Source organism: Gillisia mitskevichiae (assembly GCF_003634585.1).
In the GTDB taxonomy this organism is placed as follows: Bacteria; Bacteroidota; Bacteroidia; order Flavobacteriales; family Flavobacteriaceae; genus Gillisia; species Gillisia mitskevichiae.
In genome coordinates this window covers 288,358-403,700 of sequence record NZ_RBLG01000002.1, presented here as the reverse complement: position 1 = coordinate 403,700, position 115,343 = coordinate 288,358, and the positions used below count along the sequence as shown (strand labels likewise).

The 115,343-nt window shown below is 32.9% G+C and carries 111 protein-coding genes and 1 tRNA gene (2 of these 112 only partly in view); 48 read left to right on the top strand and 64 right to left on the bottom strand.

The annotated features are described in order from the left end of the window. Positions 1-290: the 3' portion of an START-like domain-containing protein gene (locus BC962_RS07540; RefSeq protein WP_121345388.1), read on the top strand. Its footprint begins 97 nt before the window's first position; the window shows 290 of its 387 coding nt (coding positions 98-387); the start codon falls outside the window, past its left edge; it ends in the stop codon at positions 288-290. Between the two features lie 57 nt (positions 291-347). Then, positions 348-1,193, top strand: a complete 846-nt coding sequence (locus BC962_RS07535) for an aminotransferase class IV (protein ID WP_121345387.1) — start codon at positions 348-350, stop codon at positions 1,191-1,193. Here BC962_RS07535 and BC962_RS07530 read toward each other — a convergent pair. The 5 genes from BC962_RS07530 to BC962_RS07510 form a co-directional block, all read right to left on the bottom strand. After that, entirely contained in the window at positions 1,190-1,750 is a 561-nt protein-coding gene (locus tag BC962_RS07530) for a YqgE/AlgH family protein (protein ID WP_121345386.1), read from the bottom strand. The two genes, BC962_RS07535 and BC962_RS07530, sit on opposite strands and share 4 nt — an antisense overlap. A 118-nt stretch (positions 1,751-1,868) precedes the next feature. Then, on the bottom strand, positions 1,869-2,141 hold the full coding sequence (locus BC962_RS07525) for an HU family DNA-binding protein (RefSeq protein ID WP_026838369.1): 273 nt from the start codon (positions 2,139-2,141) through the stop codon (positions 1,869-1,871). A gap of 185 nt (positions 2,142-2,326) precedes the next feature. Further along, positions 2,327-3,274, bottom strand: a complete 948-nt coding sequence (fmt, locus tag BC962_RS07520) for a methionyl-tRNA formyltransferase (protein ID WP_121345385.1) — start codon at positions 3,272-3,274, stop codon at positions 2,327-2,329. Further along, positions 3,274-5,175, bottom strand: coding sequence for a RecQ family ATP-dependent DNA helicase (locus BC962_RS07515; protein WP_121345384.1), 1,902 nt, complete (start codon positions 5,173-5,175; stop codon positions 3,274-3,276). The genes fmt and BC962_RS07515 overlap by 1 nt, the downstream gene beginning before the upstream one ends. A 2-nt stretch (positions 5,176-5,177) precedes the next feature. Then, positions 5,178-5,717: an AAA family ATPase gene (locus BC962_RS07510; protein WP_121345383.1), complete on the bottom strand. Its 540-nt coding sequence runs from the start codon at positions 5,715-5,717 to the stop codon at positions 5,178-5,180. A gap of 81 nt (positions 5,718-5,798) precedes the next feature. Between BC962_RS07510 and BC962_RS07505 the strand changes: the two genes are divergently transcribed. The 3 genes from BC962_RS07505 to murA all read left to right on the top strand — a co-directional run bounded on the left by BC962_RS07505 (position 5,799) and on the right by murA (position 8,186). Then, positions 5,799-6,092: a DUF493 family protein gene (locus BC962_RS07505; RefSeq protein ID WP_121345382.1), complete on the top strand. Its 294-nt coding sequence runs from the start codon at positions 5,799-5,801 to the stop codon at positions 6,090-6,092. A gap of 124 nt (positions 6,093-6,216) precedes the next feature. Continuing rightward, a complete protein-coding gene (locus BC962_RS07500; protein WP_034922113.1) occupies positions 6,217-6,858 on the top strand; it encodes a DUF4290 domain-containing protein in 642 nt (213 codons plus the stop codon). A gap of 14 nt (positions 6,859-6,872) precedes the next feature. Continuing rightward, positions 6,873-8,186, top strand: a complete 1,314-nt coding sequence (murA, locus tag BC962_RS07495) for a UDP-N-acetylglucosamine 1-carboxyvinyltransferase (RefSeq protein WP_121345381.1) — start codon at positions 6,873-6,875, stop codon at positions 8,184-8,186. Between the two features lie 73 nt (positions 8,187-8,259). Here the strand turns inward: murA and BC962_RS07490 are convergent, their stop codons facing one another. After that, positions 8,260-9,714 (bottom strand): TonB-dependent receptor, encoded by a 1,455-nt coding sequence (locus BC962_RS07490; RefSeq protein WP_121345380.1) that lies wholly within the window; start codon positions 9,712-9,714, stop codon positions 8,260-8,262. 100 nt (positions 9,715-9,814) lie between these two features. Here BC962_RS07490 and BC962_RS07485 point away from each other — a divergent pair, with 100 nt between their 5' ends. Both BC962_RS07485 and BC962_RS07480 read left to right on the top strand, forming a co-directional pair. Further along, positions 9,815-10,576: an MBL fold metallo-hydrolase gene (locus tag BC962_RS07485; RefSeq protein WP_121345379.1), complete on the top strand. Its 762-nt coding sequence runs from the start codon at positions 9,815-9,817 to the stop codon at positions 10,574-10,576. After that, entirely contained in the window at positions 10,576-11,073 is a 498-nt protein-coding gene (locus BC962_RS07480; protein ID WP_121345378.1) for a hypothetical protein, read from the top strand. The genes BC962_RS07485 and BC962_RS07480 overlap by 1 nt, the downstream gene beginning before the upstream one ends. Here BC962_RS07480 and BC962_RS07475 read toward each other — a convergent pair. The 6 genes from BC962_RS07475 to BC962_RS07450 all read right to left on the bottom strand — a co-directional run bounded on the left by BC962_RS07475 (position 11,070) and on the right by BC962_RS07450 (position 17,839). Beyond that, the gene (locus BC962_RS07475; RefSeq protein ID WP_121345377.1) at positions 11,070-11,729 is read right to left on the bottom strand and encodes an alpha/beta hydrolase; all 660 of its coding nucleotides are present in this window, start codon (positions 11,727-11,729) and stop codon (positions 11,070-11,072) included. The genes BC962_RS07480 and BC962_RS07475 overlap by 4 nt on opposite strands. 3 nt (positions 11,730-11,732) lie before the next feature. Beyond that, complete coding sequence (locus BC962_RS07470; protein ID WP_121345376.1) at positions 11,733-12,059, bottom strand: hypothetical protein; 327 nt, start codon at positions 12,057-12,059, stop codon at positions 11,733-11,735. Between the two features lie 44 nt (positions 12,060-12,103). Further along, positions 12,104-13,366, bottom strand: coding sequence for a dihydroorotase (locus BC962_RS07465; protein ID WP_121345375.1), 1,263 nt, complete (start codon positions 13,364-13,366; stop codon positions 12,104-12,106). Then, complete coding sequence (locus BC962_RS07460; RefSeq protein WP_121345374.1) at positions 13,363-15,279, bottom strand: BatA domain-containing protein; 1,917 nt, start codon at positions 15,277-15,279, stop codon at positions 13,363-13,365. The genes BC962_RS07465 and BC962_RS07460 overlap by 4 nt, the downstream gene beginning before the upstream one ends. Positions 15,280-15,339: 60 nt before the next feature. Then, positions 15,340-16,569: a GAF domain-containing sensor histidine kinase gene (locus tag BC962_RS07455; protein WP_245984103.1), complete on the bottom strand. Its 1,230-nt coding sequence runs from the start codon at positions 16,567-16,569 to the stop codon at positions 15,340-15,342. Between the two features lie 61 nt (positions 16,570-16,630). After that, on the bottom strand, positions 16,631-17,839 hold the full coding sequence (locus tag BC962_RS07450; protein WP_121345373.1) for a sensor histidine kinase: 1,209 nt from the start codon (positions 17,837-17,839) through the stop codon (positions 16,631-16,633). A gap of 255 nt (positions 17,840-18,094) precedes the next feature. Between BC962_RS07450 and BC962_RS07445 the strand changes: the two genes are divergently transcribed. Beyond that, positions 18,095-18,859 (top strand): TIGR02757 family protein, encoded by a 765-nt coding sequence (locus tag BC962_RS07445; RefSeq protein WP_121345372.1) that lies wholly within the window; start codon positions 18,095-18,097, stop codon positions 18,857-18,859. An 8-nt stretch (positions 18,860-18,867) separates the two neighbouring features. On the opposite strand, the gene BC962_RS07440 is transcribed toward BC962_RS07445, so the two are convergent. Further along, positions 18,868-19,536 (bottom strand): ABC transporter ATP-binding protein, encoded by a 669-nt coding sequence (locus BC962_RS07440; RefSeq protein ID WP_121345371.1) that lies wholly within the window; start codon positions 19,534-19,536, stop codon positions 18,868-18,870. A 48-nt stretch (positions 19,537-19,584) separates the two neighbouring features. Beyond that, entirely contained in the window at positions 19,585-22,032 is a 2,448-nt protein-coding gene (locus BC962_RS07435) for a DUF5916 domain-containing protein (protein ID WP_121345370.1), read from the bottom strand. Between the two features lie 142 nt (positions 22,033-22,174). On the opposite strand from BC962_RS07435, the gene msrA reads away from it, so the two are divergent. The 3 genes from msrA to BC962_RS07420 are packed head-to-tail and all read left to right on the top strand — an operon-like array spanning position 22,175 to position 23,675. Then, positions 22,175-22,729: a peptide-methionine (S)-S-oxide reductase MsrA gene (gene msrA, locus BC962_RS07430; RefSeq protein ID WP_121345369.1), complete on the top strand. Its 555-nt coding sequence runs from the start codon at positions 22,175-22,177 to the stop codon at positions 22,727-22,729. 1 nt (position 22,730) lies between these two features. Next, positions 22,731-23,324 (top strand): GTP cyclohydrolase I FolE, encoded by a 594-nt coding sequence (gene folE / locus BC962_RS07425; protein WP_121345368.1) that lies wholly within the window; start codon positions 22,731-22,733, stop codon positions 23,322-23,324. A 45-nt stretch (positions 23,325-23,369) separates the two neighbouring features. Further along, complete coding sequence (locus BC962_RS07420; RefSeq protein WP_121345367.1) at positions 23,370-23,675, top strand: hypothetical protein; 306 nt, start codon at positions 23,370-23,372, stop codon at positions 23,673-23,675. 81 nt (positions 23,676-23,756) lie between these two features. Here BC962_RS07420 and BC962_RS07415 read toward each other — a convergent pair whose 3' ends face one another. The 8 genes from BC962_RS07415 to BC962_RS07380 form a co-directional block, all read right to left on the bottom strand. Further along, positions 23,757-25,967, bottom strand: a complete 2,211-nt coding sequence (locus tag BC962_RS07415) for a TonB-dependent receptor (RefSeq protein WP_121345366.1) — start codon at positions 25,965-25,967, stop codon at positions 23,757-23,759. Positions 25,968-26,027: 60 nt separating this feature from the next. Beyond that, on the bottom strand, positions 26,028-26,351 hold the full coding sequence (locus tag BC962_RS07410; protein ID WP_121345365.1) for a hypothetical protein: 324 nt from the start codon (positions 26,349-26,351) through the stop codon (positions 26,028-26,030). Between the two features lies 1 nt (position 26,352). Next, the gene (locus BC962_RS07405; RefSeq protein ID WP_121345364.1) at positions 26,353-26,661 is read right to left on the bottom strand and encodes a DUF6787 family protein; all 309 of its coding nucleotides are present in this window, start codon (positions 26,659-26,661) and stop codon (positions 26,353-26,355) included. Positions 26,662-26,706: 45 nt separating this feature from the next. Further along, positions 26,707-27,135: a DUF6146 family protein gene (locus tag BC962_RS07400; protein WP_121345363.1), complete on the bottom strand. Its 429-nt coding sequence runs from the start codon at positions 27,133-27,135 to the stop codon at positions 26,707-26,709. A 35-nt stretch (positions 27,136-27,170) separates the two neighbouring features. Next, positions 27,171-27,788 (bottom strand): DUF937 domain-containing protein, encoded by a 618-nt coding sequence (locus BC962_RS07395; protein ID WP_121345362.1) that lies wholly within the window; start codon positions 27,786-27,788, stop codon positions 27,171-27,173. 127 nt (positions 27,789-27,915) lie between these two features. Further along, positions 27,916-28,878, bottom strand: coding sequence for a D-2-hydroxyacid dehydrogenase (locus BC962_RS07390; protein ID WP_121345361.1), 963 nt, complete (start codon positions 28,876-28,878; stop codon positions 27,916-27,918). A gap of 50 nt (positions 28,879-28,928) precedes the next feature. Then, positions 28,929-29,993: a 3-phosphoserine/phosphohydroxythreonine transaminase gene (serC, locus tag BC962_RS07385; RefSeq protein ID WP_121345360.1), complete on the bottom strand. Its 1,065-nt coding sequence runs from the start codon at positions 29,991-29,993 to the stop codon at positions 28,929-28,931. Positions 29,994-30,126: 133 nt separating this feature from the next. After that, positions 30,127-31,185 carry an acyl-CoA reductase gene (locus BC962_RS07380; RefSeq protein ID WP_121345359.1) on the bottom strand — a complete coding sequence of 353 codons (1,059 nt, stop codon included), beginning with the start codon at positions 31,183-31,185 and terminating at the stop codon, positions 30,127-30,129. Positions 31,186-31,338: 153 nt separating this feature from the next. Here BC962_RS07380 and BC962_RS07375 point away from each other — a divergent pair, with 153 nt between their 5' ends. Next, complete coding sequence (locus BC962_RS07375; protein WP_121345358.1) at positions 31,339-31,692, top strand: 4Fe-4S dicluster domain-containing protein; 354 nt, start codon at positions 31,339-31,341, stop codon at positions 31,690-31,692. A 41-nt stretch (positions 31,693-31,733) separates the two neighbouring features. Here the strand turns inward: BC962_RS07375 and nhaA are convergent, their stop codons facing one another. The 3 genes from nhaA to BC962_RS07360 form a co-directional block, all read right to left on the bottom strand. Then, positions 31,734-33,143: a Na+/H+ antiporter NhaA gene (gene nhaA / locus BC962_RS07370; protein ID WP_121345357.1), complete on the bottom strand. Its 1,410-nt coding sequence runs from the start codon at positions 33,141-33,143 to the stop codon at positions 31,734-31,736. A 280-nt stretch (positions 33,144-33,423) separates the two neighbouring features. Beyond that, entirely contained in the window at positions 33,424-34,725 is a 1,302-nt protein-coding gene (locus BC962_RS07365; RefSeq protein ID WP_121345356.1) for a carboxypeptidase-like regulatory domain-containing protein, read from the bottom strand. 430 nt (positions 34,726-35,155) lie between these two features. Next, positions 35,156-35,608: a T9SS type A sorting domain-containing protein gene (locus BC962_RS07360; protein ID WP_121345355.1), complete on the bottom strand. Its 453-nt coding sequence runs from the start codon at positions 35,606-35,608 to the stop codon at positions 35,156-35,158. A 261-nt stretch (positions 35,609-35,869) separates the two neighbouring features. Here BC962_RS07360 and BC962_RS07355 point away from each other — a divergent pair, with 261 nt between their 5' ends. Next, a complete protein-coding gene (locus BC962_RS07355; RefSeq protein WP_121345354.1) occupies positions 35,870-37,063 on the top strand; it encodes a hypothetical protein in 1,194 nt (397 codons plus the stop codon). A gap of 83 nt (positions 37,064-37,146) precedes the next feature. Here the strand turns inward: BC962_RS07355 and BC962_RS07350 are convergent, their stop codons facing one another. Beyond that, complete coding sequence (locus BC962_RS07350) at positions 37,147-39,864, bottom strand: TonB-dependent receptor (RefSeq protein WP_121345353.1); 2,718 nt, start codon at positions 39,862-39,864, stop codon at positions 37,147-37,149. 310 nt (positions 39,865-40,174) lie between these two features. Between BC962_RS07350 and ychF the strand changes: the two genes are divergently transcribed. The 5 genes from ychF (at position 40,175) to mscL (ending at position 46,951) form a co-directional block, all read left to right on the top strand. Continuing rightward, positions 40,175-41,269: a redox-regulated ATPase YchF gene (gene ychF / locus BC962_RS07345; protein WP_121345352.1), complete on the top strand. Its 1,095-nt coding sequence runs from the start codon at positions 40,175-40,177 to the stop codon at positions 41,267-41,269. Positions 41,270-41,484: 215 nt separating this feature from the next. Next, a complete protein-coding gene (locus BC962_RS07340) occupies positions 41,485-43,338 on the top strand; it encodes a DNA topoisomerase IV subunit B (RefSeq protein WP_121345351.1) in 1,854 nt (617 codons plus the stop codon). A gap of 3 nt (positions 43,339-43,341) precedes the next feature. Continuing rightward, complete coding sequence (locus BC962_RS07335; protein WP_121345350.1) at positions 43,342-43,830, top strand: hypothetical protein; 489 nt, start codon at positions 43,342-43,344, stop codon at positions 43,828-43,830. Continuing rightward, entirely contained in the window at positions 43,830-46,496 is a 2,667-nt protein-coding gene (locus BC962_RS07330; RefSeq protein ID WP_121345349.1) for a DNA gyrase/topoisomerase IV subunit A, read from the top strand. Before BC962_RS07335 ends, BC962_RS07330 begins: the two co-directional genes overlap by 1 nt. Beyond that, positions 46,496-46,951 carry a large-conductance mechanosensitive channel protein MscL gene (mscL, locus tag BC962_RS07325; RefSeq protein ID WP_121345348.1) on the top strand — a complete coding sequence of 152 codons (456 nt, stop codon included), beginning with the start codon at positions 46,496-46,498 and terminating at the stop codon, positions 46,949-46,951. Before BC962_RS07330 ends, mscL begins: the two co-directional genes overlap by 1 nt. Here mscL and BC962_RS07320 read toward each other — a convergent pair. Beyond that, the gene (locus tag BC962_RS07320; protein ID WP_121345347.1) at positions 46,948-47,325 is read right to left on the bottom strand and encodes a DNA topoisomerase IV; all 378 of its coding nucleotides are present in this window, start codon (positions 47,323-47,325) and stop codon (positions 46,948-46,950) included. The two genes, mscL and BC962_RS07320, sit on opposite strands and share 4 nt — an antisense overlap. A gap of 119 nt (positions 47,326-47,444) precedes the next feature. Then, positions 47,445-47,870: a helix-turn-helix transcriptional regulator gene (locus BC962_RS07315; RefSeq protein WP_121345346.1), complete on the bottom strand. Its 426-nt coding sequence runs from the start codon at positions 47,868-47,870 to the stop codon at positions 47,445-47,447. Between the two features lie 280 nt (positions 47,871-48,150). Here BC962_RS07315 and BC962_RS07310 point away from each other — a divergent pair, with 280 nt between their 5' ends. The 5 genes from BC962_RS07310 to BC962_RS07290 all read left to right on the top strand — a co-directional run bounded on the left by BC962_RS07310 (position 48,151) and on the right by BC962_RS07290 (position 52,115). Continuing rightward, positions 48,151-49,302, top strand: a complete 1,152-nt coding sequence (locus tag BC962_RS07310) for a M14 family zinc carboxypeptidase (RefSeq protein ID WP_121345344.1) — start codon at positions 48,151-48,153, stop codon at positions 49,300-49,302. Positions 49,303-49,380: 78 nt separating this feature from the next. Beyond that, entirely contained in the window at positions 49,381-49,860 is a 480-nt protein-coding gene (locus BC962_RS07305; RefSeq protein ID WP_121345342.1) for an Lrp/AsnC family transcriptional regulator, read from the top strand. An 87-nt stretch (positions 49,861-49,947) separates the two neighbouring features. Beyond that, on the top strand, positions 49,948-50,466 hold the full coding sequence (locus BC962_RS07300) for a DinB family protein (RefSeq protein ID WP_121345340.1): 519 nt from the start codon (positions 49,948-49,950) through the stop codon (positions 50,464-50,466). Further along, positions 50,463-51,437 (top strand): YihY/virulence factor BrkB family protein, encoded by a 975-nt coding sequence (locus tag BC962_RS07295; protein ID WP_121345338.1) that lies wholly within the window; start codon positions 50,463-50,465, stop codon positions 51,435-51,437. Before BC962_RS07300 ends, BC962_RS07295 begins: the two co-directional genes overlap by 4 nt. Positions 51,438-51,566: 129 nt before the next feature. Beyond that, a complete protein-coding gene (locus BC962_RS07290) occupies positions 51,567-52,115 on the top strand; it encodes a type 1 glutamine amidotransferase domain-containing protein (RefSeq protein WP_121345337.1) in 549 nt (182 codons plus the stop codon). 60 nt (positions 52,116-52,175) lie between these two features. Here the strand turns inward: BC962_RS07290 and BC962_RS07285 are convergent, their stop codons facing one another. Together BC962_RS07285 and aroB are read right to left on the bottom strand one after the other, a co-directional pair. After that, positions 52,176-52,481, bottom strand: a complete 306-nt coding sequence (locus BC962_RS07285) for a hypothetical protein (RefSeq protein ID WP_121345335.1) — start codon at positions 52,479-52,481, stop codon at positions 52,176-52,178. Positions 52,482-52,550: 69 nt separating this feature from the next. Next, complete coding sequence (aroB, locus tag BC962_RS07280) at positions 52,551-53,618, bottom strand: 3-dehydroquinate synthase (RefSeq protein WP_121345333.1); 1,068 nt, start codon at positions 53,616-53,618, stop codon at positions 52,551-52,553. Between the two features lie 102 nt (positions 53,619-53,720). Between aroB and BC962_RS07275 the strand changes: the two genes are divergently transcribed. Continuing rightward, positions 53,721-54,917, top strand: coding sequence for a proline dehydrogenase family protein (locus BC962_RS07275; protein ID WP_121345331.1), 1,197 nt, complete (start codon positions 53,721-53,723; stop codon positions 54,915-54,917). Between the two features lie 10 nt (positions 54,918-54,927). Further along, complete coding sequence (locus BC962_RS07270) at positions 54,928-55,467, top strand: 1-acyl-sn-glycerol-3-phosphate acyltransferase (protein WP_121345329.1); 540 nt, start codon at positions 54,928-54,930, stop codon at positions 55,465-55,467. 12 nt (positions 55,468-55,479) lie between these two features. On the opposite strand, the gene BC962_RS07265 is transcribed toward BC962_RS07270, so the two are convergent. The 5 genes from BC962_RS07265 to gcvT form a co-directional block, all read right to left on the bottom strand. Next, positions 55,480-56,199 carry a YebC/PmpR family DNA-binding transcriptional regulator gene (locus BC962_RS07265; RefSeq protein WP_121345328.1) on the bottom strand — a complete coding sequence of 240 codons (720 nt, stop codon included), beginning with the start codon at positions 56,197-56,199 and terminating at the stop codon, positions 55,480-55,482. Positions 56,200-56,282: 83 nt separating this feature from the next. Further along, positions 56,283-56,570 carry a 4a-hydroxytetrahydrobiopterin dehydratase gene (locus BC962_RS07260; RefSeq protein ID WP_121345326.1) on the bottom strand — a complete coding sequence of 96 codons (288 nt, stop codon included), beginning with the start codon at positions 56,568-56,570 and terminating at the stop codon, positions 56,283-56,285. Positions 56,571-56,586: 16 nt separating this feature from the next. Beyond that, positions 56,587-57,297, bottom strand: a complete 711-nt coding sequence (locus BC962_RS07255) for a flavodoxin family protein (protein ID WP_121345324.1) — start codon at positions 57,295-57,297, stop codon at positions 56,587-56,589. A gap of 79 nt (positions 57,298-57,376) precedes the next feature. Beyond that, positions 57,377-58,192 carry a sugar nucleotide-binding protein gene (locus BC962_RS07250; RefSeq protein ID WP_121345322.1) on the bottom strand — a complete coding sequence of 272 codons (816 nt, stop codon included), beginning with the start codon at positions 58,190-58,192 and terminating at the stop codon, positions 57,377-57,379. A gap of 5 nt (positions 58,193-58,197) precedes the next feature. Continuing rightward, positions 58,198-59,280: a glycine cleavage system aminomethyltransferase GcvT gene (gene gcvT, locus BC962_RS07245; RefSeq protein WP_121346035.1), complete on the bottom strand. Its 1,083-nt coding sequence runs from the start codon at positions 59,278-59,280 to the stop codon at positions 58,198-58,200. A gap of 141 nt (positions 59,281-59,421) precedes the next feature. On the opposite strand from gcvT, the gene BC962_RS07240 reads away from it, so the two are divergent. Both BC962_RS07240 and hutH read left to right on the top strand, forming a co-directional pair. Beyond that, positions 59,422-60,954 (top strand): NAD(P)H-hydrate dehydratase, encoded by a 1,533-nt coding sequence (locus BC962_RS07240; protein ID WP_121345320.1) that lies wholly within the window; start codon positions 59,422-59,424, stop codon positions 60,952-60,954. A 139-nt stretch (positions 60,955-61,093) separates the two neighbouring features. Continuing rightward, complete coding sequence (hutH, locus tag BC962_RS07235) at positions 61,094-62,605, top strand: histidine ammonia-lyase (protein ID WP_121345319.1); 1,512 nt, start codon at positions 61,094-61,096, stop codon at positions 62,603-62,605. On the opposite strand, the gene BC962_RS07230 is transcribed toward hutH, so the two are convergent. Both BC962_RS07230 and BC962_RS07220 read right to left on the bottom strand, forming a co-directional pair. Further along, on the bottom strand, positions 62,602-62,976 hold the full coding sequence (locus BC962_RS07230) for a hypothetical protein (protein ID WP_121345317.1): 375 nt from the start codon (positions 62,974-62,976) through the stop codon (positions 62,602-62,604). The genes hutH and BC962_RS07230 overlap by 4 nt on opposite strands. A gap of 223 nt (positions 62,977-63,199) precedes the next feature. Beyond that, complete coding sequence (locus tag BC962_RS07220; protein WP_121345313.1) at positions 63,200-65,746, bottom strand: ATP-dependent Clp protease ATP-binding subunit; 2,547 nt, start codon at positions 65,744-65,746, stop codon at positions 63,200-63,202. A gap of 257 nt (positions 65,747-66,003) precedes the next feature. Between BC962_RS07220 and gyrA the strand changes: the two genes are divergently transcribed. Both gyrA and BC962_RS07210 read left to right on the top strand, forming a co-directional pair. Beyond that, entirely contained in the window at positions 66,004-68,541 is a 2,538-nt protein-coding gene (gyrA, locus tag BC962_RS07215) for a DNA gyrase subunit A (RefSeq protein WP_121345311.1), read from the top strand. Between the two features lie 21 nt (positions 68,542-68,562). Continuing rightward, complete coding sequence (locus tag BC962_RS07210; RefSeq protein ID WP_121345310.1) at positions 68,563-69,816, top strand: tetratricopeptide repeat protein; 1,254 nt, start codon at positions 68,563-68,565, stop codon at positions 69,814-69,816. 112 nt (positions 69,817-69,928) lie between these two features. On the opposite strand, the gene BC962_RS07205 is transcribed toward BC962_RS07210, so the two are convergent. After that, the gene (locus BC962_RS07205) at positions 69,929-70,678 is read right to left on the bottom strand and encodes a C40 family peptidase (RefSeq protein WP_121345308.1); all 750 of its coding nucleotides are present in this window, start codon (positions 70,676-70,678) and stop codon (positions 69,929-69,931) included. A gap of 23 nt (positions 70,679-70,701) precedes the next feature. Next, positions 70,702-71,880 (bottom strand): acetyl-CoA C-acyltransferase, encoded by a 1,179-nt coding sequence (locus BC962_RS07200; protein WP_121345306.1) that lies wholly within the window; start codon positions 71,878-71,880, stop codon positions 70,702-70,704. Between the two features lie 115 nt (positions 71,881-71,995). Between BC962_RS07200 and BC962_RS07195 the strand changes: the two genes are divergently transcribed. Continuing rightward, positions 71,996-74,041 carry an HD family phosphohydrolase gene (locus BC962_RS07195; RefSeq protein WP_121345304.1) on the top strand — a complete coding sequence of 682 codons (2,046 nt, stop codon included), beginning with the start codon at positions 71,996-71,998 and terminating at the stop codon, positions 74,039-74,041. 2 nt (positions 74,042-74,043) lie between these two features. Here the strand turns inward: BC962_RS07195 and BC962_RS07190 are convergent, their stop codons facing one another. Next, positions 74,044-74,496 (bottom strand): transcription elongation factor, encoded by a 453-nt coding sequence (locus tag BC962_RS07190; RefSeq protein WP_183075464.1) that lies wholly within the window; start codon positions 74,494-74,496, stop codon positions 74,044-74,046. Positions 74,497-74,690: 194 nt separating this feature from the next. Here BC962_RS07190 and BC962_RS07185 point away from each other — a divergent pair, with 194 nt between their 5' ends. Both BC962_RS07185 and BC962_RS07180 read left to right on the top strand, forming a co-directional pair. Next, positions 74,691-75,365 (top strand): SatD family protein, encoded by a 675-nt coding sequence (locus BC962_RS07185; protein WP_121346034.1) that lies wholly within the window; start codon positions 74,691-74,693, stop codon positions 75,363-75,365. Position 75,366: 1 nt separating this feature from the next. Continuing rightward, positions 75,367-76,086 (top strand): DUF3307 domain-containing protein, encoded by a 720-nt coding sequence (locus BC962_RS07180; protein ID WP_121345300.1) that lies wholly within the window; start codon positions 75,367-75,369, stop codon positions 76,084-76,086. Here the strand turns inward: BC962_RS07180 and BC962_RS07175 are convergent. Then, the gene (locus tag BC962_RS07175) at positions 76,063-76,470 is read right to left on the bottom strand and encodes a glyoxalase (protein WP_121345298.1); all 408 of its coding nucleotides are present in this window, start codon (positions 76,468-76,470) and stop codon (positions 76,063-76,065) included. The genes BC962_RS07180 and BC962_RS07175 overlap by 24 nt on opposite strands. Before the next feature lie 161 nt (positions 76,471-76,631). On the opposite strand from BC962_RS07175, the gene BC962_RS07170 reads away from it, so the two are divergent. The 4 genes from BC962_RS07170 to BC962_RS07155 are packed head-to-tail and all read left to right on the top strand — an operon-like array spanning position 76,632 to position 79,600. Then, positions 76,632-77,984 carry an NAD-dependent succinate-semialdehyde dehydrogenase gene (locus tag BC962_RS07170; RefSeq protein WP_121345296.1) on the top strand — a complete coding sequence of 451 codons (1,353 nt, stop codon included), beginning with the start codon at positions 76,632-76,634 and terminating at the stop codon, positions 77,982-77,984. Between the two features lie 40 nt (positions 77,985-78,024). Next, positions 78,025-78,753 carry an SOS response-associated peptidase gene (locus BC962_RS07165; protein ID WP_121345295.1) on the top strand — a complete coding sequence of 243 codons (729 nt, stop codon included), beginning with the start codon at positions 78,025-78,027 and terminating at the stop codon, positions 78,751-78,753. 21 nt (positions 78,754-78,774) lie between these two features. Beyond that, entirely contained in the window at positions 78,775-79,200 is a 426-nt protein-coding gene (locus tag BC962_RS07160) for an NUDIX domain-containing protein (protein WP_121345293.1), read from the top strand. A gap of 10 nt (positions 79,201-79,210) precedes the next feature. Beyond that, the gene (locus tag BC962_RS07155) at positions 79,211-79,600 is read left to right on the top strand and encodes an acyl-CoA thioesterase (RefSeq protein WP_121345291.1); all 390 of its coding nucleotides are present in this window, start codon (positions 79,211-79,213) and stop codon (positions 79,598-79,600) included. On the opposite strand, the gene BC962_RS07150 is transcribed toward BC962_RS07155, so the two are convergent. The 4 genes from BC962_RS07150 to BC962_RS07135 form a co-directional block, all read right to left on the bottom strand. After that, positions 79,590-80,525, bottom strand: a complete 936-nt coding sequence (locus BC962_RS07150) for a mechanosensitive ion channel family protein (protein WP_121345290.1) — start codon at positions 80,523-80,525, stop codon at positions 79,590-79,592. The genes BC962_RS07155 and BC962_RS07150 overlap by 11 nt on opposite strands. Positions 80,526-80,634: 109 nt before the next feature. Further along, complete coding sequence (locus tag BC962_RS07145; protein ID WP_121345289.1) at positions 80,635-81,726, bottom strand: endonuclease/exonuclease/phosphatase family protein; 1,092 nt, start codon at positions 81,724-81,726, stop codon at positions 80,635-80,637. A gap of 21 nt (positions 81,727-81,747) precedes the next feature. After that, positions 81,748-83,055 (bottom strand): mechanosensitive ion channel family protein, encoded by a 1,308-nt coding sequence (locus tag BC962_RS07140; RefSeq protein ID WP_121345287.1) that lies wholly within the window; start codon positions 83,053-83,055, stop codon positions 81,748-81,750. 1 nt (position 83,056) lies between these two features. Next, positions 83,057-83,341 carry a DUF3817 domain-containing protein gene (locus BC962_RS07135; protein WP_121345285.1) on the bottom strand — a complete coding sequence of 95 codons (285 nt, stop codon included), beginning with the start codon at positions 83,339-83,341 and terminating at the stop codon, positions 83,057-83,059. A 180-nt stretch (positions 83,342-83,521) separates the two neighbouring features. Here BC962_RS07135 and galE point away from each other — a divergent pair, with 180 nt between their 5' ends. Next, positions 83,522-84,553: a UDP-glucose 4-epimerase GalE gene (gene galE, locus BC962_RS07130; RefSeq protein WP_121345283.1), complete on the top strand. Its 1,032-nt coding sequence runs from the start codon at positions 83,522-83,524 to the stop codon at positions 84,551-84,553. A 67-nt stretch (positions 84,554-84,620) separates the two neighbouring features. Here the strand turns inward: galE and BC962_RS07125 are convergent, their stop codons facing one another. Then, a complete protein-coding gene (locus BC962_RS07125) occupies positions 84,621-84,776 on the bottom strand; it encodes a YqaE/Pmp3 family membrane protein (RefSeq protein WP_121346033.1) in 156 nt (51 codons plus the stop codon). A 157-nt stretch (positions 84,777-84,933) separates the two neighbouring features. Here BC962_RS07125 and BC962_RS07120 point away from each other — a divergent pair, with 157 nt between their 5' ends. Continuing rightward, on the top strand, positions 84,934-86,043 hold the full coding sequence (locus BC962_RS07120) for a DEAD/DEAH box helicase (RefSeq protein WP_121345281.1): 1,110 nt from the start codon (positions 84,934-84,936) through the stop codon (positions 86,041-86,043). A 5-nt stretch (positions 86,044-86,048) separates the two neighbouring features. Here the strand turns inward: BC962_RS07120 and BC962_RS07115 are convergent, their stop codons facing one another. The 4 genes from BC962_RS07115 to BC962_RS07100 form a co-directional block, all read right to left on the bottom strand. After that, positions 86,049-86,828 (bottom strand): DUF1206 domain-containing protein, encoded by a 780-nt coding sequence (locus BC962_RS07115; protein ID WP_121345279.1) that lies wholly within the window; start codon positions 86,826-86,828, stop codon positions 86,049-86,051. Positions 86,829-86,989: 161 nt separating this feature from the next. Then, positions 86,990-87,757, bottom strand: a complete 768-nt coding sequence (locus BC962_RS07110; RefSeq protein WP_121345277.1) for a DUF1206 domain-containing protein — start codon at positions 87,755-87,757, stop codon at positions 86,990-86,992. 65 nt (positions 87,758-87,822) lie between these two features. Then, the gene (locus BC962_RS07105; protein WP_121345276.1) at positions 87,823-88,440 is read right to left on the bottom strand and encodes a YqaA family protein; all 618 of its coding nucleotides are present in this window, start codon (positions 88,438-88,440) and stop codon (positions 87,823-87,825) included. Positions 88,441-88,520: 80 nt separating this feature from the next. Beyond that, a complete protein-coding gene (locus BC962_RS07100) occupies positions 88,521-88,898 on the bottom strand; it encodes a hypothetical protein (protein WP_121345274.1) in 378 nt (125 codons plus the stop codon). A gap of 271 nt (positions 88,899-89,169) precedes the next feature. Here BC962_RS07100 and BC962_RS07095 point away from each other — a divergent pair, with 271 nt between their 5' ends. The 5 genes from BC962_RS07095 to cysM all read left to right on the top strand — a co-directional run bounded on the left by BC962_RS07095 (position 89,170) and on the right by cysM (position 95,159). Continuing rightward, on the top strand, positions 89,170-89,889 hold the full coding sequence (locus BC962_RS07095) for an SDR family oxidoreductase (RefSeq protein ID WP_121345273.1): 720 nt from the start codon (positions 89,170-89,172) through the stop codon (positions 89,887-89,889). 213 nt (positions 89,890-90,102) lie between these two features. After that, entirely contained in the window at positions 90,103-90,507 is a 405-nt protein-coding gene (locus tag BC962_RS07090) for a hypothetical protein (RefSeq protein ID WP_121345271.1), read from the top strand. Between the two features lie 325 nt (positions 90,508-90,832). Further along, positions 90,833-93,082, top strand: coding sequence for an FUSC family protein (locus BC962_RS07080; protein ID WP_121346032.1), 2,250 nt, complete (start codon positions 90,833-90,835; stop codon positions 93,080-93,082). A 405-nt stretch (positions 93,083-93,487) separates the two neighbouring features. Further along, positions 93,488-94,282 (top strand): serine O-acetyltransferase, encoded by a 795-nt coding sequence (locus tag BC962_RS07075; RefSeq protein ID WP_121346031.1) that lies wholly within the window; start codon positions 93,488-93,490, stop codon positions 94,280-94,282. Then, positions 94,275-95,159: a cysteine synthase CysM gene (gene cysM / locus BC962_RS07070; protein ID WP_121345268.1), complete on the top strand. Its 885-nt coding sequence runs from the start codon at positions 94,275-94,277 to the stop codon at positions 95,157-95,159. The genes BC962_RS07075 and cysM overlap by 8 nt, the downstream gene beginning before the upstream one ends. 88 nt (positions 95,160-95,247) lie before the next feature. Here the strand turns inward: cysM and BC962_RS07065 are convergent, their stop codons facing one another. Both BC962_RS07065 and BC962_RS07060 read right to left on the bottom strand, forming a co-directional pair. Continuing rightward, positions 95,248-95,802 carry a hypothetical protein gene (locus tag BC962_RS07065; RefSeq protein ID WP_121345266.1) on the bottom strand — a complete coding sequence of 185 codons (555 nt, stop codon included), beginning with the start codon at positions 95,800-95,802 and terminating at the stop codon, positions 95,248-95,250. Positions 95,803-95,883: 81 nt separating this feature from the next. Next, a complete protein-coding gene (locus tag BC962_RS07060) occupies positions 95,884-96,597 on the bottom strand; it encodes a Crp/Fnr family transcriptional regulator (RefSeq protein WP_121345264.1) in 714 nt (237 codons plus the stop codon). A gap of 251 nt (positions 96,598-96,848) precedes the next feature. Here BC962_RS07060 and BC962_RS07055 point away from each other — a divergent pair, with 251 nt between their 5' ends. After that, positions 96,849-98,363: a DEAD/DEAH box helicase gene (locus tag BC962_RS07055; protein ID WP_121345262.1), complete on the top strand. Its 1,515-nt coding sequence runs from the start codon at positions 96,849-96,851 to the stop codon at positions 98,361-98,363. A gap of 81 nt (positions 98,364-98,444) precedes the next feature. Here BC962_RS07055 and BC962_RS07050 read toward each other — a convergent pair whose 3' ends face one another. The 3 genes from BC962_RS07050 to BC962_RS07040 are packed head-to-tail and all read right to left on the bottom strand — an operon-like array spanning position 98,445 to position 101,935. After that, the gene (locus tag BC962_RS07050; RefSeq protein ID WP_121345260.1) at positions 98,445-98,849 is read right to left on the bottom strand and encodes a response regulator; all 405 of its coding nucleotides are present in this window, start codon (positions 98,847-98,849) and stop codon (positions 98,445-98,447) included. A 3-nt stretch (positions 98,850-98,852) separates the two neighbouring features. Beyond that, positions 98,853-100,775, bottom strand: coding sequence for an ATP-binding protein (locus BC962_RS07045; RefSeq protein ID WP_121345258.1), 1,923 nt, complete (start codon positions 100,773-100,775; stop codon positions 98,853-98,855). A gap of 20 nt (positions 100,776-100,795) precedes the next feature. Beyond that, a complete protein-coding gene (locus BC962_RS07040; protein WP_121345257.1) occupies positions 100,796-101,935 on the bottom strand; it encodes an ABC transporter substrate-binding protein in 1,140 nt (379 codons plus the stop codon). A 657-nt stretch (positions 101,936-102,592) separates the two neighbouring features. On the opposite strand from BC962_RS07040, the gene BC962_RS07030 reads away from it, so the two are divergent. Further along, a complete protein-coding gene (locus BC962_RS07030) occupies positions 102,593-103,378 on the top strand; it encodes a tRNA pseudouridine synthase A (RefSeq protein ID WP_121345253.1) in 786 nt (261 codons plus the stop codon). On the opposite strand, the gene recQ is transcribed toward BC962_RS07030, so the two are convergent. Next, on the bottom strand, positions 103,373-105,490 hold the full coding sequence (recQ, locus tag BC962_RS07025; RefSeq protein ID WP_121345251.1) for a DNA helicase RecQ: 2,118 nt from the start codon (positions 105,488-105,490) through the stop codon (positions 103,373-103,375). The two genes, BC962_RS07030 and recQ, sit on opposite strands and share 6 nt — an antisense overlap. Positions 105,491-105,609: 119 nt before the next feature. Here recQ and corA point away from each other — a divergent pair, with 119 nt between their 5' ends. Continuing rightward, positions 105,610-106,692 carry a magnesium/cobalt transporter CorA gene (corA, locus tag BC962_RS07020; RefSeq protein WP_121345249.1) on the top strand — a complete coding sequence of 361 codons (1,083 nt, stop codon included), beginning with the start codon at positions 105,610-105,612 and terminating at the stop codon, positions 106,690-106,692. A 42-nt stretch (positions 106,693-106,734) separates the two neighbouring features. Then, the gene (locus BC962_RS07015) at positions 106,735-107,898 is read left to right on the top strand and encodes a lactonase family protein (protein WP_121345247.1); all 1,164 of its coding nucleotides are present in this window, start codon (positions 106,735-106,737) and stop codon (positions 107,896-107,898) included. 186 nt (positions 107,899-108,084) lie between these two features. On the opposite strand, the gene BC962_RS07010 is transcribed toward BC962_RS07015, so the two are convergent. The 6 genes from BC962_RS07010 to BC962_RS06985 form a co-directional block, all read right to left on the bottom strand. Continuing rightward, positions 108,085-108,984 carry a M14 family metallopeptidase gene (locus tag BC962_RS07010; RefSeq protein WP_121345245.1) on the bottom strand — a complete coding sequence of 300 codons (900 nt, stop codon included), beginning with the start codon at positions 108,982-108,984 and terminating at the stop codon, positions 108,085-108,087. 13 nt (positions 108,985-108,997) lie between these two features. Continuing rightward, a complete protein-coding gene (locus BC962_RS07005; protein WP_121345243.1) occupies positions 108,998-110,047 on the bottom strand; it encodes a glutathione synthetase in 1,050 nt (349 codons plus the stop codon). Further along, complete coding sequence (locus tag BC962_RS07000; protein ID WP_121345241.1) at positions 110,044-111,906, bottom strand: flavohemoglobin expression-modulating QEGLA motif protein; 1,863 nt, start codon at positions 111,904-111,906, stop codon at positions 110,044-110,046. The genes BC962_RS07005 and BC962_RS07000 overlap by 4 nt, the downstream gene beginning before the upstream one ends. 471 nt (positions 111,907-112,377) lie before the next feature. Further along, positions 112,378-112,451, bottom strand: a tRNA-Arg gene (locus tag BC962_RS06995). Positions 112,452-112,577: 126 nt separating this feature from the next. Further along, positions 112,578-112,829, bottom strand: coding sequence for a hypothetical protein (locus BC962_RS06990; protein WP_121345239.1), 252 nt, complete (start codon positions 112,827-112,829; stop codon positions 112,578-112,580). Between the two features lie 175 nt (positions 112,830-113,004). Beyond that, a complete protein-coding gene (locus BC962_RS06985) occupies positions 113,005-113,418 on the bottom strand; it encodes an Lrp/AsnC family transcriptional regulator (protein ID WP_121345237.1) in 414 nt (137 codons plus the stop codon). Between the two features lie 122 nt (positions 113,419-113,540). Between BC962_RS06985 and BC962_RS06980 the strand changes: the two genes are divergently transcribed. Continuing rightward, complete coding sequence (locus tag BC962_RS06980; RefSeq protein ID WP_121346030.1) at positions 113,541-114,260, top strand: sulfite exporter TauE/SafE family protein; 720 nt, start codon at positions 113,541-113,543, stop codon at positions 114,258-114,260. Positions 114,261-114,273: 13 nt separating this feature from the next. On the opposite strand, the gene BC962_RS06975 is transcribed toward BC962_RS06980, so the two are convergent. Both BC962_RS06975 and BC962_RS06970 read right to left on the bottom strand, forming a co-directional pair. Then, complete coding sequence (locus BC962_RS06975) at positions 114,274-114,750, bottom strand: hypothetical protein (RefSeq protein ID WP_147405632.1); 477 nt, start codon at positions 114,748-114,750, stop codon at positions 114,274-114,276. Between the two features lie 134 nt (positions 114,751-114,884). After that, a protein-coding gene (locus tag BC962_RS06970) for an OmpA family protein (protein WP_121345233.1) crosses the window boundary here: on the bottom strand, positions 114,885-115,343 show its 3' end. The gene runs 825 nt beyond the window's last position; the window shows 459 of its 1,284 coding nt (coding positions 826-1,284); its start codon lies beyond the right edge, outside the window; it ends in the stop codon at positions 114,885-114,887.

Genomic DNA, 115,343 nt, shown 5'->3' with positions numbered 1-115,343 from the left:
GGTATGCGGACAATGTGAATTCTCGCGGTGAATTTTTTACTTTCATATGGAATGAATCTGAAGAAAAAGCAAAACTTTTAAGTAAGAAAAACGGAGAACGCATTAAATTTAGATGGTTGGAGGATGAAGAAACTCCATATTTTTTCGAAATAAGAATCCAAGTAGATGAGATCACGAAAGATGTTTCTATTATGATCACAGATTTTGCCGAAGATGATGAGGTGGAAGAAGGGAAGATGCTTTGGGAGAACATGATATCAGACTTAAAACAGATCTTAGGTTCATCCTAATTTCTATATTTTAAATAGTACCTTTGCCCCGTTTTATAAATATTACGGGGTTTTTTTATGATAAATATCAATGGAAATTTAGTAGAAGATAAAGATGCAACTATTTCAGTGTTCAATAGAGGGCTGTCTTATGGGGATTCTGTATTTGAAACTTTGAGAGTTATTAATGGTAAGATCATCTTTTGGGAAGATCATTATTTTAGACTAATGTCTTCTATGCGAATTATGCGCATGGAAATACCTGCTAATTTTTCACCTGAATTTTTAGAGGAAGAGATCCTATTGCTGCTTAAAACGAACGAACTCCTAAGCTCCCCAGCGAGGATCCGTTTTACAGTTTTTAGAACAGCTGGTGGATTTTACAGACCAAATACTTTAGATATTGAATATATAGTCACTTCAGAAAAACTTGAAGATCCGTTTTATCTGCTAAATACCGACCCTTACGAAGTAGAATTATTCAAAGATCATTATGTAACCAGCGGACTTCTTTCAACTATTAAATCTAATAATAGGGCGATAAATGTTCTTGGGAGTATTTTCGCGAAAGAGAATGATTACGAGAACTGTTTATTGATCAATGAGAATAAGCAAGTTGTAGAAGCATTAAATGGAAATATCTTTCTGGTGAATGGCAATAAAATTAAAACTCCTCCATTAAAAGATGGAGCTCTTAACGGGATTTCTAGAAAACAAATTCTTTCTGTTGTAAAGAAAATGATGGATCTAGAGATTGAAGAGTCTAGTATCTCGCCATTCGAGCTTCAAAAAGCAGACGAATTATTTATTTCTAATGTAATTGTGGGGATTCAACCAATTTCAAAATATCGCAAAAAGGAGTTTGATAATTCTGTTGCCAAGGAAGTACTTACAAAATTAAATGTAAAAGCTAGGTTAGGTTAATTATAGCTTGGGTTTTCAGGAGAATTGGACCATAAAACGTAATCTCCACCAAGTTCCATCATTTTGTCCTTCCAGAAGGATCTATACGACCTTTCTATAATGTCTTTAGAATCCTGGTGCTCTGTAATTATCCAAGAATTGGAATTTAGTTCCTCTGTAAGTTGTTCTGCATCCCAGCCAGAATAGCCAAGAAAAAAACGAATTTCTTTATCTGTGATCCGATCACTAAGGATAAGCTGTTTTACTGCCTCGAAATTCCCGCCCCAATAAATACCATTGGCAATTTCTATACTTTCAGGGATAAGATCTGGGATCTTATGAATGAAATAGAGATTGTCCTGTTCTACCGGCCCTCCATTGTAAATTTTAAAACTCTTTTTAAGATCTGGAATTAGATCTTTTAGGGTAAAGTCTAAGATCTTATTTAAAATAAATCCAATAGAACCAGATTCAGAGTGTTCTGCTAAAAGAACCACCGATCGATTAAATGAGGTGTCTCCAATAATAGTAGGCTCGGCAACCAATAAGAGACCTTTTTCTGGTTTTAAAGCAATCATAATTCTATACTTTTGATTAAAGCTAAAGATTAATTTAACAATTTCAAATATTTTGTTATATAAATTCAAAAAAAAACTCTCCCGAAGGAGAGTTTTATCTTTTTATAGAAAACTATAACTAGTTAACAGCTTTTTGTAAATCTGCACCCGCTTTAAATTTTACTACATTTTTAGCAGCAATCTTTATAGTGTTACCAGTTTGTGGGTTTCTACCTTCACGAGCAGCTCTTTTAGAAACTGACCAAGAACCGAATCCTACTAAAGAAACACGATCTCCTTTTTTAAGAGAACCTTCAACATTTCCTAAGAATGACTCTAATGCTTTTTTAGCTGCTGCTTTAGAAATACCAGCATGTTCAGCCATTGAATCGATTAAATCTGTTTTGTTCATAATTTCAATTTTAAATTAATTGTTGGTTAAACGTTTGTGTTAATTTGCTCTACAAATTTATGTGGATTTCTCAGCCACGCAAGTAATATCAAGGGAAATGCGAGATTTTGTTAATAACTTGGGTTTATTGTTAATAAATATACTAATTATTTTTAATAATCGGTCATTTCAGTGTGGATAAGGCTTCACAGAACTTTAGCATCAGTTTCAAATTGATACCCATTTAAAAGTTCTTTTGCTTTCATTTTTCGTTTCCCTGGTAACTGAATTTCGTTTATTATTATATATCCATCTTTTACCGCAACTTTTATCTTATTATCCTCTTGAATGATTTTCCCTAGATCTATTTTATGAGATTCTTGTAAGACTTCAATATCAAAAAGCTTAGCATTTAATTCTGCTTCTCCATTTTTAATTACAGTCCAGGCCGCAGGATATGGGTTTAGACCTCTTATAAAATCATAGATTTTAGAAGCGCTTAAAGACCAGTTGATCCGAGTGTTTTCCTTAGTTAATTTAGGAGCATCTTTTAGGTCTTCACTTTCTTTTTGGGAAATAGTTTTAACCTTATCTTGTTTTATAAGATCTAAAGTTTCTACTACCAGTTCTGCTCCCAAGGTCATTAATCTATCATGAAGGCTCCCAACATTATCTTTTTGATCAATTGCTGTTTCCTTTTGCAGGATCATGGCTCCTGTGTCTATTTTTTCATCGATAAAGAAAGTAGAAGCTCCTGTGGTGGTTTCTCCGTTTATTAAAGCCCAGTTAATAGGAGCTGCACCTCTATATTGTGGTAATAAAGAAGCGTGCAAATTAAAGGTTCCAAATTCTGGTAACTTCCAAACAACTGTTGGGAGCATTCTAAAAGCCACAACTACTTGTAAGTTAGCTTGCAGATTTTTTAACTCTTCTAAAAATTCTGGAGATTTTAAATTGGTTGGTTGTAATACAGGTAAGTTGTTAGCAATAGCAAACTCTTTTACAGCACTTTGTTGTAATTTTCTCCCTCTACCAGCTGGTCTATCTGGTGCTGTAATAACGCCTACAACATTAAAATCGGCTTCTATTATATATTTTAAAGTAGTTACGGCAAATTCTGGAGTTCCCATAAATACTATTCTTAGATCTCTCATTAATTTTTTAATTTATATGTATTGGTTGGAGTTATAGAAATTAATTCTTTATCCAACATTAAATCTATCACTTTTAAAATGGCCTTTTCTTGATAAGGAAGTGTGTTTATTATTGTTCTTGAATTTTCATCATTTATCTTTAATAAAGCGATCACATCTTTATATATGCTTCTAATCAACTCCTTTTTAAGATATTTATCTTTCGGCATACATACCGAACAAATTCCACATTTTACAGCATTCTTATCTCCGAAATAGTTTAGTAGTTGCTGACTTCTACATTTTTTATCATTTTCAACATACATTAATAAAGCATCAATTTTTTTAAGCTTACTTATAGATTGATTTTTAATATAATCTGAAAATGGATAAATACTATTTTCATCCTCTCTAGGAACTAAAAATATTATAGATGCATCATTCTGTTGATGCTCAAATTCAATTATTTTATCTTTATTTAAAATATTTAGTATGGATAAAGTTTCCTTCTCTGAAGTTCCGGCTTTTTTACAAATAGAAACTATATTAATTTGAACTTTATTATCAAAAAGACCACCATAAGTTCTTAAAATGGATTTTACTACAGGATCAAATTTCGGATTCTCTTCTAAATAATAGAGCAACTGCTTATTCGAAATAATAAACTGAAGGCTGGTAGCTTTTTGGAATTGTTGAGATAATTTTAATACACTTATTCTATCCAGTAATTGAAGTGTATTATAGGTTTTTATACTATTTAACTGATATTGATGGCAGAAATCTGCGAAATTAAAATCATGAACAGTATTTAATCCTTCTCCATATGCCACTTGAAAATAGGAGGTGAGTTTTTTATAAATTAAAATAGCGAAATTTAAGTCTGGAAGTGAATTTACAAATTGACTTTTTAGAACAGGGATGTCGCTTTTATTTGTAATGATTGTAGCAACAGAAGGATTCCCATCCCTACCTGCTCTCCCAGCTTCCTGGAAATAACTTTCTATGCTTTCTGGTAAATTTAAATGGATAACATGTCTAACATTTGGTTTGTCTATGCCCATTCCAAAAGCGTTAGTGGCCACCATGATCTTAGTTTTTTCTTTTAGCCAGGAATTTAATTGTTTGGTTTTCTCTTTTGAAGATAGTCCGCCATGAAATGCTGCAGCTGAGTATCCATTTTTTATTAAAGATCTGCTTATTTCTAAGGTAGCATTTCTGCTTCTTACATATACAATGGCACTTTCATTACGATCCTGCAGTAATTGATGCATTCTATATTCTTTATCTTCTGTTGTTATAACATTGAAGCGTATATTTTTTCGCTCTAAGGAGTTCTTAAATATAGCAGGATCCTTCAAGTGTAATTGTTCGGCGATATCCTCCACCACTTTATTGGTAGCTGTGGCGGTTACCGCCATAATGGGGGTTTCGGGATGCAATTCCCTTAGAATAGAAACATTTAAATATGCTGGTCTAAAATCATGACCCCATTGGGAAATACAATGAGCTTCATCTATTGCAATTAAATTAACGGGCATTAATTTTATACGTTCTCGTACAAGATCTTGCTGTAAGCGCTCTGGAGAAAGATATAAGAACTTATAATTTCCATAGATGCAATTATCTAAAAGAGTATCTAACTCATTATAAGAGATCCCTCCAGTTATAGCCATTGCTTTAATACCTTTCTCTTGCAAAGCCATTACCTGATCCTCAATTAATGCAACCAAAGGAGATATAATAATGCAAATCCCTTCTTTTTGAAGTGCTGGGATCTGATAACATAATGATTTCCCACCACCAGTAGGAAGAAGCGCAATGATATCTTGATTTTTTTCCGCAGCAATAATAACATCTTCTTGTAAGGATTTAAAAGAAGAATATCCCCAGTACTTAGCTAATATGTCTTTGGCTTGCTGCAAAATTATCCATCTAAGGAATTCATTATAAAGCTACTTCTACTAGAAATACTACCAGTGGGCACTTCTATAGGTTCATAGCCATAAGTAAGGTAAGATTTTTTTAAATGTTCATGAATTTCCAAAGCTTGATCGAAAGATTCATAGCGTTCATTATCACTAGTGTAAATTTCTTTCCAAGGTGGTAACAAGAATATTTTATCGTATTTATGATAATTACAAGCTAATGTAAACTCATCTGGATAATTGGTTCCAAAATAGTCCATATATGCTACTACATCTGGAATTCCACGATCTAAAAAGATGCGTTCTTTAGAAAGTTGGACCGCTTCATGATGCTGATTTATTCTAGCTTCTAGCAATTTCTCACTGAACAAAAGAGGCTGCTCTAAAAAGAGCTGCTCAATTCCTTGTTTCTGAGCTTCTATTGTTATTTGTCTGGATACTTCATGTAGACAATAATGCCCTTGAGATTCCAAGTAATTTATAATAGAAGATTTTCCTGTACCGGGACCGCCGGTAATAACTATTTTTTTATTTTGCACGATACAAATTTCGGGATTTGTAATCGATAAAAAAAATGAATCATTACTCGTATATTTGCAGAGTAGGAATGAAAATAAATTATGGAGTCAGATAAAAACTCAGAAGAATTTTACGATAAATTAAGAATCCAATTAGAAGATACAAGTGCTTGGCCATCAGTGTATTTGTATAAATTCATTGTGCTTACAAATAAATCCAAGATCATTCAGATTCATGCGATTTTTGACAATATGGGAGCAGTAATTAATACTAAAGAGTCTAAAAATGGCAAGTATACCAGCGTTTCTGTAAATGTGAAAATGGCAGATCCTAACGCAGTTATAGCAAAATACAAGCGAGTAGGTAAGGAAGTAGATGGAGTAATTTCCCTATAATCCTTAAATCATCCTAAATTGTGCTATTTAATTGTTTTCCAGCATAGGGAGGTTGAATAATATTTAGTATTTTGCAATCGGTATAATTTTCTACCAAATTAGTTATCACCAATAAATTTCAATTTTGACGTACGAATTAGAATATAACTCTGAAAGGAGCAAGTTGATCATTCCAGAATATGGTCGGCATTTACAAAAAATGGTTGAACATGCAGTTGCCATTGAAGATGAAGAGGAGCGCAATAAAGTAGCAAAATCTATTATTGCCGTAATGGGAAATATGAACCCTCACTTAAGGGATGTTCCAGATTTTCAGCATAAATTATGGGATCAATTATTTATAATAAGTGATTTTAAATTAGATGTAGATTCTCCATTTCCAAAGCCTTCCAGAGAAGTTTTAGAAGAGCATCCAGAACCAATGCCTTATCCTCAAAATTTTCCAAAATATCGTTTTTACGGAAACAATATTAAAAGAATGATAGATGAGGCTGTAAAGTGGGAAAGTGGCGAATTACGCGATGCTTTAGAATATGCTATTGCCAATCATATGAAAAAATCATATTTAAATTGGAATAGAGAGACGGTAGACGACGATGTGATCTTTAATCACTTAAAGGAATTAAGTGATGGAAAGATTAATTTAAAGAATAGTGAAGAAGACCTTAGTGAAGCTGCAAGCTTGCTTAGAGGAAATAAAAAATACAGCAATACGCCTAAGAAACCTGTTAGTAACAGAAATCCACGCGGACGTAAACGCTACTAAAAAATCATAATTTTATGGGTACTTTTCAAATTGAGGGTGGTCATTCCTTAAGTGGAAACATACAACCTCAAGGCGCCAAAAATGAGGCGCTTCAAATTCTTTGTGCAGTTCTATTAACTCCGGAAAAAGTTATAATAAACAACATTCCAGATATAATAGATGTTAATAAGCTAATTAAGCTTCTAGGGAATTTAGGAGTTAAAATTGAAAAACTTGGAAAAGGTAAATACAGTTTTCAAAGTGATGCTATAGATCTGGAATATCTAGAGAGTGATGCTTTTAAGAATGAGGGAAGTGGTCTTCGTGGTTCCATAATGATCGTTGGACCCTTATTAGGGAGATTTGGAAAAGGATATATTCCTAGACCAGGTGGTGATAAAATAGGAAGAAGAAGATTAGATACTCATTTTGACGGTTTCGTGAAACTAGGAGCTAAGTTTAGATATAATAAGGAAGAGCGTTTTTATGGAGTGGAAGCTCCAAATGGTCTTACTGGGAATTATATGTTATTGGAGGAAGCTTCTGTAACAGGGACTGCAAATATTCTTATGGCTGCAGTTTGGGCTAAGGGAAAAACCACTATTTATAATGCGGCATGCGAACCATACCTTCAGCAATTATGTAAAATGCTGAATTCTATGGGAGCTAAAATTGAAGGAGTAGGCTCTAATCTTTTAACTATTGAAGGGGTAGAGAGCTTTACTGGATGTGAGCATACTATTTTACCAGATATGATTGAGATTGGGTCATGGATTGGCCTAGCAGCAATGACTAAAAGTGAGATCACTATTAAAAATGTTAGTTGGGAAAACCTAGGATTAATACCTACTACATTTGAAAAACTGGGAATTACTATTGAAAAAAGAGGGGATGATATTTTCGTTCCTGCACATAAGGACGGCTATGAAGTTCAAAATTTTATAGATGGTTCTATTATGAATATTAGTGATGCGCCTTGGCCTGGATTTACCCCAGATCTTTTAAGTATTCTCTTGGTAGTAGCAACACAAGCCAGGGGAAGTATTCTTATTCATCAAAAGATGTTTGAAAGCAGATTGTTCTTTGTAGATAAACTAATAGATATGGGAGCAAAGATTATCCTTTGTGATCCTCATAGAGCTGTTGTAATAGGACACGATTTTAAATCTAGTTTAAGAGCTACTACGATGACTTCTCCAGATATTAGAGCTGGTGTATCTTTATTGATCGCTGCAATGTCTGCAAACGGCACATCTACTATTCATAATATTGAACAGATAGACAGAGGTTACGAAAATATAGATGAAAGACTTCGTGCGATTGGTGCTAAGATCACCAGAGTAGATTAAATAGGTTACTTATTGAAACATAAAAAAGCCAGATAAATATTTATCTGGCTTTTATAGTTATAAGGTTAAATTATTAAGATTTATCCTGAAGGGAATGCTCTTTATATCCAAACAGTTTTTGATCTTTTATCATGCTTGCAGTACGCTCTGGCAACATATTTTCCCAGCCCGTTTTACCTTCATTAATCATTTGTAGGATCTCTCTAGAGAACACATCTAATATATCTGGATTATAGCCTTCAATATCTACCACTTTCCCGTTATATTTAAAGAATTTAAATAATTCCTTCATACGAGGGTGTACTTTTAGATTCTCACTTGTAATGATCTCACCTGTTTCAGGATCCTTAAGAGGGTAGAGGTAAACTTTAAGGTCTTTAAAGAATAATTTACCAAAAGCCTCCAAAATTCCTCCACTTAAGTGGCGATAGTATTTTTCATCAAAAATATCGATCAGGTTATTCACTCCCATTGCAAGCCCCATTCTTTCTTTGGTATACCTAGAGAAATATTCAACAACTCTATAGTATTCCTGGAAATTAGAGATCATTACGGTTTGCCCTAAGGAGCAAAGTAATTCTGCACGATCCATAAAGTCTCTCTCATCGATCTCACCTTCCGCTCGTAAATTAGAAAGGGTGATTTCGAAAATAACCTCTGTGTTTTCTTCTTCAACTTTATTTTCTTGTATAAAAAGTTCTAATGACCTTTTATACATATCCATATTTACATTAGTAACAGGTCTAAAACTTCCTCTTAAAGCTAGAATATTCTTTTTGTAAAGTATTCTGGCCGGGAGAATATTGTTACCGTCTGGTGCAAACATCACCGCATCGGTCATGCCATTTTTCACCAATTGAAGACTCATTAATCTATTATCTACTTTTTCAAATCTTGGCCCTGAAAAGTTGATGGTATCTATTTCAATTTGATCTTTATCTATATGATCATAAAGATATCGAAGTAATTTTTTAGGATTATCGTACTTGTAATATGCCCCATAAATAAGGTTAACTCCTAAAATTCCTAAAGTATTTTGCTGAAGTCTAGCATCATTTTCATGAAAACGTATATGTAGACTTATTTCATTATATTCTTCATTTGGATCTACTTGGTAACGAATACCTATCCATCCATGCCCTTTATACTTCTTAGCAAAATCTATAGTTGCCACAGTGTTGGCATAACTAAAGAATAATTTATTTGGATGTTTTTCCCTAGAGATCCTATCTTCAATTAAATTGATCTCATAAGAAAGCATTTTCTTTAACCTGGCTTCAGTAACATATCTTTTATCGTCTTCTACACCATAAATAGCATCACTAAAATCTTTATCGTATGCACTCATCGCCTTTGCAATAGTACCTGAAGCTCCACCAGCCCTAAAGAAATTCCTTACAGTCTCTTGTCCTGCACCTATTTCAGCAAATGTGCCGTAAATATTTTCATTTAGGTTTATTCGTAAAGCTTTACTTTTAATTGAAGGAACGTTTTCAAACTCACGGTCCCCCATAATGGTAATGGGCATAGTTTTATCTTTTTAAGAAAAGGGTTGCTGGGAGCAAAGGTAGTAAAACAGAAGCCTGTAGAAAAAAAATTATACTTACTTTTGTCTTAAAATAACAGGCTTGCAAATTACATTTTTAGGTACAGGAACTTCACAAGGAATCCCAGTTATTGGAAGCGAACATCCAGTTTGTTTAAGTACCGATCTAAAAGATAAACGATTAAGAGTTTCTGTTCTTATAGAATGGGAGGGTTCTACCATTTTAATTGACTGTGGGCCAGATTTTAGAACCCAAATGTTAACTAATAAGGTGGTAAAACTGGATGCTATTCTATTTACTCACGAACATAACGATCATACTGCTGGCTTAGATGATATTCGTCCATTTTTCTTTAAACAAGGTGATATTCCAATTTTCGCACATTCCAGAGTTTTAAATAATCTGCATAAGAGATTTGAGTATATTTTAAACGAAAACGATAAATATCCAGGGGCACCGAGTGTCCAGATAAATGAAATTGAGAATAAAGTTTTTTATTTTAAAAAACTGCCTATTATACCTATTAACGCTATGCATAATAGGCTACAAGTATTTGGATATAGGTTGAATGATTTTGCATATTTAACCGATGTTAAAACAATAGAGCCAGAGGAAATAGAGAAACTTGAAGGAGTAAAGGTGTTGGTGATAAATGCACTTAGAAAAGAACCACATCATTCTCATTTTAATTTAGACGAAGCTTTGGCATTTATTGCTGAAGTAAACCCAGAGCAAGCTTACCTAACCCATATAAGCCATTTGTTCGGATTTCATGAAGAGATCCAAGCAACGTTGCCTAAAAATGTATTTTTGGCATACGACAACTTAAAAATCACTATTTAATGCGAAGTAAAATAATTTCTTATCTATTAATATTCATGTTTTTATTCACGATATTCATTTATGTGAATGATAAGAAGATCCTTGATGCAAAAGAGGAAAAAATAGAAAAATTTCAGGAGAGAGTTACGGAACTAGAGAAAGAGAAAGAGCAATTAGAACGCGAGAACTTGAATTTAAATTACTTTTCTCTTGCTGAAAATGAAGAAGCTATTTCTTATTTTGAGCGCTCTGGTATAGATTCCAAAGAACTTTCTCAAGCTATTGAAGATGAAATTATAGGAAGGAACAGAGCAGCTAAAGATAACGACCTAGTTCCTTTTGCAGGAATGGAAGGCAATATGCGTATTAATAAAGTAAAGATCTTAAATCACAAATGGATCATTGCAGATTTTACTGATGGTACTTATTGGGGAGAGATCCTTATTTCTTATGAGTTGGATGAAAACAAGAATTTAATTATGAATACCGATAAATCCTTTCTTTATCCGCAAGATTAAAGACGATCTTCTAACCATTTTTTAAGTTCAGAAAAATTTTGAGGATGCACTCCGTGTCCTACTGGGAATTCAGAATAGGTATGTTTAATTCCTAATTCCTTTAATAATTCTGGTGCTTTTCTTGCCCAAGAAACCGGGATTACCTGATCTTGACTACCGTGTGAAGCATAAATAGAAAGCCTGGAAAAATCATTTCCCTTAAACCTTGGAGTAATTATTTCAGTATTTATATATCCGCTTAATGCGATTACATTTTTCACTTTAGAAGGCTCACTCAATGCAACCGCATAACTCAATATTGTTCCCTGACTAAATCCCAATAGCGTTAGATTCTCTTTATCCACCGGATAGTTTTCTATCACTTCATCAATAAAATTAGAAATAGCAATTCGGGATTCTTTTGCTTGTTCATTGTCGCTAAATTTCCCTTGAACTGCATCAAAATTTATAGCATACCATGCATTTCCTTGAGGTTGTAGTTGATAAGGCGCTCTTGCAGAAATTATTAATAATTCTTTTGGTAATTCGCTGGCAAACGAAAATAGATCATTTTCGTCGCTACCATATCCGTGCAACATTATTAATACTGGAGCATTACCAGAAGTTATAGAGGAAGGTCTTACCAGATGTGTGAGAGAAAGGGGTATTGTAGTCATTTTTTAATTTACTGTGCTAAACCATTTTTGAAATTGCGCTCCTAATAACGGAACTTCTTTTTGTTCTCCTTGAATTGCAGTAACTAAACCATATCCCCAAAGAATTATAATAAAGATCCAGAAAGAATAAGAAACCATCCAACTATCAAAAATACTTACAAAAGCTCCTAAAACAAAATAGGTTATATGGATTCCCAGGGCTTGTCTAATATGAAAACTAGCGAAACTATTTTTAGTATCGTTGTTCATAAAGTATGCTATGATAGTTCCAATAATTGTTAGATATGCTACAATTGCTGCAGATTTTCCGTTTTCGATGGTGTTATTCATGATTATATATTTTTTTTTGATCGATGAATTACAAAAATATGCAATTAACCTATACTTGGCATGATAGATCTGGCTCCATTTATAATTCCATAAACCTTTCCTTTCATCTTAAAATCTAGGAACATACTGTTTTTGGAACTAGAATGTATGTCTTCTTTATGGAAAGAACTTTGAACTTCAGGATCAAAGAGGGTAAAATTGGCTTGAACCCCTTCTTTAATTTCTAATTCTGGAAGTTTAAAACGAGCTCTTCCTTTGGTTAATATACTTATAGTCTCATCTAAACTGAAGATTGAAGAAAGTGCGCCAAAAGCTGTTTCTAAACCAATAGTACCGTATAAAGCATGTTCAAATTCCACTTTTTTATGTTCAACATCAATAGGAGTATGATCTGAAGTGACCATATCTATAGTTCCATCCAACACTCCTTTTCGTAAAGCTTTTATATCTGCCTTGGTTCTCAAAGGAGGTAATACTTTGAAGCGAGTATCAAATTCTACCAATTCATCATCAGTAAAGATCAAATTATGTATTGCTACACTACAACTTACATCTAAACCTCTTTTCTTAGCATCCTTGATTAATTTTACCGATTTTTCTGTAGAAATGGTTGGAATATGTAATTTTCCGCCAGTATATTCTAAAATATAAAGATCTCTAATTATTTGTAATTCCTCTGCTAAAGCAGGGATTCCATTTAAACCAAGAGAGGTGCTATTAATATTTTCATTCACTAATCCATAACCGGCAATTTGATCATCCTGCGGAAAAGATTGTACAAGTCCATCAAAATTTTGAGCATAAAGTAAGGAAAGCTTTAAAAGATTTGGATGAGCGATGGACTTTTTATAATCTCCAAATGCAATTGCTCCAGCTTGATGCATGTCATATAATTCCGCCAGATCTTTTCCTTCAGATCTATTGGTTAGGGCACCAATTGTGAATATTTGTACAGCATTATTTTCAGCTTTAGATTTTACTGAAGTTATACTACTATTATTATCTAATACCGGGTAGGTTCCGGGGTTAAGAGCAATTTGAGTGAATCCGCTTTTTCCCGCAACACAAAGTCCGTTTATAATGGTTTCTCGTTCTTCGTATCCCGGTTCGCCAAAACTCACACTGCTATCAAACCAACCTTTAGAAACATGAAGATTTTTTAGATCGATCTCCTTATCTACTTCCATAATTTTTAGAGAAGCACCAATCTTTTTAATTATTCCTCCTTCAATTAAAATATCTACCTTTTTTTGATGGTATTTAGAGCCTGGGTCTATTATCTTGGCAGCTTTTAGGAGTAGCTTCATTTAAAATATTTTAGAAGTAATGTTTCAATTATTAAAAATAACAGAGCAAAAGTAACAAACCATTTCCAAAAAGCATTCTTTTCAGTTGCATAGCCTTCAGAAATAAAAAATTCCTTTAGATCCTGTAACTGTTGGACATTTTTATTGCTACCCAATTCATCATATACCATCTTACTTTCCTCTCTGGAAACATTATAACTAATGGCCATTTGTGGAGTATCTCTTAATTCTACAGAATAATTATCTGGGTTTTGAGGCAATTCGTTAGTGGTAATCTCTATTTTTCCATCAAAACTTCTTTGTTGGGGAATAAAAGATATTTTGCCTGAATTTAATTTTACGATCTCGTCATTAGAAACCGGTATTGGTAAGCTTATCTTATTTTCCATTCCTAAATAGTTGTAGAGAGCTGGAGGATTAATTGTTGAAATAGCCATCTTGTAAAAAGTGGGAACTACCAGAGGCGACTGAATGAAATTTGAATTTTTTGAATTTAATGGTGCAGAAAATATAAATGAATTTCCTTTTTGCATTAAAAATGATTGGTTATCCTGAAGCGTTAAAATAGTATTAGAACCAGAGCCTAAATTATAATTGAACTGCACTTTTGGGAATTCAAAATTTTTAACCTGCTTATCAAATACACCTTTATATAATGGATGTTGAAATTTTATACTTGTTATAAATTTCTCTTGTTCCTGAAATTGGTTAAAACCTGAAATTCCAAGTTTCTTTAAAAAATTGATAAAATTTGATCCCAATCTTTCTGCGGATGGGATGATAATAAAAACTTTGTTTTTCGAATTTAATTTGAAAAGGGTGGAAGCTAAAACCTCATTTAGTTCTGGAATTTCATTTATAATGATAACATCTGCATCATTTAGAGAATTGTAATTAATGGAAGTATCTAAAAAACTGGAATAATTAAATTCTGGAGCTGTATAAATGCGTTTTAAGAAATCACTCTGCACCCCATTAATACTACACACCTTGATAGCTTGAGTCTTGTTTAAGGAGAAATAGAGGGTGTTGTCAAATAAGAGTCCGTTATCATCAATTTGGATCTTGCCCTGTAGGATTTCCAATTCATTTATTGGAAAACTAAGATTTACTTTAGAGTTTGGCTCCAAGTTAGCGCTCGTTTTACCTAATAATTTATCATTATTGTAAAGTGAAACAGATGAAGTTTGAGAGTTGTTGTCAGAACTACTAAGGGTAACATTTAGGATCATGGAATCCATTGTCTCAGAAGAGAGAAATGCAGTATCTATTTGTATATTCTGTTTTCTCTCCGGAAATTGCTGATAGGTAAAAATATCAATCTTTGGATCTGAATTCTCTCTTATGAACCCGAAATTTTGTTGAAAATCAGAAATCAACAGGAATTTCTTTATTGTATTAGTGTCTTTAGAAAAACTACTTGTTGCTTTTAATAATGCAGTTTTAAAATCTAATCGATCTCCAGTATATTTTATATTTTGTAGATCTTCTTTAGTTAGATTTTTATACTCTTCAGAATTAGTGAATAAGTTAATGTTCTTATTGGAAAATTCATTCTCTAATAATTCCTGTACACTACGCTCTAATAGTTTCCCTTTTTTTCCTTTTGCTTCCATGCTGTACGAATTATCTAGAAAAATAACAGTTTCTACATTTTTAGAATTTGGGATATTTGAAGGAAAATAGGGTTGAGAAAACGCAAAAATGATAGAGGCAAGCGCAAATAACCTAGTAGTAAGTACCAACCATTTTTTTATCCTTGAGCTTTTACGGGTTTGAAGGCTTAGTTGCTTCAAAAATTTTACGTTGGTAAAATATTCGGTTTGAAATTTTCTAAGTTGAAATAAATGAACAAGTATAGGAATAATCAGCAGTACAAGCGCGTATAAAACCTCTGGGTGATAAAACTGCATGAATATTTAATTGTTTATCAAATATATAAAACAGCTTTTTATAACTGTAATTAAGCTGTACTAAACTCGTTTAATAGTGAACTGGAAGTTACTTCCTTCTCCTAGAGTAGAACTAACCTTAATATTTCCTCCCATACTATTTATAAGTTTTTTTACAGTAGCTAATCCAATACCACTACCTGGGTTACCATCACGATCATTAGTGTCTAGCGTTGTAAAAAGCTCGAAGATCTTATTAGAGTTTTCTTCAGAAAAACCATCTCCATTATCTATCACCGCAAAATGATAGAAAGTTTCAGTCTTTTTAAAGGTGATCTGGATCTTCCTGTGATCTTTACTATTATATTTTAAGGCATTGGTTACTAAATTCAGAAAAACCTGTGTAAGAGCTGCTTTGTTTACATGATGTAAGGTTACTGTCTCAGGGAAATCTATTTCCACATCGTTTGCAACATCATATAAATGAGCTATTCCGCTAAGAAGATTATGAAGATCTACATTTTCGTAATCCTTCTCTAAAATATGTTCACTTCGATAAAAGCTCAAAATTCCATCTACATAATTCCGCAGAGAATAAGAAGATTCATTTAGATAATTTAAATATTGAGTGGTTTCATCATCAAATTTACCCTGATTTTCAACCTTAAGTAACTCTGTAAGGGAAATAATATTTGCCAGAGGAGACTTTATATCATGGGAAACTACACTTGCAAATTTCTCTAATTCCTGATATTTCTGTTTAAGCTTTCGCTGAACAATACTAAACTTTTTATTTTGCTTAGCAAACTCGAACAACTTCACACATTGGTTTGCTAGAGCTTTTAAACCTTCAATTTGATGTTTCTTTAATTGACGTTCTTTAGTGTCTAAAACACTTAAAACCCCAATAATATATCCCTGAGCATTCTTTAAGGGAATGCCTATATAGAATTTATAAAGTTCTTGATAATGGATTTTAGCTTCCTCAAAGACCTGAGGGTTTTCAGAATAATTTAAACAATATTGTTGTTCTTTAGATTCTAAAGTGAGTTGAGCAAAAGAGTTTTTTCGCTCGATCTCATCTATGTTTATTCCTGTTTTAGACTTAAGCCAAACATGATTCTTATCTATTATACTTAAAAATGCTGTAGGGGCATGGCAGATAGTTGATGCCAAAAAGGTAAGTTGATTAAAATCTTCTTCAGTAGTCGTTTTGGAAATATTGTAATCTATTAAAATAGATTGACGTATTTTTTCATTAAACGCTGTTTTTTGCTCCATATTACTCCCTGCTTCTACTACAGTTATCAATTATAGTCAATAATAGGAAATTTTTCTCAGCTATTTTACTGAAAATCAAGGATATTTTTAACTATAGCGCACGTTTAATGGTAAAGTTGAAGGTTGTTCCTTTATTTACTACAGATTTCACTGAGATTTCTCCTCCCAAATTGTGTACTAATTTTTGAACGGTAGATAGCCCAATTCCGTTTCCACGGTTACCACTTCTATCGGATTCTTCTACAATGGTAAATAGTTCAAAAATAGCTTCTTGCTTATTTTCAGGAATACCAATCCCATTATCTGTTATGGAAAAATAATAATAACCGTTCTTTTCTATCCCCGTTACATCTATAACGATCTTCTCTTGATTGTTATATTTTAAACTATTTCCAATAAGGTTAAAAAATATCTGTTGAAATGCGGCTCTATTACAGTGAACAATTAAATTATCTTCAGGCAAATTGATCTCACAATCAAATTTTATATTTAATAGATCTATGATCTGTTCTAAAACATCCTGTAGATCAAAATCTTCAGTATGAGAATCTAATAAAGTATCACTTTCGTAATGATTAAGAATATCTGTAATATAATTGCTTAATCTAAAAGAGGATTGTTTTAAATAAGTAAGATAGTTAAGCCCAGTAGCATCTAATAAATTTCCGTATTTAGCTTTTAGAAGATCCGAGGTTATTATCATATTTGCAAGAGGCATTTTCATATCGTGAGATACAGTTCCAGCAAATTCTTTAAGTAAATTATTTTTTGTTCCTAATTCCTTTTTAACTTTCTCTAAAGCAAGATTTTGGCGACGTAGATCGAATAAGTTCTCAACTTGTTTAGCTAAGGCTTTTAGAGCTTCCTTCTGTTTGTCATTTAAAGAATGAGGTTTCTTGTCCAGAACACACAAAGTTCCAAGAGCATCTCCTTCCGCAGATCTAATTGGCATACCCGCATAGAATCTAATATTAGGATCTGAGGTTACAAGTGGATTATCTACAAATCTATGATCTAGGTGAGTATCTTTAACTTCCATGATCTCATCTGGATGTAAAATAGCATGAGAACAAAAGGAGACATTTCTATCTGTATCACATAATTCTGTTCCTACTTTAGCTTTAAACCATTGCTTGTTTTCTGCAACTAGTGTTATTAACGAAATTGGAACTTCACAGATATAAGATGCGAGGTATGCAATATTATCATAATTTATTTCTGTTCCAGAGTTTAGAATTTGAAGGTCATTTAGGGATGTAATCCTTGCTAATTCATTCTCAGGTAGTAAAGCTTCAATCATATAAATTTGATCTTGGTTGGAATCTTATTAGTATACATGTTTTAACAGCGAAAGTTAATGAAATATTAAATTTCGCCTTAAGTGCTAATCTTCCAATAATGATGCCATTAATATTTTAATGAGGAATTGCTGCCTATTTGAAGCATATCTAATCATTTCTCCGACACAAATGCATAAGCACTAAAAATTTTATAAATGATAGTTTTTGATATCGAAACTTTATATTTGGATTATTAAAATCTTAATCATTCAAATTTGTCACCTACAGAATTAAAGGAATTTCTAGATTCTAAAGTCATTCAATATAATAATTTTAATTTTATTGAAAGCGATCCTATAAGTATTCCCCATAAGTTCACACAGAAGGAAGATATAGAAATTGCGGGTTTTTTAGCAGCCACTATTGCATGGGGAAATAGAAAGAGCATTTTAAAAAACGCAAATAAGATGATGGATCACTTGGGGAATTCCCCTTATGATTTTATTATAAATCATTCAGTTTCCCACTTAGAGCCTTTGGATAATTTTGTACATAGAACCTTTAATGCTTTAGACTTTAAAAGTTTTATTAAAGGCCTTAAAAACATTTATCTTAATCATGGTGGGCTAGAAGCAGTATTTTCAGCTCCATCTACCAATGGATCTTTACAGAAAAACATTTCGGAATTTAAAGCTGTTTTTTTTGAAATTGATCATTTACCCAGAACAGAAAAACATGTAAGTGATCCCTTAAAAGGTTCTGCAGCAAAAAGGATAAATATGTTCTTAAGATGGATGATACGTAAAGACAATGCAGGAGTAGATTTTGGAATATGGAAAAATATCTCCCCATCGTTATTATCTTGCCCCTTAGATGTGCACTCTGGAAATGTAGCAAGAAAGCTGGGCTTGCTAAGTAGAAAACAAAATGATGCAAAAGCGGTTTACGAGTTAGATCTCTCCCTTAGAAAAATGGATAAGGAAGATCCTGTGAAATACGATTTCGCTTTATTTGGCTTAGGAGTTTTTGAGAAATTTTAGTTCATAGATTACATACCCGAAACTATTTCTCCATCCACCATCGTCAATTTTCTATCGGCCATATTCGCTAACTCTTCATTATGTGTTACTATCACGAAGGTTTGATGAAATTCTTCTCTAAGCTGAAAAAACAACTTGTGTAAATTTTCAGCAGATTCACTGTCTAAGTTACCAGAAGGTTCATCGGCATAGATTACGGCTGGGTTATTAATTAAAGATCTTGCAACCGCAATTCTTTGCTGTTCTCCACCACTTAATTCAGCTGGTTTATGATGTGCTCTAGGAGATAAATTTAAGAATTCCAACAGTTCATAAGCTCGTTTCTCTGCTGTAGCCTTAGAAGTACCTTTAATAAATGCAGGAATACAAATATTCTCTAAAGCTGTGAATTCTGGTAATAATTGATGAAACTGAAAAATAAAGCCTACTTGTTCATTTCTAAATTTGGAAAGCAGTTTAGAATTCTGAGAGTAAATATCTATTCCATTTACTTTTAAGGAGCTGTCAGATTTTTTATTTGGCTGGTCTAAAGTGCCTAAAATATGTAAAAGTGTAGTTTTACCCGCACCAGATGCACCCACAATAGATACTATTTCGCTTTTTTTAATATGTAAATTAACCCCTTTTAGAACGTGGAGGTCTCCGTAATATTTATGAATATTGTTTGCGTAGATCATGATTTTAATAAACTAAATGTTTCAGTTTTAAGGTTAAAAATAATGGTATTAGCCTTTAAAAATGTTTTTTGCGATGTTATAATCTATATAATAAACGAGTCTCAAAGATAGATTTTGTCTAAGATCTTGATCGAATAAATTTTGTAAACTTTTAGTAAATTGAATATCACTTTGTTTGTCAAAATTAAATATAGAGTTTCTATATAATAAAATTGCCTCACTACCAGGAGCAAATTGCCAGCTATAGCTAAGATCAAAATTCCAAATATTAAAATTAGCATTCGGATCATTCTCCTTAGTTACTTGATAATTATAAGGATCTAGATCTCCATTCTCTTTAAGAATACTGAAATTGTTCTCTTTAAAATCTGCAACAGACCAAAAATTTCTGAAACTTAAATTTAGAGCCTGCTTGGTGTTAAAATTATAACTAGCCTGAATAGAATTCTCTATACTTTGTACATCTCTTAAGCCAAATATCTCTTTTTTAGTTTCTAGTGCAACAAAACTATTTCTGTTATTTGAAACTGAATATTGAACAGAATAGATCATTGAAAATTTGTTGCTGAATCTGAACCTAGGATTTAGAATAATTGTGAAATTATCTTGTTCAGAATTAAAGAAACCTTGATAATTAGCATTGATGTCTAGCGCAAACTTCTTCCTATAATCCGATGAGATAAAGCCATCTAAGATGATATTATCATTATACTTAACGAATTTACCAGCCCTTCTAGCTTCAAAAAAATCTTTCCTTTTTGTGGTATATTTTATAAAATTTCCAAAAGCAAATCTTTCTAAATTAATCGCAAAATAATTGATGCCTATATTAGAAGAAGTTTCAATATTTGGGATATACCTTCGTTGGTGATCTGCAAATAATCTAATATTAAAGGTGTTTAAGGTTTTTGTTGGTTCAAATATTCTATAAGATGTCTCTATGTGGAAATCATTATAATTATTGGTGAAATTTAAGCCAAGATCATTAATGTCATAAGTTTCATTCGCGAACTCATGTGCAATTGCATATCTAAAATTGCCTTTTGTTCTATCTATAGAAAATGAAGAAGCAAAGCCCGTAATATTTTGTTCCAGTTTATTCACATTGCTCATTTTAGCCTCACCAGAATAATTAAAGGAATTTGATTTGTTATTGATATCAAATAAGAAGCCTGTTACATTCCCATCCCGAGCATGTCCATTTCTGGTTACGTTGGTATTTATAAGTGAAATAGAGGAATTTTGATTGTATTGCTGATCTAGTACCACGATATTATAATTGGCAAAAGGTTCAGTAACAACTGTCCTATTTAAACCATTTATGGTATCGCGAAGTATTGCTTCAGTTTCATTGGTTATTGCATTAAAAAAGCCAACTCCTAATCCGTTATTTGTTCTTCCCGAGATCTTTACCGCATTCAAAAGATCTGCTTTATCGGGATTTTCTATCAAAACCTCATTATCTAATAATTTGGCTTGTGCAGTATTAAAACCAATTGGAGTATCTCCAATACGTCTGGAATAAAATAAATTTCCTTTTGTAAATAGTTCGGTTCCTTCTGTGAAAAACGCCCTGTTTTCTCCAAATGCCTGCTCGAAAGGTCCAAGATTCAATTCTACTTTATCAAATGCAGTTTGGCCAAAATCTGGAATTAAAGTTGCGTCCAGAGTAAAGGCATCAGAAATTCCATATTTAAAATCGAGTCCGGCACTAAAGCTACTTTCCGTATTTCCTTGAAAATTGTCTACTTCAGCAGAAGCATAAGGATAAAAACTCAATCTAACTGGAGGATCAATATTCTTAATTCCTGTTAGTAAGCCATTATATTGAGTATCCTTACCAATAGACTTATCTATATAGTTCCAAGTGTACACTTCATTTAAATGCAATATATTTCTCCCAAATTGGATACTCCATAATTGTTCTTCTTTTTTCGGAAATCTTAAAGCGGCATAGGGAATTTTAATTTCGGCATACCAGCCTTTATCATCAAAAGAAATTTCTCCTTCCCAAACCACATTATAACTATAATCTTCATCATTACCAGACATCTTAGCATCTGCAATAGCTCCTGCAGATGTGATTACAAATCTCGTTTGATTTTCTCCATCATTATAGGTGTTGATATCTATCAAAAAGAAATCTGATTGTTCTATATTATCCCGCTGAGTGAACTGACGTAAGATTCTTTCTGGTTCATTATCTATCATAGAAGCTGCTATATAAATAGCTTCATCGTCATAAGCCAATTTTACTATGGTAGGATGAGTTGTTCTACTTGGAGTACCATCTCCTGGTTCTACCATTACAAAATCTGTAGCATCTGGAATTTCGCTCCAAATATGATCATCTAGAATTCCATCTACAGTAGGGGCAGTACCAATTCTTTGTGCCTCGTAAGATTTTTGAGATTTTTTTGAAGTGATGGGTTTTTGAGCTTGTAATGTAAAGAGAGGGAAGCAGACAAATAAGATGAAAATTTTTCTAAGCAACATATTTGAATTATAAAATAATAGGAGATATTGAGAATTACAACATTACAAAAGAATTGTCATTTATTTTTAACATAACCCAATTAATCGTTAAATAATGCTGTTTTTTTATTAATTCGTAAATTTTAAATAACATTTGTAGAATATGGAAAATATAGAATATAAAATTGCAACCCTTGCGGGTGGATGTTTTTGGTGTACCGAAGCTGTTTTTGAAAGAGTAGAGGGAGTTGCCAAAGTAATTCCAGGTTTTACTGGAGGGCAAATTAAAAATCCTGCATATAGAGAAATAATATCTGGGAGAACCGGACACGCAGAAGCTATTGAAGTGCATTTTGATCCAAATGTTATATCTTATAAAGAATTACTATTAATTTTCTTTAGTACACATGATCCTACAACTTTAAATAGACAACAATATGATAAAGGTACCCAATATAGAAGTGCTATTTTTTATCATTCTGAAGATCAAGAGATTGATGCATTAGAAATCGTGAGTAGGCTAGGGGAAGAGAAGGTTTTTATAGATCCAATTGTTACTGAAATCACAGAGGCCTCAGCATTTTATGAAGCTGAAGTAGAGCATAAGGAATATTACACCAATCATAGACAACAACAATATTGTCAGGTGATTATAGATCCGAAGATCAAGAAATTACAGCAATTATTTGCTGATAAATTAAAAAAGGCCAAAATATAATATGTATCAATTTTTTGAAGAATATAACGAAGAAGTTACTGAAGATCTTACCAATAACTTCAAACAAATCATCCACGGATTAGGGGAGGATACTTCACGTGAAGGGATTCTTAAAACTCCAGAGAGGGCTGCAAAAGCAATGCAGTTTCTAACTCAGGGATACGATGCAGATCCAGTGAAAATTTTGAATGATGCCATGTTTAGCGAAAGCTATGACGAAATGGTAGTGGTAAAGGATATAGAAGTATATTCCTTATGTGAGCACCATATGTTGCCATTTTTTGGTAAGGCGCATATTGCTTACATCCCTAATGGAAAGATAGTAGGTTTAAGCAAATTGCCAAGAGTGGTAGATGTATTCGCGAGAAGACTGCAAGTACAGGAACGCCTTACACATGATATTTTGGAATGCATAAATAACACCTTGCAGCCACAAGGAGTTGCGGTTGTAATTGAAGCGCAACATATGTGCATGATGATGCGTGGAGTTCAAAAACAAAACAGTGTTACTACCACCTCTGGGTTTAGAGGACAATTCAAACAAATTGAAACACGAAATGAGTTCCTTAAACTCATAAGTTCGGATTTAAAATAATTGGCATTTTTTTTGCTTTATTCCAAGTATAAAATTTAAAAACCGATGAAGACCTTAAAAAATAAATTACTAATAAAGGGATTAATGTATGATGTGGTGGGTATGGCAACCATGGCAATTCCATTAGTTGGTCCTTTTTTAGATATCGCTTGGGCTCCATATGCCGCAAAACAGATGTCTGAGATGTATCCTGGAAAAAAAGGAAAAATAGCTTCTGTCCTTGTATTTATAGAGGAAATATTGCCATTTACAGATTTCGTACCCTCTTTTACCCTTATGTGGTTATATACTTTCGTATGGAAAAAAGAAACTATGGAAAATGAAATTATTATTGAAGCTGAAATTGTTTAAATACACTTTAAATTTATTTTAAATAAAAAGCCTCTTGATTATTAATCAGGAGGCTTTTCTTATATAAAAGGATTATTTTATTTAAAATGTGGTCTGAATATCAAAAGAGATATTTCTCCCCATATTTGCGATTCCATCTGCTTTTAAACGAGAAAGGTGAGCAATGTAATTTTTATTAAAGAGATTATTTCCGCTAATTCTTATTTCTAAAGGTAATTTATCTATAAATATAGTTCCGCCAATTCCAGCATTTACTAATGAATAGCCATTGGTGTTTGTTTCAAAATCACTTATCTTATTTTGCGCCCCTGTAGTTTTTACAGTTACAAACGAATAATTATTAGAAAAACCTTTTAATTTATCTAACTCAACTCTTAATGTATTAGTGAAAGAAGTTGCAGGAATAAGAGGGAGACTTTCTCCATTATCTTTTTCCCCAATTACCAATTCTAAACTACTTTCTATATGTAACCAGTCTATAGGGTGCGGATGTAAATGAAATCCAGCCTCTCCACCATATAATTTGGCATCATCTTGAGTATATATAAACACTCTATTTCCCTCAATTAAATCGTCTGTTGGAGCAATAAATATATATTGATTGATCTTGTTATAAAAAGCATTTCCAAAAAGTTCAAAATGCTCATTGCGGTATTCTAAAGATAGATCTAACTGAATATTCTGTTCATTCTCCAGGTCTACATTTCCAACTTCATATCTATTAGTTCCTTCATGTATTCCATTAGAACTAAGTTCTGCCAGGTTAGGAGCTCTAAATCCGGAAGCCGCATTAATTCTTGTAACTACATTATTAAATAAATTAAATTTGATACCTAAGGAACCATTGTAGCTAGAAAAATCCCGATTTATAGGCTGGAAGTATCCAACATCTCCTGCAATACCATTTTCCTTAGTATTAATATTTCTAGTGTCGAATCTAAATCCACCTTGAATATCTAATTTCTCTAAATGATAATGTGTAGTTCCCAATACTCCAAAATCACGGATCGAGGCATCTGGAATCAATAATTCCTCCCCAAAGTTCTTATTGGTTTGGAATAAACCTTGAACTCCAAAAATAGTTTCAAAATTACCCCAAACTGGTGCATTGTATTTAAGATCGTAGTTCAAGGTCTCTAAATGCATTTCTAAAGCAGGATCTGTAGATTCTTCTTCGAACTCTTTCCTATTATTAAAAAGATACCCCACTTTTAAATCTAAGCTTGAATTTTGCAGGAATAATTTATTACTTAAACTCGCTATATGATTATCTAATTTCTGGTATGGTGAAATGGTACTTTTAGAAGTTGACTGTTCTCCAATTTCCTCGGGAATCCCGGCATGCGTATTATTATAGTTATATCTAAAATCTCCCTTATATTTTGTGTCTTGAAAACTTATTCCAGCTTTTAGATCTTTCTCTTCAAAACGAGAGTTTGTAACCCGGATCCCATCCCCAGTTTCATAATCACTGTGTGCGGCATAGTTTCCTCGCACTAAATATTTCCAATTTTCACCAGATGTTTTAATTCCCAAATTTGCTTCAGTTCCAATAGAGTTAGTAAAATAATTTAAACTTGCATCTACCGTTGTACTGTCTTTTGGAGCATATTTCTCAGGATTCAAATATAAAACTCCACCAAGGGCATCACTTCCGTATAACAAAGATGCAGGACCTTTGATAACCTCTACACTTTCCACTCCACTAGAACTAACTCCTAAGCCATGTTCATCTCCAAATTGCTGATTTTCTAATCTAACTCCTTGTGCATATACCAATACTCGGTTTGCACTTAAACCTCTTATTACAGGTTTGCCAATTCCGGCTCCCGTTGTAATACTTTCTACCCCGGCAATCTGTGTAATTCCTTCAGCTAAAGTAACAGCCCCAGTTTTTTTGAGGTCTTCTAAAGATTCTCTTTCAACCTTAACTACATTTTCACTTTGCAACTTATGAAAAGGTGTAGATACAATTACTGCCTCCATTTCTATAGCAGTAGGTTGTAATTCAATTATTAATGGATCATTAGAAGGAGCATTAAAACTGATGGTTTTGGTTGTATAGCCTATAAAGGAGATCACTATTTTTAATTCTCCATCTGGAATATTATGAAGTTGAAAATCTCCATCTAGATTGGTGATGGTTCCTTTTTCTAATTTTGAAATATAAATATTGCCCCCAATTATAGGTTGCTTTGTTTCGGTGTCTATAAGTTTACCTTGAATGGTAGTTTGTGAATATGCAGATGTGCACACTATTAAAAATAGTATACTTAAGAATGATCTTATCATTTTTTAAGAATTAAGAGATTATAAAAACACAACATTTAAAGATGTTGCTAAAACTATGTTCTATGTAAGTTTGGGAGTAGGCGGGCCTCTAAGCTCAAATGATAGTTTCTGGTAATCACTTAAAAATTCGTAATAATTAAAGAACTTTTTATTTATCGATGAAATTTCATTTAGATCGTAATTAAAAAAATGAAATGAAATTATCGGGTTTGGATGGAAATCACATAATTCACAATCTAGGGTAGATTGATGAAGATGAGTAGTACTATGATCACTACAAGCAAAATTGAAATCGTGGGCAAAGACATGACTAAAATTCAGAAAGGAGGGAAGTAACAGTAGAAGTGTTAATCCTAATAATCCATATTTCTGAATAGCACTCAAATTATTCTTGATTTAAATATCGCCCGAAGCCTAATCTAGTAAGCATTTTCTTTTCAAAGGTCCAGAAAAATTGAAACTGGCCAAAGATCCATCCAAAAAGCACTAGTAATATTTGATAGATGGGAAAAATTAAAAGAATGCGTAAACTCCAGAAAATATACCATGGCGAAGTTTCGCGATATATTCCGAAGAACTCACATACTGGCGCTGCTAATTTTGTAGCAGAAGACCCAGTTATAGCAAAAACCAATAAAATAATAATTAGTTGAAAATTAGAATCTATTCCCCAACGTTCTTTTAACTTATTCATTTTGCAAATATATCACATCACTGTGCAATTAAAAAAAACTTGAGCTTATATTCGTGTAGACACAGAAAAACGTTGGTTATATTCTCTAGAGAAAAACACAAAATAATTATAAAGCATATAATTAACTTCGTAGCCGTAATCTACAGAACTATCATAATTTATTTCTTGAATATATAAATTAGGATTATAGGAGAATGGCTGGGCAACTCTGCTGTTATATTCCTGAACTAAGAATTTATTCTTATTCTCAAGATAAGATTGTGTGTAATAACCTCTTGGTCTTGCAATACTATTAATGAATAAATTGAATCCAGGTTCAATAACGATTATTTCATACTCCAAACTGTCATTTGCAATACGAACAGTATCATTGGCATTTGCAGTGACTTCTTGTTGATTGAAATCCCTGTTCTTAGTGGCGCTACAACTATAGATGAAAAGCCCTAAAACAAATATGTATATTAAATTTTTCATTTTTTCATTTAAAAACTACAAAAATTATTCCTATTTTATTTTCCACCTAACATTCCGCCAAGCAATCCACCGCCACCTTTTTTATTACCGCCGAAGATCATTCCTGCAACATCATCGATCACACTTCCATCCCCATCTTTATCCAGTAATGTTTCTATTAAAGAAGCATCATGAGCTCCTGAAGATCCCATAACAGATTCCAATAAACCACCTAAACCAGAGGAAGAAACATTTTCTTTGCTTTTTTGACTAGCCAAAATACTCATGAGTAAAGGCGCTGCCATTTTTATAATACTAGACACAGAGGATTCTTTCATGTTTAAAGTGCTTCCAATAGTCTTAGTTACCATATCTTGTTTCCCTCCTAATAAGTGACCTAGAATTTTTTCACCTTCTGAAGACATATCTGTAGCATTAACAGATTTTAGGTTGCTCAATAAAGCATCACCATGTTTATTACTACTTAATGCGTTGTTTAAACTTTCTGCACCAGAATCTGTTTTTATGTTTTTCTGCATTGCTCCTAATAAAATAGGTAATGCCATTCCTAGAGCTGCAGAAATATTGTCTTTATTTTCTGAAGTACTATCACTAGCCTTTGCGATAAAATCTTCGCCCATAGAAGTGTTCAGTAAATCTAAAATAGATGCCATGATTTTCGTTTTTTTAAATTAGACACTCAATTTACAACATTTATCTTGGTGCTTGAGCTTATCAAAAAAAAATAAATCCTTCTAAAATATATAATTTTTGAAGGATTATTCTAGTATGATCTAGTTATTAGACTTTTTCGCTCTTTAAAAGTGCGATTATTTGTTCTGCCAACTCCATTCCTATTCTATCTTGTGCTTCTAATGTTGCAGCACCAATATGCGGAGTTAAGGAGATTCTTTCATTCATTAAGATCTTTATAGAGGGAGATGGCTCATTTTCATATACATCCAATCCAGCGAATGCTACTTTACCATGCTCTAAGCCATCTAATAAAGCTTCCTCATTTATAAGTCCACCTCTAGAAGTATTTATTATACCAACACCATGCTTCATTTGTTCAAATTCCTTCTTACCTAAAATAGCCTTTACCTGTCCAGGAACATGAATAGTTATGAAATCTGAATGTTTTATAAGATCTGCTACTGGTTCTGTTTTAATAGGAACATTTACTACCTGATCATTATAAAACTTAAGTGTGATATCTATTTCACCAACTTTATCATCACTGGCAATAACTTTCATTCCTATTCCTAGTGCCAGTCTAGCTACTTCTTTTCCTATTCTTCCTAAACCAATAATCCCAAGCGTTTTCCCTCTAAGTTCTGTTCCTGCAGAATAATTTTTCTTTAGGTCTTTAAAGTGAATATCTCCAGAAAGAGGCATATTTCTATTGGAATCATGTAGATATCTTACTCCTCCAAAAAGATGCGCAAAAACTAATTCTGCCACAGATCCTGAACTTGCCGATGGAGTATTTATAACTTTAAGACCTTTACTTTTAGCATAAGAAACATCTATATTATCCATTCCAACGCCACCACGACCAATAACTTTTAGGCTAGGGCAGGAGTCAATAAGTTCCTTCCTTACTTGTGTAGCACTTCTAACCAGTAATACGTTTATCTTTACTTCATTTATAAAATTCGCTAATTGCTCTTGAGCAACTTTTGTAGAGATCACTTCAAATCCGGCATTTTCCAGTGCTTTTATACCACTTTTCGAAATCCCGTCGTTTGCTAAAATTTTCATGCTTTCTTTTCTGTTTTTAAATTCTTGTAGCTTACTATGCTAAAATAATTTTATGCTTTTCTTTCCAAATCACTCATAACGTCCACTAAAACCTGAACGCTTTCTAATGATAACGCATTGTACATAGAAGCTCTATATCCTCCAACACTTCTATGACCATTTAATCCGTTTATTCCAGCCTCCTTTAACATAGCCTCAAAATCTTCTTTTAAAGATTCATCTGTAAGGTTAAAAGTGGCATTCATGATAGAACGATCTTCAGTTGCGGTGTATCCTTTAAAACAAGGATTAATATCTATTTCAGAATAAAGTAAGGCTGCTTTCTTCTCGTTCTTCTCTTCAATTGCTTTAATTCCGCCTTGGGCCTTTAACCATTTCAAAGTAAGATAAGATACGTATACAGGATAAACAGCAGGTGTATTAAACATGCTATCTTTTTCTATGTGCACCTTATAATCTAACATAGAAGGTATCTGTCTTGTAACTTTCCCTAAAAGATCTTCTTTAACGATCACTAGAGTTGTTCCAGCTGGTCCCATATTTTTCTGCGCCCCAGCATAGATTAAATCGAATTTTGAAAAATCTAGTACTCTAGAAAAAATATCACTACTCATATCACAAACCATTGGTTTTGGAGTAGTTGGGAAAACTTTCATTTGAGTTCCGAAAATGGTATTATTACTCGTGCAATGAAAATAATCTACATCTGTAGGGATCATATATCCTTTAGGGATGTAGTTATATTTTTTATCTTCTGAAGAAGCGACTACATTAACTTCTCCAAATAATTTAGCTTCTTTAATTGCTTTACTAGACCAAGTTCCTGTATTTAAATAAGCAGCTTTTTTCTCTAAAAGATTATATGCCACCATTAAAAACTCCATACTTGCTCCTCCTTGCAAAAAAAGAGCTTTATAACCTTTCCCTTCTAAGCCTAGTAATTCCAATGCTAGCTGTCTTGCATCTTCCATGACAGCAACAAATTCTTTGCTTCTATGTGAGATCTCCAGTATAGATAAGCCTGTGTTATTAAAGTTTATAACTGCTTGTGAAGCTTCTTGAAAAACTTCCTGCGGAAGAATACATGGACCTGCACTAAAGTTGTGTTTTTTCATAAAAATGTAGTTTGTAACAAAGATGCTAAAAGTTCCTGTGAAATTGTGTTATTAAAAGTATAATTGGCGTGTTAGAAACACAAGAAAAAATTTAAAATCGGACATTATTAGGAGTTTTCTCTAATAATATTTTTTAAATATTCTCTAGAAATTCTAACGTGTCAATATTATCTGCGTAATCCCATAATTGTGGATATTGAGTTTTTCCAAAAGGAATTTCTGACTCCATAAAATTATTAGCAACAACACATTGTAGATTTTCTTTATTATTGTTGATCGTAGCTTTTAATGCTTCTAAATTGGAATATTTTTCATAAAAAACTGTAGCAATAGGAGATCCAAAATTTTGATCTTCCTTTAATACTAAGAATCCATTATCCAGCATTTTAAATTCACTCATTAAATAGACCGCCTTATTGTAATCATAATTATTGGCATATTTTGCATGATCCATTAAGCTTGCCCATGGAGCTAGGGCCTTATAAAAAGCATCTATATCATAATCTTCTGGCACGTATAATTTAGAAACACTTCTACAGCCTAAACCAAAATATCTAAAAATATCGTGACCTAAAGCTACCAGATCTTCAGTAGTTTCATTGCCTGTTAATATAGCAACAGAATTTCTGTTTTTTCTAATGATGGATTTCTTGTTAGCAAAGTAATATTCGAAATATCTGGAGGTATTATTACTACCTGTAGCAATTATAGCTTCAAAATCATTCATTCTATTCTCTGTGAACTCTATTTTATTCTTATAATCTGAATCTAAAGAAATAAGGTAATTCGCTAGGATAGGTAACAATTTCATATCATTTGAAGATTGCTTTACCAATACTTTATGCCCTGCAATTAAAACCGAAATAAAATCATGAAAACCAACCAAAGGAATGTTCCCTGCCATAATAATACCTACGGTTTTTGGTTCTACTGCATCAAAATTATAAGGTTTTAGCCACTTGTCTAGATTGGAACTATTAAGAGAATCGCTCCAGCCTTCCAGTGCAAAAAGTATATTATCTGGTGTGAACCATCCGTTGTGATGAATAGCTCTTTCTATTTGCTCTTTAAATTCTTCGAAAAACTCCTCGTTATTCTTTACATCCTCATTCTGTTCTATCCCATTTCTTCGAAATTGGTTTAAAAACTTACCGAGTTCTATTAAATGTGATTTTCGCAGTTCGATTGACATAAGGCTTATTTGGTTATGAATTGTTTTGGCTTTAAATTTGTGCTGGCGAAATTAAAAGTTATAGAATTAAAATCGCCTATAAATCAGTGAAAACTTGAATCCAAATTACTAGCGATTTATAGATTTCAATTTAAATTTACTAATAAAAGAGTTATGGCAATTATAATAACAGATGAATGTATAAACTGTGGTGCATGCGAGCCAGAGTGTCCAAATACTGCGATCTATGAAGGTGCAGATGATTGGAGATATGCTGATGGGACAGATCTAGAAGGAAATGTTGTACTACCAGATGGTAAGAAAGCAGATGCTAACGAAGCACAAGAACCAATAAGTGACGAGATCTATTACATAGTTCCAGATAAGTGTACAGAGTGTAAAGGTTTTCATGATGAGCCACAGTGTGCGGCAGTATGTCCAGTAGATTGTTGTGTGCCAGATGATAGCCACGTTGAGACAGAAGAGGAGCTTTTAGGGAAACAAAGATTTATGCATCAAGACTCTTAATTAATAACTTTATTAATTTTATACCATCCCGTTTAATTCTTTTAAGCGGGATTTTTTATTATATTTTCTTTTCGACCAAATTCCAAATTTGTAGTTTTTAAACCCTTTGCGCTAATAGATTCATTAATTATTTTTCTTGAAATAAATCTTAGATAGATATACCCAATTAATCCGGCAATGACAGAGGCAGACAGAATTCCTATTTTGGCTTGAGTTAATAAAACTTCATTCTCAAAAGCAAGTTCAGTTATAAACAAGGACATGGTAAATCCCATCGCTGCGAGAAATCCAATACCATATACGTGTTTCCATTTTACATTTGGTGGTAATTTTGAGATTTTAAAAAACACCATAAGTTTTGTAAAAAGCACAATTCCAAAAAATTTACCAATTAACAATCCAAGTATGATCCCTATGGCTACATCGCTAAAGATATAATCGAAGGAATTGGAATCTAAGGTAACTCCTGCGTTGGCAAAGGCAAAAATCGGTAATATTATAAAACTCACTAATGAATGCAATCCAGATTCTAATCTCTGTAAAGGGGGAGTAGCATCCTGAGTAAGCAAAGAAAATTTTTCTATTAGAAGTGTTATTTCATCTTCGGTCTTATTCTTACTCGAACTTGTAGCATTTAATTTTTGTTTGATCTTGTAAGAAAGCATTTTTACTTTTCTAAGAAATAAAGGTGTGTTTATCTTTTTACTTGTAGGTATAGCGAAGGCAGCAAGTACAGCAGCTATGGTGGCATGAACTCCGGATAGCATTATAGCCATCCATAAACCTCCTATACCGGCTATAGCGTAAAATACAGGATTTCTTATACCTATAAAATTAGCAAAAACGAGTACCATTAGAAAAACACCTCCCATCGCTAAATTATTCATCATAATTTCTGAAGTGTAAAAGAAAGCTACTACCAATATAGCTCCCAGGTCATCTATTACCGCGATGGCAGTAAGAAATATCTTTAATGATAGAGGTACCTTATTACCTAAAAGATATAAAACTCCTAGGGCAAATGCTATATCTGTAGCCATTGGAATTCCCCAACCATTAAAAGAATCTAATCCAAAATTAAAAAAGAAGAAGATTAATGCTGGAAAGATCATTCCTCCAATGGCCGCAAAAATGGGCAAGAGGGCTTTTCTAAAACTGGATAATTCTCCACTCATAATTTCCTTCTTTAATTCTAGACCTACCATAAAAAAGAAAATAGACATCAATCCATCATTGATCCAGTGCAGAATGGTTTTGTTAAGAACTGCATTATTGTAACCTATATAAAGTTCCTGCTTCCAGATGTTATGATAAATTTCTGCTAAAGGAGAATTAGCAACGATCATTGCTAATATGGCAGAGATAATGATCAAGATCCCAACAGATGTTTGCTTATTAATAAAACTCTTTATTGGTAATAAGAGGTATGTATCGAGCGATGATTTTTTCATTATTTAATAGATTTGACTAATAAATAAAGATTTAAATAAATACAACAAAACTTGATTTCTAAGTAAAAAGGAAGTGTTTAGCATATAGGCTAAAATAATAGTTGTAATTATTTTTGAACATGATAATAATCATAATTGCGTAGTATAAATGTTACTTAATATAAGCTGAGCTTTTAGAGAAATTTTGATTCATGCATCAGGAATAAATAAATTGTTCAATTTTAAACATATAAAACCCCACATTCTTGTGGGGTTTTATATGTTTATATTTTAAAGTGAACTATTCTTTCTTTAATTGGCGCTGAATTTTTTCTATTGCATTTTGAATAGACTTTTCAGGCTCTATTATATTATTATTTCCCCAGAATTCAGGGTCAGAAAATCCGGAAATATCGTCTACCATAACTACAGAAGGTCTAATATAATTAAGGTCATTTGGGGCTTCTTTATTGGTGTAATCTTCCCAGTTTGTTACTACCATTTCACTGTTTAAAGTATATCTGGAATTAAACAGGCGTTTATTCCAATCCACTACAAACTCTAAAAGCGCATTTCCATAGCTATAGTACCATTTCCCATTGCTTTGTAAATAGTCTATTTCATAATTAACATCTATTGGAAAAACCCTAGCTCTATTAGGTTTGCTTTTTACAAACATTTTAGACGCTGCATCTTTATCATCTACATTAAGTTTGTAAGATGCTTTCACTAAACTATGGGTTTCAGCATCTATAAAAAGTTTTCCATAATACCAAGGTAAAGATTTATTTATCTCTTCAAAATCTACAACATACACATACCTATTATTAATTTTGGTAGGCCTATCAAAACTGAATTTATATTCCTCAATATTATCAGTCTCAAAGACGAACTCCGTGTATTTCATAAGGTCTACATAAAGCGTATTAAAGGGACCACCTCTTAATTTGAGCGCCAATGTATCCAGTCTGTCATAATCGGTGCTTTTTCTAGCTTTAAAAATGGCAACAGCATCCTTTTTAGGTGAACTATTAGGTTGTTTATAGATCTTAATAACAGCTTCTGAAAGGGAGGCGTTCTTACGTCTTTTCTTTATAGTTTCTCTATAGAACGCCGTCATTAATGTTGGAGAACTAAAATAATTAGAACCTCTATTTTCCAGCATTTCTGAAACCAGCTTTTTGGCATCCTTGGATTTAAAAATGCTAACCTCAGTTAAAACCTCTACAGATTCTTGTAAGCTTATTCGGTTATTTTCTTTGGTTAAGGTGTTTATGGGAATATTCTTGCTTTTATAGCCTAAATACGAAACTGTTAAATTAGAATTCATAAGATCTGCTGGGATCTTTAAAGAAAACTCACCATCACTATTTGTAATGGTAGAAATATTACTACCATCTACGGTAAGATGCGCAGAATTTATAGGGTCTCCATTCCTTTCATCTACAACCTCCCCTTTAAATTCAATATATTGAAATTTGTTTACTTCTATGTTTTGCTGAAAAGTTCTTGAACTACCTGTAGTTGGAATGGAGATTATAAATAACAGACAGATTAAAAATATAAATGGGTGAAATTGAAAGACACTAAATTGCGTTTTCATAGCTAAATGTTTTAAATTAAAGTAAGCTGAATACCCACTAATATATTGATTTTTACTAAATTATTAAGTTTATTTTCGGATTAATGTTCTTGCTTATTTCAGTCTTATTTAAAGAGATCTTTCCAAATCTTATATTTAATTGCGAACTATTATAATTTAATTACAGGACAAGTTTGCGTAGGAAAAGGTTGTAAATAATTATATGTATTATAAGACAATAGCAGGACAAGTTTGATTTCTAAATTATAAATATAGCAACAGGAAATATACGTTCTATAAATATTTATAACTTAATAGGTTTTAAATGAGATTGGAAGATACTTTTCGGTACAAGTGAAGGAATGGAACTTTGTAGTCTGGGTATGGTAATGATATTAAAATAAAAAAGCCGGAAATTAATTTCCGGCTTTTCATTTGTATGATAATAAGTTTATTTTTTCATAAACCTTTTTGAATGGATTTTTCCATTATCTGTTTCAATTTGTATGATCATTAAACCTTTACTTAGATTGGATACATCTAGAGTAGCTGTATGTCCAGAAGAATTGTATTTAGTATCAACCAATCTTTTGCCCTCTAAATTATATACGGCTATAGATTTAATATGGGAATTAGACATTGCAATTCCAATATGTTCTGAAGTAGGATTTGGAGCCATTTTCACACTAATGATCTCTTCCCCTTCAATACAAGGGCAAAAATGCATAGAGAAAGAATCGTCCACAAGATTATCCATTCCAGAAACGGCGTGGGTATGTGCATTATTCCCTCCAGAGTGTGAATGATCTGTGGTATTCGTTACCGTTTGAGCATTCATAGAGTAAACTCCAAGTAAACTAAAAGCAACATAAGCAAAAATATTCTGGTGTAGTTTTTTCATCATGTAAAAGTTTTTTTGGTTAATATTATATATTTAATTGGTTAATTGAATGCTGAATTTAATTTAGCAAATATAGGACACTTCCTTGTTAATCAGTTAAAAGATGCTTATTTATCGACGAAATACACATCTTTTATTTTTTATTAAATGATTTTGAATAAATTCAATCTAAATTCTTACATTTTTTTTGTTAATGTTTTAATGGTCCAAAATATGAAATTAAGTTCTTCGTTATCAGTTTTTAATGCTTACTAACTATATAAAATGAAAAAAAATATTTATTTCCTTTTCTTCCTAGGATTATTTTTACCTCTTATAAGTTTCAGCCAAACTTTAGATGAAAATAAATCGGTGTCTGAACTGGTGCTTTATCAGCTGAATAAGGAAAGGTCTTTACTTAAAGAAAACGTAGACAATAGGATCAAACTAATGGATGCTAAGATCACTAATCTGGATGAAAGCATTCGCAATACCAGCTCTTCAACAGAAAAAGTAGATAAACTTATAGAACGAGTGCAAATCCTGGAAGAGAAGCAGCAGGAATTAGACAAAAATGTAGTTAGTGTGTATAAATACAATTTTAGCTCGGCTGTTTTAAATTTAGCTTCAATGGAAAGAGAGATCAAACCTCTAAATCTTTTTAATAGCTCCCGAGATTTTTATACTACCTTAGATAAAGTGAGCAATCCTATGAACTATGAGGGATATGCTGCATGGTTTAAAGAATTCGAAAAATATATTGAGGAGAATAAAAAAGACGAGGCAAGATTAGATGCGCTAAGCCATATAATACAGGTTACTGGGAACTTGGCAGAAGGGACTCCATTTACCGGCATGTTTGCAGGGAGTTTGTTTGACGGTATAGGCAGTTTTGTTAATAGTTTAGGTAGGAGAGACAAGGATCTTAGAGAAAAAAGCATGAAAATGTTCAAGCTAACTACATCTGTTTCTCAATTTACTCATGATAAGGATCTTATAGAAACAGAGTGGAATGCAATTGCTAAAAGTTTAGATGAGTTAAAAGCGCTTCAGGAAAAATCTATGAATGAGAATATCGTAAATATACTGGGTATAAATAAAAACGAATTTAAAAAGCGTTTTACAGATGAAACAGATGCCAAAAAAAGAACGCAGTATATATTAGATATCTCTAAAATTGCTGAAGATAAAATCGTAGAAGAGCGTAGTAAAAACGCAGAGAATTGGAAACAAGATTTTTATAATCAGATGGTGACCGTTCAGAATTTGAAAATAAGATTTGGAACCTTGACCTTTAGAATTCTTGAGAATCTGGATAAATATAAACTGCTAATTACAAAATATAAAGAAGACGAATATTTAAAGGATAAGGTGGGTCAATTGGATTTAAAGCTGAGTTTGGTTAGAAATAGTTTTGAATCTACATTTAATCCACAAGATTATATCAAAGCTTCTAATGAAATGTATATAGTAGAGTAGGATAAAGGCAATTTATATTATTTATTCATAACAAAAAAGGCGAGAACATTTGTTCTCGCCTTTTTAAATTTATAAAGTTTTATCTAAAATTGAAGATTCAATTTAGCATAATAATATGCTCCTCCAAATCCCATTTGTACAGAATCCCAATATCCACCACCTTCTACCCAGTCATCTTGTTGATCTGGATATACGTTGAAAAGGTTGTTACTACCAATATTCAATTTTAGGTTGTCACTAATTTTATATCCTAAGTTCAAATCTGTAGTGATCTTAGCGTCATAAGTATCTGTAGCGGCTAAGATCTGGTCTTCAAATGTTCCATATTCAGACACATCTTCAAAAGTTTGAAAATCTAATAATTTCACTTCACTAAATCTATTTATACCTACGGCAATATCAAACTTATTGATCTCATACTTTAAGTTTAAAATAAATTTACTATCTGGAGCAGACGCTAATAAGAATGCTTTATCACGTTCTCCAAAGAAAGTTTGTTCATCTAAAATCCCATTCTTAACATCGGTAATTTTCATACTATTAATATTTCCAATAAGACTAGAAGTAAAAGTTCCCGCTCCTAACCTTGCTTTATGTGAAAGTACAATGTCTAAACCTAGAGTTTCAGTGTCTGCGCCGTTTGCAAAGAATTGTGCTGCTTCAACATTTTCTATTTCTGGAGCATCAAAGTTACCTGTAAGAACTATACGGTCTTGAATTTCTATAAAATATCCGTCTACAGTAGCTGTAAAACTTCCAATATTAGCAGTAAATCCTAAAGAAGCGTTTAATGCAGTTTCCTCTTGTAAAGGTCCAATTCCGAAGGAGGCTGTAACCGGACTATTATTTGGAGATAATAAAGATTCTAAAGCTTCTCCACCCACAAAATTGGTGAATTTTAAGTTGTAATAGATCTGCGCCAAAGACGGTGCTCTAAAACCTGTACTTACAGAACCTCTAATATTAACATCGTCTGAAACTTTATAACGTGCAGCTAACTTCCCATTAAGTGTACTTCCAAAATCGCTATAATCTTCAAATCTCGCTGCAGCCGCCACTAAGAATTTATCGGTGATATCAAATTCCCCATCTACATATAGGGAAATGTTAGATCTACTTCTGTCTACTTCGTTTGCTGGTCCATATCCAGGAAATCCTTGAGATCCACCAGGTCCAGCTGGTAATAATGCTGTAATTGGATTTGGAATAGGATCTTCATTCTCATCTAAAACAGGTTCGCCATTATTATCTCTTACCACATCATCATAAGCATTATTTACAATTCCGGTACCATCATAAGTAGCATAAGAACCCTCTTCTCCAGCGAAGATCACAAAGTTTTCCGTTTTATATTCAGCTCCAAAAGCAAAGTTTACACCCTCTAATATATCTTCATAATATTTAGAGAAATCGAGATTAATCGTATTCTGACTTAAGCTATGACCACCTGCATCAAAATTAGTTGGTGAGCTTCCTTGAAGGGAGGCATTTAAAGTTCCTTTAATATAATAGTGAAAGAAGTTCTTTCCCCAAGTATTACTCACATCTATTTTCCAACCGCTTGCTGTTTCGGTTCTAAAACCAGCAGCAACAGAATTATCTGTAATAATTGAAGTTATTCTTGGAGTAAAACCATCTGGATAGATACTTGGTACATTTCTATCTGTAGAACTATCTCTTGTAAAAGCATAAGCATCTGTATCTCTATAATTTCTACCTCCAAATGCGTAGAATTCAGAATTATCTGTCAAAGGAACTGCTACATTTCCGAAGAAATTAAAACCATCTATTGCCGCTTCTCCAAAACCCCTTCTAAAATCGAATCCAGGTCTAAGAGTTTTATTCTTGCTAATGTATTCTGTAGTAAAGTTGGCATAACCTTCTTCTCCAATTCCTACCCCATAGTTGGCTGTCACTTTAACCGAACCGCCATCAAAAGATTTATCGTCTCCAATTTGATTTCCATCTTTTTCTGTGTCTAATCTATTCCCATCTGTATTTGCAGTTCCTTCAGGAAAATCCCCTTGTGGGTTATTGCTGTAAAAACCATAATTTACATTTCCTGTGAATTCACCAACCTTATCGTTCAATACGATATTTATTACTCCGGCAATTGCATCAGATCCATACTGTGCAGAAGCGCCATCTCTCAAGATCTCAATTCTTTTTATTGCTGAAGCTGGTATCGCGTTAAGATCTGTACCTGTATTTCCTCTTCCTCTAGTCCCAAAAATATTGATAAGCGAAGATTGGTGTCTTCTTTTACCATTTATTAATACTAAAGTTTGGTCTGGTCCTAATCCTCTTAAGGATGCAGGATCTATATGATCTGCTCCATCAGATCCAGATTGTTTATTTGCATTAAATGAAGGTGCAGCATATTGCAATAACTCATTTACTTCAATTCTACCAGTTTGTGTGGTAACTGAGGAAACATCTATGACATCTATAGCCACTGGAGTATCTGTTGCTGTTCTGTTAGGACTTCTAGATCCTACCAATTGAATTTCGCCTAAGGAAACTCCATCTGCTAAAGAAACATTAATCGTCGTTCTGCCTGCAACAACCTCTTCGGTTTGCTCAAAACCAACATAGCTAAATACTAAACTGGCATTTTCACTTACTGTGATGTTGTAATTTCCGTCGAAATCTGTTGTTGTACCATTATTAGTATTCTTTTCAAAAACATTAACCCCCGGGAGTGGAACTCCGGAATTATCGGTTACCGTTCCTGTAATCTGCTGGGCCATTAGAAAGCCAGGTGCAAAAATTAGCACAAAAAATAATAAGATTTTGTTCATAATTATAATTTAGATGGTGAGTTAATAATAAAATTGATAAAAATTTAAAAAACAAACGAATAATAACTGTTAAATACCTTCAAAACATTGAAGATTAATTAATAATTATAAGATTGTTATACATTTCATTCATATTTTGAGATGAAATTTTGGAGCTTATTAAACTTATATTTTAATAATTTCAGACCAAGCTATATTTGTAAAAATGGAAATGAGATAACTTCCTCTTCTTTGCTATATACACACTTTATACTTCCAAGATTAAAACCTATCTTTGCAGCCGCAAAAACATAGCATTAAATTATATTTTATGAAAGCTGGAATTGTAGGATTACCTAATGTTGGAAAATCAACACTCTTTAATTGTTTATCTAATGCCAAAGCGCAAAGTGCAAACTTTCCGTTTTGTACTATAGAACCTAATATTGGGGTTGTAAATGTACCAGATATGAGACTTCAAAAGTTGGAATCTTTAGTGCATCCCGAGCGTGTACTACCTGCAACAGTGGATATAGTAGATATAGCTGGTCTTGTAAAAGGAGCAAGTAAAGGAGAAGGATTAGGGAATCAGTTTTTAGGAAATATTCGTGAAACAGATGCAATTCTACATGTTTTGCGTTGTTTTAAAGATGATAATATTATTCATGTAGATGGTTCTGTGGATCCTGTTAGGGATAAAGAGACCATAGATATGGAGCTTCAGCTAAAAGATCTTGAAACTATAGATAAGAAATTAGAGAAAGTTAAAAGAGCCTCTAGAACTGGAAATAAAGATGCACAAAAGGAAGAAGCAGCTTTATTGAAGGTGAAAGCTGGATTAGAAGCAGGTAAATCTGTTAGAGCTTTAGATCTTACAGAATCTGAAAGAGAAGAATTCATTAGGAATCTTCAACTTATTACAGATAAACCGGTAATGTATGTTTGTAATGTAGATGAGAAGGCAGCTGTAGACGGAAATGCATTTGTAGAGCAGGTAAAAGTGGCTGTGAAAGATGAAAATGCTGAGGTTATTGTTTTAGCAGTAGGAACTGAAGCTGATATTACTGAGCTGGACGATTATGAGGAAAGAAAAATGTTTCTTCAGGATATAGGTTTGGATGAACCAGGTTCAGCAAAACTTATTCGTGGAGCTTATAGGCTTCTTAATCTTCAAACTTATTTTACCGCAGGAGTTAAAGAAGTGAGAGCCTGGACCATTCCAGTTGGATCTAGTGCGCCTCAAGCTGCAGGAGTTATTCATACCGATTTTGAAAAAGGATTTATTCGTGCTGAGGTGATCGCTTATGAAGATTTTGTTTCTTTTGGGAGCGAAGCTAAAGTGAAAGAAGCAGGTAAAATGAGGGTTGAAGGAAAAGAATATATAGTTAAAGATGGAGATGTAATGCATTTTAGATTTAACGTGTAATTCAAAAATAAAATATCATCAGAATGTAAATCTTGCAGAAATGTGAGATTTTCTGTTTTTCAGAAGTGAAGAAATTTCAATTTGATTTCTCTAGAAAAATAATAGCCAATACTTATTAAATTATTCTTAATTTCTTTGTTAATTACTTTGTTGGCAACCTGTTTTAATTTTTTAATGTAAGCCTTATATTAGCGACTCAACGGCACAAACTATTTATGATCGAAGAAACTAAGTATACCGAAGATAATATTCGTTCTTTAGACTGGAAGGAGCACATTAGAATGCGTCCTGGAATGTATATTGGAAAACTTGGTGACGGTTCTACCGCAGATGATGGTATCTATATTTTACTTAAAGAAGTTTTAGATAATAGTATAGATGAATTCGTGATGGGAACCGGTAAGACCATTGAGATCTCAGTACAAAACCAGCGAGTTATTGTTCGGGATTATGGTCGAGGTATTCCATTGGGAAAAGTAGTGGATGTGGTTTCTAAAATGAATACTGGAGGTAAGTATGACTCTAGAGCATTTAAGAAATCTGTAGGATTAAATGGAGTTGGTACAAAAGCCGTGAATGCATTGTCCTCCAATTTTAAAGTTGAATCTACCCGAGATGGCAGATCTAAATCTGCGGAATTTGAGCAGGGTAATTTAGTGAATGAAGAAGAACTTGATGAAACTTCGAGACGAAGAGGGACAAAAGTATCTTTTACTCCAGATGTTGCTATCTTCAAAAACTTTAAATATCGTAATGAGTATATCGAAAAAATGCTCAAAAATTATGTGTATTTAAATCCTGGGCTTACCATCATGTTTAATGGTGAGAAATTTTATTCTGAAAATGGATTAAAGGATCTTCTGGGAGATAGTATTAATGAGGAGGATCAATTATACCCAATTATCCATCTTAGAGGTGAAGATATAGAGGTTGCTTTAACACACAGTAAAACTCAATATTCTGAGGAATATCATTCTTTTGTAAACGGGCAAAATACTTCTCAAGGCGGAACACATTTAATAGCCTATAGAGAATCATTGGTAAGAACGATCCGTGAATTCTTCGGGAAGAACTATGAATCTTCAGATATTCGAAAATCTGTTGTTACGGCAATTAGTATAAAAGTGATGGAACCGGTCTTTGAAAGTCAAACAAAGACAAAGTTGGGTTCTACAGATATGGGAGGAGATCTTCCAACAGTGCGAACTTATATAAACGATTTTTTAAAGAAATATCTAGATAATTATCTTCATAAGAATCCAGAAACTGCCGAGAAATTGCAGAGAAAGATCTTGCAAGCAGAACGCGAGCGTAAGGAATTATCTGGAATTAGAAAATTGGCTAAAGACAGAGCTAAAAAATCGAGTTTACATAATAAGAAGCTTAGGGATTGTAGAATACATCTAGGAGATAGTAAAAAAGAGAGATATTTAGAATCCACTTTATTTATAACCGAGGGAGATTCTGCGAGTGGTAGTATCACTAAATCCAGAGATGTGAATACGCAAGCGGTTTTCAGTTTAAAAGGGAAGCCATTAAATAGTTATGGCCTTTCTAAAAAGATCGTTTATGAGAATGAAGAGTTCAATTTACTGCAAGCGGCATTAAATATTGAAGAGTCCATTGCAGATTTAAGATATAACAATATAGTAATCGCAACCGATGCCGATGTAGATGGAATGCACATTAGGCTGTTATTAATTACTTTTTTCCTTCAATTCTTTCCTGAGCTTATAAAAGAAAATCATTTATATATTTTACAAACTCCGTTATTTAGGGTTCGGAATAAAAAGGAAACAATATATTGCTACAGTCAGTTTGAAAAGCAACAAGCTCAAGATAGATTAACAGGAAAAGCAGAGATCACCCGATTTAAGGGTCTTGGAGAGATCTCTCCAGATGAGTTCAAGCATTTTATAGGGGAAAATATTAGATTGGATCCTGTAATGTTAGATAAGGAAATGTCTATTGAAGAGTTGTTGAGTTTTTATATGGGTAAGAACACACCCGACAGACAGGAGTTTATAATTGATAATTTAAAAGTTGAACTCGATTTGATAGAGGAATAGCCTATGAGGTTTAAAAATACTAGTGAAACTAAGCTTGTTCCATCTATCTATATGTTAATTGTAGCAGCTTTTGTAACAAATATCTTTGTGAATTTAGAGTTAATGGCTTCAGACAATGAAAGTACCATCACCTTCAGTCATTTTCTGCCAAATATTTTACTTCTTGTTTTCGGGATTTATTTCCACAGGATCGGTCAGCTTTTCGATTTTGATAGTGATGGAGAAACCCTGAATTTTAAAAACAACGGATTATTTTTTTCCAAATTCATGGAATACCGTGTAAAGAGAGCGGAATTTCCGAAAGGCAAACTAATAGATTTCAAAGTGACAGATTTCTTTTTTTATGCCACACTCAAAATTTATATTAGAAGTAGAAGAAAAAAAGGACCAAGAAAATATACCTTCAATATTACCTTTTTAAACAAGAAGAAGAAAAGAGGAATGATCGAGTCGCTTAGAAAAGTACTTGAGAAAAACAAAGTAGAGTCTTAATGGATTTAGAATATCAGGATAATTCGCAGGAAGCACCAGAAGAAAAGGAGCAGTCTAAAGAGACGCTTATTCGGGTAACAGGAATGTACAAGGATTGGTTTTTAGATTATGCTTCTTACGTAATTTTAGAACGTGCTGTTCCCGCTGTAGAGGATGGTTTTAAACCAGTACAGCGCAGGATCATGCATTCTATGAAAGATCTGGATGATGGAAGGTATAATAAAGTAGCCAATATCGTAGGACATACAATGCAGTATCATCCTCACGGAGATGCTAGTATTGGTGATGCCATGGTTCAAGTAGGTCAAAAAGACCTATTAATAGATATGCAGGGTAACTGGGGGAATGTTTTTACAGGAGACCGGGCTGCCGCACCTAGATATATTGAGGCGAGATTGTCCAAATTTGCCTTGGAGGTTATTTATAATCCTAAAATAACCAATTGGCAGCTATCTTATGATGGTAGAAAGAAAGAGCCTGTAAATTTACCTGTAAGATTTCCTTTATTACTTGCACAAGGTGCTGAAGGAATTGCGGTAGGATTAAGTACTCGTATTTTACCACATAACTTTATAGAACTTATAGATGCTTCTATAAAGCATTTAAAAGGAAAGAGTTTTAAGCTGTTTCCAGATTTCCCAACAGGAGGAGAAGCAGATGTTTCAAATTACAATGATGGGAAACGTGGAGGTAAAGTTAGAGTTCGCGCAAAAATATCTCAATACGATAAGAATACGCTGGCTATAACAGAGATACCCTTTGGTACTACAACCACTTCTTTAATAGAATCTGTCTTAAAAGCGAACGAGAAAGGAAAGATAAAAATCAAGAGAATTGAAGATAACACTGCCGAGTTTGTAGAGATCTTGATCTACTTACCCCCAAATGTGTCTCCAGATAAAATGATAGATGCGTTATATGCTTTCACAACTTGTGAGAATTCTATTTCTCCGTTAGGATGTGTGATCATAGATAATAAACCGATCTTTCTTGGGGTTTCTGAAATGCTGAAACGCTCTACAGATCATACTTTAAGCCTTCTTAAGAGCGATTTGGAGATTCGATTAGAGGAATTTGAAGAGCAATGGCATTTTGCTTCGCTGGAGAGAATTTTTATTGAAAACAGGATCTATCGGGATATTGAAGAAGAAGAGACTTGGGAAGGCGTTATAAGTGCTATAGATAAGGGTTTAAAGCCACATACTACACATTTAAAACGTGCAGTTACAGAAGAAGATATAACTAGATTAACGGAGATTAGAATTAAGAGGATCTCTAAGTTTGATATAGACAAGGCGCAACAGAAAATTGATGCCTTAGAAGACGAAATTGCTCAAGTAAAGCATCATTTAGATCATTTAGTAGACTTTGCTATTGCTTATTTCACAAGATTGAAAAAGGAATATGGAGCAGGTAGAGCGCGCAAGACTGAGCTTAAACTATTTGAAGATATAGAAGCCTCTAAAGTGGCTATGCACAACACAAAGCTCTATGTAAATAGAAAAGAAGGCTTTATTGGAACCTCTTTAAAAAAGGATGAATTCGTTGCAGATTGTTCAGATATAGATGATATCATTTGTTTTACTGCAGATGGTGTAATGATGGTTACAAAAGTAGATTCCAAAACCTTTATAGGGAAAGATATAGTTCACGTTGCTGTCTTTAAAAAGAAAGATAAACGTACTATCTATAATTTAATATACCGAGATGGTAAAGGTGGTTCCTCTTATATAAAAAGATTTGCTGTAACTTCTATAACTAGAGATCGGGAATATCCTATTTCTCAGGGTAAAAAGGAGTCTAAGATCTTATACTTTTCAGCAAATCCAAATGGGGAAGCTGAGGTTGTAACAGTGTATTTAAGGCAAGTAGGTAGTATTAAGAAGCTTAAGTTTGAAATAGACTTTGCAGATATGGCAATTAAAGGCCGAAATGTAAAAGGAAATATTGTTACTAAGTATGCGGTTAAGAAGATAGAACTAAAAGAAGAAGGAGTTTCTACGCTTAAACCTCGAAGAATTTGGTTTGATGATAGTGTGAAGAGGTTAAATGTAGATGAACGTGGAGATTTGCTTGGAGAATTTAAAGGTGAGGATAGGTTATTACTTGTAACTCAAGATGGAGTTGCTAAAACCATTAAACCAGAATTAACTACCAGATTTGATGATGAATTTATAATCCTTGAAAAATGGGTTCCTAAGAAACCTATTTCTGCAGTTTATTGGGAGGCAGAGAAGGAACGCTATTATGTAAAGCGCTTCTTGATCGAACACGTAGATAGAGAAGAACAGTTTATAGGGGATCACGAAAAGTCATATTTAGAATTGGTTTCTACAGACTATATTCCGCAAGTAGAACTAGTTTTTTCTAAGATTAGAGGAAAAGACAGCAAGGAAAATCAAATTATTAATATTGAAGAATTTATTTCGGTTAAGGGTGTTAAAGCTCTTGGAAACCAGTTAACTACTGAAAAAATAAAACAAATAAATTTATTAGATCCTGCACCTTATGAAGTAGAGGAAGTGGCTCTTGAAGAGGTGGAAGTTCAGGATGAAGAAATTGTGGATGGGTTGGAAAATAAGAAGCTAGATCCTAATTCTTCAGGGATCATTTATAAAGAGAAAAATAATAGCGAGGAAAGTCAGACAAAATTATTTGATGAGTAATGGGTTTGTTTAAGGAATTCAAGGAATTTGCCGTTAAGGGCAACATGATAGATATGGCGGTAGGTATCATTATTGGTACCGCTTTCAATAAGGTTGTAGATGTTTTGGTTAAGCAAGTGGTACTTCCACCGCTTTCAATGCTTACAGATGGGATTAACTTTGCGGATAGAAGAATTATACTTCGAGATGGGATTGCAGCTACTCAGGCAGGTGCTGAAGAGGTGAAAGAAGTTGCTATAGGCTACGGAGCACTAATAGAAGCGATGTTAGATTTTGTGATCATTGGGTTTACTATTTTCCTGGTCGTAAAATTCATGAATAGATTCAGAAGAAAAGCACAAGATCCCAAAGATAAAACTGTTGAAACTCCAAAGGAGATTCAGTTACTGTCTGATCTAACAGATTTAATGCAAGAACAGAATGAACTGCTTAAAAACAGAAAAGGCGAGCTTTAATCGGCTATTTTAGTAACAGTTCCTTTCTTTTTCTTCGGATCTCCAACCAAGCCATACTCAAAAGTATAAGAATCATCTTTAGTAGTAAGAATTTTAATATGCAAAGGTTTTCTTTCTGCAATATTTTTGGGGTGCAGATTCTTTATTATATACTCACAATCGTTTATCCACCTTACAGAGGAGGTGTCTACGGCACCTTGGAAGATATCTACTTCCAAAGTATCATTTCTGGTGAAAGTAGAAGTTACCAGCTCTCCATTTAAATAAGATTCAAACTTAAAAGTCCCCGTTTGGAATTTTGTGCAGTCTTTTTCGGGAGAATAGCAGGAGGTAAATAGGGATAAGAGACAGAGGTAGAGAAAATTCTTTTTCATTTAGATAAAATTTCAGCGATCTAGGAATATGCGGTAGCACTACAAGCAATTGGATCGATACTATTAAATGCCTTTTATGGCATGTATGCTGCAAAAATAAAGATTTTTTAATCTAAACATCAATTTTCGAAGGCTTCAAAAGTGCCATCTTCATAAAATAGTACAACGCGTTTAATTTTTTTTGCTGAAAATTCACTTCCGGAAAAGCTCTTCGCTATTGTTGAGCTTTCAATTTCTGTAGCATTTTTTAGTTTCTCATCACTAATTACTGGGGCAGGAGAATCTGGTTTAGGGGTCAATGGAGGTTTTTTAACATCTGACTTTGGGAAATCTCCCTTCCCATTTAGTAGCCAATACAATTCTACCTCTGGGTAAGTTTGAACAATTTTAAGCACAAAATCTAAGCTAGGTTTATTTCTTCCAGATAAAATATGGGAGATAGAAGAGCGACCAACTTGGATGGCATCTGCAAAAACTGCAGCCGAAATATCATAATAATCTAGGATTATTTGCAGTCTTTTCGAGAACTCTTCACTGTTTACCATTGTAAATTAAAATTTGATTTTAATATGTTTACAAATGTAAAGTAATGTCCTCAATATAACAAGTTACAATTGTAATTAATCTTTTAAATACTAAATCTTTTATTTAATTAAAACGATATAAACAACTAACAAATAGTTATTTATGATATTTATTATAACCTTATGGAATATTTCCACTTCCCGACTTAAAAGTTTTTGGCGACTTGTTTACTAATGTAAACAATGATGCTGTATTTAGATGTTTACAATTGTAAATTAATGATTATTTACTTTTGTAAACATGATAAATACACTCTCAACTATAATTAAAGATTACCACACTTTTAAAGAAGCTACTCTTTCTGGTAGGTATATAAATGCAACACATATTTCTGAACCTTTAAGAAATTTGACTTCTAAATTTGAACTTGAAGTTTTAGGGAAATCAACATTAGGGGAACCAATCCATTCTATTAAACTTGGTTCTGGAAAGTTGAAAATTCTTATGTGGTCTCAAATGCACGGAAATGAATCTACCACTACAAAAGCTGTTTTTGATTTACTTAATGTTTTTAAAGATCAGTTTAATGATCCTGTAGTAAATGACATTTTAAGTAGTTGTACCTTATTTATAATCCCGATGTTAAATCCGGATGGAGCCAGAGCTTATACACGTGTAAATGCAAATGAGATCGATCTAAACAGAGATGCAAAGAATCTAACTCAAGTAGAAAGTAAAATTCTAAGAAAGATGTTTAATGATATTCAACCAGATTTCTGCTTAAATCTTCATGATCAACGTACTATATTTAGTGCAGGAAATGTAAAATCTCCAGCCACTTTATCGTTTTTAACTCCATCAGAAGACAATGAGAGGTCTCTTACGCCTTCAAGGGAAGAATCTATGAAAGTTATAACTGCTATTTATAAAGATCTTTCTAAGCTTATTCCTAAGAGAATTGGAAGATATGATGATGGTTATAATGCTAATTGCACGGGAGATGCTTTCCAAAGTATGGGAGTGCCAACTATTTTGTTTGAAGCAGGTCATTCTAAAGAGGATTATGATCGGGAGAAAACCAGGGAATATGTGTTTTATGCGCTTTTTTCAGCCTTAAACGCTATTGCTACACAGTGTTATAAGAAAATGAATACTTCTGTCTATTTTAATATTCCTGAAAATGAGAAACTATTTTACGATCTCATATTGCGAAACGCCGTGATAGAGGGTGAAACCGTAGATGTAGCAATTCAGTACAAAGAAATATTAAATAGGGAAGAGGTTAAGTTTTTACCAATCGTAGAAAACATCTCTGCAGAATTGGCGTTCTTTGCACATAAGGAAATTCAATGCAATTTTCAGAATCTTAGTCTATCCGACAACAAACCACTCATCGAAAACGTTATAGTTGATAAGATTCTTCTAAATGATGAAGTTTTAATGATAAATTAGGAAAAAAATTAAATTTCCTTGCTAATTGTCTAGTGAAATTGTACTAATTTTGTATTTCATTAAAAGACTTTAAGAATTATGGCAAAATATAAATTAGACGAAACCGACCATCAGATTCTGGATATGCTAATCGAGAATACGCGTACTCCGTTTACTGATATTGCTAAAAAATTGAATATATCTGCAGGAACCGTTCATGTGCGTGTTAAGAAGATGGAAGAAGCGCAAATAATTTTGGGTTCTACACTAACACTTAACTACGAGAAATTAGGTTATGCTTTTATAGCTTACGTTGGTATATTTTTGAAGAATACTTCTCAAACAAAATTTGTTTTAGAACGTATTAACGATATTCCATTTGTAACTGTTGCTCACGTTACTACAGGGAAATTTAATGTTTTCTGTAAAATCCGTGCTAAGAATACGCAACATGCCAAGGATATAATTTTTCAATTAGATGATATTGAGGGAGTTTATAGAACTGAAACTATGATTTCTCTAGAAGAAAGCATGAACGATAAAAAACGTTTAATGCATTCTATTTTTAAAGAATTGTAAAATATTTATTTTTTCATAAAACCCTTTATTCCATTTGGACTAGAGGGTTTTTTTATACCTTGAAGTTAAAATAAAATTAATTAAATTATGACAAGATCGCAATTGCAAACTTCAGAATACAATGCCTTTTATCAGACCTATATAGATAAACTACCTAATGAAGATCTCATCTCTATAATGAAGGATCTAAAAGAAGAATTTGTAGCTTTTCTCCAAGGTTTGGAAGAAGAAGATTTAAAACACTTTTATGCTGAAGGAAAATGGACTGTTGCGCAAGTGCTTCAACATATTATAGATACAGAGAGAATTTTTCAATATAGAGCTTTAACAATTGCTCGTGAAGATCTAACTCCACTTCCAGGATTCGATCAAGATGCTTATGTACCTTCGTCTAAAGCAGAAAGAAGAAGTCTTTCCAGTTTTATTAAAGAATTCGAATGTGTAAGAGATGCTGGAATTGCACTTTTTGAGAGCTTAGATGATGAGATGTCTGGGAAATTTGGAGAAGCCAGCAATTCGCAATTAACTCCAAGAGCAGCTGGTTTTATTTTAGCTGGACATCAAAAACATCATTTGTTATTATTCAAAACCCATTATGGTTTATGAGAAAACTTAAAGTTTTTTGGGAACTTTTAAAAAAGGCTTATGTAAGTTGGAATGGTAATGACCCATGGGCAAGAAGTGCTATAATTGCGTATTACACCTTATTTTCGTTACCATCTTTACTCATAATTGTGGTGAGTATAGCTGGTTATTTTTTTGGAAGAGATGCAGTACAGGGTAGAATTACCGGACAAATAGCAGAATTTATTGGTAAAGATTCTGCAAACATTGTAGAAAATATGATAAGCAATGCTGCTTTAAGTAGTAATTCTACTATAGCGGTGATTTTTGGCGTATTTATGCTAATCTTTGGAGCTACAGGGGTGTTTTTCCAGCTCAAAAAAGCGATGAACAATATCTGGAATGTTACTGAAAGGAAAGACACTTATTTTAGAATGTTCATAGATAGAGTCATTTCTTTTGGAATGATCCTGGTGATAGGGTTTTTAATGCTTTTGGGCTTGATTGTTTCTGCGATTATTAGAACACTTAGTGATTATATAGAAAGTTATGCTCCCGCATTAACCGCTTTAGGTTTAGATTTAGTTAATTCACTGCTTTCCCTTGTGTTTATAACCTTACTATTCGGCTCCATATTTAAATTATTACCAGATATCAAGATTAGATGGAAGGTCACTATATATGGTGCTACGCTTACTACGGTTTTATTTTTAATTGGGGAATATCTTATTGGGATCTATTTTGGAAGAACAGATCCAGCTTCAGTCTACGGAGGAGCATCTTCTATGGTACTTATTTTACTTTGGGTGAATTATACTTGTTTAATTATGTTTTTTGGAGCAGAATTTACTGTTCAATATGCAAGATATAAGAAAGAAAAAATAGTCCCAACGGAATTTGGCGAACCAGCAATTCATCAGGAAATGGAAAAACTGGAAGAGAAAAAGGAAAAATTAAAGAAGGATGACAAGATTAGGGAGGATTTGGAAACTAATTCTTCTAAAACCGATTAACAATTCAATATCATTTTTAGCAGATGTTTAACCTTAATGAGCTGTTTTTTATAAACCCCTTAATAAAGTTTAAAAGCCATAGAAGGTATCTTTGAAATAATTAAAAGTTTAATTTTAAAACCAACAATTATGAAAAAGAGAATAGCCATTTTGGCAACAGATGGATTTGAAGAAAGTGAGTTGAAATCTCCAAAAGATGCAATGGAAAAGGAAGGTTTTCAGGTAGAGATAGTTAGTTTGAAATCTGGAAATATAAAATCATGGGCAGATGGTAATTGGTCTAGTGAATATAAGGTGGATAAAACCTTAAACGAAGTAAGCGCTAAAGATTACAATGCGCTTGTTCTACCTGGAGGAGTTATAAATCCAGATAAATTAAGAAGGGAAGAAGATGCTTTAACTTTTGTGAGAGATTTTTTCAAACAAAAGAAACCAGTAGCAGCAATTTGCCATGCTTCATGGACCTTAATTGAGGCAGATGTGGTGAAAGGCAGAAAAATGACATCTTTTAATTCTATAAAGACAGATCTTGTGAATGCAGGAGCACTATGGGAAGATAAAGAAGTTGTAGTAGATGAGGCTTTAGTAACCAGTAGAAATCCAGATGATCTTCCAGCATTTAATGCGAAGCTTATTGAAGAGATAAACGAAGGAAAACATGATTTACAACATGCCTAATTTTAAATTTAGAGCATAAAAAAGCGGCCTATATATTTATAGGCCGCTTTTTTTATTTGATTAATTATCCAGGTCGTCGTCATCTTCACCGTTATCTTTTTCGGGAATTTCCGATATTGGTTCATTAAAATCGGAATCATCGTAATCATCCTCATCATAATTTGCCATACTATTCTCTAGCTTAGTACTTACTTTAACTAAGTAAATAGAATCCTCTGTGCGTACCTCCACCGCCTCAACAGTTTCGTTTTTAGCGTTTTTAAATGAAATCACATGGTCATCATCATATCCATCAGGATATTTGTCTACCAATAGGCTTAAAATTTCTGGTGTTAACTTTTTGTAATCTACAATGACTCTTTTCATAACTAAGATTTGATGATGCAATTATAGTAAAATTAGCATTATTTTCAAGCGGTCAAATAAATTTTCAATTTAATTTTTCAAATAGTAATTCATAGCCTCTATTAGCTTGGTATTTGGTACTATTACATCCAATTTTGCTTGTCCAATATCCTTTAAAAGAACAAAATTTATGTTACCATGAGAATTTTTCTTGTCGAATTTCAGCAAATCAAGCACTATTTCATAGTCTTCTTTTAAGAGATTTATCTTCGGAAACAATTCATTGAGCTTTTTGGTGATATCCTTTAGCTTTTTTTCAGGGAAACCACATATCATATATGAAAGATGAGTAGCCATGATCATTCCTGCAGCAATTGCCTCCCCATGAAGTAAGGTAGTTTTAGTAGGATTGGTTAGAAAATAGGATTCTATGGCATGACCTAAAGTATGGCCATAATTAAGAGTTTTCCGTATGTTTATTTCAGTAGGATCCTCCTTAACTATCTTGGATTTAATCTCTATAGATTCTATAATAAGATCATCAAGATCTTCTAAAGTTAAGGCTTCGAGGTTTATTGCTTTTTCCCAATAGGCTTCATTTGCAATGAGCCCATGTTTTAAAATTTCTGCCAAACCACTTCGCATTTCATTCGCAGGCAAAGTAGTTAGGTAATTAGAGTCTATTAAAACCATTTCAGGTTGATTAATAACTCCTATTTGATTCTTTAAATTCCCCAGATCTACTCCGCATTTTCCTCCCACAGAAGCATCAACCATAGCAAGTAGGCTAGTAGGTATATTAATATAAGATATACCTCTTTTAAATGTGCTTGCCACAAATCCGCCAAGATCTGTAACAACTCCGCCACCTAGATTAAGGATTAAACTTTTTCTGTCTGCTCCTAGTTCAGAAAGTGTTTCCCAAATGCCGGAACAGGTCTCAATATTTTTGTGTTCTTCCCCAGCTTCCATCTCAATTACCTCAATAACAACATCCGTTTCTAACTTCTGAAGAAAAATATTTAAACAATTATTGTGAGTATTAGAGTCTACCAGAACAAATATGATAGACGGTTTAGAAGAATTTAGATAATTAGAAAATTCTGTATATCCTTTTTCTTTATAAAAAATAGGAGCTTGACTAGCTAAAACAGCCATATTGTAAATGTTTTTATTCAAATTTATAGATATCGAAAATAAGCAGAAAATAATTAAATTATCATAACTCAATAATTATATTTGCGGCTTAATATCCTACAGATGATCACACAAAAAATCTTTGACGATACCAAGACTGCTTTCAGCTTAAAATCCAACGATGATCTTAATAGAGCGCTGTTTTTATTCAGTATGATCAATAGACCAACCTTGGTTAAAATTGGGACCTATCTTACAAATATATCATTGAAACTGCATTTACCAGTAGAAGGTCTTATTAAAAGCACAATTTTCAAGCAATTTAGTGGTGGTGAGACTATGGAAGAGTGTATGGATGTTATAGAGAAAATGTATACTAAGAAAGTTCATAGTATTTTAGATTATTCTGTAGAAGGGAAAGTGGAGGAAGCTCAATTTGATGCTGCCATGAAAAAGAAGATTAGTATTATTGAATTTGCTTCAGAAAAGAAAGAACTTCCTTTTGCTGTTTTTAAACCTACAGGAATTGGAAGATTAGAAATTTGGGTAAAGGTTTCTGCTAAAGAACCTTTAAGCAAAGAGGAAGAAGAGGAGTGGGCGCGTGTTAAAAACAGAGTTGATCTTATATGTGGTGCTGCGCATAAAAATGACATAAGTGTTTTGGCAGATGGTGAGGAATCATGGATGCAAGATGCTGCAGATGATCTTATGGAAGAGATGATGGAAAAATATAATCAAGAAAAAGCGATTGTATTTAATACGTTGCAGTGTTATAGATGGGATAGATTAAACTACTTACAAGCACTACACCTAAAGGCAAAAGCTGCGGGATATAAAGTAGGAGCAAAGATCGTGCGTGGAGCCTATATGGAGAAAGAAAATCAACGGGCGAATAAAATGGGATATCCAACTCCCATCTGTGAAAGTAAAGAGGCAACAGATGTAAGCTTTAATGGTGTTTTAGCTTATTGTTTAGGGCAAATAGATGATATTTCATTGTTTGTAGGAACACATAATGAAATGAGTAATTATCTTGCTTTACAGATTATGGAGGATAAGAATATCGCTATAAATGACTCACGAGTTTGGTTTAGTCAGTTATACGGAATGAGTGATCATATTAGTTTAAATTTAGCCAAGAAAGGATATAATACGGCAAAATTAGTACCTTTTGGTCCTGTTAGGGATGTAGTGCCCTATTTAATTAGAAGAGCGCAGGAGAATACTTCTGTAAAAGGGCAAACCGGTAGGGAGCTAGCTTTACTAATAGAAGAAAAAAAGCGCCGAAAAGGGGAGCCTACTAAAGGTAACCGAGAATAAGATAAATCCCATGAGTTTTGTTTCTAAGTTCATTTTTTATAAGGTCTTTAAGTGGAGAATTGAAGGTGTCTTCGATCCAAATATTAAAAAATGTGTATTTATAGTAGCTCCTCACACCAGTTGGTGGGATTTTTTTCTTGGAGTAATAACTAGAAATATACTCGGAATCGAAATTAATTTTGTCGGAAAAAAAGAGTTATTCAAACCTCCTTTTGGTTGGTATTTTAAATGGATGGGTGGAGCACCTGTAGATAGAGTATCTAAAGAAAAGAAGGTTGCAGCGATAGCTTCTATTTTTGAATCCAAAAATATTTTTAGATTAGCACTATCTCCAGAAGGAACTAGGCAAAAAACAGATAGGTGGAGAACAGGATTTTATTACATTGCACAAGCCGCCAATGTTCCTATAATAATGGTAGCCTTTGATTATGGTAAAAAAGCAGTAAGATTTTCTAAACCTTATTATACCACAGGGGATATTGAAAAGGATCTCCCAGAAATTAAAAGTTTTTACAAGGATGTTCAAGGGAAGTTCCCTAATCAATTTTAGAATCTGAAAACTTTAGTCCTCAGATTCGTCCATAGTGTGGTATACGTTCTGCACATCGTCATCTTCTTCCAAGCGCTCTAATAATTTCTCCACATCTGCAACTTCATCCTCAGATAATTTTTTAGTCACTTGAGGGATTCTTTCGAACCCGGAAGATAAAATTTCAATATTTCTATGCTCTAATTCTTTCTGAATAGCACCAAAACTTTCAAAAGGAGCATAGATTAAAATTCCGTCTTCATCTTCAAAAACTTCTTCAGCACCAAAATCGATCAGTTCCAATTCTAATTCTTCGGCATCTTGTCCTTCTGCAGGTATTCTAAAATTACAAGTATGGTCGAACATGAACTCCACAGAACCAGAAGTTCCTAGATTCCCATCGCTTTTACTAAAGTGCATGCGCACATTTGCAACCGTTCTATTATTGTTATCTGTCGCTGTTTCTACTAGAACAGCTATCCCGTGAGGAGCGTAACCTTCAAATAGAACTATTTTATAATCTCCTTGGCTTTTATCGCTTGCTCTCTTAATCGCGCGATCTACATTATCTTTGGGCATGTTTATCGCCTTCGAATTCTGAATAACTGCACGAAGCCTGGAATTTGTGTCAGGATCTGGACCGCCTTCTTTCACGGCCATCACTATATCCTTACCAATTCTTGTAAATGCCTTGGCCATTGCAGACCAACGTTTCATTTTACGTGCTTTTCTAAATTCGAATGCTCTTCCCATAAATAGTATAAATCTGGTGTAAAAATAAAAAAACGTTCCATTTCTAACTAAAAAAATGGAACGACAATTAAAATAATTATAATTTATTCAGCATTTACAATTCCTTCAATTGCTTTAGCCAGTTTAAAATCCTTTTCGGTTACACCACCTGCATCATGAGTAGATAGGGATATTTCCAATTGATTGTATACATTGTTCCAATCTGGATGATGGTTTTGAGCCTCAGCTTCAAAAGCAATCCTTGTCATTAAAGTAAAAGCTTCTTTAAAGTTTTCAAACTCAAAAGAAGTCTGTAATGTATTATCAGTATAGCTCCAACCTTCTAGAGATTCCAATTTTTCGTTTATTTCTTTTTCAGATAATTTTGTCATAATATAAATTTAAATATTAACGGTATTCGGGATTTTCAAAAGCCCATCTTTTGCCATCTTTCCATTCATCTGGTAAATTACCATATTCTGGAAATCCACCAGATCGTTTTAGAATACTTGCCAAATGCATGAGGTTATAGGTCATAAAGGTAGTATTCCTATTGGTGAAATCATTCTCTTGAGCATTAGATTCTTCATCTAAATAACTTGGCCCAGGTCCAACTTCCCCAATCCAGCCAGAATCTGCCTGAGGTGGAATGGAATAGCCTAAATGCTGAAGTGAATATAACATGCTCATTGCACAATGTTTTACTCCATCCTCATTTCCAGTAATTAAACAGCCACCAACTTTACCGTAATAAATATACTGTCCCTTCTTATTTTGCTCTGCACTCATGGCGTACAATCTCTCAATTATCTTAGTACAAATGGAAGATCTTTCTCCCAGCCAAATAGGTGTGCAAAGAACTAAAATATCTGCAGCTATGATCTTTTTAAATAGTGCAGGCCAGTCATCTTTTTCTTCCCCTTCTTTCACCATATCTGGTTGAATTCCGTTTGGTAAGGTATAATCTGCTGCACGAATGACTTCTACAGTTACGCCTTCCTTTTCCATAATATTTTTTGAAACTTCTATAAGACCTCGGGTATGACTTTGCCTTGGGGATTTTTTAAGCGTGCAGTTTATAAATACAGCCTTAAGATCTTTGAATTGTAGAGTATTCATTTATTTGATTTTCTTAAAGTTACTAATATAGAGGGTAACTCAAAAAAATGTGCTCTAGTTTAATTAAAGCTTAACAAATTTAGATGACTACCGAGGAGTTTATTACGTGTTGCAAAGAAATGCGTAAATTTTTTGGTAAGAGATTATCTTTGGGAAGTACTGCAAGAAACCGGTCATAATTAGAGTCGTAGACCTGTTTTAAAAGGGGATTTTTGTATCCTAATGCCAAAGCGATATCTTTTATAAGATCATGTTGATGGGTGAGATCTTCGCTACCTAAATGAAAAACACCTTGCTTTTTTTGATTAATGATATAATGAATTTGTTGAGTAACTCTAAGGATATCTGTAGCATTTACAACAACATTAGGAAAAACTTCTATAGCTTCTCCAAACTCAATTTTATTCTTGATCTCCATGGTTCTGGGCGAATTAGCTCCAAAGACCATTGGTAATCTCAATATATTATACTTATTATTTGGAAGCCTTAGGAGTGCGTTCTCAATTTTAATTTTGAATCTACCATAAATACTTTTTGATAAGGTTTTATCATATTCGTAAGAAGGGTAATTGGTAAAAGCATCAAAAACGTTTGCTGAAGAGATAAAAAGCAACTTGCTATTGTTCCTTAAAATATAATCTATAATTAGAAAATGGGTATTTACCTGAGCATTAAAATCTCCCCGAAGTGCAGAGACAATTACGGTTGGTTTAAGATTCTCTAGTAAGATCTCGATATTTTCAGATTCCATGTCGTATTCATAGAACTTATGGTTTGCTTCAAAGAAATCTGAATTGGTATGATAGGTACCATAAGTATCAAAATAGGAGCAGAGCTCCTTATATAGGGCATTTCCTATAAAGCCGCTTGCTCCTAATATCAGTACTTTTTCCAATAGATTTATCCTTTATAGAAAGGCAATTTCACTAATGTTGCAGGAACTGCTTTTTTTCTAATTTGAATATAGATCTTATCATTAGCCTTGGCCATTTCTGTTGGGATATATCCCATTCCTATTCCTTTATCTAAAGAAGGGGACATCGTTCCAGAAGTAACATTACCTATTACTTTTCCTTCGGCATCTACAATATCGTAACCTTGTCTAGGAATCCCTCTTTCATCTAATTCAAAAGCGATCAATTTTCTTTTTGGTCCTTCTTCTTTTTGATTTTTTAATGCTTCAGCATTTATAAAATCTTTAGTGAATTTGGTAATCCATCCCAAGCCTGCTTCAATAGGAGAAGTAGTATCATCAATGTCGTTTCCATATAAACAATAACCCATTTCTAATCGTAAAGTATCTCTTGCTGCCAATCCTATTGGTTTGATCCCAAAATCGGCTCCGGCTTCAAATACCTTGTTCCAGATAGTTTCTGCATCTTCATTTTTGAAATAAATTTCAAATCCACCACTACCAGTATATCCTGTTGCAGATATTATAACATTTTTAACTCCGGCAAATTCAGCAACTTCAAAAGTGTAAAATTTAAGATCTTCTAAATTCACATCGGTTAAAGATTGCATTGCTTTTGCTGCTTTAGGTCCTTGTATCGCCAATAAAGAATATTCATCTGAAAGATCTTTCATGGTAGCATCCATGGTGTTATGCTGTGCGATCCAGTTCCAGTCTTTCTCTATATTAGATGCATTAACAACTAAAATATATTTTTCTTCATTCATCCTATAGATAATAAGGTCGTCTACAATCCCACCATCTTCATTAGGCATACAAGAATATTGCGCTTTCCCATCTATTAATTTTGAAGCGTCGTTAGAACCGATCTTTTGAATAAGTTCTAGAGCATGTTCTCCAGAGATCAAAAATTCCCCCATATGAGAAACATCAAAAACCCCCACATCTTTACGAACAGTTTCATGTTCTATATTAACGCCTTCATAAGAAACAGGCATGTTAAAACCTGCAAATGGAACCATTTTAGCGTTTAATGAGTGATGTATATCGTTAAGGGCTATTTTCTTCATCTCTTTTAGAATTTTCGCAAATTTATTTATTTCAATTTTAATAGTGGTGCAAATAAACATAATTCTTAAGAATCTCTAGCTTATATATTATTGCGCCCTAGAAATTTTATATTTGTAAGTACGAGAAAAAAGAAATAAAGAATGAAAATATTTGATATAGCACAGCTTGCTGAAGCTGATAGAGTAACCATCGAAAAACAAGAAATAAGTTCTACCGAATTAATGGAAAGAGCCGCAACCTTGGTTTTCAATGATATTCATTCCAAATTAAATGGTGCTCAAATTCCAATTAAGATCTTCTGTGGGATTGGCAATAATGGGGGAGATGGTTTAGTAATTGGGAGGTTGCTTTTAGAGCACGGCTATCAAGTATTGGTTTATGTGGTTAATTATAGCAATAAGAGATCTGAAGATTTTTTGTTGAATTATGATAGAATTAAGGAGGTAAGCAATAATTGGCCAAGCGCTATTAAGGGAGAAAAGGATTTCCCGGAAATTTCAGAAAAGGATTTCATTATAGATGCTATGTTTGGAATTGGACTAAACAGACCTTTGGAAGATTGGGTAGGGAAATTGGTGCAGCATATAAATAATTCTAATGCCTTTACTGTATCTATTGATATGCCTTCAGGGATGTTTGCCGATAAAATCCCGAATAACAAGCAGCCTGCTATAAAGGCGAATGTTACTATTACATTTCAATCCCCAAAACTTATATTTTTCCTTCCGCAAGCAGCAGAATATGTAGGTGATATGCAGGTTATAGATATAGGTTTAGATAGGGAGTATTTGGCTAAAGCAATTGTAAATAAGCAACTTATCAATAAGCCTGAAGCCCGGCTGTTATATAAACCTAGAACAAATTTTTCTCACAAAGGAGATTTTGGTCATGCGCTTATTATTGGTGGTAGTTATGGTAAAATAGGAAGTATTTCTTTAAGTGCTAAAGCTGCTTTAAGAACAGGCGCCGGAATGGTGACTATTTTTTCTCCAAAATGCGGATACCAAATACTTCAAAGTATTTTACCAGAAGCAATGGTAATTACAGATAAAAATGAAGAAACACTAAGTAAGATAGAATTCGAACTAGATCCCGATGTAATATGCTTTGGGATGGGAGCAGGAACTTCCAAGGAAACTATTGTCGCATTTAAGGAGTTATTGAATAATACTAAAAAGCCAATGGTTATTGATGCAGATGGAATTAATATTCTATCAAGAGAAAAAGAACTGTTAGAGGAATTACCAGAAAATTCTGTATTAACACCACATCCTGGAGAGTTAGAACGTCTTATTGGGAAATGGAAAGATGATTTTGATAAGCTAGAAAAGGTTAAAAAACTAAGTAAGAAGCATATGCTGATCGTTGTAATTAAAGGGGCACATACTATTATTGTATATAAGGACGACCTCTATATAAATAACACTGGAAACCCTGGAATGGCAACTGCAGGAAGCGGAGATGTATTATCGGGTGTAATTACATCCCTTATCTCTCAAAAATATGAACCTTTAATTGCTGCTGTTTTTGGGGTTTATTTACATGGTAAAACAGGAGATATACTTGCTGAAGAAAGGAGTTATGAAGGTTTGATCGCTGGAGATATTGCTGATAATATTGGAAGATCAATTTTAGATTTGTTTAAAAATGAAATGCAATCTGAAGGGAATTGAAGAATTTTCAGTTATTTTAGCACTTGTTTAAGCAAGGCAGCTAATTAGTTTTGCGTAAATAAACCTCAAATATTCTTTAAGAATTTCTAGGAACGCGAAGGTTCTCGATTTCTTTTCTTTATAAAATGTCACATTGTTTATGAGTTCATACCACTATATAAGTTCTGCAGTACTTGATCTGCAAATAATTCAAGACATCCTTCAAAATAAATTGAAACTGGAATTGAGTGAAGAGTCTAGGGTAAATATTGTAAAATCAAGAAAATATTTAGACGAAAAGATTAAACAAAGTGATGTTCCTGTATATGGAATTAATACTGGTTTTGGTTCTCTGTGTAATGTAAAGATCTCCAATGATCACCTAACGCAACTTCAGGAAAATTTAGTTATGTCTCATGCATGCGGTACGGGTGCATTAGTTGCCAAGCCAATTATTCGTTTGATGTTATTGTTGAAAATCCAGTCCTTAAGCTACGGAAATAGTGGAATTGCATTGGAAACTGTAGAGCGATTAATAGATTTTTATAATGAAGATATTTTACCCGTAATTTACGAACAAGGTTCGTTGGGAGCTTCTGGTGATCTTGCCCCTTTGGCTCATATGTCTTTACCATTACTCGGGAAAGGAGAAGTATATTTTAAGGGCGAAAAATTAGATGCTGCAATGGTATTGGAGAAGTTTAATTGGAAACCAATAGTAATGCAATCTAAAGAAGGTTTGGCTTTGCTAAATGGAACTCAATTTATGAGTGCTCATGGAGTTTATGCCTTGATAGAATCTTATAGGTTATGTTATTTGGCAGATGTTATTGGGGCTGTTTCTATAGATGCATTTAATTGCAATATGTCTCCTTATGATGAACTTGTACATATGGTGCGTCCTCACCGAGGACAAGTAAAAACGGCAGAAAGAATTAGAGAATTCTTAAAGGGAAGTGAAATAGCAATGAAGGAGAAGGCTAGTGTTCAAGATCCTTATTCTTTTAGATGCATCCCACAGGTACATGGAGCAAGTAAAGACACATTGTCCTTTGCTAGAAAAACTATAAAAACAGAGATCAACTCTGTAACAGATAATCCTAATATTTTTATTGAAGCAGATAAGATCATTTCTGGTGGCAACTTTCATGGTCAACCTTTAGCATTAGCTTTAGATTATATGGCGATTGCAATGGCAGAGATCGGGAATATATCTGAAAGAAGGATCTATCAGTTAGTTTCAGGATTAAGAGACCTTCCCACATTTTTAGTTGAAAATCCGGGATTAAATAGTGGCTTTATGATTCCTCAATATACTGCGGCAAGTATTGTGAGCCAGAATAAACAATATGCCACTCCCTCTAGTATAGATTCTATAGTTTCCTCCAATGGCCAGGAAGATCATGTTAGCATGGGCTCTAACGGGGCTACTAAACTCATAAAGGTGATAGATAATATTTCGACTATTCTGGCAATAGAATTGTTTAATGCCTCCCAAGCCTTGCATTATAGGGAACCACAGAAAACATCTATATTTCTACAAGAAATAATTGCAGATTTTAGGAAAGTGGTGCCAATATTATTGGAGGATCAAATAATGTCTACACATATTAAAGCAGCCAAAACCTTCGTCGATAATTTTAAGATTGATCCTCAGGCTTTATTCGATTAGATAAGTTGGTGTTTCATCCAATTAACAGCTTCGTCTAGATTTTCAAAAAATTCAAAAGAACTTCTATTTCTGAAAAATTGTTTTTCTATAATAGAGTTTTGTTTAACCACTGGGTTTTTAGACACAATTGCTATGGCAACCAGACTGGAAACATTAGCAGATTCTAAATGAATCATTGGGTTTACAGAATATGAGTTCACTCTATTTGATATATAACCGTAAGGTTGGTTATTAAATCGGTCACGAGCTAATTCCAAAAGTTCTTGATTATGAGGAATATCGAAAAGAATGCCCTCGTTTAGTTCGGCTATTTGAATATTATTAACAAATGTTACCGATCCAAATTCAAGCTCAAGAGCAGATTTTACCATAAATTATAAGAGAATGTTATGAATTCAAATTTAACATTTTGGATAAGAAAACCAAGGATTTTCTGTTTACAAAATAAACCATTTAATCTGTTGAACCTCAGCAAAATAAAGTGCTTTGGGGGTTTTGCCCTAAAAAATTTAGAGTGTGATGAGCGATTACAACAAAAAAAGACAGCCAATAAATATGAATTTATGGCTGTCTTCTTATTAAACAAATAAATTATTAAACTTCGTTCTCTTCTGTAGCTTTTTCAATTTTAATTGTAAGCTTATCATTTTCCTTATCTAAATCCATGAATATTTTATCACCTTCTTCAAGATGAGAAGTTATTATTTCTTCAGCTAAAGCATCTTCTATATATTTTTGAATAGCTCTATTTAAAGGACGTGCACCATATTCTTTATCGAATCCTTTATCTGCAATATAGTCCTTGGCACTTTCACTTAGTATTAAAGTATAACCAATAACACCAATTCTAGAATAAAGTTTCTCTAATTCAATATCAATGATCTTATGTATATCATCTCTATCTAGGGAATTAAAGATCACCACATCATCTATCCTATTTAAGAATTCTGGAGCAAATGCTTTCTTTAATGCATTTTGAATAACACTTCTAGCATTATCATCTATTTGAGATTTTTGAGAAGCGGTACCAAATCCAACACCTTGTCCAAAATCTTTTAGTTTTCTAGATCCAATATTAGAAGTCATTATAATAATAGTATTTCTAAAATCGATCTTTCTACCTAAACTATCTGTAAGGTATCCATCATCCAATACCTGTAATAACATATTAAAAACATCTGGATGTGCTTTTTCTACCTCATCTAGTAGGATAACAGCATAAGGTTTACGTCTAACTTTTTCTGTTAATTGTCCACCTTCTTCATAACCAATGTATCCCGGAGGTGCACCAATTAATCTAGAGATAGCAAACTTTTCCATATACTCACTCATATCAATTCTTATGAGGGTATCATCATTATCAAACAATTGCTTTGCAAGAACTTTCGCAAGTTGTGTTTTACCAACTCCTGTTTGCCCTAGGAAAATAAACGAACCAATTGGCTTATTAGGATCTTTTAATCCAGCCCTATTTCGTTGAATTGCTTTAACTACTTTGTTAACGGCATCATCCTGCCCAATCACTTTTCCTTTTATACGATCTGGAAGTTCTGCTAGTTTAGTGATCTCTGTTTGTGCAATCCTGTTTACTGGAACACCAGTCATCATAGAAACAACATCTGCAACATGATCTTCTGTAACAGTTTCCTTGTGCAATTTAGATTCCTCTTCCCATTTCTCTTGAGCAATACTTAATTGTTTCTCTAGATTCTTCTCGTCATCTCTTAACTTCGCAGCTTCTTCATACTTTTGTTTTTTAACTACAGCATTTTTATCTTCTCGAACCGCCTCCAATTTTTGTTCTAAATCTAAGATTTGTTTAGGCACTTCGATATTTGTAATATGAACACGTGCGCCAGCTTCATCTAAAGCATCTATAGCCTTATCTGGAAGAAATCTATCTGTAATATATCTATTGGTTAATTTTACACAGGCACTTATAGCCTCTGGTGTATAAAGAACATTGTGATGTTCTTCGTATTTACCTTTAATATTATTTAAGATCTCTAAAGTCTCGTCTACTGTGGTAGGCTCTACGATCACTTTTTGAAATCTTCTTTCTAAGGCACCATCTTTTTCTATGTATTGTCTGTACTCATCTAATGTGGTAGCACCGATACACTGAATTTCCCCTCGTGCTAAGGCTGGCTTAAACATATTACTTGCATCTAAACTTCCGGTAGCGCCGCCTGCACCAACGATAGTATGAATCTCATCTATAAAAAGAATAATATCATCATTCTTCTCAAGCTCGTTCATAACCGCTTTCATACGTTCTTCAAATTGTCCTCTGTACTTTGTTCCAGCTACTAAACTTGCAAGGTCCAAGGTTACAACGCGCTTGTCGAAAAGAATTCTTGAAACTTTACGTTGTACAATTCTTAAAGCTAATCCTTCCGCAATTGCAGATTTACCCACACCTGGTTCTCCAATTAAAAGAGGATTGTTTTTCTTACGTCTACTTAGAATTTGACTCACACGTTCAATTTCCTTTTCTCTACCAACAACAGGATCTAACTTATCTACCTCTGCCATTGCAGTGAGATCTCTTCCGAAGTTATCTAAAACAGGAGTTTTAGATTTCTTATTGGTTTTCCCAGCATTGCTAAAAGGATTGTCCTTAGTTGTATCATCTGAATTCGCATCTTCATCTGAAAATGATTCAGCTCTTGGAGCTTCTAGATAATCGTCATCATTTGTAATCATATATTTAAATTGATCTTTAACTCCATCGTAATCAATCTTCAATTTATTTAAAAGTTTGGTCGTAGGGTCATTTTCATTTCTTAGAATGCACAATAATAAATGTGCTGTATTTATAGAGGTGCTTTGAAAAAGTTTAGCCTCCAAAAATGTGGTTTTTAAAGCCCGCTCTGCTTGTCTAGTAAGGTGTAAATTCTTTTTTTCATTAGAAATTCCTAAAGATTCTGGGTTTGCAGGGCTTAATATTTCTACTTTTCGTCTTAAATGACTCAAGTCTATATCTAGGGCATTCAATATGTTTATGGCTTTACCATCTCCATCTCGCAATAGCCCTAGCATTAAATGTTCTGTACCAATAAAGTCGTGACCTAGCCTAAGAGCTTCTTCTTTGCTATAGGCAATCACATCCTTTACTTTGGGAGAAAAATTATCATCCATCTTATTTACTTTCTCTAAAATTATATATTAACAATTATGGGGGTAGTTCAAAAATTATACCTATTAGGTAATGTGTCGCTAGCTAATTGACAAAATTACTTTCAATATACAAAATATAAGATAGTTAACTTATTAACGAAGCTGCGCTAATTTTTTGTTAATAAATTTTATACAAAGCCTTGTCAATAGTAGTCAAAACAACTGCAAAATCCGTAAATTGGCACGTTATATTTTCAAACTAAATTAAAATATTTAATATGGCTGAAGGAGAAAAGTTAATTCCTATCAACATTGAAGATGAAATGAAATCGGCTTATATCGATTATTCGATGTCGGTCATTGTGTCACGTGCTCTACCTGATGTTCGTGACGGATTAAAACCTGTTCATAGAAGGGTTTTGTTCGGGATGCATGAATTAGGTATTCGAGCTACTGGAGCTCACAAAAAATCTGCAAGAATTGTAGGGGAAGTATTAGGTAAGTATCACCCACACGGGGATACCTCTGTATACGACGCTATGGTGCGTATGGCTCAAGAATGGAGTTTACGATATATGCTTGTAGACGGTCAAGGTAACTTTGGATCTATAGATGGTGATAGTCCTGCAGCAATGCGATATACGGAAGCCAGAATGCGGAAGATCGCAGAAGATATGTTGGCAGATATAGACAAAGAGACTGTAGACCACCGATTGAATTTTGATGATACTTTAGAAGAACCTACCGTATTACCTACACGAGTTCCCAATTTGTTGATAAATGGAGCTAGTGGAATTGCAGTGGGTATGGCAACCAATATGCCTCCTCATAATTTATCTGAAGTTATTGATGGTACCGTTGCGTACATTGAGAACAACGATATAGAAATAGACGAGTTGATCACGCATATTAAAGCCCCAGATTTCCCAACGGGAGGTGTGATTTATGGATACGATGGTGTTCGTGAAGCTTTTAAGACTGGTAGAGGTAGAGTGATGATGCGTGCTAAATCTACTTTAGAGGAAGTTCACGGGCGGGAAGCAATTATCGTAACCGAGATACCATATCAGGTGAATAAAGCCGATATGATCAAGAAAACTGCAGATCTTGTTAATGAAAAGAAGATCGAAGGGATTTCTACTATTAGAGATGAATCTGATAGAAACGGAATGAGAATCGTTTATATTCTTAAGCGAGATGCGATTCCAAATATCGTATTAAATACACTTTTTAAGCATACCGCACTTCAAACCAGTTTTAGTGTTAACAACATTGCCTTAGTTAAAGGTCGACCTGAGATGTTGAATTTGAAGGATATGATCGTTCATTTCGTGGAACATCGCCATGAAGTTGTTGTAAGACGTACTCAATACGAATTGCGTAAAGCAGAAGAGAGAGCACATATTTTAGAGGGATTAATCATTGCTTCAGATAATATAGACGAAGTAATTGCTTTAATTAGATCTTCCAGTAATGGAGATGAAGCTCGATCTAAATTAATAGAACGTTTCAGCTTATCTGAACTTCAAGCCAAAGCGATCGTAGAAATGCGATTAAGACAACTTACGGGACTGGAACAAGATAAATTGCGTTCAGAATATGACGAGATCATTAAAACTATTGAGGATCTTAAAGATATTCTTGCTAGAAAAGAACGTCGTATGCAAGTTATTACAGATGAGTTGTTGGAGATCAAGAATAAATATGGAGATGAGCGTAGATCTGTTATAGAATATGCAGGAGGAGATCTTAGTATAGAAGATATGATTCCAGATGAGCAAGTAGTTATTACTATATCTCATGCAGGTTATATTAAAAGGACATCTCTTACAGAATATAAAACTCAAAATAGAGGTGGAGTTGGGCAAAAAGGTTCTACCACAAGAAATGAAGATTTCTTAGAACATTTATTCACAGGAACCAATCACCAATACATGATCTTTTTCACTCAGAAAGGAAAGTGTTTCTGGATGCGTGTTTATGAAATTCCTGAAGGAAGTAAAACCTCGAAGGGTAGAGCTATTCAGAATTTAATTAATATTGAACCAGACGATAAAGTGAAAGCGTTTATTTGTACACAGGATCTTAAAGATGAAGAGTATATAAATAATCACTTTGTGATCATGGCTACTAAGAAAGGTCAGGTTAAGAAAACTTCTTTAGAGCAATATTCTAGACCTAGAATAAATGGAATTAATGCCATTACTATTCGTGAAGATGATGAGCTTTTAGAGGCTAAACTTACTACAGGTAATAGTCATGTAATGTTGGCAATTAAAAGTGGTAAGGCAATTCGTTTTGAGGAAGAAAAAACCAGACCAATGGGGAGAAATGCCTCAGGAGTTAGAGGTATTACTTTAGCCAGTGATGAAGATGAGGTTGTTGGAATGATCGCCGTGAATGAAATGGATACAGATATTTTAGTAGTTTCTGCAAATGGATATGGAAAACGTTCTAAACTTGATGACTACCGAATTACAAATCGTGGTGGGAAAGGTGTTAAAACAATTTCTGTAACAGAAAAGACTGGAGAATTAGTAGCAATTAAAAACGTTAGTGATAACGATGATCTTATGATCATTAATAGATCTGGACTTGCTATTAGAATGAGCGTCGATAATTTAAGAGTGATGGGAAGAGCTACACAAGGAGTTCGACTTATTAACCTTAAGAGTAATGATGCCATTGCAGCAGTTGCCAAAGTAATGAAGGATGATGAGGAAGTAGAAGTGCTTCTAGATGAGCTTTCAGACACCGAAATCAGTGATGAAAATGCTGATGGCACAACATTTGTAGAAAACAACGAAGATGAATAACTAACAAAAATCAATATTAGAATGAAAAAGAATATTTTATCCATAGGCTTGTCTCTAATTTCCATAGTTGCAATTGCCCAGAAAAAAGAAGTTCGCGATGCTGGTAAAGCAATCGATAAAGGAAGTTATGCAGAAGCAAAGACTTTATTAACCCAAGCAGAATCTATGTTGGGTGATGCTAATGATAATCTTAAAGAAGACTTTTACGTTTTTAAAGGACAAGCATATCTAGGTACTGGAGAAGGTGTTTCTATAAAAGACCTAATGACAGCTTCAGAGGCATTTAAAAAAGCTGAAGAATTAGGTAATGCAGAGGCAGCCGCTCAAGGTTTATCTGGTGTTACAAATAGTTTGATCCAAAGTGCAATAAACGATCAGAATGCTGAGAAATATGATTTAGCTGCTGAAAAATTGTATGCAGGATATCAATTGAATCCTAAGGATACTTTGTATCTATATTTTGCAGCCTCTAATGCAGTAACTGCGAAAGATTACGAGACTGCGCTTACGTACTACGAGAATCTTAAGGAGCTTGGTTATACTGGAATTGAAACTCAGTATATAGCAATAAATAAAGCTACTGGCGAGGAAGAGACTATGTCCAAATCCCAACGTGATTTAATGGTTAAAGCTGGTGAATATATTCAGCCAGAGGATAGAGTAATTCCTTCTAAAGCGGGAGAGATCACTAAAAACATCGCCTTAATATATATTGAGCAAGGTAAAGAAGAAGAAGCTGTGAAGGCTTTAGAAGCGGCAAAAGCTGCTAATCCAGATGACGCTTCCTTAATGCAAACCGAAGCAGATATGTATTACAAAATGGGTAAAAAAGATAAGTATAAAGAAATTATGGAGCAGATTGTAGCTCAAGATCCAACAAATGGGACTTTATACTATAACTTAGGAGTTACCGCTTTTGAAATGGGTGATAATGATGGAGCGATTTCTTATTACGAAAAAGCTTTGGAGCATAAGCCAGAAATGACTGAAGCTCGTTTAAATATCGCTGCTGCAATATTAGCTAACGAAGCTAAGATTGTTGAAGAAATGAATACTTTAGGAATGAGCAAAGCAGATACTAAGAAGTATGATGAACTTGCTGGAAAGCGTAAAGACGTTTATAGAAAAGCGCTTCCATATTTAGAAACAGTTATGCAAAATGATGCTGATAATCTAGAGGCTATTAGAACTGCTATGAATATCTATTACCAATTAGGAGATAATGAAAAAGCAGATGCATTACAAGCAAAATTAACTGCTAAGGAAAACAAATAAGAATTGTAAATTTTTATTACAAAAAAAGGCTGTCATTAATGACAGCCTTTTTTTGTTTCATATTATTCTAAAAAATATCTATTTTATAGACTAATCGTGAAAGCTTTACCCTTTAAATGATTTTTTTAATCACTCTTAGTTGGTGAGTATGTCTTTTAAGATCTGCATTAAAAATACCAGAATGATCTATTCTATCTATTCTCACTTTTCCATTAACATGAATAATATAATTATCATGCATAATAATTCCAACATGCGTGATCTTTCCTTCAGAATTATCAAAAAAAGCGAGATCTCCTGGTTCACTTTCTTCTATAAAACTTAGAGCTTCTCCTTGTGTAGCTTGCTGTGAGGCGTCTCTTAACAAAGAATAACCATTTAGCATGTATACCATTTGAGTAAACCCACTGCAATCTATTCCAAAGGGAGTTTTTCCACCCCACATGTAAGGTGCGTTAAGGTATAAAAGTGCAATTTTCACCAAATTAGTTTTATCCTTTACACCAGAAATACTACTTCCGTCAAAACTGTTTTTTAGGGGTGTATTACTATTAAGGACAGAACCCAAAGAAATAGTGGTTAAACCCTCCAGCTCATCTGTTATGAATTCGATGAGGTCTGCAGAATATCTTCTTTCTTCAGAAGAAAGATCAAAATAAACTGATTCTTCAACCTTAACATATTGTCGATTATCTATCCAACCTTCGTAAGAATCGAATGCAATACGAATTCGGCTCCATTTACCACGTTCCTCAAGAACTTTAAAATATTCCCCATACAAGAGCTGGGTAACCATTTCGGAAGTATCGGCCGGCTGAATTCTAACCGGCACAATACTTAAGTTGCATATTCCGTATTGCATTAATTAAAGCTTGCTAATTTAACTTAGTCTCTCTGAATTACAATTGCAGATGCTCCACCACCTCCATTGCAAATTGCAGCAGCTCCGGTTTTTGCATTATTTTGCTCTAAAACATTCATTAGAGTAATAATAATTCTAACACCAGAACATCCTAGAGGATGACCTAAAGAAACCGCTCCACCATTTACGTTGGTATTTTTATCTGTAAGACCTAAGATCTTCATATTAGCCAATCCAACAACGGCAAAAGCCTCGTTAAATTCGAAAAAGTCTATGTCATCCTTATTCATGCCTGCTTTAGCTAATGCTTTTGGAAGGGCCTTAGACGGTGCAGTGGTAAACCATTTTGGTTCTTGTGCAGCATCTGCGAAACTTTTTATACTCGCTAATACTTTCAATCCTAATTCATCTGCTTTTTCACGACTCATTAAGATCACTGCACCAGCTCCATCATTAATTGTTGAAGCATTTGCTGCAGTAACAGTACCATCTTTAGAAAATGCAGGACGTAAAGAAGAGATTTTATCCATTCTTACATTCTTGAATTCTTCATCTTCTTTAATTACAATAGGGTCTCCTTTTCTTTGAGGAACTTCTACAGGAACAACTTCATTATCAAATTTTCCATCTTTCCATGCTTTAGCAGAACGCTCATAAGATTGAACCGCAAAAGCATCTTGATCTTCTCTACTAAAATTATGTTCTGTAGCACATAGATCTGCACAGGTTCCCATTGCATTATGATCGTACGCATCTACTAGTCCATCTTTTTGCATTCCATCGATCATGGTAGCTGGACCAAATTTTTGACCAGATCTTAAATGCATATAGTGTGGGATCAAACTCATGTTTTCCATTCCTCCGGCAACAACAATGTTGGCATCACCAAGCATGATAGCTTGTGCACCTTGCATTACAGCTTTCATTCCACTGGCACATACTTTATTTATTGTAGTACAGGGTACAGTATCCGGGATTCCGGCACCTAATGCAGCTTGCCTAGCTGGCGCTTGTCCAACACCGGCTTGTACTACGTTACCCATTAATACTTCATCTACCATTTCTGGTTTTAATCCTATTTTATTTAAAGCTCCTTGAATTGCGATAGAACCTAATTTTGTTGCTGGTACTGTAGATAATCCACCTAGAAAACTTCCTATTGGTGTTCTTGCAGCACTTACAATTACTACTTCCTTATTCATAACTTAAAATTTTAATTTTCTCTTGATGCGAATTTAGTGATTTTATCAAGAACAAACCAAGGCTTCTAGGTGCACCGTGTTTTTTTACTACATTTGAAAAATAGTATTAAAATACATGAAGAATTTCGTAAACAACTTTTACAAAAATCAAGCATTATTCTACAAGATTTTTCTGTTTATAGTCACGACGGTTTTAATAGTTTATCTTCTTCCAAAAGGAGGTAAATTTAAATATGAGATCACTAAAGGCAAGCCTTGGCAATATGAAAATCTATATGCGCCATTTGATTTTGCGATCTTAAAAAGTGATGCTGAAATAGTTAAAGAAAAGCTTCAGATAAATACCAACCATATTCCTTATTACACGGTTAATAAGAATATGGTAGAACTGGTAAGGTCTAAAGTTCCTGAACAATTAGGGAAAACCTTCACCGATAGTATTTTAAAAAGGAAAAGAGGGCAGTTATCTGGTTTTATAGATAAGACCCTAGATAACATCTATGAATATGGAGTTTTACTTGAAGGAAAACCTGCCGACGCAAATAAACTGGTTTATTTAAAAAGAGGAAACGAGGCGTTTGAAGTTAATTATGACAAATTATTACTTCAAGATGAAATTCGCCCCTATTTAAATGTTCAAATAGACAAAAGTAATCTCTCTTCACTAAAGCCCGAGTTATTAGAGTTCTTTTATAATATAATTAAGCCTAATGTTACCTACGATTCTGGGTTTACTCAAAAGGAATTGGATAGTAAATTAAGTTCTATTTCTTACACTCGAGGAAGTATAGAACGTGGAACTATAATAATTTCTAAAGGGGAAATAGTAGAAGGGGAAACTTTAGATATTTTAACCTCACTTAAATCTGAATATGAATCTCAAGTATGGAGTGATTCTAGTTACAATTGGATCTTATTTGGTTACAGTATACTAGTTTGTCTTGCCTTGTTGATGTTGCTTTTATTTATTAGAAGAAATAGAAGAGATATTTTCGATAATAATGTGAAGGTTTCTTTTATTTTCTTTAATATTTTATTGATGGTTTTTTTAACCACATTAGTTGTAAAATTCGAGGCAAAATATCTATATATCGTTCCGCTTTGTATACTACCCTTAACCTTAAAGGCTTTTTTTGATTCCAGATTGGGACTGTTCGCTCATGTGATCACCGTGCTTATTTTGGGTTTTGTAGTTCCTAATAGTTACGAGTATATGTTCCTTCAAATCATCGCTGGGATCGTTACTATTCTTACAGTTTCAGAATTGTATAAGAGAGCTAATTTATTTATTTCAGTAGGACAAATAACCTTTATTTATATTCTAGTTTATTTTGCTTTCACCATTATTCAAGAAGGAAATATACAGGATCTTAATTCTGAAATGTTTCTTACGTTTATCTTAGGTGGATTGGCAACTTTATTCGTGCAGCCGCTAATATATATATATGAAAAACTTTTCGGTTTGGTTTCAGATATGTCCCTATTAGAATTGTCTGATACTAATTCTAAACTACTAAAAGAATTGGCAGAGAAAGCTCCAGGTACTTTCCATCATTCTCTAAATGTTGCAAACTTAGCTGAAGCTGCCGCCAATGAAATTGGGGCAAATGCTATGTTGGCTAGGGTAGGAGCCTTATATCATGATATTGGTAAAATGGAAAACTCTACCTATTTTTCTGAAAATCAAACAAGTTCTGTGAATTCTCATGATGAGTTATCTCCGGCAGAAAGTGCTGAAGTAATTATTAATCACGTGATCCATGGAATAGAAATAGCTAGAAAAAACAATCTGCCAGATAGGGTGATAGATTTTATTAGAACTCATCATGGTACATCTTTGGTGTATTTCTTTTATATGAAAGAAAAGGAAATGAATGATAAAGTTTCCACTTTGGATTTTAGATATCCTGGTCCAATTCCTTTTAGCAAGGAAACTGCCATTTTAATGATGTGTGACAGTGTAGAAGCTGCCAGTAAGAGTTTAAAGGAACCAACTACCGCGAAAATCGACGATTTTGTAGAAAGGATCATTAATAAACAAATGGATGAAGCTCAGTTCTTAAACGCAAATATCACTTTTAAAGAGATCCAGCTAATCAAAAAAATATTGAAACAAAAACTGAAAAATATTTTCCATTTAAGAGTAGAATATCCAGAATAGCGCTAGCGAACTTCAAGTATTTTTATTTCTTTTTCGTTTAACATAAATGTTTCTCCCGCTTTCTTACCCTTTAGTTTTTCATAAATAGGCGCTTCGGTAGAGATCACATATACACTACTGCCATCGTCCATATTAATTTTTCCTAAAGCACAAGCAATAAAGTAATAATTATTTTCGGTTTCAATGATGCTTCCAAATTTTATGGACTCGCTATAATGTTCTCTATCTACTTTATTAAGCGTGAGTTTCATATTTTGCGCAGTATCAAGATATTTTGCATATTTTTCGAAATCCCCTAATAATTCTCCCTTACTTCCTTCTTCATCATAATCTGTATGTACATCATTTGCTTCCATAGACTCTTTTATAGTATCCATTTCTGCCTTGTAACGTTGTATTTGCTTATTTATAGCATCTAAGCTATTATTGAATAATTGGGTTTTATTTGGTATCATTTTTATAGTTTTAATTAAAAGTAGGTATCACTTTTTAACTGATATAATTATTTGCAAAATTTTAATAATTGATAATTTTCCAATTCATCCATTATATATAAGTCCATAGGCTTATATTAGTTATTTATAAGTCTACAGACTAATATTTTATGTTTATAAGGCTTCAGACTAATAAATTTTATATATTTGAAGTTATGATAGCAGTTTTAACAGCAGACTTAATAGATTCTTCTCTCTACGAAGAGAATGTCCTGCAAGAAGTATTAGATACTCTTAAGCAAGAGTTTAAAGACATCGCAGAGGAATATGGCAAGAATGAAATACGTCTTGAAATTTACAGAGGAGACAGTTTTCAAGGAATAATTAAAAATCCTGAGAACGCCTTAAAAATCGCATTACAAATAAAAACAGCAATAAACAGAATTCATTTTAAGGAAACGGTTAAGAATAAAGCCTATTCAAAAATCGCAGATTTTAAGATAGCTATAGGGATTGGAGAGCAAGAATTAGAACGAGAATCAATTGCAGAGTCTAATGGTCCAGCGTTTCAGTTTTCAGGCCGAACCTTAGATGAAATGAAAACCGAACATAGAAAAACTAAATTAAAGACCAATTCTGAGGAAATAAATGATGAATTTAATACCTCTCTATTCCTGTTAGATACCATTACAGATAAATGGAGTACAGCATCTGCAGAAGTAGTATACTATCTTTTAAAAGACCTTAAGGAACGAGAAGTGGCAGAAGCTATTAATATTAGTCAGTCTGCCGTAAATCAGCGTAAAAAGGCTGCTGGATGGGATGCTATTTCGGTTTTATTAAATAGGTATAGAACAGTGATCACGAACAAGTTAGAAAACAGAAGATAACATGCTTATTTTAATACAATTATTGATAGCACATCTCTTAACCGATTTTGCGCTTCAGCCCACAAGCTGGATAAAGCACAAAAGAAAATATAAGGTAAGATCTTATTTTTTGATCATTCATGCCATAATCGCAGGAGTGCTAACGGTACTATTTTTACAGCAATTAGAGTGGTGGTATATAGGTTTAGTTATAAGCATCACACATTTTTTAATAGATTGGTGGAAACTAAATCAGAAAAAAGACAACTTAAAATATTTTATTCTAGATCAGATCTTTCATTTATTAATAATAGTTATAGTATGGTTATACTTAATAAATGGATATTCCAGGATCCTTCCCGTTTTAAAAGAAATATTTAATTCTATAACTATACTTACGATCTTAGGATCTTATCTATTTGTGATCTTCCCAGCAGGGTTTTTAATTGGAAAAGCCACCAAAAGATGGCAAAATGAAATTGAAGAGACCAATAAAAAGACCAGTCTAGATGATGCCGGTCGCTATATTGGGATTTTTGAAAGGATCCTTGTTCTAACATTTATACTTACAAGTAATTTCTCTGCAATCGGTTTTTTAATCGCAGCCAAGTCTATTCTAAGATTTAGTGATAAATCTGAAACAGGAGCTAGGAAGCAAACAGAATATGTGCTTATAGGAACTCTAATAAGCTTTACCATAACAATCCTTCTAGGATTATTAGTAAGCCATTTCTTGTTCTAGTAATTGAATATTGCTAAACATTCGTTCTTTAACGAGATTCATCATTCGCTTATTTAGGGCCGAAGAATTTTCTATATATAATAGATATTCTTCTATTGTAAATTGGCCCATAACGATCCCTTTTAAGCTATTTCTAAATTTAATATCCCGTTGAATGGCATTTTCAATAAAGCTCAATTTCTTTTGTACAGAATAAGAATGAAAGCTGTTTTTGTGTTTCTTAATGTAGTTCCTGAAGACTTCAACAAAGAGCTCATTTTGAAGTTTAATAACGGGGCGGAGGGTTTTGTTTTGAAAATGTTCATCACGACTCATTTTTTCTGAAACTCTTGCCGATGGAATTTCTGGTCTTAGACGAAGCAATTCAGTATCTCGATGATTCATAGTTATGAAGTTTATTAAATTTAATTAAAATATAGCCAGATTATAAAATAGACTAGTCGACTTTTAAACCGATTTATAAACAAATTGCTCAGTTAAAAGTGTCTTAATCACTTAGCCTTTTGCCATGTTCTTTTTATCTTTAATCAAATTGAAAAAAAGTTATGATCGTATCCCGAAATCCCTATAATGGTCAAGAAGTAGCCAGTATCAAAGAATTTTCTAAAAAAGATATAGATAGTGCATTAGAAGCAGCCAACGAAAGATATCAAAGTTGGAAACACACATCCCTTAGTGAACGTGCCAAATTGATGATGGCAGCTGCAAAAGAATTAAAAAAGAATAAGCAAGAATATGCTGAAACCATTACCTTGGAAATGGGAAAGCCAATTACTCAGTCCATTGCAGAAGTAGAAAAATGTGCATGGGTATGTGAATATTATGCTGAAAATGCAGAGCAATTTTTAGCTAAAGAAATGATTAATACAGATGCTAGAAAGAGTTATACCTCCTTTGAACCTATAGGGATCGTACTTGCGGTAATGCCATGGAATTATCCTTTCTGGCAAGTTTTTAGATTTGCAGCTCCGGCATTAATGGCAGGAAACATAGGTGTGTTAAAACATGCTAGTAACGTAATGCAATCTGCAAACAATATTCAGAAAATATTTGAAAGAGCAGGTTTTCCAAAAGCTTGTTTTCAAAACCTTCCTATTGGCAGTAAGCAAGTGGAAGATATAATTAGAGATCCTAGAATTAAAGCGGTTACCCTTACAGGAAGTAAACCTGCAGGTAGTGCGGTAGCTTCGGTTGCTGCAGAAGAGATAAAAAAATCTGTTTTAGAATTAGGCGGGAGCAATGCTTTGGTGGTTTTTAAAGATGCTAATATAAAAAAGACAGTGGATATCTGCGTTCAAGCAAGATTTCAGAATACTGGTCAAAGCTGTATTGCAGGAAAAAGACTTTTATTACACGATTCTATAGCGGAAGAATTTTTAGAACTGTTCTCTAAGAAGGTGAGAGAGCTGAAAAGCGGGGACCCTATGGATAAAGAGACATATATTGGAGTTTTAGCAAGAGAAGATCTTGCAGAAGATCTTGAAAAGCAAGTAGAAGCCTCTGTAAAGCAAGGAGCAAAGATTCATTTAGGAGGTGTTAGAAACGGCACTTATTATGAACCTACAATTATAACGGGCGTTACTAAGGAAATGACCGTATTTAAAGAAGAAACCTTTGGGCCAGTAATTTCTGTAACAACTTTTAAAGATGAAAAAGAGGCTGTAGAACTCGTGAATTTTTCAGATTTTGGATTGGGAGTTTCTGTTTTTACCGAAGATCTTGAATTTGCAGAAAAAATATGCCCAGAATTCGATGATGGAGCGGTGTTCATAAATGAATTAGTTAAGAGTGATCCTAGGTTGCCTTTTGGTGGAACAAAAATATCTGGATATGGAAGAGAATTATCTATTCACGGAATTAGAGAGTTTGTTAATAAGAAAACTGTATATATAAGTTAAGCCTTTGGAAGATATTGAATCTTAAAAGAAGAGCAGAGAAATGTGTTATAAAGGAAGTATTGCTGCAGAGGAAAGAAGAATTCAGGATCGGGTGTCCAGAAATTTTAAGGATAAGATTAAATACACTCCTTCCTATAACATAAATGCTTTTGCAAATCCGCAAATATATATTGTTGCTCAGGATGATCCAGATGTTATTAATCTTGGTGTTTGGGGCTTAGTTCCAAACTGGAAAACAAATGATCCCAAGGGGTTTTTGAGCAAAAAACAGTATACTAATAATGCTAGAGGCGAGGATCTATATGAAACTCCATCATATAAAGACCATGTGGTAAATGAGCGATGTTGGATCTTGTTTGATGGATTTTTTGAACCTCACTATCATTCTCCTAAAATTCAACAACCTTATTTTTGTTATATCCCAGAAGGAAGATCTATTTCAAAAAGACAGATATTGACTATTGCAGGGATATATTCCAAAATTCAAGATGAGTATTATGTGAGTTTAATTACCACGGAGGCTAACGATTTTTTTTCTGAAATTCATAATAAACAAAAAAGAATGCCTCTTGTATTGGATACTAGTTTACGTGAAAAGTGGCTCTTAAAGGATCAACCTAAAACTATGATTCTGGATTTAGTAGCTAATGGATTTACAAAAGATAAGTTTTATGCCCATCCAGTATCAAATCAATTATATAAAGGAAGTAATGAGGAATCAACAATTAGAGCTGTAGAACCTTTTCAATCTCCTTCTTTATTTAATTAAGCGCAAAAAACTTTAAACTAAATGAGGCAAGAAATAGCAATTACGGTAGACGCTGTAATATTAAAGGATTTAAAATCTTCTACCAGTATACTTTTAATTAAAAGAAAGAATGAGCCTTTTAAACATACGTGGGCTTTACCTGGAGGTTTTCTAGAAGTAAACGAAAATTTAATAAATGGAGCAAAGAGAGAATTGCTTGAGGAAACAGGTGTAGAAATAGAAGGTTTAAAGCAATTAAGAACCTATGGCGATCTAAAGAGAGATCCTAGAGGTAGAACAATCTCTATAGCTTTTATTGGCATTATAAATCATGAAATTAATATAAAGGCGGGTGATGATGCTAAAGAAGCAAAATGGTTTAATTTAGAGGAATTGCCAGAACTTGCATTTGATCATTCTAAAATAATTATAGATGCAAAAATATACTTTGAGAATAATAACTTATAAATTATAATACATGAGATTTCACACTAGAAAATGGGTAAAACCACAAGATCTTAATCCTAACGCATCTTTATTTGGAGGCAGATTATTGGAATGGATAGATGAAGAATGCGCTCTTTACTCTATCATTCAATTAGAAAATCCGAAAGTAGTTACCAAGTTTATGAGTGAAATTAATTTTAAGAGCTCTGCAAGTCAGGGGGATATAATTGAAATTGGAATTGATGTTGTTAAATTTGGGAATGCATCCCTAACCTTGCGCTGTGAAGTTAGGAATAAGATGACACGAGAAACGATAATCTCCATAGAGAATATTGTAATGGTAAGTCTAGATGAACTTGGAAAACCACAAGCTCATGGAAAGTCTGAAATTGAATTTGTGAAGGATAGACTTAAGGATTAATTTTTTTATCTGCATTTTTATTTTGTTGCTGGGATGATAATCGTATTGGAAGATCTACATCCTTGTTTCCTCCATAGATCTTTATTTCTTGGATATCTGCTGGCATATAATATCCATTGTCTTCTAAGGCCTCTTTAACGGCTCTTACCACGTTTCCTTTGGTTGTGAGTGCCATTCTTCTAAAATCTTTGGTATCTACCCAAAAGAATACCTTTAGATTTACGGTACTTGTAGCCAGTTCATCTTCAATTACAAAATTTTCATGTTCCTCATCTTCAATTACGTTTGGCTCTTTTCTTAAAGCTTCCATGACTGTCGCTTTTGCGCCTTCAATGTTATCTTCATAAGCAATTCCAATTACAAAATTCCATCTAAAGAAACCATCTTCGGTATAATTGGTAACAGGTGTTGTAAGGACATCACTATTTGGAATATATACATCTTTTCCATCAAATGTCTTTAGCTTGGTGTATCTAAATTCTAAGGCTTTTACTTTTCCGAAGTTATCGCCTATTTCCACAGTATCATTTATGTCGAAAGGTCTGTTAAATGCAAGAATGATCCCTGCAATAAAATTCTCTCCAATGTCTTTAAATGCGAAACCAAGAACAACTGCACTTGCGCCGGCTGCAGTGAGGATTGCGGTCGCTATACCACCTAATCCCGCTGCTCTTAAGGCTAACATTATTGCTATTAATAGAGATATTATTTTAATTGTTTTACCTAAAAACCGACTCATTAATGGATCGTTTGTACGGTTTGAGATCCTCGTTCTTGCAAAGTTCCCAATCCAAGAGCCAATTAAAACTCCTAGAATAATTATTAGTAATCCTAAGCCAATTCCTGGTAATTGTGCAATTATACTTTCATAAAAATGAGTAAATGAATCTTGTAAGCTTAAGGAGTCTTCAGTACTTGCTTGCATTTATAATGGCTTTATATGGCTTGAATTATAATATTTGAAGTTAATAAAAAAACCACATTCATTAATTCTCTCGAACGAATGTAATGTGGTAGCTATGTTTTAGGAAGAATTATTCTCCCTTACTCCTTTTTTCCTTCTGTTCTTGTAGAGCGTCTTCAATTTGTTTATTAGCCTTTTCCAATTGCTTTTCTGTAGGGCCTTCAATTTTTTGCTCTGCAGCTTTATCTGGCTCTAAGCTTAAACTGATGTAAAAAGGGAAGTGATCTGAATCTATGTTTTCTCCAGTTTTAACTTCAACTAATCTAAACTCTTCAGAAACAAAGAAATGGTCTAACGGCCATTTCATTATAAAACTAGTAGCATTAAATGAATTAAAAAAGCCTCTTCCTTTGCGAATGTCTAGAAGTGAACTTACATCTTTAAACAAAGATGAACTTGCAGACCAAGCAACATCGTTAAAATCTCCTGCTACAATGGTTGGTAAATCTCTTTCTAAAGCCATTTTAGCCACCATCATCATTTCTGCATCTCTATCTGTAGATGTTGGGTTTTCTTGTGGCATTGGCGGGGTAGGATGTATTGCGTGCAACATGATCTCTTTCCCTGATCTTAAAACTAAAATTGTATGTATAGATGGAATACTGTCGTCTACTAAAAATCTCTTTTGTGGATTTTTCATCTCAAATTTAGAATACAGCAACATCCCATAAGTATTATTAATTGGCACTTCTACGCGATATGGATATTTTGCAACCGCATCATGAACATCATTCATCCAGCGCTGGTTTGTTTCTGTAAGTAATAATATATCTGGATCTTTATCTTCTATTTCCTTAATTAGAAGATTTGGATTGGTGTTTTTTTGTAAAACATTTGCAGCATAAAATTTTAGAACATCTGCCTGATCTATATTTTCAGAAACTTTTTCTACTTCATGCTTCCCATGAGGTAAGTAGGGAAAAATCTTATACATCTGGAAAGAAAAACACATTACTAAAACGGCAACAAATAAGTAATCTTCAGCCCATTTTATATCGAATTCTATAAAATAAACCACTATAGCTACAAAGGTTAGAATAGTAAGTTGAATATGAGGATAATCAAACATTCTTATCCACCAGAAATCTGCTGCAGCAAGTGGAATTAAAGTTAATAGAACAGCAAAAAGGCCAAAGCCTTGTAAGAAAGGTTTTAATTTCATGGATAGGGTATAATTTGTTTGTTATACTTGAGTTTTAGGTGAATTCTGATTCATATTATGTGCTAAATATTTTAGATCATCTCCAGAGGGAGCTTCAAAAAGCTGAAGTCCAAAATAGGGTAGTGCGGCTATTAGATGGTCAAAAATATCGGCTGCAATATATTCATAACTTTCCCAACGTTTATCACTACTAAAGCATAGAACCTCTAGTGGGATTCCCTGTGGTGTTGGAGCTAGATGCCTAACCATTAGGTATAATTCTTTATTAATCCCTGGATGATCATGTAAATATGCATCGGCATATTTTCTGAAGATCCCTAAATTAGTTTGGTTTCTACCATTTATAGGAAGTGTAGTGTCTATATTATTTTTTTTATTATACTTATTCACCTCTTTTTGACGATGTTCCAAATAAGGGGCGATAAGAGTAATCGATTTTAGTTGCTCTAGGTCTTCTAAAGTGACAAATTTTACTGAATTTTGTTTAATATTTATTGCTCTCTTAATACGTCTTCCTGGTGATTCCAGCATTCCCCTCCAGTTTTGAAAGGAGTCTGCAATTAGACTATAAGTAGGAATAGTTGTAAAAGTATTATCAAAATTCTGAACTCTTACAGTTGCCAGATTAATTTCAGTTACATCTCCATCGGCTCCATATTTGCTAAATGTTATCCAATCTCCAATTCGCACAATATCATTTACTGAAACCTGAATAGAGGCTACGAACCCCATGATAGTATCTTTAAAGATCAATAAAATAACGGCAGAGGCAGCTCCTAAAGAGATCGCGAAATTAATTACAGATTTTCCGGTTATTTCAGAAAAAATAAACATAATCCCCACGATCCAAATAAAGATCATGAGAACTTGTATATAACTATCTAGAGGTTTGTCAAAAAATTCTTCTCTCGTCTTTAGATAATTTTTGCTAGTACGCAATAAACTTCTAAAGATCCAAACCACTAAAATTATTATATAGAGGTTAGTTAAAAATATAACAACTTTTAAAGCAAATTGATGGTCTATTAGTATAACAGGAATTGTAGCATAGATCACTAGAATAGGAATAATTCTTCCTACATATTTAGGGAAATTACTCTTTATTAAAAAATCGTCAAAAGTGGTTTTGGTTTTATTGGTAAAGGCTTTAAAAGATTCTATTACAAATCTTCTTAAAATATAATTTATAAAATGTACTACTCCAAAAAGGACGAGGAGATTAATTGCTAAATTTAAATAACCTGCCGCAACGGTATTCATTCCTTGTTCAATAAAATAATTTTCAAGAAAGCAGCTTGCAGGTTTAAAATCAAAAATCTCTTCGAACATATTATAAATACTTTTTTTCTATATAAAATGGACCAAAAGGAATTACCGAACAAGCAATGGCAAGTAATAAGGTCTTAAATTTCCAATCCAATATATTATACACTATTATAGCGCCTACAAGGTAGGACATAAAAAGGATTCCGTGAGCCATTCCAACTACTTCAACCATTTGTGGAAGATTAAATAAATACTTTAAGGGCATTGCTATAAACAGCAACAATAAAAAGGAAAGTCCTTCTAAAATGCTAACCCATTTAAAAACCTTTATTTGAATATGATCGTTCATTAATATAAATTTCAGCAAAGATAAATTTAATACTTAGAGTAGGTAAAAAATCCATCCAATAAAATCTATTTAGAAAGGAATTCCTTGTTAAAACTCTACTAATAAAAAATAAGAATATAATTTAAAGAGTCTTCTTTTTTTACAATTTCACTATTTTGCACGGAATTAGAAAAAGAGAAAATGAAATCTAAAATATTAGTTACCGGCGGACTTGGGTTTATTGGGTCGCACACTGTAGTGGCGCTTCAGCAGCAAGGATTTGAAGTTATTATAATAGATAATCTATCAAATTCTTCTATAGATGTCCTTGCGGGGATAACTAAAATAACACAAATCCCTCCTAGCTTTGAAAATATAGATCTTAGAAATAAAGAGGCTGTCATCGATTTTTTTGAAAAACATCAGGATATCTCTGGGGTTATACATTTTGCAGCTTCTAAAGCCGTAGGTGAGAGTGTTGAAAACCCGTTGTTATATTATGAGAATAATCTATCTACTCTGGTTTATATTTTACAACAACTAAGCAAAAAAGATAAAGCCAGCTTTATTTTTAGTTCTTCCTGCACCGTTTATGGTCAGGCAGATAGTTTACCAATCAATGAAAATGCACCCGTAAAAAAAGCAATGTCACCATATGGTAACACTAAACAGATTGGAGAAGAGATAATTATGGATACTTGTAAAGTCTATCCAAATTTAAAAGCTATTTCTCTTAGATATTTCAATCCCATAGGAGCTCATCCAAGTACAGAAATTGGAGAATTACCTATAGGTACTCCTCAAAACCTTGTGCCTTTTATTACGCAAACGGCAATTGGGAAAAGAGAAAAGCTTTCAGTTTTTGGCAATGATTATCCTACTAGTGATGGTACTTGTGTAAGGGATTATATACATGTAATGGATCTAGCCAAAGCTCATGTTGTAGCACTAGAAAAATTATTAGACGAAACTACAGAGAAAAATTATGATGTTTTTAATTTAGGAACTGGAAAAGGAAATTCTGTATTAGAGGTAATTGAATCTTTTGAAAGATCAACGGGAAAAAAGTTAGCTTATAAAATCGTGGATAGGCGAGAAGGTGATATTACTGCGGCGTACGCAGATACTAATAAGGCAAATAGCGGGTTAAACTGGAGAGCAGAACATAGTTTAGATGAAGCTTTGGAAAGTGCATGGAAATGGGAGAAGAAGGTATTTAAAAGTGAGGAATAGTAATTTGCTAAACCCTCTTTATATATTAAAAAAGCCACTTATTTCTAAGTGGCTTTTTTAATACTTACTATTTTCCATTAACATAGAACGCATGAATCACTCCAGGAATCCAACCTAAAGCAGTAAGCAATAAGCTAATTAAAAAAGTTACTCCTAAGCCATGTTTTAAGAAAACAGCTAGTGGCGGTAATAGTATATTTATTATAATAGTTACTAAAGACATAATATTGGTTTTTTGGTTTTTTTCGAAATTAGCTAATCCCTTGTAGAATCCCATATTTTTCATTTTGGTTTAGCTATTATTTAACTAATTATAACTTCACTTTAGGAATACTTATTCTGAAATAGAAAAGGTATCTTTGCAGATTCAAATAAGAATTATGAGTTTTACTGCAATTGGTGTATCAAAAGATATTGATAAAGGATTAAATGAATTAGGGATAATAACACCTACAAAAATACAAATGGCTGCCATTCCTGTATTATCTGTAGAGAATATAGATTTTGTAGGTCAGGCTCAAACAGGAACAGGTAAAACGGCTGCTTTCGGTTTACCATTATTAGCAAGAGTAGACACCAGTAAAGATTATATTCAAGCATTGGTTTTAGCTCCCACACGAGAATTAGGACAGCAAATTGCAAAACAACTGTTTAAATTCACAAAATATTCTGAACAGGTTTTTACTGAAGCAGTTTATGGAGGTGAAAAAATAGATATTCAAATTAATAGATTAAATAGACCAACTCATATTGTTGTTGCCACCCCAGGAAGACTTATAGATCTTATGAACCGTAAGGCTTTAGATATTTCAAAAATAAGCACCTTAGTCCTAGATGAAGCAGATGAAATGCTAAGTATGGGATTTAAAGATGATCTTACCAAGATTCTAAGTAAAACAAAAGGAGAGCGTAATGTGTGGTTATTTTCTGCAACAATTCCTAAAGAATTAAATGAAATCATAGAGAATTATGTGTCTAAAGATGCTTTGAGAATTTCTATAGATAAAAATGATTCTGTAAATACTGGAATAGTACATCAATATGTTTCTGGGGATGATAATAATAAGCTAGATACTTTAGCATCTTTCTTAAAATCCCAAGGAAAACAAAGAGGAATAATTTTCACTAAAACCAAGGCAGCAGCAAAAATTCTTGCTAAGCAACTTCATGCAAAAAATTATGAGGTTGGTTTGTTAGAAGGAGATATGCATCAAAAAGATAGAGACAAGGTAATGCGCGCTTTTAAAAATAAAAGTCTGCGATTATTGGTCTCTACAGATGTTGCTGCAAGAGGAATAGATGTAGATAATTTGGCTTTTGTAGTTCATTACCAATTGCCAGATCAAACTGAATATTATACACATAGAAGTGGTAGAACTGCTAGAGCTGGTAATACTGGAGTTTCGTTGGTTTTAGTAAACCCAAAAGAAGCTAGAAAGATCTTTGAATTAGAAAAAGAACTAGGTATTAAGTTCACTAAAATTAAATAAGAGGATTAGTTAAATCGTCTATATTTTGCTAGCATAAAAGTGTATATGGCGTAAGCTATTAAACCTGCAGCCACTATTCCCAATAAATAAGAGCCATATGAGGAATCTTCTAAAAAGGAGAAGACCTCGGCGGTGGTTTTTATTTCGCTTGGATTGGATGTAAAAGCGGCTTTGATAGCAAAAAAGCCTAAGATCAAAAAGATCACTCCTCTAGAAGCAAGTCCGAAATACGCCGAATTATAAATCGTTTTTTTGCGTTTTTTCTCACTTAAAGCTTTGGCACTAAATTTCTTTTCGAAGGTGTCTTCCTTTATCCTTGTAAATTGATAGATGCCAATTCCAATTAATATAACACCAACAATTCCTAATACGATCAACCCAACATCTGTTGCTAAAAAACTGCTATTCTTTCCTGAAGATCCAGAATTATCTGCCGAACCAACAGCATCAAGAAATGAAAATACTCCAAGACCCAGATATATTATTCCACTAATAAAATAGCTTATTCGCTTGGCTTTAGATTTTTTATCGGTACCAATATTTTCGGGATCTCTAATAGCTTGAGTAAATTTCCAAAAAGCATAACATAACAGCCCTAGCGCTATTATCACTAATAGGATTTTTCCAAAAGTTTGTTTTTCTAAAAAATCTATAACTTGTAGTTTTCCAGCTTTTTGTCCACCCATATTAAAGGCTGCGAGAAAGGTTAGAATCCCAATAATCCCATATATTATTCCCTTGGCTGCAAGTCCAGTTCGAGCGATGTTTTTAAGTTTTTTATTCATAATATTATTTAGTTGGTGTTTAAATATATTAGAAAACTTAGGAACTATAAAAACCTTTATAATTAAATTATGATTGGTAAGCAGATTTCTAGTGCTTCAAAATATTCGTAAAAGCAAACACCTTGAGTGTAGGAAATGGTAAGTGACTAAAATTTGAAATATTAGAAACTTCTATATTTGGCAGACAGAAACATATAAATAGCATAACAAATAAAACCAAGAGCTACTATCCCCAATTGAAAAGATCCCCAAAAGGAGGTTTCTATAAAAGAGAATACATCTGAAGTATCCTTAATTTCATTCAGATTAGCAGTTATTGCTCCTTTTAATGCAAAATATCCAATTGTAAGAAATATTACAGCCCGGGCAGACATTCCTAAATATGCAGAATTCTTTATAGTTTTTCTTTTCTTCTCGTCTGTCATCGAATCCAGATCGAACTTTCTAATAAAATTTGTTTTGAATAATCTAGTGATTTGGTATACTCCTCTGCCAATGAAAATTAAGCCAATTCCAGCTAAAATCCATAAACCCAATGCAGTAGTTAAAATACTTGAATTTTTTATTCCAGAATTACCAATACTTCCACCAGCTGCTAAGACTGCAAGACCGGCTAAACCCACATAAGTTATCCCACTTATAAATAATGCAAAGCGCTGACCTTTATTTTTGGGTTTTCCATGCCGTTTTTGAGGATCTACAAATGCTTGTGCAAATCTCCAAGTTGCATAACAAAGAAGTCCAATAGATAATAATATTAATAAAGTACTTCCTAATTCTTGCTTTCTAATAAACCCTAAAACTTCTTCTTTCCCTGCTTTCTGACCGCCAATATTAATCGCAGCCATAAATGTAAGAACACCTGTTACCAAATAAATACAACCTTTGGCAATATAACCAGTTCTAGCTATATTTTTTAAAAGGCTCATTATATTACAATTAAATTTATCGTCATTTTATATTCGGAAGAAATTATTTGAAGAAAAGATGTTTTTTAAACCATTTCAAAAATGACCAAAGCATATGCATAGAATCTTACAAATCGCAATAACCCATACATTAGAAAGCTCATAAATGGGAACCGGATTATTCCTGCAGCAATACTTGTCATTGCGAATGGTATAGGAAGTAAAGCTCCAACGATTATTAGAAAACCTCCCCATTTTCGTGTGTTCTTTATATGCTTCGCCATGTTAGTCTCTATTTGTTTGTGTACTACTGGAATTTTAGTAATACCAACTCCAATAAAGTAAGAGACGATTCCACCCATATAGGATGCCGCAGCTAAAAGGGATAAATAAAATATAGGAAATTCAGACTTTCCTGCCCAAGCAATGAATAGCTCTGGAGGGATGATACCAAGTAACGATTCTGATGCGAAAAAAACGCTAAGAATCCCTATTGGAGAATAAGTTTCTGTAACTGTAACTAATAACTTATCAAGATCCAAAACAAAATAATCCAAAGCAAAAATGGCTGCTATAAAAAGGAGTATTGGGATAATTGCCTTTTTTACGCTCTTAGCTACAAACTTATAAAAACCGGTATAACTATAATACTGATGAAGTAAACGCGCGCGCGATTTCTTTTTAGATTTCGCTTCCTTTTTCATTCATGGTTAATTTAGTTAAGGATATCAAAGTGCTATTAAAAAAACGGTTTGACCACTTTTGTAATAGCACTAAGATTCAATTAATTTTCTTCAGCATATTCAGCTAAGGCACGACTGTATTCACGTAGATCGCTTACATTATTTTTTATTGAAGTATCATGCATCAATGATAAAAGATAATCTAAACTTTCTTGTGGAGAAGATTCCATAGCTATTGATTCTTCTTCATCATTCTCATCTAATGGTTCATCATCAGGAATTGAAATTTCAAAAGAATTGGTGTTTTCAATATGTTCAAAAGTTAAACGGATCACTTTTGCTAAAAGAGGATTTTCTTCTTCGATAGCAAAAGGTCTTAACTGTTTTAAATCTTCTACAAGAGTATTAACAACTAATCCGTTACGCATTAAATCGCGTTGTATTTTATCTATTAGTTTTTGAGCTTTTGGATTTTTCAACTTGTATATGTTTTGTGTTATTGTCAAATTCTAAACCCTAAATCAACTCATTTTAAGCGCTTTTTAAGGGTGCTAGCAAAGTTACTCCTTTAAAGTTTTTTTGAAACCATTTTAGCTAATAATTATAAAAGAATTTATTGTGTCTTTTAAAGCGTTCATATCAAGCATTTTCGCTTTAATTCAATTAATAATTAACAATTTATTAGTCTCTAATATTTTCTGTAGCACGGGATGTTTAGTAGTTTTAAGCTTATTCAATAAAAATTAGAAAATGGAAAATTATAATCAGAAAGTTGCTTTAATTACCGGCGGGAGTAAAGGAATAGGCTTTGGAGTTGCAGAGGCATTATTAAAACTTGGAATGCGAGTGGCAATTACAAGTAGAAAGCTGGAATCGGCAGAAAAGGCTGCTGCACAGCTTAAAAGTATTGGAAGTGGAGAGGTCTTAGCTTTAGAAGCAGATGTACAGGAATATAAAAGTCAAGAAATTGCTGTTAATAAAGTGATCGATACTTGGGGGCAGCTGGATGTTTTAGTTGCTAACGCGGGAGTTGGTCATTTTGCACCTATAGATGAATTGAGTATAGAAGATTGGCAATCTACTATAAACACCAATCTTACCGGCGTTTTTTACAGTGTAAAATCTAGCTTGGAAGGCTTAAAAAAATCTGAAGGATATATTATTACTATTTCAAGCTTAGCGGGGACTAATTTCTTTGCAGGAGGAACTGCTTATAATGCAAGTAAATTTGGCGTTACAGGATTTACTCAAGCTGCAATGTTAGATCTTAGAAAATATGGAATTAAAGTGAGTACAATTATGCCAGGATCTGTGGCAACGCATTTTAATGATCATGTGCCAAGTAAAGAAGATGCATGGAAAATTCAGAAAGAGGATATTGGAGAATTGGTTGTAGACCTATTAAAAATGAACCCTAGAAGTTTACCAAGCAAAATTGAGGTGCGACCATCCATGCCACCAAATTCTTAAATTAATTTTCTTCTGAATTGTTTTAAATATATTTTAGGAATCATTATTCAATATGCCATTAGATTTAAATTCTGATGGCATATTTTTTTATAGCTAAGCTAAGTTTTTAATTAAATTTTTCAGCCTTAAATAGGATAATTAAAAGCTTAAAAATAATATGATAATTAACTGATATTTAGTAATTTAAAGACAGCTATCCTTAAATCTTAAATTATGAAAATAAAATTACTTTTTTTGTGTTCGCTTTTTTTTATGGCAAGTTTTTGTGAGAGAAATGAATTGCCTAAGAACAAGAATTCTTTAGAGAATGAAACTTATGTTTTTCTTTATTTTAAATCTGAAAAAGAATGTTTAGATGCCCAACCATCAGATTTTTTTATCAATTGCCATTCAGAAATAAGTTTTCTAGAAAATGGTATTGCTGAAATTATTCTTACAGATATTATTTGGAGAGGAGAATATTCTATTGTGAAGAAAAATATTCTTGTAACTTTTGATGATAATATTGAACTGCCAGAAGAAACTTTAGTATTCCAAATTATTAATTCAAATCAGATAAAAAGACTAGATGATAATACTATATGGAATAAGATGACGGGAGATTCTATTTGGGATTGAAGGGTATTCGAGAGATTAGTATTTCGTTATGTAAATATTAGAGAAATGAAGGAATATCGATTTAATTTTGATAAGCATTTTAGCATTATTCTATCTTTCAAAAAAAGATTTTAAATGGGCTGTAGGGTTTGTTAAAATTTCTCACTGTAAAACCTTGCATTTAGATACTTTTCTTCATAGAAGTTTAAATATGGGTTTACACAAAAATATTTCCCTCTTAGTTTTTCAAACTTTTAAAAAGAAGTTTTTTCAGAAAAGTTTAACGCTCCCCGTGTCTTTTGCAGTTACCTTTGTATTTCAAAATTTTAACTAGAATTTGAATTATTTGAAGTTTAATCTTACAGAATCTTATAAAGAATCTATACTTTTCTTAAAAAGCACCGACTTTACTAAGGCTATAATATTGGCGCTAGGAATTATTGTTCCAATATTGATTGGAATCTATTCTGGTTATTTTGAGATTGGCCTTGCCTTAGCCCTAGGTTCTTTACTAAGCTCCCCAAGTAATGTTAGTGGAAGTTTTAGAAATAGAAATTTTGGAATTCTATTATCTGCCTTATTCGCAGTTATTGCCAGTCTGATTGGTGGTTTTTTAAATCCTTCATCCTGGATTACCATTCCAATATTAGGTATAATCATGTTTGCCTTCTCCTATTTTGCAGTTTATGGTTTTAGAGCTTCTTTAATAAGCTTTTCGGGATTATTTGCTCTTGTTTTAAGTTTTGCAAATATATCTGTAGTACTAGAATTTTACGAACGTGCACTTTTTATAGGGTTGGGCGGAATTTGGTATTTATTTTTAACCATCATATGGCACAAAATCAATCCCAAAGCAGAAACTGAACAGTTCCTTTCTCAAGGATTAGATCTAACCTCACAATATTTAGAAATTCGAGGCAAATTATTGGATCCTAATTCCAATAGAGAGGAATTGCAGAAAAGGATGTTAGAGCTTCAAGCAGATCTCAATGTAAATCATGAAACTTTACGGGATATTTTAATCTCTTCTAGAAAATCTTCTGGAAGTTCCAATTTTGAACGTAAACGATTTCTAATCTTCATTCAACTTATAGATATTTTGGAATTAGCTATGGCTAACCCAGTAGACTATGAAAAAATGGATGAGATCCTTTCTAAGCAGTCAGAAAAAAGATTGTCATTTCAAACTTTAACATTCGAAATGGCTGCCAGAATGAAGTACATTTCGAAAATAATTATACAATCTAAAGGATTAAATAACGCGAATTTACTAGAAAAATATCTTCAAAACATAAAGGATCAAATAGAAGAAGTATCACCATCTAGAGATGTTGGGGCCTTACAAAATTCTATTCTGCTTAAAAATTTATATGATTACCAATGCAAGCAGGTAGAAAAAATCATTAAAGTAGAACGTATTTTAAGTAATAAGGATTTTAAGGATTTAGGTTTTGCGAAAAGTGGAGATGCTCAACGCTTTATCTCGCATCAAGAATACGATCTTAATATATTAATTGAAAATTTTACTTTAAAATCAACAATCTTCAAACATTCCTTAAGATTAGCTCTTGTGGTTATGGTTGGATTTAGCATTGGCGCATATTTTTCTTTACAGAATGCCTATTGGATCTTACTTACAATCATAGTTATTATGCGTCCAAATTATGGACTAACTAAGCAGCGATCTAAACAACGTATCATAGGTACTTTATTGGGAGGGATAATTGCAACTGGTATAGTTTTGTTAATTCAGGATACTACAGTATACGCCATTCTAGGGATATTAAGTTTGATAATTGCTTTTTCAATGGTGCAAAGAAATTATAAGACCTCTGCAACTTTTATTACGTTAAGCGTGGTTTTTATTTATGCGCTTTTAAAACCAGATGTGCTTAATGTAATCCAGTTTAGAATTGTAGATACCATATTGGGTGCAGGATTGGCGGCATTAGGGAATGCTATACTTTGGCCTTCTTGGGAATATTTTAGCCTAAATGCGGTAATTGGGGAGAGTTTAAAAGCAAATATTGAATACCTTTTTTCAATTCAGAAATATTATCAGGAGAAGGGGCCTGTTCCAACCTCTTATAAGTTGGCTAGAAAAAGAGCTTTTTTAGCAAGTGGGAATTTAAGTACAACCTTTCAAAGAATGACGCAGGAACCGAAATCTAAACAAATGCATTTGGATAAGTTTTATGAAGTTGTTGTACTAAATCATACATTTCTTTCTTCTCTCGCATCTATGGGTACATATATTCAAAACCACCCTACTACAGAGGCCTCCAATTATTTTAATAATTATATAGAAGGGATATCTCATAATCTTAATATTGCCAATGGTCTTATTACAGAAAAGGTGTATGATAAAACTTTAGACTCTAACATTAGAAAGGAAGCACAGTATTATTTTGATAATCGTTTTGAGTTGTTAAATAAGACTCATGAAGAAACAAAAACCAAGGATAAATTAATTAATATTAGCAATACAGAGCAATTGCAGGAAGTTCAATTGATTACCTCACAGTTAAAATGGTTATATGCTTTAAGCGAAAAAATAATAATAAGGACCTCAAAAATTGATTTACCAAAAAATTAAACTTGGCATACACTCAACAAAAAGCCACCTTTAAAAGGTGGCTTCCAAAATTTAATAAAAAAATTTTAACCTAATTAACGTTTAGGCTGTTGAGTTTTCTTTTGATCCTGTTTCTTTTGATCTGACTTTTTAGGATCTTGTTTTTGATTCCCTTTTTGAGGATTCTGTGATTGTGCCATAATATATTTTTTATTTGGTTAACACGCTAATTTACAGAATTTTGGAAATAATATTTTGGATATTAATATAATTTTAACTGAAGTGTGATGTTAAATTTTTAAACTTAAAATTTAGGTTTCAAATTTAAATTTTGATCCCTTATGGGTATATGGGAAATCCATAACTTTGAATAAATAAGAGCAAATTACTAGACGGCTTAGTACCGGCTAAACACATGGTTTAATGATGGAAAAAAGTGAGATTATCAATAAAATTCAAGAGCAGAAGCAGCTACCTAATTTAAGGTACATAATTCGTGAAAAAACGGAGACTTTCACGCATAAGTTATTCTATACACTATTTGATGGGGATACTCCTGTAGAAAGTAATTTAGTAATTCTAGAACAAGACTTTCAAGAATTAGTGGAGCTAGTATGTTGGGAACCAAATAAGCCTTGTAGCGAGATATGGAACTCTTATTTGCAAAAGTTACCAGAGATTTTAGAAAAGTTAAATAAAGATGCAAGCGCAATTATGTTGCATGACCCGGCAGCAAATTCTATTGAAGAAATTTATCTTGCCTACCCAGGATTTTTTGCCATTGCAATTTATAGGCTTAGTCATGAGTTTAAAAAATATGGCTTGCCATTGGTGCCTAGGTTAATGTCTGAGTGTGCGCATAGGCAAACCGGAACAGATATAAATCCAGGAGCTCAAATAGGAGTTCCTTTCTTTATAGATCATGCTACTGGAGTTGTGATTGGTGAAACTTGTATTATTAAGGATAATGTAAAGGTATATCAAGGTGTTACCTTAGGAGCCCTCTCTGTAAATAGAGAATTAAGAAACATAAAGCGACATCCCACGATAAAGGAGAATGTAACGATCTATGCAAATGCCACAATTTTAGGAGGAGATACTATAATTGGAGCGAATAGTATTATTGGAGGTAATGTTTGGTTAACAGCTTCGGTTCCATCAAATTCTATGGTGTCTCATAATCCTCAAATCAAAATTAAAAAATCAATAAAAAATGAGTAATTCAATTATAAGTTTAATTGGGAACACCCCATTAGTTAAGACTGAAACTTTGATCAAAAATCCTAAAGTTAGTCTCTATTTAAAACTTGAGGGACAAAACCCTGGAGGTAGTGTAAAAGATCGTACTGCTTACAATATGATAAAAAGCGCCTTGGAGCGAGGAGAGATCAATAAAGAGTCTAAACTTATTGAAGCTACTAGTGGAAATACTGGGATTGCTTTAGCTATGATAGCAGGAATTTTTAAACTGAATATAGAGTTGGTTATGCCTGAGAATTCTACAATAGAGCGAGTACAAACTATGAGAGCTTATGGTGCGAAAGTTACCTTAACCGATGCAGATGGAGGTATTGAGTATGCAAGAGATTATGCCGAAGAAAAAGTAAATTCTGATGGTTATTTTATGATAAATCAATTTTCGAATAATGATAATTGGAAGGCACATTATAAGACTACAGGACCTGAAATTTGGAGAGATACTAAGCATAAAATCACGCATTTTGTCTCCTCCATGGGAACTACTGGAACTATTATGGGCACGTCCACTTTCTTGAAAGAACAAAATGATACCATTCAAATAGTAGGAGTGCAACCTACAGATAATTCTAAAATTCCAGGGATAAGAAAATGGCCTTTAGAATATTTGCCAAAGATTTTTGATCCTAAAAAAGTAGACCAGGTTATAGAAGTAAGCGATGTAGAGGCCAAGGCAATGACACAACGCTTGGCAAAAGATGAAGGTATTTTTGCAGGAATGAGTAGTGGAGGAGCTACTAGTGCAGCGGTAAGATTATGTGAAGAGTTAGATGAAGGTGTGGTGGTGAGTATTATATGCGATCGAGGAGATAGGTATTTATCATCAGATCTATTTTTATAAGATCTCAAGGAACATAGGGTAGGGGTGTTCCTTGAATCTTACAGTATATATTTTAAGGACATCATTATGAACATTCGGAAAGGTCTATTTAATTACTTACAAGGCCTACTATGGTAGTACTAGGAACAATTTTTACCATTCTCTTTTTATTACCATTTTGTATCTTAATCTTATAAACCTCTCGGTCTATTCTGTCACTTTTGCCTGTCGCTAAATACTTATTGCTAGCTAATGACCAACCTGGATTTTGAAGAAAAAGTTCATTTCTTACTGATGGTGGTAAAGCAATATTTTTAAATAGTTGTTTAGTTTCAACTAACTCTCCATTATTGGTATATGTTGCTTCCAAAAAACCTTTAGTACTGTTAAAAGTTACAAGATACTTGTCAAATTCAGTCCTATTTACAATTGCCGATAAAAATTCATTGAAATCAAAGTTCTCTTGCATAAATCTAATCGGGTTTTCAGAAAACTCACCTGTATAGCTTTCTTTAACTAAACATTTAATTATACCAAGATCAGAATCTACAGATATAGCATCTGGATCAAAACTAAGTCTAGCTTCATCAAGTTCAATTACCTCTTGAGCTTGCATCGCAGCGAACCCACATAAAACGAATAAAAATAAAATCAGCTTTTTCATAATATATATCTTTAAGTTAATGATACATTAAAGATATTGGTCTATAGATTTTCCTACTATCACTTAAGTAGCACAACTGCACTATTTATTTTTCTTTTTTTCTTTTAGTAAATTAATCAGCATTTTTAGGTTTTTGATCTCCATTTTCTTTCGAGAGATCTTAATAGATCCTAGTTGTTTTAATTTCTGAAGATGTCTATTAACCACCGCTCGAGTAGAGCCTATTAAATTTGCTATTTCTTTATTAGGTAGATCATTTATAAGCTCCAGATTTTGAGATTTTCTATTAACATGCTTTAGTAGAAGGTTAAGCAATCTGGTTGATATATCTGTAAAAGTAATATTTGATGCAAAATCCTCTAGCATTCGCAGCTGTTTCCCAGAATATGAAAGTATGGTCTGATAATTTTCTGGATGTTTCTTCAACCATTTTCTTAAATCTTCCATAGGTACTGCTAAAACCTTAGCATCATCTAAACATTCATAATAGGCGTTATGTTTTGAACCATCTAGTAAACAAAAGATATCAAAAACATCATTTTTAGTTAGAAGAAACAAGGTGAGCTCTTTTCCATTCCCAGAATCTACCTGATACATTTTTATTCTACCTGAAAGAATTATGTAAAAGTGATAGATTAATTTTTCTTGATTGAGAATACAAGAATGTTTGGGCCAAGATTCTTTGTGAAATAATGAGAAAAAGGATTCTGCAGTTTTGGAATCCATATTTTTAATTAACTCACAATCTTTTAATTGGAGTAAATATTTTTCTGTAGATGTTTGTCCCCTTCCCATAATCGAAATTCTGATAGAGGGGATTTGCGCTATTATTTAAATATTTCTATTTATATATAAGCTACAGATGGTCATGAAACTAACTCCAAGCGCAGGGTAAAATTGTGATTTTTAAAGAATTAAATTCTGAATTAAAAATAATCAATATTAAATTGATTAAAAAGAAATAATTATAAAACTTAAATATGCCTAAACATTTTAGTATAACTTAAAAATCTGCTATTTTTGCAAACTTGCTGAAATCAGAAAATATGGCTGTTGAAACATTTGGACTTGAAGAGAAAAAAAATGACAAAGTACTTTACGACTACCAACAGGTAGATATAGATAAGATTTTTAGTGTAATAGATACACATCCTAATCATTATAATTTATTATATCAGCTCCCTACTGGAGGAGGTAAAACGGTGATCTTTTCTTCTATTGTTAGAGAATTTATCCAGCGTACTAATAAGAAAGTATTAATATTAACTCACAGAATTGAGTTATGTAAGCAAACTTCCAAAATGCTTTCTGAATTTGGGGTGCTAAATAAAATTATAAATAGTAAAGTAAAAGAACTTCCAGATCAAGAAGACTATATGTGCTTTGTGGCTATGGTGGAAACACTAAATAATAGGCTTCATGACGAAAAATTGGAAATTCAGGATATAGGATTGGTTATTATAGATGAAGCGCATTATAATTCATTTAGAAAATTATTTAAGTTTTTTGAAAAGTGCTTTATTTTAGGAGTAACCGCAACCCCATTAAGTTCGAACATTAAACTTCCTATGAAGGATAATTACAGAGAACTTATTGTAGGAGATTCTATTGGATCTTTAATTGGAAAAGGATTTTTGGCCAGAGCAAAGGTTTTTAGCTACGATGTAGGTTTGCAATCTCTTAAGGTTGGTATTAATGGAGATTATACAGTTAAATCTTCAGAAGAACTTTATTCCAACATGAGCATGCAGGAAAAATTGCTGAATGCCTACATGGATAAATCCAAAAATAAAAAGACTCTTATTTTTAATAATGGTATTAATACCTCTAAAGAAGTCTACGAGACGTTTAGGAACGCAGGTTATCCTATTAGACATCTAGATAATACTACCAGTAAACAGGACAGAAAAGACATTTTAAGGTGGTTTAAGCATACACCAGATGCTATTGTAACGTCTGTGAGTATATTAACTACTGGATTTGATGAACCTTCAGTAGAAACCATTATTTTAAACAGAGCAACTAAATCTCTTACTTTATACTTCCAGATGATAGGTCGTGGTTCTAGAATATTAAAAAACAAATCGGAATTTAATGTTATAGATCTTGGTAATAATGTTGTAAGATTTGGTCATTGGAGTGCGCCAGTAGACTGGAAGCAGCTTTTTAGATCTCCAGATTTCTACTTTGAGAATTTACTTAGTGATGAAGAAATTGAGCGGGAATTTAAATATGTAATGCCTCCAGAAATGAGAGAACAATTTCAACAATCTGAAGTTGTAGATTTTGATGTGGAAGCTGCGTATGATATTGTAATTAGAAAAGGTTTAAAATCTAAATCTGTTTTAGAATGGTCTATGGAACAGCATGTAAAAATGTGTGTAGAAAATAGCGAAGATGTTTTTGATGCCAGAATTCTTGCAAAAGAATTAAAAGACGATATATCTTCTAGAATAAAGCAATATTCCTATTGTATTAGTAAGAGCACGAAAAACTATAGAGATTGGCTAGAAGAGGATTATGCTAGAAAATTACGCCAACAAATAAATGCAGAATTCTAAAAATTAAACAGAAGGATTATATTATATAAAAAACCTCTAAAATTAATTAGAGGTTTTTTTGTAATAATAATATAATTAAAGCTAATTATACGTTTCAAGTATTTTGTTTAAGTGTTCTAGACTAAGTGGTTTAGTATGGAAATTGTTTATGTTTCCAATTTTTTTGGCTTTCTCTTTATCTTCGAAATTAAGAGAAGTTGTAAGCATAACTATTAGTTCTTTACCTTTTTGCTCATTATCTAATTCTTCATATTTATCTAAAAATTCCCAACCGTTCATTACCGGCATATTAATATCTAAAAATATAAGATCTGGTTGCGGGTATTTTTCACCGTCCCTCGTTTTTAAAAATTCTAGAGCTTCTAATCCATTTCTAGCAATTGCAATTTCTTTGGCGCAGCCAGAAGTTTGTATAATTTTATTGTGAATAAAATTTACAGCTGTATCATCATCTATTAATAAAATACAATTCAGTTTTTTAGGCATTTTTTATTCAATGTTTTTAGGGATAGTAAAATGGAATGTACTGCCAATTCCTTCCTCAGAACTCACCCATATTTCTCCTCCATGTAATTCCACGATTTTTTTGCAGTGGGAAAGTCCTATTCCGGTACCATCATAAGCTTCTCTATTGTGTAATCTTTGAAAGATCACAAAGATTTTATTTTGAAATTCTTCCCGAATTCCTATCCCATTATCGGCTATATTGAATTGCCAGTAGGTCCATTTATCTTCAAAAGAAATATTAATTTTTGCCACTTCGGTTTTCTTCTGAAATTTTATGGCATTCGTAATCAAGTTTTGAAAGAGAAGTCTTATTTCAAGTTTGTATCCTTCAATAGTGGGTAAGTCGCCATAATGTATCTCTGCCTCGGATTCCTCAATCTTATATTTAAGATCTGCAGTTACACTACTTAATATCCTATTGCAATTCACCATCTCAATTTTCCCCTTATGCCCAATTCTAGAATAATCTAACAAGCTTTTAATTAAATGGCTCATTCTAATAGAGGCATCAGAGATATAATTTAAATAGGTGTTCAACTCCTTATCTAATTTATCGTTATAATCTTCCTTAATGAGGTCTATGAAGCTTAGAACAGTTCTTAAAGGCTCTTGTAAGTCATGAGAGGTAATATAGGAGAATTGTTCTAATTCTTTATTTTTGGATTTAAGCTGTTCTACATATTTTTTGATATCTGCTTCCTGTTGCTTTCTTTCCGTAATATCTACTATGGAAGCCAATATCATATCCTGCCCATGTATTTCTATAAAACTTAAACTAATTTCAATAGGTAATTCTTCGTTATTTTTGGTTAAACCATAAAAATTTTGATCCACACCTAAGGTGTCAATTTTATTTTTTGAAGAAAAGATGTCATCCACAATAGAACCTTTGTTCAATATTCGAAGGGGTATTAATTTCTCTGCAGATTCCCCTATTAAATCAACTCTAGAGTACCCGAATAGCTTTTCTGTTTGCTTATTAATTAAGGAAATTTTCTTAGTAGGATCCATTAAAATAATAGCAGCGGGAGAGGCTTCGATAACTTTTCTTATTCTCTCCTCTTGTTGTTTTATCTCCTTATTATTACTTTTAATTAATTCGAAATTACCTTTTAAAGAAGAGGTCATAATATTAAAAGAATCCCCTAAGCTTGCTAATTCATCATTTCCATTAAGGGAAATATCGGCATCATAATCTCCACTACTAACTCTTAATGCCGCTGTATTCAATGCTCTAATAGGTTTTGAAATAGATCTAATTACTAAAAAGGCAATTCCAATCCCAAATAAAATCCCTAAGCCTCCAGTGATTAAAATAATATTAGATAATGACTTTAAATTTTGAGAAAATTCATTTTGATAATCCTCTAAAAGGTTACCATAATTAACTTTTAGAATAAGTAGATTAGTTTTTAGCTGTGCATGTTTAGTAGAAATATCATTTTCTACTAAGGCGATCGCAGTTTGCATTTTTTCACTATCTGCGTAGTCATCTTTTAAAACTAATAGATTATTAACCTCATTTCCCAGACTAATTAGATCATTCGTTAATTCTATAATAACTGGAGACTTAATACTTATCTCCTCATTTAACTCTAGGTTTTTAGATAATTGAACTAGTTCAGTTTTTAAATAGGGAAGTTCAACTTCTAATATTCCATTTAATCTATTCTGGCTATCTAAAGGAAGGTTGCTATTATAAACTTTATTTGAGGAAAGTAGAAAAAACTCATTATTTACAGATTCAAATTTATCTAGTATTCTTAGTGTTGGAAGCGCTTGAGTTTTTAACTTTTGATAGGTGTCTGCCGCATTATCACTAATAATTTGATTCAGTATTATTTCTATGCACAATACACTAATTATAACACCAAAACTCAAAATTAACTTAGTACGTATTTTCATATTCAGTTTAGCGTAAGTAGTTAGCGTTTGATCTTGATTAATTTACCATCGGATTCTACCTTATATAATGAGAAATAAATGCCTCTAGAAGAACCATCACTTGTTATAGAAATATTCCCGCAAACTCCTTGATAATATTTGACGTTAAGTAATCGATTTCTTAGCCAATCTACTTGAGTTACATCTTTACTTTTATCCTCATTAATTGTTTTCACCTCGTTAATCAATATATTCATAGCATCATATGCCTGAAGAGGAGGCCAAATTGAAAAAGGTTCTTCTCCAAACCTCTTTTTAAAGGATTCTAAAAACTCATTGGCTAAAATATAATTCCCATCTAAGGGTGTGAAAAAAGTACATTCGGTGCCCACTATAGCTCCTTCAGAATTAGAGAAAAACACTGGATCCAATAAGGTTGTAGAGCCAAAAAAGGGAGCTTCAATGCCAAGATCTCTCGCTTGTTTCATTGCAAATCCAAATTCATTGTATCCTAAAAAGACATAAGCCTCTGTTTCGGTTTCTTTTGCTGTTTGAAGAATCTCAGTAAAATTGGTTTGATCTTTTTTAATTTCAATTAATTTGTTTTCAATGCCATTTTCTGTTAAAATGTCTTTAATAGCATTTCCACCAATGGTCATAAAATCATTCGGAAAATGAAGTATCAATACTTTTTTTATTCCTAGCTCGATCATTCTTATACCTAATGCTTTATGTACCTCCTCGGTAGATTTAGCTATTTTAAAGGTGTTTTTATTTAATGAGGATAATAGTTTATCATTGTTTAGTGGGTTGATAGCAATAACTCCATCTTCAATTATTTTATCTTGTAATTCTATAGTACCATCGGTATTGCTAATAAAAAGCACATCAATATTATGTTCTTTTCTAAGCTTCTCATAAGCAGGTTTTGCCATTTCTTTTTCCCATTTATCATCTTCAATAAATAAGTTGATTTGGGGCTGAGTTTCAGATTTTGAAGAATTATATTGTTCTATAGCCAGTTGCATAGCCTTAGATGGATCTATACCAAGATCTGTCGCCCTTGTAGACATAGGCCCTATAAAACCAACATTAATTTCTTTAACTTCAGGATCATTACAAGCAGATAATGTTGCAAGGAATATCAAAAACAATACGATCACTTTTTTCTTAAAAATCATAATTTTAATTAATTATTTTATATTCTAAAGCATATCACTGCCCATAATTTATTGAGGGTAAAAAGCTGTTTATTCTATAATCCGCAACTGCATATAATTCATCAATTAACCGGAAACCTAATTGATGTTCAGTTACCAATTCAAATTTTAATTTTTCGTTTTTTAGATATATAAAATTTTGATCGGCAAATCCTGCAATATAGACTCTATTATTTAATTGTTTAGAAAAGAGCCTTATTTTATATGTATGTTCAAGAATTATCATATACTCAACTTCTATTAAAATTTATAAAGTCAGAATTTATATATCTAAGAATGTCTTTTTTGGAGAAGGCATTGCTTATTACTAGGAAGGTAAATACCAAAAATAATAGGCCTTTAGTATTTTGCAAGTAATGTAATATTCTATAAAATGTTAAGAGATTACTATTCAGAATTTGTGGAGCAATATTCATTATAGGCACTCTTAGTAGGTATTGTAGTGATTATTAAGATTGACCAAATGATCAGATCAGGATGAATTTTTGTTAAAATTAACATTTTAATTTTATCATCAAAGATAATTTCGATGAATTCTAAAATCTAAAGGTTAATGGAAGTGCTGGTAAAAATGAAATTAAATCAATATTTCTCTATCTTCGCGAAAAAATACTTCTCTTGCAGCCAAAACGCTTCTACTACCTCATTAAAGTTCAATTTTTAGGTTATCGTTTACATGGATGGCAAAGTCAGCCTGGTTTTAAAACGGTGGAAGGTCTAATTAAAAAAACATTCAAATTCATTCTTCCAGATCGCAGGATCAAAGTACTTGGTTCTAGTAGGACAGATGCCATGGTTTCTGCAAATGAATCTGCTTTCGAGTTGTTTTTAGAAGAAGAACCTTTGGAAGATCTTTCAGCATTTTTAAAATTGTTTAATAAGAATTTACCTCCAGATATTAAAGCTTTAGATATTCAGGAAGTAGATGGAAAATTCAATATCATTCAGGATTCTAAACAAAAAGAATATCATTATTTATTTTCGTTTGGTGAAAAGAATCATCCTTTTTGTGCACCTCTAATGACCAATATTCAGGAAACATTGAATATAGAATTAATGAAAGAAGGGGCAAAACTGTTTAAAGGCTTGCACCATTTTCAAAATTTTTGTGTTCGCTCCTCTGGGAAAAGCTTGTACGAAAGAGAAATCATTTTCTCAGAGATTCAGGAAAATACTATATACACCGCCAATTTTTTTCCTCAAAAGACATATGTATTTGTAGTTAAAGGCAGTGGTTTCTTAAGATATCAAATACGGTTAATGATTGGAACTCTTATTCAATTAGGAAAAGGAGAGTTGAGTCTTGAGGATATAACAGAAAGTTTAAAAGCAGATGTAAATAATCAAATGACCTATATTGCACCTGCTTCTGGATTAATTCTTCATAAAATAGAATTTTTATAAAGATTGCTTCTTCTTCTGTTCTAGAATAGTTAATGCAAATTTAATAGTCCAATAATCTAAGCTTTCATCAAAGTACTCATAATAAGTTTTTAAACCTTTTGGGTCTTCAATAACATCTTTGGCTTTTTTTACTGCATCCAAATCTGTTTTAGAAATTAATTGCAAAAGATCTATGTTCTCTCCTTCTTCGTAAAGTTTTACGAGATGTGAATTGATAGTAGAATGAGCCAATTTTCTGGAAATAGAGATTTCTTCCACACTAAGTCCTTTATTATATAGCAAAAGTGTTTCTTTATGTGAATTACCAGATTTTTTAGGTTTCTTTTTAAATCGTTTTTCTTTACTATAAGCTATAATTTCTTTGATAAACTGATACCCGTAATCTTCCATTTTCTTTCTTCCAACTCCATTAATCTGAATAAAGTCTTCATCGGTCATTGGGCGTTCTTTTTCCATTTCCTTTAAAGTAGCATCATTAAAGATTAGATATGCTGGAATTCCTTCTTCCTTAGCGATGCCTAACCTTAACTGGCGAAGTTTTTCAAAGAGACTATTATCTACAGTTTTTGAAGCTTTAGATTGTTCTTCTTTAATTTCCTTTTGATCTAGATTTTTAGCCAGCTCTAATTTCGCCCCATTAAACAGGATATCCTTGGCCATTGGAGTTAGCTGAAGATGGTTATGAAGATGGAAAGCGATCTCCACATATCCAAGATTTATAAGCTGTATGATATAAAGTTGCCAATCTCTCCAAGAAATTTCCTTCCCCACTCCGTATGTGGATAATTCTTGATAGCCTTTTCCTATTACTGCCTCATTTTGGGCGCCTCTAAGCACATCTATCAATACGGTTATAGGTTCTTTCCCTTTTAGGCGATAAATACAGGAGAGTGCTTTTTGGGCAATTAAAGTGCCATCCATAAACTGTGGTGGATTCCTGCAGATATCGCAATTGCCGCAGTCTTCCTTTTTTAACTCTCCAAAGTAGCTCAGTAAAATCTTTCTTCTACAGGTAAGTGCTTCAGAATATTGTTTCATCCTATCCAGTTTGGCCATCTGGACAGCTTCATTCTTGGCATTCGCTGCAAATTTTTGAAGCTGGATCACATCTGCATAACTATGAAAAAGCATAGTTTCAGAAGGTAGTCCATCTCTACCTGCACGCCCGATCTCTTGATAATATCCCTCTAGGTTTTTCGGCATATTATAATGGATCACCCAACGAATATTAGATTTATCTATTCCCATTCCAAAGGCAATAGTAGCACATATAATTTGTTGAGTATCATTTATGAAATCCTCTTGGATCCTACTTCGCTCTACATGACTTAAACCTGCATGATAAGCTTCAGCTTTTATACCATTTGCATTTAACTTCGCTGCGACATCTTCAGTATTCTTTCTGCTTAAACAATAAATTATTCCGCTTTCATTTTTTCTGCCCTCAGTAAACTGTAGAATTTGTTCTAATCGCTTAGTTCCTGGTCTCACTTCTAATGAAAGGTTCTTTCTATCAAAAGAGGCAACATGTATTTTTGCGTTGGGAATATTTAGTTGCTGGCAAATATCTTTTCTTGTGGCTTTGTCTGCAGTTGCTGTTAAGGCGATAACTGGAGTAGAGGGGAAGCGTTTTTTTAAATATCCTAATTGAGTGTATGCAGGTCTAAAATCGTGACCCCAACTGGAGATACAATGTGCCTCATCTATGGCAATTAAACTCACTTTACCATCTGTAAGAAACCTGTCTACAAATTGTAAACTTTCTGGAGCAACATACAGTAATTTTAATTCGTTTTTTTCTACACTGGCAATAATCTCTTGCTGATCTGTTTCCGACTGACTACTATTTAAATATGCCGCAGCAATCCCGTTCACTTTTAGCCCGTCTACCTGATCCTTCATTAATGCGATCAAGGGAGAGATCACAAGGGTGATATTTGGTAAGAGAATACCAGGTAACTGATAGCAAATAGATTTCCCACCACCAGTTGGCATGATCACTACATTATCTTTTCCTTGAAAAACGGCATCTATAATTTTCTTCTGAAGTGGACGAAAACTGTCGAACCCAAAATATTCCTTCAATGCACCAAAAAGTTGCTTTTCTTCCATGTGGCAAAAATAGGAGATAGGTTTAAGTATTGCTAAGTAGAAGGGTAAAACTTAGTCTTAAAAGTTTAACAGCTATGTTAAACGAAAAACTTTGTTATTTTTATGCAAACTTTCATTTTATGGCTAAAAGACACAGGCATCTGCAGCGAAGACCTAAATCTACAAATGCGCTTAATAAAGCTCCGGGAACTGTTGCCTACGTAGGTAGAAAGGAATCTGCAGAAATTAAAATAGAGGTTATAGATTACAGCAAAGTAAACTATGATCGATTTATTTTCGATAATGTAGAAGCCACGTTTAAATTTGAAAATGAAGAGAATATTACTTGGATAAATGTAGATGGTTTAAGTAATACTGCCCAAATTGAAAAGCTAGGGAAATTCTATAAACTTCATCCCCTGATTATAGAGGATATAGTTAACACGAATCAGCGTCCTAAAATAGATGAATATCAAGATTACTTATTTATAGTTGCTAAGATGCTATATCATAAGAAAGATGGGATTTTGGAACATGAGCATATTAGCATTGTAATAGGGAAGGATTATGTGTTAACATTCCAAGAGGCAGATGGCGATGTGTTTGATGCAATTCGAGAACGTCTTACTAACGAGAAAGGAAGATTAAGAAATAATGGACCAGATTATCTGGTGTTCGCAATTTTAGACTCGATTATAGATAATTACTTTGTAGTTATTGAAGAAATAAGTGATAAAATAGAAACCTTAGAAGAACAACTTTTTACTGCTCAACCTAACGATGATATTACTTTTGAGATCCAGGAATTAAAAAGAACGGTACTTAGAATTCGAAGAGCTGTATTTCCTTTAAGAGAAGTTATAGGTAGATTAGAAAAAATAGACAGTACACTTATCCAAGAAAAAACAATAAATTATATTCGGGATCTATACGATCATATTATTCAAGTTTCAGAAAACATAGAGATCTACCGAGAAATGACTTGGGGATTGATGGATATGTACATGACCACCATAAGCAATAAAATGAACGAAGTGATGAAAGTGCTAACCATTATGGCCTCCATTTTTATTCCTTTAACCTTTATGGCGGGTATCTACGGAATGAATTTCGAATATATGCCAGAGTTACAATGGAAATACAGCTATTTTGTGCTTTGGGGACTAATGATCTTGGTCTTTCTAGGTATGATCATATATTTTAAACGTAAGAAATGGTTGTAAGATTTTATTAGCTTCAACTTAATTATAAAAGACCCCATTAAAATGAATAGATTTTTTTTAAGCAGTTTATGTGTGCTACTTTTTTTTACTTCTTGTAAGAATGAAATAAAAGACAAACAAAAAGCTGAAGTTAGTGGCTCTTCAAATTCTAAACTAAATCCAATTTATATTGGCACCTATACCAAAAAAGAAGGCCACGTAGATGGACAGGCAGATGGAATTTATTCAGTTTATCAAAACCCGGAAACTGGAGCCATAGAAATGGGTAAAATCCTTGCAAATGTTGTGAATCCTTCATTTGTGAAAACCTCGGGTGATAATAAAAATCTATATGCCATAAGCGAGCTTGGGCCAAGCGATGGGACTGCAGGGTTAATCTACTCTTTTAGAATTAAAGAAGATGAAAGCCTGGAGCAAGTTGGAAGTATTTCTACAGAAAGTTTTGCACCCTGTTTTATTGCTGAAGATAGAACTGGGAAGTTTATATTTGTTGCGAATTATTTAGGTGGAGTGGTAATGATGTATGAAAAGAAGGCCGATGGAAGTCTGGAAAGCTTGCAAAAGATAAGCCTTGTAAATCCCGAAAAATCCCACCCACATTCCGTTAATATTTCATCAAATAACAAATACGCTTATATCACAGACTTAGGTAATGATCGTATTTGGATTTTTAATCTAGATCTAGATTCAAAATCATTAATACCAAACTCAACTCCTTATATTCAACTTGAGGAAGGATCTGGACCAAGGCACTTTGCATTTTCCAAATCGAATGATTATGCCTATTCTATAAACGAGCTAAATGGAAGTATAAGCGCATTTAAAATAGAGCAAGATGGAAAATTAAATCATCTCAATGATATTTCATCTTTGCCTGAAGATTTTACAGATAAAAACTCTGCAGCAGACATTCATATTCATCCCTCGGGAAAATATTTATATGTATCTAATAGGGGTCATAATAGTATTGCAGCTTATAGAATAAACCAAAATACGGGAAGTTTAAAGAATATTGGATTTACCAATACCCAAGGAGAAACACCAAGAAATTTCGCGATTTCTCCAGATGGAAATTTTTTATATGTAGCCAATCAAAACACTAATAATCTTGTAAGCTTTAAAGTAGATCTAGAAACTGGTAAATTATTAGAAACAGGAAATAGCTTGGCAATTAAGACTCCAGTTTGTATCGAATTTTTAAATTAATTTATAGTCTACCTTAATCACATAATCCATGGGCATTTTCATAATCACTTAATTTATTTCAGCAAAATAGAATAATATTAAAGGAATAATAGTCAATGCTTAAATCTAATTTTAGAACTCAATATTACGTTAGGAAATAATAAAGGCTGGTATAAGTACTAGCCTTTATTATTTAACAATAATTATTTATTTTACCTCTTCAATAACAAAGAAGCCATCATTCCCTTGAGCCTGGTATAACGGCATAAAGATTCGTGCATCCCATTCACTTTTTAGTTCTTGGTCATTCTGAATCGCTAAAAGATCTCCTTTATATATTTTTTGAAAATTTTTAAACCCAGATTTCATCTTAAAATTGTCATTTTCCTCAAGTCCATGTCTATAAATTATTTTAAAGGTCTTTTGAGTAGGCGCATTCTTCACTGAAAATTTTTCAACACATGCAGGATATTCTGGAATTTGAGTCAGTTCTAAATTACAAGCTTCTTTAAGTGCAAGCCAAATCATCCCCTCATGATTTTCTACGGAATTTTTACTAGTATGCTGGCCAGCTTCAAAAGTAAATCCAGTTAATCCAATACGGCTTAAATAATGATCGATGGCTCCATATACAATATCACTAAAACCTTGAACGATATAGGTTGGAAAATGATGTGCCCATTTATCATTATCGTTTACTAACTGTACAGAAATATACGGTAAGCTATCTGATGAGGTTGTGTGGCAATCCATAAAATAGCGCTTGGAATAATCTGCTTCAGGAAACTTTTCCAGAATTTCAATGATCTCATGCATTTCTTTCTGTTCACTAGTTTCCTTTTTCTCTAAACTAATGTTCGTTTCGGTCCAGGTCCTATTTAAATCTTCGTCTATATAACGTACCTTTTTCTTTAATGCGGCTTTATTCCCAAAGACTCCCACTATACAACCGTTTATTTGAGGCTTAGATTTTTCTAATGCTGCAAAAACTCGCTCTAAAGCTTCTACCCCAGAAGGCTCATTGCCGTGAACACCTGCAGTTATAAACAATAACGGGCCTTTATTATAGGTTGTATACGTTCCTATTATTCTGGAATTATTTTCCATGTATTAATTGGTTTTAGGCCATTGTGGCTAATTCTCTATTAGAAATTGTATTCCCATATAAGCGTTTATATTCCACTTTTTTCTCGATAGATTTCACTATTACATCGCTAAAATCTGGTAATCCAATTTCTTTAAAATGATCTAAGCCTCCGGGGCTTAACACATTAATTTCAATTAATTTATCTTTTACTATATCTAATCCAACAAAAAACAATCCATCCCTAATTAATTTGGGAGCTGTGATCTCTATAATTTTTTTCATGGCATCCGTAAGCGGACTGCTATCTGCTGAAGCACCTTGAGAAAAATTACTACGAAACTCGCCCTTTCCAGCTACACGTCTAATAATACCATAGGTACCATCTTTTTCCATTACACGACCATTCATCAATAAAACCCGTACATCACCATCTTTAACTGCCGGAAGGAATTCTTGGGCAATTACGTAACCTTGTTGGGTGATGTTTTCTATGATCTGATTTAAATTCTTTTCATTTTTATCTATTAGATATACATCTCGACCTCCCGATCCTTCTAATGGTTTTAAAACCATTTTCTTTTTGTGCTTTTCGAAAAAATCTAAAATATCTTCTTTCTTTCTTGTGATCAAAGAAGCAGGTTTAATACTGCTAGGAAGCTCTTCAAAATATAACTTATCTATAAAAGCATTAGATAGGGCATAGGCATCATTTAAAACCAGCACTCCTTCTTGTTGTATCATTCTTCCAAATGCTACTCCAGCTTGTTCTGCCCATTGTCTAGAACTACCTTCTTCTGTAGGATTATTTCTAATGAATAATACATCCAAATCTTTAGCAACTATTGTTTTTTTCTTAGCCTTATCACTTTGCAATAGTTCCAAATACTCTTCGGGAGATTTAGGATCTGCATTTTTGGATAAGGACACACTATTAATACTTATAGATTCATCATGTTTAAAGTTGAAATCTCCCACTCCCATCATATGTACTTCATGTTTTCTCTTTAAAGCTTCAAACATAATATACACAGTGGTACCACAGGTTTCTGTCTCAATACCATTTACTACAAAACATATTTTCATTTGGTTATCATTTGTGAGATAGGTAACCCGTCTCTAATTAATTTAATTCTTTTGGATGATTCTTCATTCATGAGATAATTTGGGCGTAATGTTCCCTTTTTCAGTACTTTTCTATCTGTAAGTTCTTCTATTATTTTTGTATGCTTTAAAGCAAACTTTCCAGAAAGTAATGATTCATAATCTCCTCCATCTTGTAAGTATTTTCTAAGATCTACTAATCCCTTTAAATAAATTATATCCTTTAAGAATCCGCCTCCTTGCATTATTCTGGAAGTAATATTAAATGCTCTTTCTGGTGAAAAACCATGATTGCGAGTGAGTAGTCTAAATATTTCTTGAAAATCCCCACCTTCTTTTACAGCTTCGCCAGCGATCACTCTTCCTGCGAGAGTTCTAAGCCTATTTGGTGTAAGTGCATCTACAAGATATTCAGACATTACTGCCAATCCTTCCTGCAGTGGGTCGTAATCTGCTAGCCCAATGCTTAGTTGTTTTAGTGGTTGTTGTAATCCATTATGATAGGTAAGCACATGAGTGCCTACTTCATGCTGAATTAGACCTCTGGCATCAATTTCACTTAATTCATAATCTTCTGGAATATAAAGTTCCCCTTGGGAAACCATCATAATGTTCACATCTTTACGAATGTGCACTTTGCATTTAAAATTTTGATCCTGATTTCTAAAAAAATCAAATTCTTTTCTGGCTAGACTACTAAAAGCCTTGCTGTCTAAAATTTTATCTGTTTTAGAAAATTCAGCTTCTGGAATTTTCTCTAGAATTTGATTAGCCTCACTGCATAGATGAGGATCTATACCTTGGTATAGTCTTACACTATCATAAAGAAAATTTTTAGTACCTCTTTCGCTTAACATCGTAATTTGTTGATCTAGCTCCTCTCTTTTTTCTCTAAAGAGATAAGACATTGCTGGATCGTCTATTTCCTCGATCTTTAAATTGTAAAGTTTACGCTTTATAACATCTGGATCTATTGGAAGCAAGCGGTAGTGATAATCTAATAGTTTCTCGTATTTACTTCCCAGAAAGCTCTCTTTGATATCATGAATATTTACTGGAGAGACTAACCATAAGAACTGATATGACTTTTCTATATCTGCTAACTTTTTATCGATCTCAAACACTTTCTCTTTTAGATATTTTCTACCAAGAGCATTATAGCTAGCTACGCCAGATGAAGTTTGCACTCTTATGTAATCAAAAATCGCAATATGTACGGCTCTATTTATAAAATCTCTAAAATTTCTAAAGAAAACGGGAAAGGTTTTAAGATTGTCATCTCGGTAAATAGGAGGGATCTCTAGACCTAAAAGCAAAGCTCCGCACTGTTTAGCTTCCTCTACACTTAAAAGCTCTCTTTGCCCTTCTGCTTGCCTGTGGGAAGTGTCTTTTATTTCGGTCTTTAAATAAAGCCCAGAAAAAGTAGAATTGATGGTATCTAACTCTTTTTTTAGTACATCGAGAGTTGTGGGTAATTTATTCTCGGGACCCTTTATTATAAAACTGTTACTAGCTTGTTCTCCAGTGTAGAGTTCCAACAATAAATAAGATTTGTACTTCGTAGATAGTAAATTAGATAGTTCGAACAACAATTTCTGGTAACCACTAAAATCTGAAGTTCCAATAATTAAATATGAAGACTCACTGATAACCATTCTATATGTATCAGGATCATTTGATATTTGCCTGTATATAATTAAATATGGAAGTTCTTTTTCTATATGTAATATCCCACCTCCGGGAAGAGTGGCATTAATTTCATTTTCATTCTCTACAATTGTTAATATTAGCTTAATCGATTTTTCTGATAATTCTGATATTTCGGTTAAGTCTGAGGTCATAAATTTGAATAATTCAAATGTTTAATAGTTCGAAAACCTTTTATTTATAGGGCTTTATAGAGAATATTTAAAAAATTATATTAATAAATTTAGAAATTAATCATAGCTTATTACTGAATTATTCCCACTTTGACATTTATTTAAGACAGTTCTAAAATTGGAATTAAGTTAAAAGCCTTTCTCGTATTATGGTTATTGTTCTAAATACTTAGAAGGTATTTAGAATACTGAAAAAGCATAGATTAATTATATGTTGTGCTAAGAATATGAATATCTTATTTAACTTAAAAAAACTTGGGGGTTTAAATTAAATTGTAGATAATAAAGAGGATTTTCAATGACAATAAATTAAATATATTCGTCAGTTTGAAACTGCTTACATAGTAATTTATAATATAGACCCTAGTTATAAAGAAGAATAGTATAAAACTAAAAAAGCCCTCGTAAAAACAAGGGCTTTTAATTACAAAGTGATCGCGCCAGGATTCGAACCTGGGACCGCCTGCTTAGAAGGCAGGTGCTCTATCCAACTGAGCTACGCGACCGATTTCGCGGTGCAAATATAACTTACTTTATATTTAAAACAAGGTTTTTTTCATCAAAAATTTAAAATAAATAAGCAGCTATTGCTAACTGCTTAAAATTCAGACTCAAACCTAAAAAATATTTTTTTAAGATTCTTTTACTAGATTACGTTCTAGATGTTGTGATATCGATAATAGTTGATTAATTGCAAAGGGAGTCAAATTATCTACTTGTTCTAATGGAGTATATAAATTATAAAACCGTCTTGTTAATTCTAAAGTTTCTAAGGAAAGTCCGAAAATCTCTTGTTTTTCATAAAGTTCATCCACATGCATTTTTATTGCAGTGATATATGAAATGGGATCTATAGGTGTTTTTGGTTCTAAAATAGTATTCATAAGTTCAATTTTAGTGTAAAATTAAATTATGCCAATACATGCATTAGAAGCAGTTAAGATGTGTATGTGTAGTATTTGGGATTGTAAAAGTAGAATTAAAAACTAAAGTTTCACTGAATTATTGATCATCTTCTATGAAGTTTATTATATAATCGATAAAGAGTAAATTTTCAAACTATTTCAACTCCGATAGTATTAGTTGAGTAGTGGGTTCTCCATATTTTATAAGCATATCTATAAATCTTTGCAGATGTAACTGATCTTTTAAAACCACCTTCATATGTATATTATGAGAACCAGTTATACGTATAGCCCTTTTAATTTCAGGAAAGGAATCCAAAGCTGCCATGAAGCTTTCTAATTTCCCGCTAAATAATTTAATCATTATAAAAACCTCTAAGCCATAACCCATTTTGGAATAATCTACTTTTAGAGTATAAGCTTTAATTATTTCCAATTCCTCTAATTTTTGAATTCGTTCCCTAACTGAAGATGCTGAGAGTGGTATTAGTTTTCCAATTTCAACAAAGGAGGCTCGCGAATTTTGATGTAATACCTCTATAATTTTTAGATCTATTTTATCTAACATTGAATAATGTGTTTATCTTATAAAATTACATCTTATAGTTGGACATAGTCGATTTTTCCCGTTTTTTCAATTTCATAAGTGTTTATCTACCATGTAATTTTGTGGAAAATTTTATGAATATTATGGAAATAGATATCTATTTAATTGTGGCTCTGGCGATATTTTTCGGTTTTTTTGTTCAGACCGTTGTTGGTTTTGCAGGCTCCTTAATAGCTTTACCAATATTATTAATAAGTATAGCTCTTCCAGATGCTATTGCCTATATATCTATATTCTATATTTTTTCTAGTATTTTTCTAATAAAAAAGGAATGGAAAAATATAGACTTTACTATAATTGCTAAACTTGCAATACCTACAATAATTGGAGTTATAATAGGAATTCTAGTTCTAACTTTAACAAACCCTATTCTTCTAAAGAAAGGTTTAGGGATTTTTATAATTCTATATGTTGTTTACGCAATATTTATAAAAACTAATTTTAAAATAGGAAGGAAATCTGTTTCTATTTTAGGGGTTTTAGGCGGTTTCTTTTCTGGAGTATTTTCTACCGGTGGGCCATTGTATGTAATATCTGTAAAGAACATGGCCGTAGATATAAGTACCTTTAGAGCCACGATGATTGGAATAATGGGCTTAATTACTTTAGTGAGAATTCCTATGCTAAGTTTAAGTGGGATTTTAACTTTGGCTCATTGGAAAGTAGCTTTAATCATCTTCCCAGTTTTTCTTTTAGCACAATATACAGGAAAATTGGTGTACTCTAAAATAGACGAATACTACTTTAAAAAAGCATTACTAACATTATTATTTTTTTCAGGAATCGTGCTTATAGCGAAGTAAGTTCATTTAATACTTAAAGGGAACAGTTTGTTCTGCTAATTACAGCGCCAATTCCAACTCCCTTTTTATCATCAGATATTATAACAGAATCTTCATTTAATTTTATTGTAATGGGAATAGTTTGTTCTTTACCTTCTTGAGTAAAATGATATTTGCCCTTGATAATATTTTTCTCAATTAGTCCAGTTATTGTCCCTTCTCGTCTGTCCTTAAATTTAGGAAGCCAATTATAGATTCCCGAAACAGAATTACCAATAACATCTAATTTTAATTCAAGAATATCAATATTTTCCAGATTATCTTTAAATGCTGTTTCATTTCTAAAACAATAGGATCTTTTAATGTCTATTTCTTTCTCTAACTCACTTTTTTTGAGGGTTTTATCTACAACTGGATCTGGCAGAGCTTCTACTGTAGCAGTTTTATTACAGCTCATTGTAAATACACAAATAGCAACAATAATGAGAATATTAAAATTGAATTTTGGCATGAGTTTTTTAAATAAATGAAATCTATAAATAGGAACTCAAGTTAACTCTTTTCCTAATAAACTAAATTATTAATTGCAGTTTAAGAGAATGAAGTAGTGTTAAATTTTGTTATGTTTATTTAAAGTCATGACTATCAGTTGAGAACAAATTCTGTTCTTCTATTTTTAGCTTTTTCTAAAACAGAATTATTAAAGGTTATTGGCTCTGTTTCTCCTTTTCCTTTTGTAGTTAACCTATTGGGTTCTATACCAAATTCTTTTATTAGTGCCTCTTTAACAGAAGACGCACGGCGCATGGAAAGTTCCATATTATTATCATCATTTCCATCACTATCTGTGTGTCCAATTATAATACAATTTTTAGCTGATTCTGATTTTAGAGCTTTAGAAATCTCTCTTAAAATACCATATGCTTCTGGTTTTAATTGAGCTGAATTGACATCAAAGGTAATTGCTGTAGTAGAAAAACTACCTGTCTTAAATAAACTCTCTGCAGGTTCAGGAAAACCTTCCGCTACCCGTAAATTACTAATTAGTACATTCTGATTATCATCTCCAACACCATAGCAATAAAAAAGGATACTCGCATAATT

Coding starts and splice junctions, on each gene's coding strand:
- BC962_RS07535 (WP_121345387.1), top strand. CDS start 348: ATGATAAATATCAATGGAAATTTAGTAGAAGATAAAGATGCAACTATT.
- BC962_RS07120 (WP_121345281.1), top strand. CDS start 84,934: ATGAGTTTTACTGCAATTGGTGTATCAAAAGATATTGATAAAGGATTA.
- BC962_RS07220 (WP_121345313.1), bottom strand. CDS start 65,746: ATGGATGATAATTTTTCTCCCAAAGTAAAGGATGTGATTGCCTATAGC.
- BC962_RS07320 (WP_121345347.1), bottom strand. CDS start 47,325: ATGAAAAAGAATTTTCTCTACCTCTGTCTCTTATCCCTATTTACCTCC.
- BC962_RS07300 (WP_121345340.1), top strand. CDS start 49,948: ATGACAAGATCGCAATTGCAAACTTCAGAATACAATGCCTTTTATCAG.
- BC962_RS07305 (WP_121345342.1), top strand. CDS start 49,381: ATGGCAAAATATAAATTAGACGAAACCGACCATCAGATTCTGGATATG.
- BC962_RS07005 (WP_121345243.1), bottom strand. CDS start 110,047: ATGAAAATATGTTTTGTAGTAAATGGTATTGAGACAGAAACCTGTGGT.
- BC962_RS07125 (WP_121346033.1), bottom strand. CDS start 84,776: ATGTCTTTAGTAACTATTATAATAAATATACTATTACCGCCACTAGCT.
- BC962_RS07270 (WP_121345329.1), top strand. CDS start 54,928: ATGAGTTTTGTTTCTAAGTTCATTTTTTATAAGGTCTTTAAGTGGAGA.
- BC962_RS07185 (WP_121346034.1), top strand. CDS start 74,691: ATGATAGCAGTTTTAACAGCAGACTTAATAGATTCTTCTCTCTACGAA.
- BC962_RS07255 (WP_121345324.1), bottom strand. CDS start 57,297: ATGAATACTCTACAATTCAAAGATCTTAAGGCTGTATTTATAAACTGC.
- BC962_RS07110 (WP_121345277.1), bottom strand. CDS start 87,757: ATGAGCCTTTTAAAAAATATAGCTAGAACTGGTTATATTGCCAAAGGT.
- BC962_RS07440 (WP_121345371.1), bottom strand. CDS start 19,536: ATGATCTACGCAAACAATATTCATAAATATTACGGAGACCTCCACGTT.
- corA (WP_121345249.1), top strand. CDS start 105,610: ATGGCTAAAAGACACAGGCATCTGCAGCGAAGACCTAAATCTACAAAT.
- BC962_RS07145 (WP_121345289.1), bottom strand. CDS start 81,726: ATGAAATTAAAACCTTTCTTACAAGGCTTTGGCCTTTTTGCTGTTCTA.
- BC962_RS07200 (WP_121345306.1), bottom strand. CDS start 71,880: ATGAATAAGGAAGTAGTAATTGTAAGTGCTGCAAGAACACCAATAGGA.
- BC962_RS07375 (WP_121345358.1), top strand. CDS start 31,339: ATGGCAATTATAATAACAGATGAATGTATAAACTGTGGTGCATGCGAG.
- cysM (WP_121345268.1), top strand. CDS start 94,275: ATGAGTAATTCAATTATAAGTTTAATTGGGAACACCCCATTAGTTAAG.
- BC962_RS07060 (WP_121345264.1), bottom strand. CDS start 96,597: ATGGGAAGGGGACAAACATCTACAGAAAAATATTTACTCCAATTAAAA.
- serC (WP_121345360.1), bottom strand. CDS start 29,993: ATGAAAAAACACAACTTTAGTGCAGGTCCATGTATTCTTCCGCAGGAA.
- folE (WP_121345368.1), top strand. CDS start 22,731: ATGTATCAATTTTTTGAAGAATATAACGAAGAAGTTACTGAAGATCTT.
- galE (WP_121345283.1), top strand. CDS start 83,522: ATGAAATCTAAAATATTAGTTACCGGCGGACTTGGGTTTATTGGGTCG.
- BC962_RS07275 (WP_121345331.1), top strand. CDS start 53,721: ATGATCACACAAAAAATCTTTGACGATACCAAGACTGCTTTCAGCTTA.
- mscL (WP_121345348.1), top strand. CDS start 46,496: ATGGGTTTGTTTAAGGAATTCAAGGAATTTGCCGTTAAGGGCAACATG.
- BC962_RS07175 (WP_121345298.1), bottom strand. CDS start 76,470: ATGAATCATCGAGATACTGAATTGCTTCGTCTAAGACCAGAAATTCCA.
- BC962_RS07290 (WP_121345337.1), top strand. CDS start 51,567: ATGAAAAAGAGAATAGCCATTTTGGCAACAGATGGATTTGAAGAAAGT.
- BC962_RS07265 (WP_121345328.1), bottom strand. CDS start 56,199: ATGGGAAGAGCATTCGAATTTAGAAAAGCACGTAAAATGAAACGTTGG.
- BC962_RS07135 (WP_121345285.1), bottom strand. CDS start 83,341: ATGAACGATCATATTCAAATAAAGGTTTTTAAATGGGTTAGCATTTTA.
- BC962_RS07105 (WP_121345276.1), bottom strand. CDS start 88,440: ATGAAAAAGGAAGCGAAATCTAAAAAGAAATCGCGCGCGCGTTTACTT.
- BC962_RS07160 (WP_121345293.1), top strand. CDS start 78,775: ATGAGGCAAGAAATAGCAATTACGGTAGACGCTGTAATATTAAAGGAT.
- BC962_RS07065 (WP_121345266.1), bottom strand. CDS start 95,802: ATGAAAAAGCTGATTTTATTTTTATTCGTTTTATGTGGGTTCGCTGCG.
- BC962_RS06990 (WP_121345239.1), bottom strand. CDS start 112,829: ATGAATACTATTTTAGAACCAAAAACACCTATAGATCCCATTTCATAT.
- BC962_RS07190 (WP_183075464.1), bottom strand. CDS start 74,496: ATGATACCAAATAAAACCCAATTATTCAATAATAGCTTAGATGCTATA.
- BC962_RS07460 (WP_121345374.1), bottom strand. CDS start 15,279: ATGCAGTTTTATCACCCAGAGGTTTTATACGCGCTTGTACTGCTGATT.
- BC962_RS07285 (WP_121345335.1), bottom strand. CDS start 52,481: ATGAAAAGAGTCATTGTAGATTACAAAAAGTTAACACCAGAAATTTTA.
- BC962_RS07465 (WP_121345375.1), bottom strand. CDS start 13,366: ATGAAGCTACTCCTAAAAGCTGCCAAGATAATAGACCCAGGCTCTAAA.
- BC962_RS07045 (WP_121345258.1), bottom strand. CDS start 100,775: ATGAAAATACGTACTAAGTTAATTTTGAGTTTTGGTGTTATAATTAGT.
- BC962_RS07055 (WP_121345262.1), top strand. CDS start 96,849: ATGGCTGTTGAAACATTTGGACTTGAAGAGAAAAAAAATGACAAAGTA.
- BC962_RS07000 (WP_121345241.1), bottom strand. CDS start 111,906: ATGACCTCAGACTTAACCGAAATATCAGAATTATCAGAAAAATCGATT.
- BC962_RS07195 (WP_121345304.1), top strand. CDS start 71,996: ATGAAGAATTTCGTAAACAACTTTTACAAAAATCAAGCATTATTCTAC.
- hutH (WP_121345319.1), top strand. CDS start 61,094: ATGAGTTCATACCACTATATAAGTTCTGCAGTACTTGATCTGCAAATA.
- murA (WP_121345381.1), top strand. CDS start 6,873: ATGGGTACTTTTCAAATTGAGGGTGGTCATTCCTTAAGTGGAAACATA.
- BC962_RS07420 (WP_121345367.1), top strand. CDS start 23,370: ATGAAGACCTTAAAAAATAAATTACTAATAAAGGGATTAATGTATGAT.
- BC962_RS07350 (WP_121345353.1), bottom strand. CDS start 39,864: ATGAACAAAATCTTATTATTTTTTGTGCTAATTTTTGCACCTGGCTTT.
- BC962_RS07050 (WP_121345260.1), bottom strand. CDS start 98,849: ATGCCTAAAAAACTGAATTGTATTTTATTAATAGATGATGATACAGCT.
- recQ (WP_121345251.1), bottom strand. CDS start 105,490: ATGGAAGAAAAGCAACTTTTTGGTGCATTGAAGGAATATTTTGGGTTC.
- BC962_RS07340 (WP_121345351.1), top strand. CDS start 41,485: ATGATCGAAGAAACTAAGTATACCGAAGATAATATTCGTTCTTTAGAC.
- BC962_RS07355 (WP_121345354.1), top strand. CDS start 35,870: ATGAAAAAAAATATTTATTTCCTTTTCTTCCTAGGATTATTTTTACCT.
- BC962_RS07330 (WP_121345349.1), top strand. CDS start 43,830: ATGGATTTAGAATATCAGGATAATTCGCAGGAAGCACCAGAAGAAAAG.
- nhaA (WP_121345357.1), bottom strand. CDS start 33,143: ATGAAAAAATCATCGCTCGATACATACCTCTTATTACCAATAAAGAGT.
- ychF (WP_121345352.1), top strand. CDS start 40,175: ATGAAAGCTGGAATTGTAGGATTACCTAATGTTGGAAAATCAACACTC.
- BC962_RS06975 (WP_147405632.1), bottom strand. CDS start 114,750: ATGCCAAAATTCAATTTTAATATTCTCATTATTGTTGCTATTTGTGTA.
- BC962_RS07010 (WP_121345245.1), bottom strand. CDS start 108,984: ATGGAAAATAATTCCAGAATAATAGGAACGTATACAACCTATAATAAA.
- BC962_RS07140 (WP_121345287.1), bottom strand. CDS start 83,055: ATGTTCGAAGAGATTTTTGATTTTAAACCTGCAAGCTGCTTTCTTGAA.
- BC962_RS07490 (WP_121345380.1), bottom strand. CDS start 9,714: ATGCCCATTACCATTATGGGGGACCGTGAGTTTGAAAACGTTCCTTCA.
- BC962_RS07075 (WP_121346031.1), top strand. CDS start 93,488: ATGGAAAAAAGTGAGATTATCAATAAAATTCAAGAGCAGAAGCAGCTA.
- BC962_RS07415 (WP_121345366.1), bottom strand. CDS start 25,967: ATGATAAGATCATTCTTAAGTATACTATTTTTAATAGTGTGCACATCT.
- BC962_RS07095 (WP_121345273.1), top strand. CDS start 89,170: ATGGAAAATTATAATCAGAAAGTTGCTTTAATTACCGGCGGGAGTAAA.
- BC962_RS07335 (WP_121345350.1), top strand. CDS start 43,342: ATGAGGTTTAAAAATACTAGTGAAACTAAGCTTGTTCCATCTATCTAT.
- BC962_RS06980 (WP_121346030.1), top strand. CDS start 113,541: ATGGAAATAGATATCTATTTAATTGTGGCTCTGGCGATATTTTTCGGT.
- BC962_RS07180 (WP_121345300.1), top strand. CDS start 75,367: ATGCTTATTTTAATACAATTATTGATAGCACATCTCTTAACCGATTTT.
- gcvT (WP_121346035.1), bottom strand. CDS start 59,280: ATGAAGAAAATAGCCCTTAACGATATACATCACTCATTAAACGCTAAA.
- aroB (WP_121345333.1), bottom strand. CDS start 53,618: ATGGCTGTTTTAGCTAGTCAAGCTCCTATTTTTTATAAAGAAAAAGGA.
- BC962_RS07380 (WP_121345359.1), bottom strand. CDS start 31,185: ATGTCAATCGAACTGCGAAAATCACATTTAATAGAACTCGGTAAGTTT.
- BC962_RS07310 (WP_121345344.1), top strand. CDS start 48,151: ATGATAAATACACTCTCAACTATAATTAAAGATTACCACACTTTTAAA.
- BC962_RS07360 (WP_121345355.1), bottom strand. CDS start 35,608: ATGATGAAAAAACTACACCAGAATATTTTTGCTTATGTTGCTTTTAGT.
- BC962_RS07475 (WP_121345377.1), bottom strand. CDS start 11,729: ATGACTACAATACCCCTTTCTCTCACACATCTGGTAAGACCTTCCTCT.
- BC962_RS07150 (WP_121345290.1), bottom strand. CDS start 80,525: ATGCAAGCAAGTACTGAAGACTCCTTAAGCTTACAAGATTCATTTACT.
- BC962_RS07400 (WP_121345363.1), bottom strand. CDS start 27,135: ATGAAAAATTTAATATACATATTTGTTTTAGGGCTTTTCATCTATAGT.
- BC962_RS06985 (WP_121345237.1), bottom strand. CDS start 113,418: ATGTTAGATAAAATAGATCTAAAAATTATAGAGGTATTACATCAAAAT.
- BC962_RS07435 (WP_121345370.1), bottom strand. CDS start 22,032: ATGTTGCTTAGAAAAATTTTCATCTTATTTGTCTGCTTCCCTCTCTTT.
- BC962_RS07470 (WP_121345376.1), bottom strand. CDS start 12,059: ATGAATAACACCATCGAAAACGGAAAATCTGCAGCAATTGTAGCATAT.
- BC962_RS07015 (WP_121345247.1), top strand. CDS start 106,735: ATGAATAGATTTTTTTTAAGCAGTTTATGTGTGCTACTTTTTTTTACT.
- BC962_RS07405 (WP_121345364.1), bottom strand. CDS start 26,661: ATGAATAAGTTAAAAGAACGTTGGGGAATAGATTCTAATTTTCAACTA.
- BC962_RS07170 (WP_121345296.1), top strand. CDS start 76,632: ATGATCGTATCCCGAAATCCCTATAATGGTCAAGAAGTAGCCAGTATC.
- BC962_RS07040 (WP_121345257.1), bottom strand. CDS start 101,935: ATGATTTTTAAGAAAAAAGTGATCGTATTGTTTTTGATATTCCTTGCA.
- gyrA (WP_121345311.1), top strand. CDS start 66,004: ATGGCTGAAGGAGAAAAGTTAATTCCTATCAACATTGAAGATGAAATG.
- BC962_RS07115 (WP_121345279.1), bottom strand. CDS start 86,828: ATGAATAAAAAACTTAAAAACATCGCTCGAACTGGACTTGCAGCCAAG.
- BC962_RS07210 (WP_121345310.1), top strand. CDS start 68,563: ATGAAAAAGAATATTTTATCCATAGGCTTGTCTCTAATTTCCATAGTT.
- BC962_RS07205 (WP_121345308.1), bottom strand. CDS start 70,678: ATGCAATACGGAATATGCAACTTAAGTATTGTGCCGGTTAGAATTCAG.
- BC962_RS07240 (WP_121345320.1), top strand. CDS start 59,422: ATGAAAATATTTGATATAGCACAGCTTGCTGAAGCTGATAGAGTAACC.
- BC962_RS07365 (WP_121345356.1), bottom strand. CDS start 34,725: ATGAAAACGCAATTTAGTGTCTTTCAATTTCACCCATTTATATTTTTA.
- BC962_RS07505 (WP_121345382.1), top strand. CDS start 5,799: ATGGAGTCAGATAAAAACTCAGAAGAATTTTACGATAAATTAAGAATC.
- fmt (WP_121345385.1), bottom strand. CDS start 3,274: ATGAGAGATCTAAGAATAGTATTTATGGGAACTCCAGAATTTGCCGTA.
- msrA (WP_121345369.1), top strand. CDS start 22,175: ATGGAAAATATAGAATATAAAATTGCAACCCTTGCGGGTGGATGTTTT.
- BC962_RS07450 (WP_121345373.1), bottom strand. CDS start 17,839: ATGATTGAAGCTTTACTACCTGAGAATGAATTAGCAAGGATTACATCC.
- BC962_RS07165 (WP_121345295.1), top strand. CDS start 78,025: ATGTGTTATAAAGGAAGTATTGCTGCAGAGGAAAGAAGAATTCAGGAT.
- BC962_RS07530 (WP_121345386.1), bottom strand. CDS start 1,750: ATGATTGCTTTAAAACCAGAAAAAGGTCTCTTATTGGTTGCCGAGCCT.
- BC962_RS07525 (WP_026838369.1), bottom strand. CDS start 2,141: ATGAACAAAACAGATTTAATCGATTCAATGGCTGAACATGCTGGTATT.
- BC962_RS07395 (WP_121345362.1), bottom strand. CDS start 27,788: ATGGCATCTATTTTAGATTTACTGAACACTTCTATGGGCGAAGATTTT.
- BC962_RS07315 (WP_121345346.1), bottom strand. CDS start 47,870: ATGGTAAACAGTGAAGAGTTCTCGAAAAGACTGCAAATAATCCTAGAT.
- BC962_RS07230 (WP_121345317.1), bottom strand. CDS start 62,976: ATGGTAAAATCTGCTCTTGAGCTTGAATTTGGATCGGTAACATTTGTT.
- BC962_RS07155 (WP_121345291.1), top strand. CDS start 79,211: ATGAGATTTCACACTAGAAAATGGGTAAAACCACAAGATCTTAATCCT.
- BC962_RS07260 (WP_121345326.1), bottom strand. CDS start 56,570: ATGACAAAATTATCTGAAAAAGAAATAAACGAAAAATTGGAATCTCTA.
- BC962_RS07390 (WP_121345361.1), bottom strand. CDS start 28,878: ATGAAAATTTTAGCAAACGACGGGATTTCGAAAAGTGGTATAAAAGCA.
- BC962_RS07480 (WP_121345378.1), top strand. CDS start 10,576: ATGCGAAGTAAAATAATTTCTTATCTATTAATATTCATGTTTTTATTC.
- BC962_RS07295 (WP_121345338.1), top strand. CDS start 50,463: ATGAGAAAACTTAAAGTTTTTTGGGAACTTTTAAAAAAGGCTTATGTA.
- BC962_RS07090 (WP_121345271.1), top strand. CDS start 90,103: ATGAAAATAAAATTACTTTTTTTGTGTTCGCTTTTTTTTATGGCAAGT.